Here is a 100415-nt window from a genome sequence, read left to right as displayed (position 1 = left end):
CAGCGACTTCGCCACCTCCTCGCCCAGCGACGGGATGCGCGGCGCCTTGATGGCGGCGCTGATCCGAGACGTAGATCCCAGCGACTTCGCCACCTCCTCGCCGAACGACGGCGTACGAGACGCCTTGAGCACGCTGGCCCGGAACGAAGTTCCCAGCGACTTCGCCACCTCCTCGCCCAGCGACGGGATGCGCGGCGCCTTGATGGCGGCGCTGATCCGAGACGTAGATCCCAGCGACTTCGCCACCTGCTCGCCGAACGACGGGAAGAGCGCTCGAGCTGCCGGCCGCCTGGGGGATTCCGCCCTTTGGACCTGTGGCTGCGCGCCCTCGGCTCCCTGGGCAAGCCTCAGTGCCATGGAGTATGGGATGCGTGCGGAGTTAGTAAGCGCACGAGCCTTCTTCTGCGCCGTCCGCTGGTTCTTGGGCACGGCAACATCCTTCCTGCGGTCCCCATGCGGCCGTTAGACATTTGCCGTATCTGAACAGGCTTCAACTCCACGGGCCCCAAGAGACCTTGGCCGTCGGCGCGTTCGCGGCATGGGCGCGTTAGCAGCGGCTCGGGCAGTGCGTGTCCAGCCCTGCTGATAGCAACGCACACGAGTGGATCATTGTCAAGCTCTGCCCCAAGGTTCAGCTGATACGGGAGCGATGGGATCGCATCCGGAAGCAATCTTGAAAACCGTCGTGGCAGCGATGTCACCGTGGGTTCAAATCCCACCTCCTCCGCGCTGAGAGCACAGGAGAATGGCCCCTGACCTGGTTGTCTGGTCGGGGGCCTTCTCACTATGAGCTTCTGAGGTTACCCGGTGTTCCCCATGGTTCCCCGCTTGATCGGGCACGGCGGGAGCACGGCCGTCCTGTTCGTCACTGAGGCTTGTCATCCTCATGCGGAGTCACTGCTGCGAGTGAGTTCAAGCCAATTACGAGTTCGTAAGTACGGCTCAGGGACATGGACAGCCCGTTCTTGGAGCTCGCAATCACGGCCCGCATCGCTTCGAGGACTGGCTGCGGCACCACGAGGCGCTCGGTCCGATTTGGCAGGGTGAATGCATCCTGCCCTGCCGTGCTGCGACTCTTCGTGACCGTGCGGGTCGTCCCGCGAACAGGCCTGCGGACTCCCGGGTACAGCGCCGCGTACAGGCCGGCGTACTGCACCACGTGTGCCGTGCCGGGACCCGTCAGGCGACAGACCTCCACGTCATGGAAACGGGCGCGCTCGACCAGGTAACGAGGCAATACGTCGGCGTCCTTGCATAGCAGTCTGGTCACAGCCCACGTTGAGGGGTCGAGGCGCACTGCAGCATCGACGTTGTTCAGGTCGACAAGAAGTTGCCACACGTCTGAGGGCTGGGCTGTGCGGTGGAACCTCTCCAGCCGACGTGGAATCCGGACCAGTTCCTTGTCGTAGAGCTCGTGCCAGCGGTTCATTGCATAGCGAGCGCTTGATTGCCGAGAGAGGTCGGTGTCGTAGTCCGCGATGACGCGCTCCCGTTGGGCGCGTACGTGGCTCTGCCGTAGCTCGCCCAGCTCATATGCGAGAACACGCTGTATGCGCTGTGCTGGGCGGCCGTACGCAGCCGCTAGTTCGAGCAGGTAGGGGTCATCCAGCGAAGGCCCCCGCCACGGACCAGGATGCGGAACGTACCGTTCGGCCATGGCTACAACCAGCTCAAAGGCCCGGGACTGTCGCTGTTGTACAGCAGGTGTTCGGTCTATGGCCCGCTCGACCGTCTGGTGACTGATCCCTAGGACGGAGGCGACCTGATCAACGAACTGGGGACGTCGACTTGGGACGATGCCTTCGTTCTCGAAGCGACGATAGTTCTTCGGCGAGACGCTTAGGCGTTCCACGACGTCCTGAGCCCGGAGGCCGGAGGCACGGCGGAAGTCCGCCAGGGTCCAGGTTTCACGATCGGAGTCCATGAGCTGCCAGGGATGCACTCCGAGAGCTCGAGCGAGGGCGCGCACACGCGGCGGGTCTGGCACGCGGTGCCCGTTCTCGTAGGCCAGTACCTGCGCCTTGGTCGCTCCAACTGCCTCCGCCAACTCTTCGGCAGTCATCGACGTCCGAAGCGGTTGGGCATACAGGTTCATCCGATGCGCCCGCAGCTCAGCGGGGCTGAAGTTCGTCATACCCCGTGCCATTGACGTGCTCCCCTCGTCGCAGGGACCACTTTAGGGGTACCATCGCAGTGTCCACGGTTGGTCTAGCCCTCATGATCGCTAGCGCTCCGACCTGGGCCGTCGTTTCTTTTAGCGGCAGAACGAGTGGATGCTGGCGCGGAAATAAGCGACGTTAGACGCCGTTGGCCGCATGGTTTTGGGGAAGCGGTCCACAGATATCGATTATGAAGAGGCCCTGTACCTCCACGGTTAGCTACTCCGTTAGCGGGGGCACAGGGCCAGCGTCTGGGAGCGTTTTCCCGGAAGGCCCTCTGTTCCCGCAGGGGGCCTTCGACGTTCAGAAGTGCTTCTCGATCAGGTGACGCAGACAGGCACCCAGTGCCTGCAGTACCAGCCAGCCGAACGCCTTCTTAACGATCTTCCGGTGGATTCGCTCCCCGCCTTCCGGCGGGTTCTCCATACGCAACACCTCCTCTCGGTCGCGGAGCCGATCGGCCCCGATCGGGTCAACCGATCGACGGGTTACGCCACGCGAGAGAAGATGTCGGGTCGAGCTTACCGGGTCCCACGTGCAACACCGGTCAGCGAGCGCGCATCCCCGCCCCAACTACCATTGATAATCGCCGTTTGACGATTAGTTGATTATCGTAGTTACCCGTGCGTACGGGACATGGGCTGCGAACTAGCGCCCGAATCGCGGCTGTTGAGGCCCGTATTTCCGCGCCGGCGCACAACGTGCGAGTTTGGAGCTGGGGGGCGCGTCTACGTCGTATGACGCAGGCATGATCAGGTACTAGTCCACTAAAATTACCCGATGTGTGATCCATCACGTTCGCTGCGCCCTACTGATCTGGGACATTGCCGAGGTGCGGTGGACCGTGCGAGCCGTGGTGGCGAGCTCTCTTCCCACCTCAACCACCCCCGCTTCCATCCCGTCCGCCGTCGACCCACACACCATGGAGCGGGCGTGGTTCAGGGCGTCCAGGTGGAGCGCGCCACTGTACGAACGACCTGGACGCCCCTGGGCCGCGTCTGCTCGGCTCCGCCTGGGTCGACGGTGGACGGGATGGAAGCCACCCCACACACGCCACTACGGACCCGCAGGCGGCGGCGCCCCCCTCCATCCCGGTGCTGGCCGATCCCCCGCCGGAGGCGCCATCTTTGACCGCAGGGCGCTCCATGCCGTGCTCGCCTCATGGCCTCCGGCCCTATCCACCAGTGGGCGCGCGTCGGCGCAGCGCGGGCGGAGCGGGCCGAAGGCAGGAGCGGCGCCCGGAGCGGAGCCGGGAAGCGCGCCCGGCGGAGCGGAGCGCAGCCGGGGCTTGATGGCAGCAGGGAAAGTCTTATCCAGCTGGGGTGGGCTGCCTTGCGTCACGTACGCGGATCTTAAGACGGGCATACGCCCCCCGCGTGGGAGCCGACACCAATGGTCAACCCCTACCTGGCGCGGGAACTTGACCCTGTGGAGGACGTCGCCGGCATACGCTCACGACTCTGATTCCGCTGGTCACCACTGGCAGAGGGCCACGGTCGCGTCGTCTCCCGACTTGTAACGGGGCCATCGGCGGCCTGTGGGGTCTGATGCCTCAACCTGGCGCACGGCCTCGATGAGTTGACGGGGGCCTCCCGCATGCAATGTGGCGAACACCTCATCCCAGGTGGCCATGCCGTACTCCGTGACGAGCCTCGATACTCCGTCCGACATGACGGCGGCGCTCCGTACGTCTTCAAGCTTCGTCGTACCCGTCAAGCCGTGCTGCGCTGACTCTGGATTGGTGCCTGCGACCCAGTATCCGTCCGGGGTGTTGCGCACCTCCCTTTGAGCGAGAACCAGGCGCTGGAGGGCTTCCCTGTGGCCTTGGGTGTGGGTCTCATGGCGTTCCACCTCGGCCCGCAGATCAGGAAGGACGTCGTCCACACGCAGGTCAGTGACCACGGTGTAGTCATCCCGGGCGTCGAATACGACTGGCGAGTCTGCTAGTACGAGGTGATCGAGAGCCTCGTACCTCTGCCGCAGGATCGCGACCGTGGCCGATGGGGTCCCGGGATTGCTGAGATCACATTGCGGGTGCAGCGCCGCCACACGGGCGAGGGCATCCGCCAAGCCGTCTGAGAGTGACATCTCCGGCTCAGCCAGGGCGGCCATGAGGAACCCGCCAAGGTGGGCGACGTACCAGGGAACGCCGTGCTGGCATCCCGTAGGCAATCCCGCCGTGCTTAGCCCGTCTAGCACTACTGCAACTGTTGGGGAGCCGGCCACCCAGTCCTCATTAGGGTTGGCTCCCCCCGGACGACTGTCAAAGCTCACTCGCATGGTCAGCCCTCGTGTCGGTAGAGAGGAGTGACCCTGCGGCTCTCCAGGATTTCCAGGTTCTCAGGGTTGTATCGGCAGGAGATCAGCGTGGAGAAGCGCTTCGTTCGCACCTCGCGGTACAACTCTGCCAAGTTGTGCTCCAGGAAGTGGACGACCCCGTTCGCGCCGATGGCGTGGATTCCCGCGATGTAGAGGAACGTCCCGCGGCCATCAAGGCGCGGGAGCCGTCCGAGGTAGCCAACGTCTCCCGCTGAACCATCCTCATCTTGCGGGGACCGGTACTCCTTCCCGGTCTGCTGGTCGAGCAGGTGCCACACGTGGTCCTTCTCAAACCGCAGGTTGTCGTCGCCCTCCAGTACCTGGGCAACGATGGGTGACAGGCGCGGGCCGCAGACGACCACGTGGTTGTCGCGGTTTAGGTTGACGATGCCGGTCGGCGGAATGACCTCGTACTGGGCATCCAGCTTCATGCCGCTCAGCAACTTGCGCAGGTGCTCGAAGTTGTCGAGGTCTTCCCTGGTGACGACCTCGCTGGGGTTCTGCTCAGGCGACTTGCCGCCTTCGTACTTGCCCCCCAGAGACACAGTCACCAAGTCGGTGCCGAAGAACGCACGTTCCGGGGGCGGGCCGGCCGACGCAAGCTGACCCACCCTGCCGCGGCTCACCCCAAGCCGCGCTGCGATGTCGGCTTGGGTCATGCCGGACGCCTGCGCCTCCTCGATGGCTTCGCGGCGGACGCGGGACAGCTCCAACACCCACCCCTGATAGGTCGCCATCAGGGCGATTGCTGCCTTGGCTCGGTCGACCGGATCCGCGATTCCTGAGATCCGCTTCATGTCCTCGTGCACGACTCTCCAATCATCGCCTAGGGGGGCTATCAGATCGTACCGCGAGTGGGGGTTGCATGGTGTCTCTACTTTGCCTACCGTACCTATCAAGCAAGACAGCAACCCCCCCTAGGCAACATGGGGGCGGGTTGTTGCGACTGCTTGACCTGCACGAATGCAGAGGGCGGGGACGCTGCAATCCCGCTAAAGGCCAGAGGACAGGGCTTCGGCCCGACTGGCGAGGTGGCCCGGTGACCGCGAGCAACGGCCGGAGTGTGGGGACTAGGTCCCCCTTGCAGTGCTTCACACCTGTTGACCTCGACAAAGGGGCATCCAATGCACCGACGAAGAATCCAGGCGCCACCGTGATGGACCGGTCGGTGGACGCCCTCTGCGGTAGTTCGGTCCGCTCTGGTTTCGCAGCACCACACGCTGCGGCCGGCTGCCTCTCCCGCCCGTACGGACCGCCTCGCGCGGCGCCGGACGGACGGGAGTGCGGGGAGCCGGATGTTCCGACTTCAACGGCGCGCGGCCCCGGTGCTGGAACACCGGGGCCGCTGTTCGGGCCGTTCCTCTCTGGAAGGAACCAGACCCAATGAGTCCCATCGTCACTGTTCAGGACGTTGTTACCGCGTTCGCCGACTTCATGGAGCCGACGGCCGCGGAGCTGGACGCGATCGAGTTGGAGATGCCCGTGATCCTGGCGGACGTCGACCTGCTGGACGCGCAGATCATCACGTTGGACCGCACGCCCACCGAGCTGGACGCCCGCCGCATCCGCCGCGCCCGCCGCCGGGCGCTCGCCGCCCGCGTGGCCCTGCTCAACCGCACGGCCGGCGCGAGCGTGCCCGGGGGTGCCGCGTGAGCGCCACCGGCCGGAACCTGACCGCCGCTCACGCCGAGGTGAAGGCGGAGATCGCGCGGACCGACAGCAAGACCGGGCTGCTGCTGGCGTTCGTCGGCGCGGTGCTGGCCGGCGCGTGGACGGTCGCCCGCGACCTCCCCCTGACCCTGTCGGCCGCCATCGTCGGCGGGGGCGGCCTGGCGGTGCTGGTCGCCGCGGCCGGGATGCTGCTGCGCTCGGTGCGCCCGAACCTGGGCAGCCGGCGCGAGCGCTTCGGCTTCCCGCTGTGGGCCACCCTCACCCCCGACGAGATCACCACCACCGTCAACGGCGGGGATCTCGCGGCGGACGTCGCCGGCCTGTCCCGGCTGGCCGTCGCCAAGTTCACCTGCCTGCGCCGCGCGGTCGACCTCACCTACACCGGCGGGGCCCTGCTCATCCTCGCCGCCCTGCTCACCGCCGGGGGTGCGCTGTGACGGCGCTGACGGCGCAGATGGCGAGCGACGGCGGACCCTGGCGCCTGTACGTCGTGCTGTTCGGTGAGAGCGAGTGGCCCACCTTCCGGTGGGAGCGGTCCGCACCGGTGCCGACCGTGGCGGAGCGGCGGGCGGTGCTGGCCGGTCTCGGCTACGAGGTGGCGCCGGGCGCTCAGTGGTCCTGGATCGAGGACAGCCGGATCTACAGCGACGACAGCACCCCGGTTGTTCTGATCGCGGCCGTGGACGTGCGCGAGCAGGAAGGGGCCGCGGCGTGAGCGCGAAGACCGTTCTGCCGGCCGTCGCGATGACGGCCGTGTCCATGGTGCTCACCCTGGCCGTGGTCGTGATGTGGCTGGGTACGGCGATGCCGTGGCCGGTCGCCCTGGTCGTCGGTCTCGGCATCGACGGCGGATGGCTGGCCACCCTCGCCTACGAACGCCGCCTCGCGGCACAGGGCGACCACAGCCCCGTGGTGACCGGCGTCGGCTGGTCGTTCGGCCTGATCGCGACCGGTGTCCTGGTCGCCCACGCGGTCACGGCCGAGGGTTCCACGGGCGCGTGGCTGGCCGTGGCGTGGCTGCCGGTCGCGGCCAAGGCCCTGTGGCTGGTGCATGGGCTGTGGGAGCGCACCGCGCTCACCCCGACCGCGCTCGGGGCGATCCGCGGTATCCAGCAGGAGGCGCGCGACGAGGCGGCCGTGGCGCGTGCCCGGTTGCGGGCCGAGGCCGCCAGCGAGGAGACCCGGCTGACGGCCGTGACGCACGCCGGGGCACGCGTCGCGCACGTCCAGGCCGAGACCGCCAAGACGCTGTCTCGGGCCTGGTCGACGCTGGAGACGGCCCGGAAGGGCGAGGAGACCGGAAGGGCGCTGACCAGCGTGACGACCCCCGTCACGCCCGGCGTCACGCCTCGCTGGGAGCTCCCCGTCTGGGGTCCGAGCGAGCCGACCGGGGCGCCCGCGCTGGAAGCCGCGCCCGCGCTCACCGACGACGCGCTTGACGCGCTGGTCGACCAGATCCGTCACAGCGAGACCCCGGCCCTGTCCTACCGTGAGATGGCGGCCCGCTTCCGGGCCGCCGGGCACTCCGCCTCCGAGGTCCGGTTGCGGGCCTCATGGAAGCGCGTCGCGTGATGGGGGCGCTGCCGGTGTTCCGGTGGCGCCTGGCCCCGGACGGCTACGCCACCCGCCGCCAACTCCGCGCCCGCGGACTGCGGCCCGGCGGTCAGGACGTGGCCGCTCAGCTCGAACGGCCACGCCGCCGCCGGGGCCCGCTGGTCGCCTACCTCTACCGGGTCGACCTGGCCAAGCCGGTCCGGCCCATGACGGACGCCAAGCGGGCGGCCTTGGCCAAGGCCAACACCGCCCGTCGCGTCTGCCCGCAGTGCCGCCGCGACGCCGGATACGTCATCCCCGGCTCGCTCGGCGCGTGCGTGCCCTGTGCCTTCCCCAACACCTCTACCCGTTCGCTCGATGACACCCCGAGGAGGGGCTGACGTGGGCAAGCCCGACACCCGCCGTCTGGACCGCGAGATCCAGAAGACGAACCGGAAGTTGGAGGCGGTCCGCGAGCGGGAGATGTGGCCGCTGGATGGCCGCGAGCGGCGCGCGATCGTCGCGGCCATGGCCGGCGGCTCCTACGGGGTCATGCGCGGCCGTGGCACCGACCGGGCCGAGCGCCGCCTGGAGTCCGCGTGGCTGTCGGCCGAGACGCGGCTGATCGCGGAGATCACCGCCTTGCAGACCGAGCGGCAGCGCATCGTCACCGAGGCCGCCGCGGCCAAGTCCGCCAAGAAGTCATCCGGTTGGTGGTGACCATGACTCGCCGCTGTCCCGCCGCCCACCCGGACGACCTGACCCTCTGTGTCGGCCCGGTCGCCGTGACCGTGCTGGACGCCTTCAACGCCGGGGCCGACGGCTGCGAGCACCACGCCGCCCGGCTCCTGGCGTCCCTGGACGGAGGGCGCGTCTACGCCCTGCCTGACGCCCCGCAGGGCGCCGCGCTCCGTGTGTTCCAGGCCGCCGCCGGCATCCGCCCGTTCTGCTGGCTCGACGGCCCCCTCAACTTCCCGCCCCTGCCGGGGCAGTCAGGAGTGTCTCCGTCATGAGCGGCAACGTCGTTCACCTGCACAAGCACACCGACCCGCCCGCCGTCGACACCCGCCCGGCCCTCACCGTCGTCCCCGAGCCGGCCGCCCCGGTCGTACCGCTGTGGGTCCGGTCCGGCCACGCTATCCGCACGGTGGTCACGCACGAGACGACCAGGACGGTCGCGCGCGGCGCCGCCCGCCATGGCCTCTACGTGTTCGGGGGCGCGCGGATCGTGGCCCGCCGCACCTGGGACGGCCGGACCGCCGCCCGCTACGAGCGCATGCTCCGCGCCGCGGAGGCGGCCGGGAACTACGAGGCCGCCGCGGAGTGGGAGGAGCGCGGGCAGCGCTTCCGCGAGGCCCGGCACCGCCGCCGCATGGACCTGCTCCACTCCCCGATGGACGCCGCGAAGGGGGTGCTGGTCGGCACCGGTATGGGCATCGGCTCCCTGGTCGCCCTCGGCGTCGTCCTGGCCATCGCCAACAAGGACGCCACCGACGTCGTCACCCCACTGATGGCCGTGGTGGAGTTCATCCGCCTGTTGATCACGATCGTTCAGGTGGTATGGGGGCCGCTCGTCTCGATCGGCCCGTTCCTCGCCCTGCTCGCCCTGTGGGCCGTGGGCAGCCACCAGCAAGCCGCACCCGCCTGGGCGCTCCCCGCGACCGTCCGCGACACGGCAGGGGAACCCATCACCCCCTCGATCGTGGTCAAGGCCCTGCGCGACCTCGGCGTGCCCGCGCTGCGCAACGCCATCAAGGAGATGGGCGACGCCGGCGCCTCCATGCTCGGACCTATCCGGATCGCCGGATGCGGCGTGGAAGTCGACGTCACCCTCCCCTCTGGAGTGTCGACGAACGAGGTGCAGAACCGGCGCCGGAAGCTCGCGGAGAACCTCACTAGGCACGAGCACGAGGTGTTCATCACCCTCCCCGAAGCCGCCCGCACCGTGCGGCTGTGGATCGCCGACTCCGGGGCTCTGGACGAGCCGATCGGCCCGTCCCCACTGGCCACCGACGACACCCTGACCGCCGACTATGGGAAGGGCCGCGCCCCCTGGGGCCAGGACCTGCGCGGCGACGCTGCCGCACTGAGCCTGTATCAGCGGCACCTGCTCATCACGGGCCTGTCCAACCAGGGCAAGACGGCCGCGCTGAGGGCGCTCGCCCTGTGGCTCACCCTCGACCGGTCGGTGGAGTTCCGCATCGCCGACCTCAAGGGGGCAGGCGACTGGGCCATGTTCATCGGGCTCGCCACCATCCTGATCCAGGGCCCGACCGATGACCACGTCATCGAGGCGACCGAGATGCTCGAAGGCGGCGTGGCGGAGATGGAGCGCCGCTTGCAGGCTGCGGACGGGGCCGCCTTCCCGCCGCTGATCCTGCTGGTCGACGAGGCGCAGGTGGCGTTCATGTGCCCGGCCAAGGACGAGGACAGGCGGCCCTACGGGGGCAGCAAGGCCACGTCCCGGTACTTCACCGCCGCGCGGAAGATCCACAACCAGGGCCGCGCGGTCAACGTGCTGCTGTGGCAGGGCACGCAGGACCCCACCGACCAGAACCTCCCCAAGCTCGTCCGCGAGGGGGCCCACACCCGCGCCTCCCTCGCCCTCGGCACCGAGTCGCAGGCCCGCATGGCGCTCGGGGACAAGGCCGTGGACGGCGGGGCCGCACCGAACCTGCTGCGGCCCGGTCTGGACAAGGGCACGGTCGTCGTCGCCTCCGACGGCATCACCATCCCCGCCGGCCAGGCATCCATCACCGTCCGCACCCACTACATCGACACCGACACCGCGACCGAGATCGCCGACCGCGCCAGGGCACTGCGCGACGGGGTGACCACCCTGCACGTCATCGAGCGGGGCGAGGAACGCGACCCGCTCGCCGACATCTTCGCGGTCCTCGGGGACGCGCCGCGCGTACTCACCGCGGACGTCCTCAAGCGGCTCTCCGCGCTCAACTCGGACGCCTACGGCCGGTGGACGCCCGGAGACCTCAAGCGCGTCCTGGAGGACGCCGGCGCCGAGCCGTACAAGTCCGACGGCCGCATGGTCGTCGGCCGCGACCGGGTCGCCCGCGCCCTCGCCAACCGGAGTGAGGACGGTTCCGCTTCTGCCTCCGAGTGACAGGGAGGCGACCCCCAACGGGTCAGGGAGGCAGGGAGAACTCCCTGAGCGCCTCCCTGACCCGCCTCCCTGGCCCTGACCAGCACAAATGATCCATCAGGGAGTCAGGGAGGCACGCAGGTCAGACCCCCGAAACCCCCCTCCACAGCCACCCCGCAAGGGGGTGGTTCCGCCTCCCTCACCGAGCAACGGAAGGGATTCCGCATGACCCCCGAGACCACCCCCAGCCCGGCCCGGGCGGACGCCCGGATGACCGACGACCAGGCCGCGGCCGAAGCACGGCGGATCATCGCCGACGCGTACCGGCCCGCACCCGAGGTGCCGACCTCGTACCGCGACACCAGCCCCCTGCCCGCCTACGGCAGCACCCCGCCGGTCGCCCAGCCGGACCACCGGATCGTTCCCGCCTGGGCCGCCGGCACCGCCGTCGCCGGCATCGGCGTCGGAGCGGCGTGCGTCGGCGTCGGGTGCGGTGTCTGGCTCGCCTGCCAGGGATTCGCCGCCATCTCCCTCGCCTCCGTCCTGTTCGTCACCCTGCCCATCGCCGCCGTGGCCGCCGTCGCCGCCGCCATCGGATCGGCCCTGCGGACCCTCAAGGCCGCCCACACCGAACACCACCACCACTACGCCGGCCCGGTCCGCCAGGAGAACACCACCACCCACACGCGCGGACTGATCGCCCGCACCACCAACCACTAGCAACGCCAAGGGCGGCCCCCGTCTCACCAAAGTCCGGGGCCGCCCTGACCATCCAGCACGCTTACACCGAACTGGAGACATCCAGCATGACCCAACCCGCCCCCATCCTGCGAGCCTTACAACCCGCCCCGCCCGCTCCCTCGCTGGGAGCTCCCGGCGCGATGCGGTTCTACCTGACCACCCACAAACGCCACTGGATCAAGCTCACCGACGTACCGCTGTTCCTGAAGTCCGAACACTTCGCGGCCGCCGCCAAGCTCTACCCTGCCCGCGGACCGTACGCGGTCGACTCCGGCGGCTTCTCGGAGCTCAAGGACAAAGGAACCTGGACCCGCACCCCGCGCCAGTACGTCAGCGACCTGCGACGCATTTGGGAATGCGTCGGCCCCTACGACTGGGCCGCCCCGCAGGACTGGATGTGCGAGGAAGCCATCATCCAAGGCGGCTGGTTCGGCGGACTGTACTTCGTCGGCACCCACCTGAGCGTGGAAGAACACCAGCGGCATACCGTCGCCAACTTCCTGGAACTGCGATCGCTCGCTCCCGATCTGCGGATCGCCCCCGTCATTCAGGGTGACAGCGTGCCGGCCTACGAACGCTGTGTGGAGTTGTACGAGCGGGCTGGTGTTGACCTGCGGGCCGAACCCGTGGTCGGGCTGGGGTCGGTGTGCCGGTTGCAGTCCACCCGCCAGGGCGCCGCGATCGTCACCGCCATGGCGGCGCACGGCTTCAACCTGCACGGCTTCGGCTTCAAAATCCTCGGCCTGGAGCGCGTCGGTCACTTGCTCGCTTCGGCTGACTCGGCTGCCTGGAGTGCTCACGCGCGCCGCCGGCCGCCGCTGCCGGGCCACACGCACAAGAACTGCGCGAACTGCATCGACTATGCCCTGAAGTGGCGCGAGCGCGTCATCCGAGCCATCCCCACCCAGCACCAGTTGATGCTCACCGACGGGAGCGCGGCATGAGCCAGACGCCCTACCCCCTGCACACCGCGCTGAGCCTCGCCGCGTCCGGCGTCCCGGTGTTGCCCCTGCGTCGGGGCAAGGTCCCGTTCGGCAACTGCACGAGGTGCGCGGACAACGCGTGCGGCGGCCGGCCGATCATGAAGACCCCGGGCCCGTGCCGGTGCCCCGGCGTCTGCCACGCCTGGGCCGCCGCCACCACCGAGCCGGCCGTCATCGTCTCGCCCGAGTGGGCCGCGGCGTGGCGGCGAGCGGTGTGCGTCGGCTACCACCCCGGCGGCGCCGGCCTGACCATCGTCGACCTGGACGACGCGGACGCCATCGCCTGGGCCCGCACCGCCCTACCCGCCACCCGGACCGTACCGACGACGCGCGGACTGCACTGGATCTACCGAGGCACCATGGCGTCCCGCAACGCGGTGCGCCCCGGCGTCGACATCAAGTCGACCATGTCCTACGCCCGCTACCTCGGCCCCGGCACCGGCGCCATGACCGACCTGCCGGACGCCGTCCGCGCGCTGGCCGTGAAGAAGCCGTCCCCGGCCCCCACAGCTCCGCACCCTGTCACCGTGTCCGTGACGGCCAGGGAGGGAACGTGCCCCCACCGCACGCCCCGCTTCCTGGACCGCGGCATTGCGATGGCCGAGCAGCGCATCACCGCGGCGTCCAGCGCGGTCCACAACACCGTGTACCGCACCTTCCTGGCCGTGCTGTCCACGCACGGCCGGTGCGGCTGCCTCACCGACACTCACGTCGCCCGGCTGTTCGCCGCCGCGCAGGCCAAAGGCGAGTCGCCGCGGCACTGCACCGAGGCGTGGGCCAACGCCCTGACAGCGCTGGGGATGTGACCATGTCCGACGACGAGAAGACCCCGGCCCGCGAGATCATCACCGACTACGCGCAGGCCCACTTTCGCTACTTCCGCACCGCCGACGGCACCGTGTACGCGCAGAGGAACGGCCACCCCGTGGCCCGCCCGATCCGCTCCCAGGGCACCACCGGCAGCCACCGCCAGGAACTCATGGTCGGACTCTTCAGGGACGGCATCGGCGTGTTCAACGGCACCGCCATGAAGGAAGCGCTCGACCTGATCGAAGCGTTGGCGCTGACCGAGGACGTGCAGCCCGTCCACATCCGCGTCGCCCCGGGGTTCGACGGGGCGACCTGGCTGGACCTAGGGCGCGACGACGGACAGTCGGTTCGTATCCACCCCACCGGCTGGGACGTCCGCACCCCCGACCCGCGGGAGGTGTGCTGGCGGCGCACGCAGCTCACCGGGGAACTCCCGATGCCGGCCAGGGACACCGACGGCAAGGGCATCGACCTGCTGCTGAGGTTGTGCAACTTCGCCACCGCGGAGACCGAATGCCTGGCCATCGCGTGGCTGGTCGGCTGCCTCGGGCCACACGCACCCGTCCCCGCCCCGTTCCTCACCGGCCCGCAGGGCGCCGGCAAGTCCACCGGCGGCCGGATGCTCGTACGGATCATCGAAGGCATGAGCGGCGACCTGCGCCGCGCCCCGAAGGACGAAGAGAACCTGATCGCAGCGGTGGCAGCCGGATGGGTCACCGCCCTGGACAACCTGTCCCACATGACCCCGGACCTGTCCGACGCCATGTGCTGCATCGTGACCGGCGCCGAGAACGTCAAGCGGGCCCTGTTCACCGACGGGGACGTCTTCCGCGTCGGCTACCGCCGGCCGCTGCTGCTGACCGGCATCGACGTCGGGGTGATCCGGCCCGACCTCGCCGAACGGCTCCTGCCCCTGCGCCTGGAACGGCCCCACGTCCGCCGCACCGAAGCGGAACTGTGGTCCGACTTCGCCGAAGTGCTGCCCATCATCCTGGGATCGCTCCTGGATCTCACCGTGCAGGTGCGGGCGGCCGAGGCGGACATCCCAACCGATCTACGCATGGCCGACTTCGCGCACCTGTGCGCGCAGCTCGACGCTGCCACCGGTCTGGGAGCTCTGGCCGCCTACCGGGCCAGCCTGGACGACCTCAACGACGACGTCATCGAGGGCGACCTGCTGGCGCAGACGGTGCTGAAGCACGCGGCCGACATCGACGCGGGAGCGGAACAGCGGATGACGTCCGCCGAGTGGCTGCACTGCCTCACCGGCCTCTACACGGGCGAGGAATGCCGCCCCCTTCCCAAAGGATGGCCGACCACCGGCAAGGTGCTCTCAGACCGCCTCAAGCGGCTTCAGCCCACCCTCGCCGCCCGGGGCGTGCTCATCGACTGGGGACGCACCAGCGCCGCCCGCTACATCGAAATGGCCCGGCCCCCGGCCCCCGCACCCCCGAACCAGCAGGAACCGGCATTCTGACCGGCCACACCGGGCCGCGCTCAAGCAAGAGGAGCACGGGCCGCGTGCTCCTCTTGCTGTTCGGCGGCGCCGCCGCCCTGCGATGGTCGCGCCGCGAAGCGGCTCCTTCTTCACTCTCTGAGCCGCGCACCACAACAGACACCACCCCCTCCTTGTCCGAAGTAGAGAGACGCTGCGTCACCTGCGTCACCCGCACCCCGAAAACGCCGGGTGACCTGCCGGAAGACGGGTGACGCAGACGGCTGATCCCTGCGTCATCCCGCGTCACCTGCGTCATGCCGTGACGGACGTCTGTGTCACACGGTGACGTGCCCCGAACGTCCCGCGTCACACAAACCCGCAGGTCAGCGCCGCGAATGACGTGGATGACGCAGTGACGCAGAAATCCCCACCTCGGACACACACGCACCCGCCCCTGAACGCCGCAAAGGAGTCCCGTCTTGCCTGCCCCCAAGATGCTCAAGCTCCCCGAAGTCCTCGAAGAGATCCAGATGAGCCGCGCCGCCTTCTACCGGATGCGCGCCCGGGGCAACGCCCCGCGTCTCGTCAAGCTCCCCAACGGACAGATCCGCGTCCGCCGCTCCGATCTGGACTCGTGGCTGAACCGCTACGAGGACCACGCCGCCTGACCGCAAACCGACAGCAGCAACCCGACAGCAGCAACCCGAGGGGCCCGCTCTAAGCGGGCCCCTCGCTCGTGAGGAGACGCGTGAAGAGCTACGACGTGCGGATTTGGGGCATCCGAGCCCGCAACAGCAAGAAGGCGCCGTATCAGCTTCGCTGGTCGGTCGCCGGTCAGGTCCATCAAACGCCGTTCGCCACCAAGACGCTCGCGGACGCCCGCCGGGCCCAGTTGCTCACCGCCACCCGGGACGGTGAGGCGTTCGACGTCGACAGTGGCTTGCCCATGAGCGAGCACCGCGCGGCGGCGTCCCCCACCTGGTACGACCACGCCTGTGCCTACGCCGCCATGAAGTGGCCCGGTGCCGCGGCAAAGCACCGGGTCGGCATCGCGGAAGCCCTGACGGCCGTCACGATGACCCTGGTGACGTCGAACCGTGGGGCTCCCGACAAGAAGGTGCTGCGCCGCGCGCTCCGGGAATGGGCGTTCCGCGCGGTGCGCGACGACAACGTGGAGAAGTACGTTCCCCGGAAGGACGCCGAGGACGTTCCCGCCGATGTGGCCGCCGCGCTGACCTGGGTGTCGGAGCACTCCGTCAAGGTGGCGGACATGACCGACTCGGCCCGTCTGCGAGACGTCCTCACCGTGCTCTCGCGTCGGCTGGACGGGAAGGTGGCGGCCGACAACACCGTTCGGCGGAAGCACTCTGTGCTCAGCAACGCTCTGCGGTACGCCGTGGAGCGGGAGATCCTGACCGCGAACCCGCTGAGCCGTATCGACTGGAAGACGCCGGATACGGATGATGAGGTGGATTTCCGCTACGTTCCAGGCCCGGTGCTGGCGCACGCCCTGCTGGAAGCCGTGCGCGGCGCCGGCGAGCGCGGCCCGTACCTGTCGGCGTTCTTCGCCTGCATGTACTACGCGGCCATGCGACCGTCTGAGGTCGCGTCTCTGACCCGGCGAGCGTGCCGGCTCCCAGAGGACGGTTGGGGCGAGTTGATCCTGTCGCGCTCCCGTCCGGAGGTGGGGTCCGGCTGGACGGATGACGGGAAGTCCTACGAGGAACGCGGGCTGAAGCGGCGCGCGAGGAAGGCCACGCGCCCGGTGCCGATTCCGCCCGTCCTGGTGGCGATCCTGCGTCGCCACCTCGCGGAGTACGGCACCGGGAAGGACGGCCGTCTCTTCACCGCGGCCATGGGCGGGCGCATCCGGTCGACGGAGTACGCGGACGCCTGGAAGAACGCCCGGAAGAAGGCGCTGCCGGCGGAGGACGTGGGAACACCCCTGGCAGAAGTGCCCTACTCGTTGCGGCACGCGTGCGTATCGCTCTGGATCAAGGCGGGAGTTGACCCCGTGGAAGTGGCGCGGCGGGCCGGCCACAGTCCGGCGGTGCTCTGGAAGTTCTACGCCAAGATCCTGCGTGGTCAGCAAGAGGTCTCGAACGGGCTCATCGACAAGGCCCTGAGTGCCGAGTAGCCCCTGAAAACCTGGCCACAGGTTGGCCGCACGCCCTGATCAAACCCGGGATGGGGGCGGTACGGGGTGAGACAGGGTGCATGCGGAAGGGGTGCCGCTCCGGAGAGTGGCCCCCCTTCTGACCTGCAAGCTTCTGACCTGCTACGCGGTGGGTGTGGGATTTGAACCCACGGTGACTCGCGCCACGACGGTTTTCAAGACCGTTCCCTTAGGCCGCTCGGGCAACCCACCCCGCGCCGCTCGTGTGTGGCGGCGCGGGGACAAGACTAACGGGTTGGCGGGCGCGCGTGGGATCAGCTGTCGCCGATGCGGGAGCCGAGGGTCAGTTGTGCCGTGTGCTCCTTGCCGCCGCGCTTGTAGGTGACGGTGACCTTGTCGCCGGGCTTGTGGGTCCAGATCTCGCCGATGAGGGTCGGGCCGGAGTCGATGACGCGGTTGTCGAGCTTGGTGATGACGTCGCCGGGCTTGAGGCCGGCCTCGGCGGCGGGGCCGCCCGACTCGACCGGGGCGGAGCCGCTGACGCCCTGGTCGGTGATCTTGGCGCCGTTGGTCGTGTCCTCCAGGGACACCGACGCGCCGATCTTGGCGTAGACGGGCTTGCCGGACTTGATCAGCTGCTGGGCGACGTACTTGGCCTGGTTGATCGGGATGGCGAAGCCCAGGCCGATCGAGCCGGACTGGCCGGAGCTGCCGAGGCCGCCGCTGCTCGCGGACTGGATGGCGGAGTTGATGCCGATGACCGCGCCGCGGGCGTCGAGGAGCGGGCCGCCGGAGTTGCCCGGGTTGATGGAGGCGTCCGTCTGCAGGGCGCTCATGTAGGAGGCCTTGCTGTCGGAGGCGCCGTCGCTGGAGGCGACGGGACGGTTCTTCGCACTGATGATGCCGGTCGTCACCGTGTTCGACAGGCCGAAGGGCGCGCCGATGGCGATCGTCTCGTCGCCGACGGCCACCTTGTCGGAGTCGCCGAGGGCGAGCGGCTTGAGGTCGGAGGGGGCGTTCTTGAGCCGGATGACCGCGACGTCGTAGCCCTGGGCGTGGCCGACGACCTCGGCGTCGTACTTCCTGCCGTCGGGGAAGGTGGCGCTGAGCTTGCCGCCGTCGACGGCGTCGGCCACCACGTGGTTGTTGGTGACGATGTGGCCCTGGGTGTCGAAGACGAAGCCGGTGCCGGTGCCGCCCCGGCCGCCGGTCCCCTCGGCCTCGATGGTGACCGTGCTCGGCAGAGCCCTGGCGGCCACGCCCGCGACCGAGTTCGGGTCGCGCTTGATCTGCGAGGCGCCGGTGTCGGAGGCGGAGACCGTGGTGGAGCTGCTGTCGTCGTTCCTGGCCAGGGTGTAGCCGAGGCCGCCGCCCAGGCCGCCGGCGACCAGCGCGGCCACCAGGACCGCGGCGACCAGGCCGCCGCGCCGGGCGCCGGGCTTGGGCGCGGGCTGGTGCTGCTGGTACGCGGCGCCCCAGCCGGAGCCTCCCGCGCCGCCGTCCATGTAGGCGGGCGCGGCGGGCGACGGGGGCGGCCAGGAGCCGTCGACGGGCGCGCCGGGGTCCTGCGGCGCGGGCGCGCCGTGGGCTCCCGGGACGTACGGGGGCACGTCCGGGGGCGGGGGCGCGGCAGGACCGCCCTGGGGGGCGGCCGGGTGCGGGGAAGCAGCGGGAGTCTCCACCGGCACGGGAGGTGCGGACGGCGCCGGCGGTACCGTGTTGCCCTCGTTCTCGGTGCTCACAGCTCTTCTCCTTGGTCCACGGCTGTTGTTGTCGGTCGCACTCGGTCACGCTCGTCATGCCCGCCGGCGACCCGGCGCGCTCCAGCTGTGCAGGTGCTGCGGATGTACGTAGTCAGCTTTTCCCACGGGCCGTCAGAGCACCATAAGCCGATGCTGTGGGTCCGGGCGCATTCTTTATATGGGTCATTTCACATGAAACAGACACATTATCGACGGCTCTCCGCCGTCCCGCCCATTCCGCCGCGGTGGCACCATGACGCGGTGACCCACGCACGGCAGCACCACATCCAGGTCGTCGCCCACCGCGGAGCCTCCGAGGCCGCCCCGGAGCACACGCTGGCCGCCTACCGGAAGGCCATCGAGGACGGCGCGGACGCCCTCGAGTGCGATGTGCGCCTGACCGCGGACGGTCATCTCGTCTGCGTGCACGACCGCCGCGTCAACCGTACGTCGAACGGCCGGGGAGCGGTGTCCGCCCTGGAACTCGCCGACCTCGCCGCACTGGACTTCGGATCGTGGCGCACGCGCGCGTCCTGGCGCGGCCGGATCGAGGAGCCGGACTGGGAGGTGCGGCCCGAGGACCCCGAGGACACCTCCGTGCTGACCCTGGAGCGGCTGCTCGAACTCGTCGCCGACGCCGGGCGGCCGGTGGAGCTGGCCATCGAGACCAAGCACCCCACGCGATGGGCGGGGCAGGTCGAGGAACGGCTGCTGACGCTCCTGAAGCGGTTCGGACTGGACGCCCCCGCCTCGCCCGCGAAGTCGCCGGTGCGCGTGATGAGCTTCTCGGCACGTTCGCTGCACCGGGTGCGGACGGCCTCGCCGACACTGCCGACGGTCTACCTGGTGCAGTTCGTCACACCGCGGCTGCGGGACGGCCGGCTGCCGGCGGGAGTCGGGATCGCCGGCCCCTCGATCCGCATCGTGCGCAACCAGCCGGCGTACGTGGAGCGGCTCAAGCAGGCGGGACACCGGGTGCACGTGTGGACCGTGAACGAGCCCGAGGACGTCGACCTCTGCGTGGACCTCGGGGTGGACGCCATCATCACCAACCGCCCGCGCGCGGTACTGCACCGGCTCGGCCGCTGACCGCCGCCGGTCCGGCCGCGTGACCTGCCGCCCGTCCAGCCACGATGACAGGGAGTGCTCCGGCGCGTTCGGTGAGTGATCGGACGTTCCAAATGCATCGCCGGACGCGATTCGGCCGGTTTCCGGTCCAGGCCGGTGGGGCATCCACACCGTGGCGTGGGGCGAAGGAGGTCTCGGGGGTGGCGTTGGTGGTGGCACAGGAGGTGCCCACGTCGTCGAGCATGGCCGTACCCCATGGCCCTGCGGGCGTGGGGGAAGCAAGGCGCCGGATGCGTGATCAACTGCGCGGCGGCGGCGTGGCGGAATCGGTCGTCGACGACGCCGTATTGATCCTTTCCGAACTCTTGAGCAATGCCTGCAAGCACGGCCGGCCGCTGCGCGGTGCCCTGGCCGGCGACGGCGACGTCCGGGCCGCGTGGCGGGTGGACGCGAGCGGCAGGCTGATCATCGAGGTGACCGACGGCGGCGGCCCGACCCGCCCGTCCCCGGCCACCCCCTCGGTCACCGCTCACGGCGGCCGCGGGCTGAACATCATCAGCGCGCTCTGCGACGACTGGGGCGTACGGGACAGCGTCGGCGGCGAGGTCACGGTGTGGGTGGTCGTCCACGAGGACGTGCACGACCCGGACGCCGGTCACCGCCGAGACGACTTCGCCTCCCGGATCACCGCACCGCCGGTGGCGGCGGTGCCCGACCTGGGCTTCACGGACGCCTTCGGCGACTTGGACTGACCCCGCGCCCGCGGGTCCGCGCCCGGGCACCGCCCGGGCCGGTCTCGTACGCGTGCGTCCGAGCCGGACTCGCACGCGTGCGTAGGAGCCGGACCCGCAGGCGCGTGCGCCCGACCCCGGACCCGCGGGCGCGGGCGCCGAACCGACGCTTCCCGTGCACCGCTCGCCGGACCTGTTCCGGGCACGGGCGCGTGCGCGCGGGACCGGCGAGCGGGAGGCCTCGGGTCCGTCGAGGTACTCCGTCCCGGATACGGAGGCGCGGGCCGCCCGGTTGTCCACATTTCCCGCCGCGTCCACAGGGTCCCGTCGTTGACGGCGTGAACGGCTAGGCTCGCGCCCGTACGAGACGAGCCGTAACCGGGAGACACCCAGATGGCCAAGAAGCGACCCCAGACGAAGGCCAAGCGCCCGCAGCTCACGGATGGAGAGGTCCCGGTCGTCGGTGCGCGCGAGCCCTGCCCGTGCGGCAGCGGTCGGCGGTACAAGGCCTGCCACGGCCGGGCCGCCGCGCACGCGGTGACCGAGCTGGTGCAGCGGCCCTTCGAGGGGCTGCCCGGTGAGTGCGACTGGGTGGCCCTGCGCGAGCTGGTGCCCGCCGCCACGGCCGGGCTGGCCCTGCGTGACGGCATGCCCGACGGCGTCCCGGCCGTCACACTCGCCACGGTCCTGCCGATGGCCTGGCCCGCGCTGCGCCGCGACGACGGCTCGGTGCTGCTCGGCCTGCAGAACGACACGGCGTCCGGCGACATCAGCCGCGACCTCGCCGACACCCTGCTGTGCGCCCTGGAGGCCGAGCCCGGCACCCCGGTGCAGGGCCGCCGCGCCCCGGCCGACGGCCCGCGCCTCCAGGACCTGCTCGACCTGAAGGCCTCCTTCGCACCTGTGGTGCACGAGGGCTTCGAGTTCTGGGTGCCGGACGCGGACAACGCGACGCCGGAGGTCACCGCCTCCCTGGAGCGGGCCAACGCGGCGGCCATCCCGACCGTGCGCCTGGAGAGCGTCGAGGCGGCGTACTGGTGCCGGACGCCGGAGAAGAACCACCTGCGCTGGGTCATGCCGCACCCGGAGGAGCAGCTTCTGGACGCTCTCGCGCGGCTGCACGCGGCGGGCCGTTCGAACCTCGGTGAGGGCACCCGTCTCGTGGGCTCCTTCCGGGCGCACGGCCTGATCGTGCCCGTGTGGGACCTGCCGAGCGAGATGGGCGCCCAGGACGTGGAGAAGCCGGCCGCCGAGTTCGCCGAGCAGCTCGCCGCGGCGCTGGCCAGCGAGGCGCCGCTGACCGGCGACGAGCGCCGGGCCCGCGGCGGTCTGACCAACCGGCAGGTCACGCTGAGCTGAGCGACGAGCGGGCGGCCGGACCTTCGACCGGCCGCCCGGTCAGCCGCTGGGCCGGCCGCCCACTCACTGAGCCGGCCGGTCGCCGCGTCGGCCGTCCGGCCAGTCGCCCGGTCACCCTCCGAGTGGCCATTCCACCCGGACGGGGCGAGTGACGCCCGTCACAACCGGCGGGCGGCGCAGTCGAGTCGGTGACCTAAAAGGCCATGCACCCGGTGACTGGAAAGCCGGGATCGAATTTGCGAACTGCCGATCTCTTGTTACCGTTCCAGTAGCCCGGTTGCTGGTGCATCCCCCGTCGCCAGCAACCGGGCGCTTGCGTGTCCGCAGCCGTTCACCCAGCGCAGCAGCCCGTCAACGGCCCGTTGTCATCGGTGAGTTGCTTCCCGATCGCAGCAGCAGCGCGGCCCGCGCGCCCCGCTCGGCGAACTCCGCGACGGCGCTGTACGCCGCCACCGTCCCCCGGCTGTGCTCCCGCGGCGTCTCACAGGTCTCCGGCTCCTGGCCCCCGGCAGGCGCGCACTGCGCCCGCACGGTGCGCTCGCCCGGCCCCATGAGGGTCAGGCCGGCGTCCAGGGGCCGTCCGGTCGTGTTGCGGTAGTAGGTGCGTGCCCAGGTGTCCGCGCCCTGGGTGAGCACACAGGTCTGCGCCCTCACGCCGCCGGGCGAGGTGACCTCGGGGCCGCAGCGCGTGGCGGTGGCGAGCCCCAGGCCGAGCACCCGCCTGGAAGGGGCGCGCACGGCGGAGGGCATCTTGTCGTCGCCGCCCGGCAGGACGCGCACCGCGGACCGGGCGTCCTGGCCGCTCCGGTCGCCCGCCTGGCCGGCGGACGCCCCGGCCGGCGACAGGACGACGACGCAGCCGACGACGCCCAGGAGGGCGAGCAGACGGAGGCGCCGGGGATCGTGGCCGCCGCCCGGCACTCGGTTTCCGGGTCCGGCGGGGTGACGCAGCATGAGGGGGACGATAACGGCCCGGGGCGGGCACTTCGCCCGCCGCGGCCGCGACACCCCTACAACTCGGGGGCGCTCACACCCGTACGAGTGAGGGCCTCCACCACCGCGTCGACCACGGCCTCCACATCGGGCACCCAGGGCGAGGCGGAGCCGGGCAGCGGAGCCCGCTCCCAGCGGATCGGGCCGTCGCCGGTCTCGGAGGGCGGCAGGGCAAGATAGCCGCCCTCGCTGTGGAAGCGGAGCGAGCCGGGGACGAAGTCCTTGGCGTAGAGCAGCTCGCCCAACTGCTCCATGGAGTACGGCTTGACGAGGATCGCCCACCGCTTGGACGAGGCGACGACCGGGCCGAGCCGCATGCCGACGCGGTCGAGCGCGGTGAGGGCGCGCGCGGCCGGGAGGGCCGGCAGGCTCACCGCGCAGGGGGCCGTGCCGCCGGTGGCCAGGACGATCGGCGCGGTGGGCCGGTTGGTCCACCACCAGCGCACCATGCGGGCGTCGGTGGTGGCCGCCAGGAGACCGGGTTCGAAGGGGTGCGCGCCGGGCACCGTGCACTCCGGGTCGGGGCAGCCGCAGCGGTCGTGCCGCCGCGGATCCAGAGCCACGCCCGGCAGCACGGGCCACTGCCACCGGGTCGCGAAGTTCAGGGCCGCGCTGATCGGCTCAGGCCTCTCGTCGCTGCGCTGGGACAGGAGCCCGCGTCGCCTTCCGGGGATCTCGCGCATGAGCGCTCGTTCCTTTCCGTTGCACCGCTGGCAACACCGTGGACCACTCACATCATGTGTCGATCACTGACTGTGCGTACCTGTTGGCGCATCACACCCCTGCCTTCAGGCACGGGGAACCCCTATGGGCCGAACATCGGCTGCTTCCACGGCAGCCCCGTCCATACTGCGTCTACCAGGAGCATGGGCGTGGCGCGGGGTGGCGGAGCATGGCGTTATGCCGACTTGTCTTCTGCTCTCCGCCGCCGTCGCGCAAGGATGGGGCACGGTCGTCGGTGGTTAAGACGCCCGGGTCCGTCGCCAGGTTCCGGGTAGCCCCCAACCACCCCTGGCCTTCTCCGAGTACGTACCCATCACGACCGCTGTGACGCTCTGTCGAGCGAGCCCAGTCGACCGCAACAGGCCGTCACCCGAGGCAGTTTCAAGCCAACTTCCTTTTTTAGCAAGAGGTTGGGAAGAAGACACCGAGAAGCCCTCTGACACCAGGAAACCCGGCAGGACAATGCTGGACATCCCCTCACGAGTGCGTGTACATGTGGAGACACTGCTGGCGGCGCAGAATGACATGGGGGTTTGCGATGCTTTTTAGCAATACGCACCGGTCGGAAGGCCGAGCGCCATGAACGCCCCCCACCCCCCGAAAGTGGCTGGAATCGATTCGACGGTCCCCGCACCCGCACACACTGTCGCGCCCTCACTCGCCGCCCCGGACGCCTCCCCGAGCGGCCCGTCCGGCCCGCACGCCCCCCGCCCGGCCGGCGCCCTCCTGCAGGACCGGCTCGCCGGCTGGGTCTCCGACCTCACCACCCTGAACGAGCTCACCGAACGGCTGGCCCGTACGAACGGACTCGACGCCGCCCTGAAGGAGCTGCTGCGCGCCGGAGCCGCCCTCGTCGGCGCCCGGCGCGGCCTCGCCGTCCTCGAACCGGACGACGGACTCGGCCCCGACACCACCATCGGCCTCGGCCTGGCACGGGCCGATCTCGGCCACATCGAGACCGTGCCGCGCAGCGCCATGCCGTACGGGACGCTCCTCGACACCGCGGCCGGCCTGCCGGGCGGCGACGGCGAGGACGTGCGCCCCGACCTGTTCGCCGAGGACGGCCTCGATCCGCGCCACCGCGAGGTGGCCGGACGCCTCGGCTACGCCGCCAGTTACGCGCTGCCGCTGTCCACCGAGGCCGCCGGCCGGCTCGGTGCCGCCGTCTGGTTCTACGACGAGCCCGCCGAACCGGCCGAGCGGCGACGCCACCTCGTCGGCCTCTATCTCCGCTTCGCCACCGAGCACCTGGCACGCCTGCTCGACACCGAGCGCACGCGCGCCTGCATGGCGACGGTCTACGAGGAGTTGCTGCCCTCCCGGCTGCCCCGCGTCCCCGGCGTCCAGCTCGCCTCCCGGCACCGCACCGGCCCGCGCGGCGGCGGCGACTGGTACGACGCGCTGCCGCTGCCCGACGCCGCGCTCGGCCTCGCGGTCGGCTCGGTCACCGGCGCCGGGCCGGGCGCGATCGCCGCGATGGGCCGGCTGCGGGCGTCCCTGCGGGCGTACGCGGTGATGGAGGGCGAGGATCCCGTCGCCGTCCTGTCCGACCTCGAACTGCTCCTGCGGCTGACCGAGCCCGCCCGCTCCGCCACGGCCCTGTTCGCCTACTGCGAGCCCGCGCTGCGCCGGATCACCCTGGCGGGCGCCGGGCACTGCCCCCCGCTGGTGCTCGGCGAACGGCGCACGGAGTTCGTGGAGACGTCCGTGTCCGCGCCGCTCGGCATGCTCGCCTGCTGGGAGGCGCCGAGCGTGGAGTTCCAGGTCGGTGCGGGCGAGACGGTGCTGCTGTACACCGACGGGCTGCTGCACCGCACCGGCGACTCCGTCGACCGCGCCTTCGCCCGGCTGCACACGGCCGCGGCGGGTGTCCCGCGCACGCTGCGCCACGACCCGGCGGCCGTCGCCGACCACGTCCTGCACACGGTCCTGCCGAACGGACTTGACGTGACCGACGGCGCGGAGGACGTGGCGCTGCTGGCGGCGCGCTTCGAGTAGGCCGCCCGGTAACAGGCACTTCCGCCTCTGGCCCCCTTCCCGCACGACCGTACGATGGGGGATGGCCCAGTGGCTGTATCGAGGAGGAAGACCGTGGCGCAGGAGCTGCCGGAGACCCCGGAGACCGCCGAAGAAGAACCGATCAAGCAGCGGAAGAACGGCCTGTACCCGGGCGTGTCCGACGAGCTCGCCGAGAACATGAAGTCCGGCTGGGCCGACACCGAGCTGCACGACCTCGAACCGGTCGCCCAGGCCGAGCACACCGCGCGCCGCCGCGCCGCGCTGTCCGCACGCTTCCCCGGCGAGCGCCTGGTCATTCCCGCGGGCAACCTGAAGACCCGCTCGAACGACACGGAGTACGCCTTCCGCTCCTCGGTCGAGTACGCCTACCTCACCGGCAACCAGACCGAGGACGGCGTCCTGGTCCTGGAGCCCACCGCGGACGGCCACCGCGGGACGCTCTACCTCCTGCCGCGCTCCGACCGTGAGAACGGCGAGTTCTGGCTCTCCGGCCAGGGCGAGCTGTGGGTCGGCCGCCGCCACTCCCTGACCGAGGCCGGGACGCTCTACGGCATCCCGACCTCCGACGTGCGCGAACTGGCGGACAAGCTGCGCGAGGCCACCGGCCCGGTCCGCGTCGTGCGCGGCTACGACGCCGGCATCGAAGAGGCGCTGACCGACAAGGTCACCGCCGAGCGCGACGAGCAGCTGCGCGCCTTCCTCTCCGAGGCCCGCCTGGTCAAGGACGACTTCGAGATCGGCGAGCTGCAGAAGGCCGTCGACTCGACCGTGCGCGGCTTCGAGGACGTGGTGAAGGTCCTCGACAAGGCCGAGGCGACCAGCGAGCGCTACATCGAGGGAACGTTCTTCCTCCGCGCGCGCGTCGAGGGCAACGACATCGGCTACGGCTCCATCTGCGCGGCCGGCCCGCACGCCTGCACGCTGCACTGGGTGCGCAACGACGGCCCGGTCCGCTCCGGCGACCTGCTCCTGCTGGACGCGGGCGTGGAGACGCACACCCTCTACACCGCCGACGTCACGCGCACGCTGCCGGTCAACGGCACGTACGACGAGATCCAGAGGAAGATCTACGACGCGGTGTACGAGTCCCAGGAGGCCGGCATCGCGGCCGTGAAGCCGGGCGCCAAGTACCGCGACTTCCACGACGCCGCCCAGCGCGTGCTCGCGGAGAAGCTCGTCGAGTGGGGCCTGGTCGAGGGCCCGGTCGAGCGGGTCCTGGAGCTGGGCCTGCAGCGCCGCTGGACGCTGCACGGCACCGGTCACATGCTCGGCATGGACGTCCACGACTGCGCCGCCGCCCGGACCGAGACGTACGTCGACGGCACGCTGGAGCCGGGCATGGTCCTCACCGTCGAGCCCGGCCTGTACTTCCAGGCCGACGACCTGACCGTCCCGGAGGAGTACCGCGGCATCGGCGTCCGCATCGAGGACGACATCCTCGTCACCGAGGACGGCAACCGCAATCTCTCCGCGGGCCTGCCGCGCCGCTCCGACGAGGTCGAGGCCTGGATGGCGTCGCTGAAGAGCTGACACGGAGGGACGGCCGGGCACCCGCGGGGTGCCCGGCCGTCCCGCGTGGGGCTACACCGCCACCAGCGGGGCGTCCTCGCGCCACTTGAGGATCTTGTCGAAGATCACCACCGCGCCGCCGCGGCCCGGCCTGTTGCGGATGTGGACGTGGTCGGCGAGTTCCTGGATGAGGTACAGGCCGCGGCCGTGCTCGGCCTCGGCGCGCACGGCACGGACCGGGCGCCGGCGGCCCGCCGGCGGAAAGCCGGGGCCCGTGTCGGCCACCTCGATGCGGCACTTCTGCCCGTCGAGGAAGGCGGTGACCCGGAACGCGTCGCAGGACCCGGTGTCCCCGCCGTGCTCCACCGCGTTCGCGCAGGCCTCGCTCAGGGCCACCGACAGGTCGTAGGAGATCTCCGGGTCGACGCCCGCGGTCTCCATCGTGCCGAGCAGCAGCCGACGGGCGAGCGGCACGCTCGCGGCGTCGCGCCGCAGATGGAGTGACCACCAGATGCTCATGCTCCAGCCTCCCGGCCGCGGCTCGACATACCGTTACGTATTGCCCCGAGTGCCCGCCCATAAGCACCGTGTCGACGCGACACCGCACAATCGGCGGACGCGGCGGGACGGGGAATCGGTGTATGTGCGGGCCGACGTCATCAGACCATGACCTTCCGGATGTACCGCATCTTGTGGACCTGCCGTACGGCGGTCCCGGGTCCAGTGGGATGATGAGGCCGCCATGTCTTCCCCCCACCCGCGCACGGCACCCGCCGGACGCGGTCTACGGACCCTCAGGGCCGCGGTGTTCGCCGCGGTCTGCGTCGTGCTGGCCGCGGCCGGGCACTCGCTGGCGTCCTGCGCCACGGTGCCACTGTGGACGCTCGGCGCCGGGTTCCTGGGGGCGCTGGTCATGGTGGCACCGCTCGCCGGACGCGCGCGTTCCCTGCCGGGGATCGCGGCGCTGCTGGTGGTCGGCCAGAGCGTGCTGCACGCCCTGTTCGGCATGGGACAGAGCGGCATGGGCGCCATGGCCATGGGCTCCGCGGGACCGACGGGCTCCGCGCCCGTGCTGTCCGACGCCGAGCTCGTCCAGCAGGCCGCCCGGTACGTCTGCGGGGCCACCGCCGCCGCGATCAGCCCGGCCCAGGCCTACCGCATACTCGTCGACGCACACGCCTACGCCGGCGCCGGCGCGGACCTGAACGCCCCGCACCACCCGGCGGCCTCCCCGTTCCCGACGGGCGTGGCCGCCCTGCTGCCGTCCCTGCCGATGCTGCTCGTCCACGTCCTGGCCGCCCTCGCCACGGGCTGGGTGCTGCGACGGGGCGACCTGGCCCTGCTGCGGCTGATCGAACTGTCGGCGCACGGAGTCGCCGAGACCGCGCTCGTACGGTCCCTGCGCGGGGCGCTCGCCCTGGTGCGCGCCCTGTGCGCCGGGCTGCCCACGGCGGCCGGTACCGGCCCGCGCCTGCCGCGCACCGCCGACTCCGCGCCCCTCACGCCCCACACCACCGCACTCCAGCACACGGTGATCCGACGCGGCCCGCCGGCCGCCGCACTCGCCCTCGCTGCCTGACGCGACGCGACCACCACCCCACCGAGCGGGCTTCCGCCGGGGGAGCGGCCGCCGTCGTGCGGCATGCGCGCGTGTGCCTGTCCGGCGGGAACACCACTGGTCCCGCTCCGCACGCGCACCCCCACACACCGGAACCCACTCGAAGCGGAGTGCACCCCTTATGAAGGCTTCCCGACTCGTCGCCACCGCCGCCCTCGCCGGCTCGGCCGTCCTCGCCCTGTCCGTCCCCGCGTTCGCACACGTCACCGTGCAGCCCGAGGGCGCCGCCGCCAAGGGCGGCTACGCCGTCGTCGACTTCAAGGTGCCCAACGAGCGCGACAACGCCTCCACCACCAAGCTCGAGGTCAACTTCCCGACCGACCACCCGCTGGCCTCCGTGATGCCGCAGCCGGTGCCGGGCTGGAAGGTCGACGTCACCAAGTCCCAGCTGGACAAGCCGCTGGAGATGCACGGCAAGAAGATCTCCGAGGCCGTCACCAAGGTCACCTGGACCGCCGACGGCAAGGGCATCGAGCCCGGCTTCTTCCAGAAGTTCCCCGTCTCCGTCGGCACGCTGCCGGAGGACGCCGACCAGCTCGTCTTCAAGGCGATCCAGACGTACTCCAACAAGGAGGTCGTGCGCTGGATCGAGGTGCCGCAGAAGGGCCAGGAGGAGCCGGACAACCCGGCGCCGGTGCTCCAGCTGACCGCGGCCTCGGAGGGTGACGGACACGACGCGTCGGCCAAGGACGCCACCGCCGACACCAAGCCCGCCGCCGAGACCACCGCCGCCGACTCCGCCAAGAGCGGCAGCGACACCACCGCCCGCGTCCTCGGCATCGTCGGCATCCTCGTCGGCGCGGCCGGCGTGGCCTACGGCGTGTTCGCCGGCCGCAGGCGCACCACTGCCTGATCCGCGGCACGTCCGTCACGCGCTCCGGGGGCCGTCCGGCTCCCACGTACGGTCCCCGGTGCGCGCCGGAGTTCTCACATCTGGGACATTTCTCTATGCACAGCAAGACCTTCGTCGCGGCCGCGCTGCTCGCCGCGGCCACCATGACCCTCTCCGCCTGCGACAGCGGGAACGACGGCAGGAAGCCCGTCGCCGTCGTCTCCGAGGACACCGCGCAGAAGGCCGCGACCGTCCTCGACAAGCCGTTCGAGAAGCCGGACCTGGTCCTCACGGACACCCAGGGAAAGAAGTACGACCTCCGCAAGGAGACCGCCGGCCACCCGACGCTGGTCTACTTCGGCTACACCCACTGCCCCGACGCCTGCCCGCTGACCATGAGCAACATCGCGGTCGCCAAGAAGGCGCTGCCCAAGGCCCAGCAGAACGACCTGCGCGTGGTCTTCGTCACGACCGACCCGGACCGCGACACCCCGGCCGAACTCGGCAAGTGGCTCAAGGGGATCGACCCGCAGTTCATAGGACTGACCGGCGACTTCTCCACCATCCAGGCCGGCGCGCGCACGCTCGGCATCTCCATCGAGCCGACCACGAAGGACAAGAACGGCAAGCTCGTCTCGATGCACGGCACCCAGGTGCTCGCCTTCTCCCCGAAGACCGACGCCGGGTACGTCCTCTACGGCGAGGACGCCACCGTCGACGACTACACCAAGGATCTCCCCAAGATCGTCAAGGGGGAGAACCCGTGAGGCGGCCCGCGGCGGCGGCCGCGCTCGTGGCCGCGGCCCTGACCGGCACCGCCCTGCTGACCGGCTGCGGCGCGTCCTCGGACACCGGCAATGCGAAGGCCGAACTCTCCGTCCACTCCGCCTACATGCCCCAGCCGGTCTCGGCCTCCATGGCGGCCGGCTTCCTGACCATAGAGAACAAGGGCGGCGCCAAGGACGAACTCACCTCGGTCACCAGCGCCGAGGCCGGGGACGTCACCGTGCACCAGACGGCCGGCGGGGTCATGACGGAAGCCGGCCCCCTGACCGTGCCCGCCCATGGCCGCCTCGTGTTCAAGAGCGGCGGCAACCACCTGATGTTCGACCAGTTGAAGCGCGCCCCCCGGCAGGGCCAGACGGTCCCCGTCGAACTGCACTTCGCCGAATCCGGCACCGTCAAGATCGAGATGCCGGTGAAGTCGGCCACGTACAACCCCGCGACCGGACACTGAGGGAGGGACCACCTTGTCGCAGACCATCGCCCCACGCTTCCGGGCCCTGACGCTGCTGCTCCTGGCCGTCGCCGGCGTGCTCCTCGCCGGAGCCGCCCCGGCCTCCGCGCACGCCGCGCTGACCGGCAGCGATCCGCAGCAGGGGGTGGTGGTCGACAAGGCGCCCTCCCAGGTGTCGCTGACGTTCTCCGAGCAGGTCGCGATGAACGACGACTCGCTGCGCGTCCTCGACCCCAAGGGCAACCGTGTCGACACCGGGAAGCCCGCCAACGTCAGCGGGACGACGTACGCCGTGCGCCTGCACAGCGGACTGCCGGACGGCACCTACACCGTCGCCTACCAGGTGGTCTCCGCCGACAGCCACCCCGTCGGCGGTGCCTACACCTTCTCCATCGGCGCCCCCTCCAAGACGTCCGCCGCGGTCGGCGCCCAGACGGTGGGCGGCGGGACCGTCGGCGCGCTCTACGGGGTCGGGCGGTACGTGTCGTACGCCGGCTTCATCGTCCTGGCCGGCGGCGCCGCCTTCGTACTGGCCTGCTGGCAGCGTGGCTCGGGCGTGCGGGCGGTGCAGCGGCTCGTCGTCTCCGGCTGGGTCGCGCTCACCGCGGCCACGCTCGCACTGCTGCTCCTGCGCGGCTCCTACACCACGTCCGGAAAGATCGGGGACGTCTTCGACCTGACGCTCCTCGGGCAGGTGCTCCAGACCAAGACCGGGGCGGCCCTCGTCTCCCGGCTGCTGCTGCTCGCCGCGGCGGCGCTGTTCGTCGCGGTGCTCTTCGGGGAGTACCAGAAGCGCGCGGCCGACGAGAAGCGCGATCTGACCTTCGGGCTCGCGATCGGCGGCACCGTGGTCGCCGTCGGCCTCGCCGCCAGCTGGGCCATGGCCGAGCACGCCTCGACCGGTCTCCAGCCGGGCATCGCGATGCCGGTCGACGTCGTCCACCTGCTCGCCGTGGCCGCCTGGCTCGGCGGGCTCGCCGCGCTCCTGGTCGCGCTGTACCGGGCGCCCGCCGACACCCCGATCGAGCCCGCGGCCGTACGCCGTTTCTCCCGCCTCGCCTTCGGCTCCGTGCTCGCGCTGGTCGCGACCGGCACCTATCAGTCCTGGCGCCAGGTCGGCTCCTGGTCGGCGCTCACCGACACGCGCTACGGGCAGTTGCTCCTCGCCAAGATCGCCCTGGTGCTGCTGATGGTCGGCATCGCCGCCACATCGCGCCGCTGGACGGGCCGGCTGGCGGAGACGGCCACCACGAAGGCGCAGGCCAAGGCCCGCGCGAAGGTCGCGGCGGCCGCGGGCGGGAAGTCCGGTTCAGGCGCGACGACCGGGGCCGACGCCGCCTCGAAGACCGGGGCCGGGAAGGACGGAGCCGGGAAAGACGGAGCCGGGAAAGCGGCTGGTAAGGCCGAGGCCGGGAAAGCGGGCGCCGGGAAGGCGGGCGCCGGTGGGAAGGACGCGGCCGAGGGGAAGGCCGGCGGCAAGGCTCAGCCCGGTGGGAAGGCGGCGAAGGGCGAGGCCACGCGGCGGGCCGCCCAGCTCGCCCGGCAGCAGGCCGCTGTGGACACCGCACGGCAGAAGCGGCTGCGGGACGCCGATCCCCACCGCTTCGGGCTGCGCCGTTCCGTCCTGATGGAAGCCGGGGTCGCCGTCGTGCTGCTCGTCGTCACCACCGTGCTGACCCAGACCGAGCCGGGACGCACGGAGACGGAGGCCAAGGCCGCCACGTCGTCCTCCTCGTCCTCGTCCTCCGCGACGGGCGCCGTCACGCTCGACATGCCGTTCGACACCGGCGGCAAGAACGGCAAGGGCGTCGTACGGATCGACATCGACCCCGCGCGCGTGGGCGGCAACGAGCTGCACATCTTCGCCCTCGGGCCCAACGGGCGCCTCCGCGACGTCGCCGAGCTCAAGATCACCTTCACCCTGGCCACGAAGAACATCGGACCGCTCCCGGTGAACCCGGAGCATGTCACCACCGGACACTGGGTGGCGAGCGGAGTGCAGATCCCCATGGCGGGCGACTGGAAGGTCGACGCGATCGTGCGGACCTCCGACATCGACCAGGTGTCCGTCACCAAGAACGCGCAGATCGGCTGAACCGCACCATGACCGACCAGTCCACCCCGGAGGCCACCTCCCCCGACTCCGCGCGCGCGGCGACCACGCCCGCGCGGGCCGGCACCGCGGCAGGAGCCGGAACCGGCGTGTCGCGACGGCGGCTGCTCGGCACCGCCGGAGCCACCGGACTCGTCCTCGGCGCGGCAGGCGCCGCTCTCGGCTACACCGCGGCGCCCGCCGGTGCCACCCCGCTCACCTCGCTCGGCGCCGACCGGGCGATGTTTCACGGGAAACATCAGCCCGGCATCACCGACGCCCTCCAGGCCCGCGGCCATCTCATCGCCTTCGATCTCGTGCCCGGAGCGGGCCGCAAGGAGGCCGCCGCGCTGCTGCGCCGCTGGTCGGCGACGGCCGAGCGGCTGATGGCGGGTGAACCGGCCCCGCACGACGACACCGACGTGGCACAGGACGCGGGGCCCTCGGCGCTGACGGTCACTTTCGGCTTCGGCCACTCCTTCTTCGACCGGACGGACCTGGCCCGGCAGCGGCCCGGCGCTCTCGACCCGCTGCCCGACTTCTCCTCCGACCGGCTCGACCGAGCACGCAGCAACGGCGATCTGTGGGTGCAGATCGGCGCCAACGACGCGCTGGTCGCCTTCCACGCCCTGCGCGCCCTTCAGAAGGACGCGGGCGGCGCCGCCCGCGTCCGCTGGCAGATGAACGGCTTCAACCGCTCCCCCGGAGCCACCGCGCGTCCCATGACGGCCCGCAACCTGATGGGGCAGATCGACGGTACCCGCAACCCGAAGCCCGCCGACCCGGACTTCGACCAGCGCCTCTTCGTGCCCGCGGACGGCGAGCCCGCCTGGATGGCGAACGGCTCCTACGTCGTCGTACGCCGTATCCGGATGCTCCTGGACGACTGGGAGAAGCTGTCGCTCACCCAGCAGGAGAACGTCATCGGGCGCCGCAAGTCCGACGGGGCGCCGCTCAGCGGCGGCTCCGAGACGACCGCCATGGACCTGGAGAAGACCGGCAAGGACGGCACCTACGTCGTCCCGGTCAACGCCCACGCCCGGATCACCCGGCCCGACCAGAACGGGGGCGCGGCCATGCTCCGGCGCCCCTTCTCCTACCACGACGGCTTCGGCGCCGACGGCGCCCCGGACGCGGGCCTGCTGTTCATCTGCTGGCAGGCGGACCCGCTGCGCGGCTTCGTGCCGGTGCAGCGCAAGCTGGACCGCGGCGACGCCCTGTCGGCGTACGTCCGGCACGAGGCGAGCGGTCTCTTCGCGGTCCCGGGCGGGGCGGCGAAGGGCGAGTACGTGGGGCAGCGGCTGCTGGAGGGGTGAGTACCGCGGGGGCGGCGGGAGGTGGCGGGAGCACACCCGTCACACCCGGTTCACCCGCGGGAGGGGCGTCCGTGAGACACGCGAGCCGGGTCCGGCCGCGGCCATTAGGGTGAGGTCATGCCAGCGAGCTACGCGTATCTCGGCCCCGAGGGCACCTTCACCGAAGTCGCCCTGCGCACTCTCCCCGAGACGGCCACCCGGGAACTCGTCCCGTACGTGTCCGTGCAGTCCGCACTGGACGCCGTCCGGGCCGGCGAGGCCGAGGCCGCTTTCGTGCCGATCGAGAACTCCGTCGAGGGCGGCATCACCACCACGCTGGACGAGCTGGTCGCGGGCCAGCCGCTGATGATCTACCGCGAGGTGCTGCTGTCGATCACCTTCGCGCTGCTGGTCAGGCCCGGTACGACACTGTCGGACATCAAGACGGTCACCGCTCACCCGGCCGCCCAGCCGCAGGTGCGCAACTGGCTCTCGGCGAACCTGCCGGACGCCGTCTGGGAGTCGGCCGCCTCGAACGCGGACGGCGCCCGCCTGGTCCAGGAGGGCCGCTACGACGCCGCGTTCGCCGGTGAGTTCGCCGCCGAGCGCTACGGGCTCGTGCCCCTGGAGACGAACATCCACGACGCGGAGAACGCGCAGACACGGTTCGTGCTGGTCGGCCGGCCCGCGCGACCCGCCGCGCCGAGCGGTACGGACAAGACGTCCGTGGTGCTGTGGCAGCGCGACGACCATCCCGGCGGGCTGCGCGACCTGCTCGGCGAATTCAGCACCCGCGGTATCAACCTGATGCTGCTCCAGTCCCGCCCGACCGGCGCCGGTATCGGCAACTACTGCTTCTGCGTCGACGCCGAGGGCCACATCACCGACCGTCGGATGGCGGAGGCCCTGATGGGGCTCAAGCGGATCTGCCTCCAGGTCCGCTTCCTGGGCTCGTATCCGCGGGCGGACGCCGACACGGCGGACCTGCGGCCTCTGCTGACCGGGACCTCGGACGCGGAGTTCGTGGCGGCGGCGGACTGGGTGGCACGCTGCCAGGACGGTCGTTTCTAGCCGGTCGCGCCGATTCCGGCCGGTGCTGCCTGCGGACGCTCGTTGTCCACAGAAGTTATCCACACCCTCTCGCCCTCGGCCCTCTCGACCTGGGGACAAGTCGACATCCAATGGGGACTCGGTCGACAAATCGCCCTTCAGCACCCAAGAGCGGTCGGGGGACCACAGGTCACCCTTCGTCCACCTGTCTCCTTTGGTTCATCTTTTGGGGCGACCCCTTTCCACCCGAAAGTGGGCGTCCTGACACATCGAGACGGGAATTCCTCCCTCCGTGCCACGCTTCCGGAGTGATCAATTCCGAAATCCACAGATCTTCCACACAGCCTGTGGAAAACTCTCCGCCGACTGTGGATCCCTGTGGACAACTCGACCCCAAGTCCCTTTCCGTACAAGGGAATCAGGTCAACCCGGCGCCCGCCACCTGCCTCGTTCCAGGGAGCCGGGCCTCCATTATTGACACGGGAAGCAATTCCCCCATAACGGTACGTAAGGCGTGGTTCGGAATACTGGGTCGTGGGGTGGAACGTCGCACCGGTAGCCTTGACCGCGTGATTGACCTTCGTCTGCTCCGTGAGGACCCCGACCGTGTGCGCGCCTCGCAGCGTGCCCGTGGAGAGGACGTCGCGCTCGTCGACTCCCTCCTGTCTGCCGACGAGCGGCGCAGGTCGTCCGGCGTCCGCTTCGACGAGCTGCGCGCCGAGCAGAAGGCGCTGGGCAAGCTCATCCCCAAGGCCTCGGGTGACGAGAAGGCCGAGCTGCTGAAGCGGGCGAGCGGGCTCGCCGCCGACGTCAAGACCGCCGACGCCGAGCGCGACGCGGCCGACGCCGAGACCCAGGAGCTCCTCCTCCAGCTCGGCAACCTCATCCACCCCGACGTGCCCGTCGGCGGCGAGGAGGACTTCGTCACGCTGGAGACGCACGGCACGATCCGCGACTTCGCCGCCGAGGGGTTCGAGCCCAGGGACCACCTGGAGCTCGGCCAGGTCCTCGGCGCGATCGACGTGGAGCGCGGCGCGAAGGTCTCCGGCTCGCGCTTCTACTTCCTCACCGGTGTCGGCGCCCTGCTGGAGCTGGCGCTGGTGAACGCGGCGATCGCCCAGGCCACCGCGGCCGGCTTCACGCCGATGCTGACCCCCGCGCTGGTCCGCCCCCAGTCGATGGCGGGCACGGGCTTCCTCGGGCAGGCGGCCCAGGACGTCTACCACCTCGACAAGGACGACCTGTACCTGGTCGGCACCTCCGAGGTGCCACTGGCGGCGTACCACATGGACGAGATCATCGACGCCGAGCGCCTGCCGCTGCGGTACGCCGGGTTCTCGCCGTGCTTCCGCCGCGAGGCCGGCTCGCACGGCAAGGACACCAAGGGCATCTTCCGTGTCCACCAGTTCGACAAGGTCGAGATGTTCACCTACGTCCACCCCGAGGACTCGCAGGAGGAGCACCGGCGGTTGCTGGAGTGGGAGAAGCAGTGGCTGACCTCGCTGGAGCTGCCGTTCCGTGTGATCGACGTCGCCTCGGGCGACCTGGGCGCCTCGGCCTCGCGCAAGTTCGACTGCGAGGCGTGGATTCCGACCCAGGGCAAGTACCGCGAGCTGACCTCGACCTCGGACTGCACCGAGTTCCAGTCCCGCCGGCTCCAGATCCGCTTCCGTGACGGCAAGGCGGTCCGCCCGCTGGCGACGCTCAACGGCACGCTGTGCGCCGTCCCGCGCACGATCGTCGCGATCCTGGAGAACCACCAGCAGGCCGACGGCTCCGTGCGGGTGCCGGAGGTGCTGCGTCCCTACCTCGGCGGCCGGGAGGTCCTGGAACCGGTGGCCAAGTGAGACCCGTCGCCGGGCCGTTCCCCTACAAGCTGATCGCGACCGACCTCGACGGGACGCTTCTGCGCTCCGACGGGTCGGTCTCGCGACGCACCCGTGAGACGCTCGCCGCGGCCACCGCGGCAGGTGCCGCGCACTTGGTCGTCACGGGCCGCGCGGTGCCCTGGACCCGGCACGTCCTGGACGACCTCGGCTACCGGGGCCTCGCCGTCTGCGGCCAGGGCGCCCAGGTGTACGACGCCGGGGAGCACCGTCTGCTGACCTCGGTGACCCTGGACCGGCAACTGGCGGCGGTGGCCCTGGCCAAGATCGAGGCGGAGGTCGGTCCGCTGTATCTGGCGGCGAGCCGCGACGGCCTGGACGGCGAGGTGCTGGTCGGTCCCGGCTACGCGGTCGCGGGCCCGCTGCCGGCGACGCCGTTCACGGACGTCGCGGATCTGTGGAGCGCGCCCCTCAACAAGGTCTACGTCCAGCACCCTGACCTCACGGACGACGAACTGGCCGACGTGGCCCGCCGGATCGCGGGCGGTTTCGTCTCGGTCACCATGGCCGGCGAGGGCATCGTCGAACTGCTGCCACTGGGCCTGTCCAAGGCGACGGGGCTTTCGCTGGCCGCGCGGCGGCTGGGTCTGAAGGCGGCGGACGCCATCGCCTTCGGCGACATGCCCAACGACGTCCCGATGTTCGCCTGGGCGTCGCGGGGCGTGGCGATGGCCAACGCGCACGAGGAACTGAAGGCGGTCGCGGACGAGGTGACGGCCTCGAACGACGAGGACGGTATCGCGGTGCTGCTGGAGAAGCTGGCGGGCTGAATCTTCGGTCTCGGCGGAGGATGCACGGATCGAACGTGCGCGGGGATGACCCCGACCGCGGCTTGAACCAAGCCGGTGCCTTGCCACTCGGCCAATCCTCCGGGTGGGCGGCCCACGCGAAGGGATTCGCGTGCTCGAAGCGGCCGCCCCGGGCAGCTCCCCGTGCGAGGCGGGCTCGACGGAGCCGGTAGTTACTCCGGAGCCCGCCGCGGGCTGCCCTGTCGGGAGCTCGGCGTACTGCCGTGCATCGGCATGACCCAGCTCCTCTCCCAGAACGTGGCGCCGGCACGATCCGGCGCGGTGAACACCACCACTGTGCCGTTACGACGGCCTGGGCGCCACCGAATTACCGGGCGCCCAGGGCCTCTTCACCTGCGCCGCCACCGACGCCGGCGGGCCTTGCTGAAGAACCATCCGGCGGGCGGCTCGTCGGAACGCCACGGCTGGGGCTCGGGCTCCTCGCGCCGCCAGCGTGCGGCGAGCATCCGCGCCCGGGCCGAGGGCTCGGTGGTCCCGGCGCCACGTATGAAGTCGGCGTCCAGGACGACGTCGTCCCACGTGTCCCCGCTCGCCCCCCGGCCCTCGCTCTCCGGCACGTCGCCCGCCATCACATCCTCCTGCCGCTTCATCCGCTTTGCCCAGTGTGCCCGGGTGAAGGTGAAGCCTCCGTCAAGGCCGGGCAGGAGCGCCCGGCCCCGAGCGGATGCCTCACTACTCCTCGCCCGCGAGGGTCAGCGACCGCAGTTTCTGTCCGGCGTACCAGGTGGCCAGGACGGTCACCGCCACCAGCAGCACGGTCGCCGTCGGCAGCCCGACGTCGGAGGTGACCATGTCCCCGCCGGAGACCTTGTGCGCCACGGCCAGCGCCCACTGCTGGACGCTCAGCGTGCGCGCCCCGGCCACCAGGGAGCCGAACAGCGCCTCCCAGACCAGCGCGTAGACGAGCCCGAAGACCACCGCGTGCCGGGAGACCGTGCCCAGCAGGAGGAAGAGGGCCGCGTAGGCGATGGAGGCGACCAGCGCGGCCACCGTGTAGGCGACGGCGATCTGCTGTCCGTTGCCGTTGAGGATCAGCCCGGCGACCAGGGTCGGCACCGCGGAGAAGACCATGGTCACCGCGATCGCCACGATCAGCTTGGTGAAGATGATCGTCGACCGCTTGAGCGGCTTGGACAGCAGGTACACCACCGAGCCGTCGTCGATCTCCGGTCCGATCGCCCCGGTGCCGGCGATGACGCCGATGATCGGCACCATGGTGGCGAGCGCGAACCCGCCCAGGACGTTCACCGTGGTCTGGTCGTCGGCTCCGGCGAGGGCGCGGACGGCCGTGGCGATCACGATCAGCAGCAGCGGCAGCGCGCCGAGGATGAGGGCCCGGCGACGGCCGAGCAGGGCCCGGTAGGTGAGCCGGGCGACTGTGGGGTCGTACATCTTCGGCCTCCTACGCCGCGACCAGATACGAGAAGACGGACTCGAGGGACTCGTCTGAGGGCGAGACCGTGTGCAACCGGATGCCGTGGTCCCGGGCGACCCTCGGCAGCAGGGTCGTGAACCGGCCGAAGTCGACGGCCTGGACGCGCAGCGCGCCCTCGGCGAGGTCGACCTCGATGCCGGACGTCGACGGGTCGGCGATCAGCGCGGCCGCCAGTGCCCGGTCGTCGCTGGAACGCACGAGGTAGCGGTGCGGCCGGTCGGTCATCAGGCGGCGGATCCTGCGGAAGTCGCCGCTGGCGGCGTGCCGTCCGGCGACCACGACCTCGATGTGCCAGGCGAGTTGTTCGACCTCCTCCAGGATGTGGGAGGAGAACAGCACGGTGCGGCCCTCGTCGCCCATGCGCCGCAGCAGGTCCATCAACTGCATGCGCTGGCGCGGGTCCATGCCGTTGAACGGCTCGTCGAGCAGGAGCAACGAGGGGTCGTGGACCAGCGCGGAGGCCATCTTCACGCGCTGGCGCATGCCCTTGGAGTAGGTGGAGATCTTCCGGTCCTGCGCGTACTCCATCTCCACGGTGGCGAGGGCCTTCTGGGCGGCCTTGGCGCCCAGGCCGTGCAGTTCGGCGTTGGCGACGACGAACTCGCGGCCGGTGAGGAAGTCGTACATCGCCTCCCGCTCGGGGACGATGCCGATGTGCCGGTAGATCTTCTCGTTGCGCCACACCGCCTGGCCGTCGAGGGTGACCGTGCCGGTGGAGGGGGCGAGGAAGCCGGCCATCATGTTGATCAGCGTGGACTTTCCGGCGCCGTTGGGGCCGAGCAGTCCGGTGACGCCGGGGCCGATCGTCATGGTGATGTCGTTGACGGCGACCACGTTGCCGAACCAGCGGGAGACGTGGTCGATGCTGAGGGTCGTCACAGTCCCACCTTCTTGTAGCGGCGCAGCAGGAGGCCGTACGCGGCGGCGATGACGCCCAGGGCGACGAGGACGTCGACGACGCCCTGTCCGCTGCCCGGGCCGACACCGCCGGGTGCCGAGGAGGTCGCGCCCAGGAAGGCGGTCTGCACGCCGTCGATCAGGGTGACCGGTGAGAACAGGCCGATCCAGGGGATGGCGCCGGAGTTGCTCCGGACCTCCGCGATGGCCTGGAGGGTGGAGACGGCGCCGTAGGATATGACCAGCACGGCGATCACGGCGGCGATGCCGAAGCCGCGCCGGGGTGTGACGGCGGCGATGACGAGGGCGATGCCGGCGAAGAGCAGTGAGAGCAGTGCCACGGAGACGACTCCCTGGGCGAATCCCTTGGTCTGGTCGGCGAAGTCCATCTTGGCCAGCAGCGCGCCCACGTAGAGCACGAGCAGCGGGGCGGCGGTCAGGATGAACAGCGCGGAGGCCAGCGCCGCGTACTTGGCGCGCACGTAGTCGGCGGTCTCGATGGGGCGTGAGAAGTACAGCGGCACGGTCTTGAAGCGCAGGTCGCGCGAGACGGACTGGGGTGCCTGCGAGGCGACGTACAGGCTGATGACGCCCTGCATGATGATGGCGTAGCGCGTGTACTCGATGGGCAGGTCCTTGGCCTTGGTGGCGACCGCGACGGCGACGATGATGGCCGCGGGCACGCACATCACCACGAACAGCAGCATCGGCAGCACCTTGGACTTCACCGAGCGGCCGAGGCCGTAGGCGCCGCGCAGGGACTGCGAGTACAGCGAGCGGCGGGCGTAGGCGCGGCCGAGGCGGGGGCCGTCGTAGCTGCGGTAGCCGATGTTGTGGATGCGGGTCTGGTCACCCGTGGGCGCTGCCGCGGTGTGCTCAACCGCCATGGCCGACCGCCTCCTTCCCCTGTGCGTCGTTCTTCCCCTGTGCGTCGTGCTGTTCGTCGCTGTCCCGGAAGACCTCCGAGATGTGGTGGCGTCGCTGCTCCATGCGCACGAGGCCGAGTCCGAGGTCCACGATCACGTCCCGCACCAGGTCGTAGGTGTCCTCGCCCTGGGCGGTGAGCAGCAGGACGTGTCCCGCGCCCGGCAGGCCGGTGCCGTCCTGGGTCTCCACGCCGCGCGCCTGGAGCGCTTCGCGTACCGCGCGGGTGCCGTCCGGGTGCTCGTCGCTGTCGGTGACCTCGATGGCGAGGGTCGTCGTGGTCTGGGTGAAGTCGGTGGTGGAGCTGGAGCGCAGGAGCTTGCCGCCGTCGACGACGACCACGTGGTCGCAGGTGCGCTCCAGTTCGCCCAGGAGGTGGGAGGTGACCAGGACCGAGATGCCGAAGTCGGTGTGGATGCGGCGGATCAGACCGAGCATGTCGTCGCGGCCGACCGGGTCGAGGCCGTTGGTCGGCTCGTCGAGGAAGACCAGCTGCGGGTCGTGCACCAGGGCCTGGGCGAGCTTCACGCGCTGCTTCATGCCCGTGGAGTAGCCGCCGATGGGGCGGTAGCGCTCCTCGTACAGGCCGACGTGGCGCAGGGTGTCCGCGGTGCGCTCGCGCGCGGCGGTCGGGGGCAGGCCGGACATGCGCGCCATGTGGACGACGAACTCGGTGGCCGAGACGTCGGGCGGCAGGCAGTCGTGCTCCGGCATGTAGCCGACGCGCTCACGGATGGCGGCGCCCTCGGTGGCGACGTCGAGGCCGAGGACCTCGGCGCGCCCCTCGGTGGCGGGGGACAGACCCAGCAGGATCTTGATGAGTGTGGACTTGCCGGCTCCGTTGGCGCCGACGAGTCCGGTCACACCCGGCCCGACGTCCACGGTAAGCCGGTCAAGCGCGGTCACCCGTGGGAACCGCTTGCTCAGGCTTTCGGTCGCGATCACAGTCACGTCTTCGACGGTAGTGATCCGGACCACGCCGGTCGTCAGACCCCAGAGCCGTCTTGGGGTCCCCCTCGAGTATTACGGGGACCCTAGGGGGTGGGCCCTGGGGGCCGGGCGGCCCACGGAGTTCCGGCACCAGGACCGCATTGTTGACGGCTGGTCTAACAAGTGCCAGAGTCGCCAGGACCACGGCACAGGCACAGCACAGGCACGTACGGCAGTCGGATCCGACCCGGGCGGAGGCGAAGTGACGACGCTGAAGGACGCGCGGGAGCGCCGGGTGCGCACGGGCGGGATCGAGCTGTGCGTGGCCGAACTGGGCGATGCCGGGCAGCCGACGGTCGTCCTGGTGCACGGCTATCCGGACAGCAAGGAGGTCTGGTCCGAGGTCGCCGAGCGCCTCGCCGGCCGCTTCCACGTCGTGCTCTACGACGTCCGCGGACACGGCCGCTCCACCGCGCCGCGACCCCTGCGCGGGGGCTTCACCCTGGAGAAGCTGACCGACGACTTCCTGGCGGTCACCGACGCGGTGAGTCCCGGCAGGCCGGTGCACCTGGTGGGACACGACTGGGGCTCGGTGCAGGCCTGGGAGTTCGTCAGCGTCCGGCGCACCGAGGGCCGGATCGCCTCCTTCACCTCGGTGTCCGGGCCGTCCCTCGACCACTTCGGCCACTGGATCGCCGGGCGTGTCAGGCGCCCGACCCCGCGCCGGGTGGTCCAGCTCCTCGGCCAGGGCGCCAAGTCCTGGTACGTGTACCTGCTCCACACGCCCAGGCTGCCCGAGCTGGCCTGGCGCGGCCCGCTCGGCAAGCGCTGGCCGGCCGTTCTGAGGCGCGTCGAGAAGATCCCCGGCGACGACTACCCGACCTCGTCGCTGCCCCGGGACGCGGCGCACGGCGCCTGGCTGTACCGGGACAACGTGCGGGCCCGGCTGCGTGAACCACGGGCCGACGCCCACGCGCACGCGCCGGTGCAGCTCGTCACCCCGCTCGACGACGCCTTCCTCTCGGAGTGCCTGTACGACGACCTGGAGCAGTGGGCTCCCGGGCTGGTGCGCCGCACGCTGCCCGCCGGGCACTGGGTCCCGCGCACCCGGCCCGACCAGCTGGCCACCTGGATCGCCCAGTTCGTCACGGCCACCGAGGGCGGGCAACCGCAGCCGGCCGCCACCGGGAAGTACACCGACCGCTTCGCCGGGCAGCTCGTGCTGGTCACCGGCGCGGGCAGCGGCATCGGACGGGCCACAACATACGCCTTCGCCCGGGCAGGTGCGCGCGTGGTGGCAGTCGACCGGGACGCAGAGGCCGCGGCCCGCACCGCCGAGCGGTCCCGGCAGCTCGGGGCTCCGGCCGCCTGGACCGAGACGGTGGACGTCTCCGACGGGCAGGCCATGGAGGAGCTGGCCGGGAAGGTCCATGCCGAGTACGGAGTGGTGGACGTCCTGGTGAACAACGCGGGCATCGGCCTGTCCGGCTCGTTCTTCGACCACACCCCAGAGGACTGGCGGAAGGTCCTCGACGTCAATCTGTGGGGAGTGATCCACGGCTGCCGCCTGTTCGGGAGGCCCATGGCCGAGCGGGGCCAGGGCGGCCACATCGTCAACACCGCGTCCGCGGCGGCGTACCAGCCGTCGAAGGCCCTGTCCGCCTACAGCACCTCCAAGGCGGCGGTGCTGATGCTGAGCGAGTGCCTGCGCGCGGAACTGGCTGGGCGGGGGATCGGCGTCACGGCGGTCTGTCCCGGCTTCGTCGATACCGCCATCACGTCCACGGCGCACTTCGTGGGCGTCGACATGGAGGAGCAGCGGCGCCGCAGGCAGCGCGCGGCCCGCCTCTACGGATTGCGTGGCTACCCGCCGGAGAAGGTGGCCGACGCGATCCTGCGCGCGGTGGTGCGCGACGAGGCGGTGGTGGCGGTGACCCCGGAGGCCCGCCTCCTGCGCGCGATGTCCCGCTTCAGCCCGGGGGCGCGACGCCGGCTGGCGCGGGCGAAACCACCGCTGGGTACCACGGATCCGGGCCAACGCGCCTGAATCGGCGGCCAGTTGTCCACAGATACGGGTCCCCAGCCTGTGGACAACATCACTTTGCTGTGGATCAAACCTCGCGGGCGAAATTGACCTGCGTGATCCGCGTCTCCCCCAGCATGCTGGGGGCATGGACGAAAGACGCACCGTGAAGGTGTCGAAGTACCTCGCCAAACACCTTCGCCACCAGCCCGAGAGGATCGGGCTCACACTCGACGAGGGCGGCTGGGTCGAAATCGACGCACTGATCACGGCGGCGGCCGCGCACGGCTTCCGGTTCACCCGCGAGGAACTGGACCATGTGGTCGCCACCAACGACAAGCGGCGCTTCGCGATCGAGGGCAGCCGCATCCGCGCCAGTCAGGGCCACACCATCGACGTCGACCTCGGGCTGCCGGCCGCGACGCCGCCGCCGTACCTCTACCACGGGACCGTGGCCGCCAGGCTGGAGGCGATCCGCAGCGAGGGGCTTCGGTCGATGGACCGGCATGACGTACACCTCTCGCCCGACCGCGAGACCGCGACACGTGTCGGCGCCCGCCGTGGTCGCCCGGTCGTCCTCGCGGTGGACGCCAGCGCCATGCACCGCGACGGCCATGTCTTCCATGTCAGCGCCAACGGGGTGTGGCTGACTCAGACCGTGCCGCCCCGGTACCTGCGGTTTTCCGAGACCCGCTGACGATCTCAGCCCTCGGCCGACGGCCCCCCGCGGTGACCGTTTCACGTGAAACACCCGCGAGTGTCTAGGCTCGGGTCCATGAGTCTGCGCCTGAGCACCGTGATCCTTCCGTATCGCCGCTGGCACGAGGGCGGCCGTTCGACATGGACACGTGCCGAACAGCTCGGCTTCCACGCCGCCTACACCTACGACCACCTGTCCTGGCGCAGCTTCCGCGACGGCCCGTGGTTCGGGGCCGTGCCGACACTGACCGCCGCCGCGGCCGTGACGGAGCGGATGCGGCTGGGCACCCTGGTGACCTCAGTCAAGCCTCTTTCGCCTATCACATCCTGAGCTGCGAAGATTCCATTCGGTCGGCGAGCGCAGTGGCCCGGTCAGATGCCGATGAGCCGGACGCGGTCGCCGCACAGGCGGGCCATGTCGTCGACATCGGAGGTCAGCATGGCCACCGGGGCCGGCTGGCGCAGTGCGACCTCGGCCACGGTGGCGTCGATGGCGTACTTGTGGCCGTGCAGACCGGCAGCCTTGAGCAGTCCCGCAGACGCCTTCGCCGCGCTCTCGGTCACCGGCTCGACCTTGACGCGGGAGAGTACCCACTGCAGTCGGGGCATGTTCACCCTCGCATGACTGACCTCCACGATGGTGTTGGCCCCGATGACGAAATCGGCACCCATGGTGTGGAACACCTGGAACATTGCGAGGATCTTGCGGTCCTGAGCGATCCAGGCGGAGAGCCCCTGGGAGTCCAGGACGACGGTCTCGACGTGTTCGATCACGCCGCGCTCGCCGACCCGTCGCTGCCCGCAGCGCCGAAGATCTTGGAGCGGGCCTCGGCCAGCTCCTCCTCGGTGAACGCCCCGTGTTCCTCCTGGTGATGCAGCAGGTCGGCGCCGAGCAACTGATGCCGTAGCTGACGGGCCACCGCCTCGGCGACATATCCGGAGACGTTGTCAGTGAGCTTTCTCAGTTCGGTGACCTGGTCGGTCGGCAGTGTCACTGTAATCCGCGTCGTTTCCGCCATGCCTTGAGCATACTGCGGTATGCGCACGCTCGGGTCCTTCTGGTCTGCGGCTCCTCCGCCCCATGGACCGCAGCCGCGGCGGTCGGGTGGCCTCGGCGTGCACGGTAATCGGCGTCGTCGATGCGCATGTCCCGGACAGTGTGGGGGCATTGCCGAGACGGGGTGGGGTTCGGATGAAGCAGGGCGATGCCGCGTACCTGTCCGCGCTGGACGAGACGATGGAGATCCTTCGGCGCTGGGCGCGAGAAGGCCGCACCGACGGCTGGTACAAGTCCCTCAGTAAAGAACTGAAGGCGAAGGGGCACAACGTCCACTACCGCGGCCCGATCATCAGCCTCCTACTGGGTGACGCCTGCCGCCGGGACAGCCAAGGGCTTGAGCCCATGCTCTCGTCCCTCGTGATCCTCAAGGCAACCGGCAGGTCGGCAGGCGGTACCGCAGGATGAAGTGGTCGATGTTCCGGATCGCCTCGCCCTCGTCCAACTGCCGCTCAGGCCCTGCGGCCTCCAGCAGAAGGGGCGTCAACCACTGGTCGAAGCGGGCGCTCTGCCCGAAGGTGACCAACTGCCCCTTCAACTCGGCGCTGCGCTCGATGAGGTCGGTCAGCGACGGTTCGCCGGCACCTTGATTCGCGCCCTGTACGGCGTCAGCCACGTTCAGCCCTTCCATACGAGCCAGTTCCGTGTGGGGTGTGAGGTGCCCGCACTCAACCGGCCCAGTGACGGTACGCCTCGATCCACTCCGCACCATCGGGCGCCGGGCTGGGCAACGGCAGCTCCAGGATTCCGATCGACTGCCGCGCGCCGCCGCGAGAGCACAAGGCGACGATCCTGCCTTCCGGCGTGAGGTCAACGCCGCGCACGGTTACCTCGACGCCGAGAACCGCGGTGGTGAAGGGCAGGTCGAGGTGCTCCTCAAGCATGGTGAACAGACCGGTCAGCTGCTCGTCCTCGTTGTAGGCGTCGACCGTCACTTCTTCGATCATGGCCTCAAGCTCTGCCGTGTCCAACACGCTCATGGGACAACACTAGCGACCCTCGGGGTGACACCGGGTGGCCATGGCACCGCTGGTATCCCACCTCCGGGGTCGGTGTTGGCCGGTGCCGCGGGCCACCAGATGGCAACTCGGACGACGTAGGGTCACGGTCATGCGTCTGAGCACGGTGATCCTTCCCATCCACCGATGGGACGAAGGACAGAAGATCTGGCGGCGGGCCGAGGACCTCGGGTTCCACGCCGCGTACACCTACGACCACCTGTCGTGGCGGACCTTCCGGGAGGAACCCTGGTTCGGGGCGGCTCCCACGTTGACTGCTGCGGCGACAGCTACACAGAGTGTGCGTTTGGGTACCCTGGTGACCTCGCCGAACTTCCGGCACCCGGTCACTCTCGCCAAGGAGCTGATCTCCCTCGACGACATCTCCGGGGGCCGCATCACGCTCGGCATCGGCGCCGGCGGCACCGGCTTCGATGCCACAGCTCTCGGGCAGGAGCCCTGGACGCCGCGGGAGCGGGCCAACCGCTTCGCCGAGTTCGTGGCGCTGCTCGACCGGCTGCTGACCGAGGACGCGGTGTCGTACGAGGGCAACTTCTACGCGGCGCACGAGGCGCGCAACATCCCCGGCTGTGCGCAGCGGCCCCGGCTGCCCTTCGCCGTGGCCGCGACCGGGCCCCGCGGGCTGCGGCTCGCCGCACGGTACGGGCAGGCCTGGGTGACCACGGGTGACCCGAAGCTCTACGAGAACGGCACGCCGGAGCAGTCCGTCCAGGCCCTTCGCGCCCAGACCGAGAAGCTCGCGGACGCCTGTGCCGCCGCGGGCCGTGACGCCTCCGCGCTCGACAAGGTCCTGCTCACCGGATTCACCCCCGACCGCGGTCGTCCCCTCGAGTCCCTCGACGCGTTCGTCGACTTCGCGGGCCGCCACCGGGAGCTGGGCTTCACCGAGATCGTGATCCACTGGCCGATCCCCGACTCGGACTTCGCCGCGGACCAGAAGGTCTTCGAGCGAATCGCCATGGAAGCACCCTCCCAGCTGACGTGACCGAGGCAACCCCTCAAATGTGCGAACTCTCGCACGATCGTGCGGACATATAGGCGACAATGACGCGGTGACCTCAGCGACTCGACAGCCAGAGACCCCGGCCTCATCCCAGCTCTCGACCTCGTTCGAGCCGGGGGGCACCCCCGGCGTTCCGCCTCGGCTGATCGCCACCGATCTCGACGGCACCCTGCTGCGCGACGACAAGTCGGTCTCCCCGCGCACGATCGCCGCCCTGGCGGCGGCCGAGGAGGCGGGCATCGAGGTCTTCTTCGTCACCGGCCGCCCGGCCCGCTGGATGGACGTGGTCAGCGACCACGTCCACGGCCACGGTCTGGCGATCTGCGGCAACGGCGCCGCCGTGGTCGACCTGCACGGCGGTCCCGGCACCCACCGTTTCGTGAAGGTGCGCGAGCTGGCCCGGGAGAACGCGCTGGAAGCCGTGCGGCTGGTGCGCGAGGCGGCTCCGGGCACGATGTTCGCGGTCGAGCAGACCTACGGCTTCCATCAGGAGCCGGCCTATCCGAAGCTGCACATGGAGGTACCCGACGTCCTCGCGCCGGCCGAGGAGCTGCTGGCGCCGGGCGGAGTCGGTTCAGAGCAGCCGATCCTGAAGATCCTCGCCCACCACCCCACGCTGGCTCCCGACGCCTTCCTCGCCCTCGCCCGCCTCGCCGCCGGGGCGCACGTCTCCATCACCCGGTCCAGCCCCAGCGCCCTGCTGGAGATCAGCGGTCCGGACGTCTCCAAGGCGAGCACGCTGGCCCTGTGCTGTGCCGAGCGCGGCATCTCCCAGGAGGAGGTCGTCGCCTTCGGCGACATGCCGAACGACGTCGAGATGCTCACCTGGGCCGGCCGGTCCTACGCCATGGGCAACGCGCACCCCGCCGCGATCGCCGCGGCGTCCGGACGGACGGTCGCCAACGACGAGGACGGCGTCGCGGTCGTCATCGAGCGGTTGCTGGGCGAGCGGCCGTAGCGGGCGGGCCGCCCGCCGGGGGCGGCCCGCGAGCGGGCCGCTACCCCACGCCCACCAGCAGCTCCGTCTGGGTCTCGCGTTCGACCATCCGCCGCAGCAGCCCCGGCAGCGCGGCCAGTTCCGCGTACGGTCCCCGCTGGACGACGCGCCCCTCGTCGAGGACGATCACCTCGTCCACGGCCTCCAGCCCGGCCAGGCGGTGGGTGATGAGCAGCGTCGTACGGCCCTCGGTGGCGGCCAGCAGATCGGCGGTGAGCGCGTCGGCGGTCGCCAGGTCGAGGTGTTCGGCGGGTTCGTCGAGCACCAGCACCGGGAAGTCGGCGAGCAGCGCGCGGGCCAGGGCCAGCCGCTGACGCTGTCCGCCCGACAGCCGGGCACCGTGCTCGCCGACGAGCGTGTCCAGCCCGTCGGGAAGCGCGTCGACCCAGCCGAGCAGCCGGGCCCGGGCGAGGGCGTCCCGCAGGTCGGCCTCGGTCGCGTCCTTCCTCGCGAGCAGCAGGTTCTCGCGGACCGAGCTGTCGAAGAGGTGCGCGTCCTGGGCGCACAGCCCGACCAGCCGCCGTACGTCGTCGCCGGCCAGGGCGCGGGCGTCGACGCCGCCGACGGTGTACGTGCCCGCCTCCGCGTCGAGGAAGCGCAGCAGCACCTGGGCGAGCGTCGTCTTGCCGGAGCCGGACGGCCCGACCACGGCGACCCTGCGGCCCTCCTGGAGCGTCAGGTCGACTCCGGTGAGCGCTGCCCGGTCCTGCCCCGCGTACCGCGCCGTCAGGTCGCTGACGGTGAGCGGGAACGGCGAGGCGGGCGCCGGCAGGGGCAGCTCCGGTTCGCGGACGGGCTCGGGGGCGTCCAGGACTTCGTGGACCCGCTCCGCGCTGCGGCGTACCTGGTGCCGGTGGCGTACGGCGAGCGGCATGCCGAGGACCGCTTCGAAGGCGGCGAGCGGGGTGAGGACGACGACGGCCATGGCCACGCCGCCGAGCCGCCCGTCGGCGACCGCCTGGACGCCGACCAGGGCGGCCGCCGCGACGGTCAGTCCGGAGATCAGCGCGGTGAGCCCGTCGCCGAGCGCCGTGGCGGTGGCGGCGCGCGAGGCGATCCGGGTGAGCAGCCGGTCGGCCCGCCGGGTTTCGGCGGTGCGGGCGGGCAGGGCGCCGGCGACGGTCAGTTCGGCGGTTCCGGTGAGCAGTTCGGTCACGCGGGTGGCCAGGGCGCCGCGCGCCGGGGCGAGCCGGTGCTCGGCGCGCCGGGCCACGGCCGCGGTGATCACCGGGACGCCCGCCCCTGCGGCGAGCAGACCGGCCGCGAGCACCGCCCCGGCCTCCGGCAGCAGCCAGGCCGTGAAGGCGACGGTGGCGGCGGACACGGTCAGCGCGGCACCGGCGGGCAGCAGCCAGCGCAGCCAGTAGTCCTGGAGCGCGTCCACGTCGGCGACGAGTCGCGTCAGCAGGTCGCCGCGGCGCATCCGGCGCAGCCCCGCGGGCGCCAGCCGCTCCAGCCTCCGGTGGACGGCCACCCGTGTGTCGGCGAGCATCCGCAGCACCGCGTCGTGCGAAACCAGCCGCTCCGCGTACCGGAAGACCGCACGCCCGATGCCGAAGGCCCTGGTCGCCGTGACGGCCACCATCAGGTAGAGCACGGGCGGTTGCTGGGACGCCCGGGAGATGAGCCACCCGGAGGTGGCCATCAGCCCGACCGCGCTGCCGAGCGCCAGGCTGCCCAGCAGCAGCGCGAGGGCGAGCCGGCCGCGCCGGGGGCCGGACATGGCCCGCACCCGGGCGAGGGCGCCTCGCGCGGCGGTGGTGGCCTCGGCCGTGTATTCGGCCGGGGCGGAGGCCGGGTCGGTCTCCGCCGTTCGCACGGAGCGTGTCTCGGCGGCGTGCGTCCGGGCGGTGCGGGCCGGCGTCGGCCCGGCCGACTCGGTCCCGTCGAGACGTACGACCCGGTCCGCCACGTCCAGCAGTGCGGGCCGGTGCACCACGAGCAGCACCGTCCGGCCCGAGGACAGCCGCCGTACCGCGTCCACGACCTCCGCCTCGGTCGCTCCGTCCAGGGCGGCCGTCGGCTCGTCGAGCAGCAGGACGGGCCGGTCGGCGAGGAACGCCCGGGCGAGTGCGAGCCGCTGCCGCTGCCCGGCGGAGAGTCCGGACCCGTCCTCTCCGAGCCGGGTGTCCGTTCCCTCCGGCAGCGCGTCCACGAACTCCAGGGCACCGGCGTCGGCGAGCGCTCCGCGCACGGCGGTGTCGTCGGCGTCGGGCCGGGCCAGCCGTACGTTCTCGGCGATCGTTCCCGCGTACAGGTGCGGCCGCTGTGGGACCCAGGCGATGCGCGAGCGCCACTGCTCCAGGTCGATGTCGGCGAGATCGGCCTCCGCGACGCGCACCTGGCCCGCGCTGGGCCTCGCGAACCCCAGCAGGACGTTCAGCAGGGTCGACTTGCCCGCGCCGCTCGGTCCGACGAGCGCGACCGTCTCCCCCGGCCGTACGAAGAAGGACACATCCGTCACCGCGTCCGCGGACCGCCCGGGATAGCGGACGCTGACGTCCTCGAAGGTCAGGGCGCCGGTGGGCACGGCCCCGGTGCCGGACTCGGGCACCGGGGTCTCCAGCACGGCGAAGATCTCCTCGGCGGCCGCCATTCCCTCCGCCGCCGCGTGGTACTGCGCGCCCACCTGTCGCAGCGGCAGGTACGCCTCGGGTGCGAGCACCAGGATGACCAGCCCGGTGTAGAGGTCCACGTCGCCGCTCACGAGCCGCATGCCGATCGTCACGGCGACCAGCGCCACCGACAGCGTGGCGAGCAGTTCCAGGGCGAAGGAGGACAGAAAGGCGATCCGCAGCGTGCGCATGGTCGCCCGCCGGTACTCCCCGGTGATCCGCCGGATCGACTCCGCCTGTGCCTTGGCCCGGCCGAACACCTTCAGGGTCGGCAGTCCGGCGACGACGTCCAGGAAGTGGCCCGACAGCTGGGACAGCAGCCGCCACTGGCGGTCCATGCGGGACTGCGTGGCCCAGCCGATCAGCATCATGAAGACGGGGATGAGGGGCAGGGTGGCGACGATGATGGCCGCCGAGACCCAGTCCTCGGTGACGATCCGGGCGAGCACCGCCACCGGGACGGCCACGGCCAGCCCCAACTGCGGCAGATAGCGCGAGAAGTAGTCGTCCAGGGCGTCGACACCCCGCGTCGCCAGGGCCACGAGCGAACCCGTGCGCTGCCCGCTCAGCCAGCCGGGGCCGAGCGCCGCCGCACGCTCCAGCAGCCGCCCGCGCAGCTCGGACTTCACCGCCGCACTCGCCCGGTGCGCGGCGAGCTCGGTCAGCCAGGCGACCAGCGCACGGCCGCAGGCGACAAGGACCAACAGCAGAAGGGGGGTGCGGAGTTCGGCGACCGGCATCCGGTGCTGGAAGGCGCCCACCACCACCTCGGCGATGAGCATCGCCTGAGCGATGACCAGGCATGCCCCGATGGCGCCCAGTCCCACGACGGCCACCAGGAAGAGCCGGGTGGCACGGGCGTGACGCAGAAGTCGCGGATCAATCGGTTTCATCGAGAACATGCCCTTCGGCCCCGAGGGTGTGTTTCACGTGAAACACACCCTCATCGGACTCAGTGCGCGGGTTCGGCGAGGTGCTGCGTGCCGATCCGCTTGCGGAACATCCAGTAGGTCCACCCCTGGTAGAGCAGGACGATCGGCGTGGCGATCCCCGCGCACCAGGTCATGATCTTCAGGGTGTACGGGCTGGACGATGCGTTGGTGACCGTCAGGCTCCAGTCCGCGTTGAGCGTGGACGGCATGACGTTCGGGAAGAGCGACAGGAACAGCATCGCCACGGCGGCCACGATGGTGACGCCCGACAGCGCGAACGCCCAGCCCTCGCGCCTCGCCTGGTTCGCCACCATCGCGGACACCAGGGTGACCACCGCCACGACGAGCGCCACCAGGCTCCTGCCGTTGCCCGTATGAGCCTGCGTCCACAGCAGGAAGGCCAGTGCCGCCACGGCCGTCAGCAGCCCCACGCGCAGGGCCAGCTTCCGCGCTCGCTCGCGGATGTCACCGACGGTCTTCAGAGCCGTGAACACCGTGCCGTGGAAGGTGAACAGCGTCAGGGTGACCAGGCCGCCGAGGAGCGCGTAGGGGTTGAGCAGGTCGCCGACCCCGCCGACGTACTCGAGGTTCCGGTCGATCTTCACCCCGTGCACGATGTTGCCGAAGGCCACGCCCCACAGGAAGGCGGGGATCAGAGAACACCAGAAGATCGCGTTCTCCCAGTTGCGCTGCCAGCTCTCCTCGGGCCGCTTGGCCCGGTACTCGAAGGCGACTCCGCGCACGATCAGGCAGACCAGGATCACCAGCAGCGGCAGGTAGAAGCCGGAGAAGAGGGTGGCGTACCACTCCGGGAAGGCGGCGAAGGTGGCGCCGCCCGCCGTGAGCAGCCAGACCTCGTTGCCGTCCCAGACCGGGCCGATGGTGTTGATCAGCACCCGCTTCTCGGGCCGGTTCCGGGCCAGCAGCTTGGTGAGAACACCGACCCCGAAGTCGAAGCCCTCCAGGAAGAAGTAGCCGGTCCACAGGACGGCGATGAGAACGAACCAGACGTCGTGCAGTTCCATGGCTGTGCAGCTCCCTCGGCCTAGTACGAGAAGGCCATCGGCTTGTCGGCGTCACGCTCGTCGCCGCCGATCTTCGTGGGCGGGTTGAGGTCGGCCTCCGTCAGCTCGGGCGGGCCGGCCTTCACGTACTTCGCCAGCAGCTTGACCTCGATCACGGCGAGGACGGCGTAGAGCAGCGTGAAGACGGTCATCGAGGTGAGGACCTCGCCCTGGGAGACGCCGGGGGAGACCGCGTGCCGGGTCTGCAGCACGCCGTAGACGACCCACGGCTGGCGGCCCATCTCGGTGAAGATCCAGCCCCAGGAGTTGGCGATCAGCGGGAAGGCCAGCGTCCAGATCGCGATGCGCCAGTACCAGGTGGTCAGCTTCGGGCTGAGCTTCTTGTTCGGCAGCAGCACCAGATGGGGCACCTCGTCGTCGCCGACCCGCAGATGCCGTGGCAGCAGGAACTTCTTGCGGGTCAGCCACAGTCCGGCGAGGCCGATGGCGAAGGACGCCATGCCGAACCCGATCATCCAGCGGAATCCCCAGTAGGCGACGGGGATGTTGGGCCGGTAGTCGCCGGGCCCGAACTGCTTCTGCTCGGCCTTGTTGACGTCGTTGATGCCGGGGACGTGGGAGGTGAAGTCGTCGTTGGCCAGGAAGGAGAGCAGGCCGGGTATCTCGATGGCCACCGTGTTGTGACCCTTGTCCACGTCGCCGTAGGCGAAGACCGAGAACGGCGCCGGTGCCTGTCCGTCCCACAGCGCCTCGGCCGCGGCCATCTTCATCGGCTGCTGCTTGAACATGACCTTGCCGAGGACGTCACCGCTGACCGCGGTGAGCAGGCCGGCGATGACGACCGTGACCAGGCCGAGCCGCAGCGAGGTCTTCATCTCGCGCACGTGCTTCTTGCGGGCGAGGTGGTAGGCGGCTATGCCGACCATGAAGGCGCCACCGGTCAGGAAGGCGGCCGCGAGCGTGTGGAAGGCCTGGCTGAGTGCCGTGTTCTGGGTCAGCACCGCCCAGAAGTCGGTGAGTTCGGCGCGCCCCTTGGCCTTGTTGATCCGGTAGCCGACGGGGTGCTGCATCCAGGAGTTGGCCGCGAGGATGAAGTACGCCGACAGGATCGTGCCGAGCGACACCATCCACATGCAGGCCAGGTGGATCTTCTTGGGCAGCTTGTCCCAGCCGAAGATCCACAGTCCGATGAACGTGGACTCGAAGAAGAACGCGATCAGTGCCTCGAAGGCGAGCGGGGCACCGAAGATGTCACCGACGAAGCGTGAGTAGTCCGACCAGTTCATGCCGAACTGGAACTCCTGCACGATGCCGGTGACCACACCCATGGCGATGTTGATCAGGAAGAGCTTGCCCCAGAACTTGGTGGCCCTGAGGTACTTCTCCTTCTCCGTGCGCACCCAGGCGGTCTGCAGTCCGGCCGTCAGGGCGGCCAGCGAGATCGTCAGGGGAACGAACAGGAAGTGGTAGACGGTCGTGATGCCGAACTGCCAGCGCGCCAGTGTCTCCGGCGCCAAAGCCAGGTTCACGTCGTCACTCTCCTTACGTCACCGCGATCACGGCGGTTGATCCCGATGTGACCTGCACAACAGGCAACAATCGGACTCACTTGTGAACGCGTTCACATTCACAAGCAATTATGACCCACCGACTTTCAGACGAGGAAGGGGGTCCCCCGGAACCCGGGGGACCCCCTTCTCGCCGCGCTCCTCGCGCGCTCCCGCGTCGCCTTCGGCCGACCGAGGACCGGCTCGTGTCCGGCCGGATCAGGCCCGACCCGGATCAGACGCAACCTGATCAGTCGTGGCCGAATCGGACATGGCTCGATCGGGCATGGCCGGATCAGATCTCCTTGCGGAACGCCTCCGCCGTCTTCAGGAAGATGTCGTTCGCCTCGGTCTCCCCGACGGTCACCCGCACGCCCTCACCCGCGAACGGCCGGACCACCACGCCGGCCCGCTCGCAGGCCTCGGCGAAGGGGACCGTCCGCTCCCCCAGCCGCAGCCACACGAAGTTGGCGTGCGTCTCGGGCACCGTCCAGCCCTGTGCGCGCAGCGTGTCGACCACCCGGGTGCGCTCGCAGACCAGCGAGCCGACCCGGCCCAGCAGCTCGTCCTCGGCGCGCAGCGACGCGATCGCCGCCTCCTGCGCGAGCTGGCTCACGCCGAACGGCACGGCCGTCTTGCGCAGCGCCGCCGCCACCGGCTCGTGGGCGATGGCGAAGCCGACACGCAGCCCGGCGAGGCCGTACGCCTTCGAGAACGTGCGCAGCACGCAGACGTTCGGCCGGTCGCGGTAGAGCGTCACGCCGTCCGGCACCTCGGCGTCGCGGATGAACTCACGGTAGGCCTCGTCCAGGACCACCAGCACGTCGGAGGGCACGCGGTCGAGGAACCGTTCCAGCTCGGCCCGCCGCACCACCGTGCCGGTCGGGTTGTTCGGGTTGCAGACGAAGATCAGACGCGTGCGTTCGGTGATCGCGTCCGCCATCGCGTCCAGGTCGTGCACGTCACCGGGCGTCAGCGGGACCTGCACCGAGGTCGCCCCGCTGATCTGCGTGATGATCGGGTACGCCTCGAAGGACCGCCAGGCGTACATGACCTCGTCGCCGGGTCCGCTGGTGGCCTGGATCAGCTGCTGGGCGACACCGACGGAACCGGTGCCCGTGGCCACGTGCGAGGCCGGCACGCCGAAGCGCTCGGCCAGTTCGTTGGTCAGGCCCGTGCACGCCATGTCCGGGTAGCGGTTGAAGGCGGCGGCGGCCGTCGTCACCGTCTCCATCACCCCCGGCAGCGGCGGGTAGGGGTTCTCGTTCGAGGACAGCTTGTACGCCACCGGGCCGCCGGCCGCGGCGGGCTTCCCCGGCTTGTAGGTGGGGATACCCTCCAGCTCGGCACGCAGCTTCGGGCTTGTCTCGCTCACCGCAGTCCTCCTCGTGACCACCACCGGCATCCAATACTGCACACCTTAAGAGGATTGGGCGCCGCTGCGTATGGGGCGGAGACCATCACCTCGCGCGAAGGCGGGCCACGTCCGTCACACCGACATCGACGGCATCGACGGCACGCCCGTACGAACACGTACGAATTGGGGGGCGCGTCACACATATATCTACGCGCCGGTGGCTTGCGCCGTGGCGCGCATCCCCCGTGAAGGTGAGTTGAGACCTCTTCGAGACATCGAGGGCTCGACAGGCCCATGCGTGCCACCAGGTCACGTCCTAACATGACACCGGGTAACTGACATGGTTTCAAAGGCACTTGCCCCCCATTGACCATGCAGAAACGTGCCTGTCAACGCGTGCATATGCGTCCGCACTACCCCACCGCAAGAGCCCTACTATCGGCTCGCCATGACAGCAGCAGGGAAGCACCAGGTGAGCCGCGCGGAAACCTCACGCCGAGGAAGCCGGCCGGGCCGGGCGGGCATCAGAGACGTGGCCGCCGCCGCCGGAGTCTCCATCACGACCGTCTCCGACGCCCTCAACGGCAAGGGACGGCTCCCCGACGCCACCCGGCGCCATGTCCGCGAGGTCGCCGACCGGCTGGGGTACCGCCCGTCGGCCGCGGCCCGCACGCTCCGTACCGGCAAGTCGGGCCTCATCGGTCTGACCGTGACCACGTACGGGGATGAACCTTTCACCTTCACCGAGTTCGCGTACTTCGCCGAGATGGCCCGGGCGGCCACCTCCGCCGCGCTCGCCCGCGGCTACGCCCTCGTCATCCTGCCCGCGACCTCGCGCCACGACGTGTGGTCGAACGTCGCCCTGGACGGCACGGTCGTCATCGACCCCTCCGACCAGGACCCCGTCGTCAGCGAACTGGTGCGGCAGGGCTTACCGGTGGTCAGCGACGGCCGCCCGGCCGGGGCGCTCCCGGTCACCGCCTGGGTCGACAACGACCACGAAGCCGCCGTCCTCGGCATCCTCGACCACCTCGCCGAGGCCGGCGCCCGCCGCATCGGCCTGCTCACCGGCACCACGACGGACACCTACACCCACCTGTCGACGACCGCCTACCTCCAGTGGTGCAAGCGGGTCGGCCAGGACCCGGTGTACGAGGCCTACCCCGCCCACGACCCGTGCGCGGGCGCCGTCGCCGCCGACCGGCTGCTGGCCCGCCCCGACCGTCCCGACGCCGTCTACGGACTGTTCGACCCGAACGGCACCGACCTGCTCGCCGCCGCCCGCCGCTACGGCCTGCGCGTCCCCGACGACCTGCTGCTGGTGTGCTGCAGCGAGTCCACGGTGTACGCCAGCACCGAGCCGCCCATCACCACGCTCTCCCTGAAGCCACGCCGGATCGGCACGGCCGTCGTCCAGCTCCTCATCGACGCCATCGAAGGGGTCGAGTCGGACCAACCGGTCGAGCAGGTCATACCGACCGAGCTGATCGTGCGCACCTCGTCCCAGCGGCGCACCCAGCGCAGGACGGTCAGCCCGCCCCGCGCGTCGGAGGACCGCTAGGACACGACTGACCCCTCGGCCGCCCGGGACTCGGGTGGCCGCGGGGTAGCCGAAGACTGCCCAATCGGGGCGAAAGCCACGGTGAACCGGAGTCCAGTCCCGATTCACCACCCCTGGGTCATCACATGGCGCGATCCGCGTTCCTATGATGGGCCCACGACACCGCGGGCCGCTGCGACCAGGCAGTCCGAAGCGGTGCAGAGGCGGCGCGATGGTGGAGGGGTCGATGACTCAGGGGGCCGGTCAGGGACCCGAGGTGGAGCGGACGGCTACGCTGCGCGACTTCCGGGTGCCCGCGTACGTGAACGAGACCGGCCAGTACGCCCATGGCGCGCATCCCGCCGAAACGGCGCGGCCGGCCGACAAGGCCCCCGCGGCGCCCAAGGAGGGCTACTCGGCCGCGTACACGCCCACCGAGCGCGACCTGCCGGTCATCAAGCGCGCTGACACGCTTCAGGCGGCGGTCGACCCGGCCTCCGCGCCGACCCGGCAGTCCGCCGCCGGCCCGGGCCCGCTCTACGTCGTCGGTGACGTGCACGGATACCTCGACCAGCTGGTCGCCGCGCTCCAGGCCAAGGGACTCGTCGACTCCGCCGGCCAGTGGTGCGCGGGCACCGCGCGGCTGTGGTTCCTGGGCGACTTCACCGACCGCGGCCCGGACGGCATCGGCGTCATCGACCTCGTGATGCGGCTGTCCGCCGAGGCGGCCGCGGCCGGCGGCTACTGCAAGGCCCTCATGGGCAACCACGAGCTGCTGCTGCTCGGCGCCAAGCGGTTCGGCGACACCCCCGTCAACTCCGGCGCGGGCACCGCGACCTTCCAGGCGGCCTGGCTGCTCAACGGCGGCCAGAAGTCCGACATGGACCGCCTCCAGGACCACCACCTGCAGTGGATGGCGCGTCTCGACGCCGTCGAGGCGGTCGACGGCTACCTGCTCGTGCACTCGGACACCACCTCCTACCTCGAGTACGGCGCCTCGATCGAAGAGGTCAACGACACCGTCCGCGAGACGCTCACCCGCAACGACGTGAACGAAGTCTGGGAACTGTTCCGCAAGTTCACCAAGCGCTTCTCCTTCCGCGACGAGGGCGGCGCCGACGCCGTACGCTCCCTGCTCGATACGTACGGCGGCACCCGAATCGTTCACGGCCACAGCCCCATTCCCTATCTGCTGGGCGAAGTCGGCTCCGAGGAGGGCGAGGAATCCGCCGGTCCGGTCGTGGAGGGACCGCACGTCTACGCCGACGGACTCGCCATCGCGATGGACGGCGGCGTGACCATGGCCGGAAAACTGCTGGTCGAACAACTGCCCCTCGGCATCTGACCGTTCACCGGGCAGCCCGCCCAGCGGAGACGACCGCGCAGGTCGCCACCCAATTTGTGGAAACCCCCTGTCACCGCGCGCCGTCACGGCTCTACCATCGGCTTATCCGTAGCAGGCTCCCCTCCGTTTCTGCCCGACGGCTCGCCGCCATGCGAGCCCCAAGCCCTACGGAGCATCGGGGGATGCACATGAACAGCGTTCCGCAGCACCTGCTGAGCGAGGACCGCCAGGAATACGAGCGGATCCTCGATGAGGCGCTGCGCGCCGCCCCGCACCACCTGGAACCGACCGCTGCCGGGCAGCGGCTCAACTCGGAACAACTGCGCACCATGGCGCTGAGCGCCACCGCGGTCATAACGGCGACCGCGGCGACCGAGTACCACCACTACGTCAAGCTCCGCGAGGAACTGCGGCGGCCGGCGCCGGCCGTCCCGTCCTCCCTCACCGAGGCCGGCTCCGCGGATCCTGGCGGACCGGTCCGACTGGCCGCCACCATGGACGAGGCCGCCGAGACCCACGGCGCGGGCGCGGGCGCCGTCGTCGCGGTGCTCGCCCCCGTCCTCGCGGGCACCGCCGCGGCCCTCTTCCTGCTCCTCGGCTACATCCTGAGGATGCTGGACCCGGCCCAGGCGTTCGCCCAGTCCATGATCACGGCGGGCTGGGTGTTCGGCGCCCTGACGGCGGCCGCGATCCTCGCCGCCGCGGCCGGGCTGCTGCTCACCGCGCTGCGCAACCGGCCCTCGCTCCACAGCGACACCTACGCCGAACTGGGCGAGGAGGTCGCCCAGGCCAGGGATGCCTGGCAGGAGGCCCTGCTCGAACGGGGCATCCTGCCGTTCCTGCACGAGGCGCTCGCCGATCCCCGCTCCCCCTCCGCGGGGTATACGGGCCCGGCGGCACCGACCGGCCGTATGCCGCAACTGGGCTACGACCGGCCGGGTTTCAGCAGCCCGGACGACGGAGCCCCGACCCGCCGCCCGCGCTTCTCCAGCCCCGACTTCAGCAGCCCGGACTTCGGAGGCCCGGAACACCAGCCGGAGTAACCAGCACCAGCGCCTCTCCCTGAGCCCACCCTCTCGTCCTCGCCCCCACCGGCGCCGGGCGCACGTCCCGGGAGCAACCGGAGCGGTGCCCTTGCCCACTCGCCGAGAGCACCGCCCCGCCTTGCGCCTCAGTCGGCGATCGGCAGGTACACCCGGTTCCCCGCCTCCGCGAACTCCTTCGACTTCTGCAGCATGCCCTCGGCGATCTCCTCCGCCGTGGCACCCTCGGCCGCCGCACCGCCGAACTGCTCTGTGATGCTGTGGCTGATCTTCATCGAGCAGAACTTCGGGCCGCACATCGAGCAGAAGTGCGCGGTCTTGGCGGGCTCCGCCGGGAGGGTCTCGTCGTGGAACTCCCGTGCCGTGTCCGGGTCCAGGGAGAGGTTGAACTGGTCCTCCCACCGGAACTCGAAGCGGGCGTCGGACAGCGCGTCGTCCCACTCCTGGGCGCCCGGGTGCCCCTTGGCGAGGTCGGCCGCATGGGCGGCGATCTTGTAGGTGATGACGCCGGTCTTGACGTCGTCACGGTTGGGCAGGCCCAGGTGTTCCTTGGGCGTGACGTAGCAGAGCATCGCCGTGCCCCACCAGGCGATCATCGCCGCGCCGATGCCGGAGGTGATGTGGTCGTAGGCCGGTGCGACGTCCGTCGTCAGCGGGCCGAGCGTATAGAACGGAGCCTCATCGCAGATCTCCTGCTGAAGGTCGATGTTCTCCTTGATCTTGTGCATCGGGACGTGTCCCGGGCCCTCGATCATGGTCTGTACGTTCAAACGCCTGGCGATCCGGCCGAGTTCCCCGAGCGTGCGCAGTTCCGCGAACTGGGCCTCGTCGTTGGCGTCCGCGATCGAGCCGGGCCGGAGGCCGTCGCCCAGCGAGTAGGTGACGTCGTACGCGGCGAGGATCTCGCAGAGCTCCTCGAAGTTCTCGTAGAGGAACGACTCCTTGTGGTGCGCCAGGCACCAGGCGGCCATGATCGAGCCGCCGCGCGAGACGATGCCGGTCTTGCGGTTCGCGGTGAGCGGCACATGGGCGAGGCGCACCCCGGCGTGCACGGTCATGTAGTCCACGCCCTGCTCGGCCTGCTCGACGACGGTGTCCTTGTAGATCTCCCAGGTCAGTTCCTCGGCCCTGCCGTCCACCTTCTCCAGGGCCTGGTAGAGCGGGACCGTGCCGATGGGGACGGGAGAGTTGCGCAGCACCCACTCCCGGGTGGTGTGGATGTTGCGGCCGGTGGAGAGGTCCATGACCGTGTCGGCGCCCCAGCGGGTCGCCCAGGTCATCTTGTCCACCTCCTCCTCGATGGAGGAGGTCACCGCGGAGTTGCCGATGTTGGCGTTGACCTTCACCAGGAACCGCTTGCCGATGATCATCGGTTCGATCTCGGGGTGGTTGACGTTGGCCGGCAGCACCGCACGGCCTGCCGCGATCTCCTCGCGGACGGTCTCGGGGGCGACGTTCTCCCGGATGGCCACGAACTCCATCTCCGGGGTGATCTCCCCGCGCCGCGCGTACCCGAGCTGTGTCACGGCTCGGCCGCCACGGCCGCGGCGGGGCTGGCGCGGCCGTCCGGGAAACACCGCGTCGAGGTTGCGCAGACCGCCGCGCGGCGAGGTGTGCTTGATCCCGTCGTCCTCGGGGCGGACCGGACGGCCCGCGTACTCTTCGGTGTCGCCGCGGGCCACGATCCAGTTCTCCCGCAGCGGCGGCAGGCCCCGGCGGACATCGGTGCCGACGAGCGGATCGGTGTACGGGCCGGAGGTGTCGTACAGCGTGACCGACTGCCCGTTGGTGAGGTGCACCTGACGGACCGGCACCCGCAGATCGGGCCGTGAGCCCTCCACGTAGCCCTTGTGCCAGCCGATGGACTTCCCGGCCTCCTCGCCGGAGGCGGCGGAAGCGATCTGCTCCTCGTCGCCGGAGAGCTGCTTGGAGGCAGGCGTGCGTACGTCCTTGTTGGTCATGAGACCTACTCCCTACGCCGGCATTACCCGGTAACAGGTTCGGCGGTCGGCGCAGCGGTGTCCGTCTGTCGGCGTCCCGTGTGAAACATCGCACGTTCCACGTGAAACATCGCGAAGACGGAGGTCAGCGCCCTCTCAGCCCGGTGCTCCGAGCTCCCGCGTGTGCAAAGGTGCCACCACGCTAGCGTCCATTGTGGCGCGGTGAACAGTGGGCCCGGCCCGTTCTTGCGATGATCGGGCGGTGACCACGACAGAGCGGTTCCCCCATCCACCGCCCGAACCACGGCGCGAACAGGACTTCCGGCACGGCCAGGAAGCCACCGGTACGAGTCATGGGCACGGCGCCGGTATCGGCCATGGGCACGGTCCCGCGACCGGTGGCGGGCACGGCCCGGGGAACGACCACGGACACGGTCCGGGGAGCGGTGGCGGACACGGGCACAGTCACAGCCACGGGCCCGCCGCACCCGTCTCGAAGCACCTCCGCAAGGTGATCGCCGCGATCCTGATTCCGTTCGCCGTCCTGGTGGTGGCCGGGCTCGCCATTCTGTGGCCGGGCGGTGCCCCGTCGCACGAGCGCACCGGCGTCGGCTTCGACCGGCAGACGCAGCAGGCGACCGTCGTCGAGGTGCTCGGGGTCAGTTGCCGGTCGGTGAACGCCTCCGGGGACGCACCGACCGGCGACACCTCCACCGCCGAGGGCTCCTCCGCACAGCAGCAGCAGTCCGGGGCCTGCAAGAAGGCCACGATCCGGGTGGACACCGGCAACGACAAGGGCCGGACCTTCACCGAGATCGTGCAGCCCGACCAGTCCCGGCAGCTGCATCAGGGCGAGAAGGTCGTGGTCGCCTACGAGCCCTCGGCACCCAAGGACCTGCAGTACTCGGTCACCGACGTCGACCGGCGCTTCCCGATGGCGCTGCTGGCCGGTATCTTCGCGCTCGCCGTCGTGGTCGTCGGGCGGATGCGGGGCGTCATGGCGCTGGTCGCGCTGGCCATCAGTTTCCTGGTGCTGAACCTGTTCATCCTGCCCGCGGTCCTTCAGGGATCGAACCCGCTGGTCGTGGCGGTGGTGGGGGCCAGCGCCATCATGCTGATCGCGCTGTACATGTGCCACGGCCTGTCCGCCCGTACCTCGGTCGCGGTACTCGGCACGCTGGTCTCGCTGATGCTGATCGGTGTTCTGGGCTCCCTGTTCATCGGCTGGGCCGCGCTGACCGGCAACACCGACGACAGCACCGGGCTGATCCACGGCCTGTATCCGTCGATAGACATGAGCGGCCTGCTGCTCGCCGGTGTCATCATCGGCTCGCTCGGCGTCCTGGACGATGTGACGGTGACCCAGACCTCGGCGGTCTGGGAACTGCACGAGGCCAATCCCGCGATGGGCCGGCGCGAGCTGTACCGGGCGGGCATCCGCATCGGACGTGACCATATCGCCTCCGTCGTCAACACCCTCGTCCTCGCGTACGCGGGTGCGGCGCTCCCTCTGCTGCTGCTGTTCTCCATCGCGCAGAGCGGTGTGACGACCGTCGCCACCAGTGAGCTCGTCGCGGAGGAGATCGTGCGCACGCTGGTGGGCTCGATCGGCCTGGTCGCCTCGGTGCCGGTCACCACGGCGCTGGCCGCGCTCGTGGTCTCGGCCGACCGTCCGGGACCCACGGAGGCCGCGGAACCGGCCACCCTGCCCGCTCCGGCGCGCGGCGGAAGGGGAAGGCGCCGCAGGCGCTGATGCCGGGCCCGTGGCCGTCTCTGCCTCCTGGGCACCCGGCGAAGCGTTCCTGCACCCCCTGAGGCCGTGGCGAAGCGTTACGGCAGCGCCCGTGTCCCCTGCCGCGAGGCCTCAGCCCGCGCTCTGTTCCTCCGCCAGGATGCGGTCGAGGGCTTCGTCGAGATGGGCGTCGAAGTCCGCCAGCGCCCCCTCCTGCCCCAGAGGCACCAGCTTGTCCGTGCGGTCCAGGAACGCCACCAGGGGTGCCGTCGAGGAGCGGAACAGCGCCCGGTCGCCACCGACCTGAAGCCGGATCAGGACCTCGCTCAGCGAGTCGCGGCCGGCCGGTGAGATGCGCACATCACCGTCCCCGCACGGGGTCCCCACCCCGTCGATGAGCAGCTCCCGCCCGAACGCCCAGGTCACCGGGGCGTCTCCGGGCAGATGAAAGGTCAGCCGTACGGCATAGGGATCACAGGTCTCGTACCGCAACTCCACCGGGATGCGGAAGGAGAGCTCCTCGGACACGAGAAAGCTCATCATGACCTCTGCCTGTACGGACTCGCGCATCGCTACCCCGGTGTTTGCCGTCGACTGGCCGGGAATCCATCCCGTGACTGGTGCATCTTGCTGAACGTACACATCAGATCACAAGGAGTGAGTTTTCAGATACTGATAGAGAGCGCCAGCGAGCCCAGACGCCGTCCCACCTCGCGTTGCAACTGGCGCGCGGCGGGCAGCAGCCGGTCCGCCTGATGCGCCGGCAGGGAGAGGGCCATCGCGGCCGCCGTGGTGCCCACCGTGATGGGGATCGCCGCGCAGACCGTCCCCAGCGCGTACTCCTGCCGCTCGGTCACCGGCTCCATCGGCCGGATGCGTTCCAGACGCCGCAGCACCGAGTGACCGTCACGGACCGTGTACGGGGTGAGGGACTGCACGGGGTAGCGGTCGAGATGGTCGCGGCGGGCCCTGTCGTCCAGCTGGGACAGCAGGCACTGGCCGATCGCGTGCGCGTGCCCGGTCTCGCGGAAGCCGGCCCATTCCTCGACCGCCGGGGCGGCCGCGGTGGCGGAGACGCACATGAGCTCGATCTCGCCCTCGCGGTACATCGCGTAGTACACCGGGGCACCGATGGAGTCCCGCCACTGGGCGAGGGCCTCGACGATCGTGCTGCGACGTTTCTGCGCCGCTCCGTTGCTGCTCAGCCGTTCAGCGGCCTCGCCGAGGAAGAACAGGCCCCGGTCGCGGCGCAGATAGCCCTCGTGGACGAGGGTGCGCAGCAGATGGTAGGCGGTGGGCAGGGCCAGGCCCGTCTCTCGGGCGAGCTGTTTGGCGGGCGCTCCGTGCTCGTGCCGCGCGACGGTCTCCAGCAGGCGCATCGCGCGCTGCACGGACCCGATGAGGGTCGGGGGCTGCTGGGGCCGCGGCTGCTCCGGGACCGTGGTCCCGGGCCGTTCCACGGGGGCCGACGAACGCGGCTGCGCCGGGAGGGTTGTCGAGCGGGACGGCCCCCGGGGTGCGGGCGGCGCGTGCCGTTCTGCGGGTGTGGTGTCAGCCGTGGCCAAGGGGTCACTCCCGTAGCGCGAGGGGGCAGCCGTGCGGGAACACGATGGGGGGTGTGCGCCGCCCGCGGGGGCCGGCCCCCGCGTCGATCTCCGGACCTTATCCGCCTGTCACCGCGCGCGGACTGCTTGTCCGGGAAACTTCCCTCCCGCGAGGGAACCGGCGATTCCCGTTACCGGCCGCCGGTTGCCCCTGACATTCACCAGTCGCTGCGCGAGGACGAACCCGTCAGGAACTTCCGCACGATGTAGATCAGCCCGCCGACCAGGGCTACGAAGATCAGCACCTTGAAGAGCAGCCAGACCACGAAGCCGATCACGCTCGCTATCACGCCGCCGAAGACGACCAGAGCGATGACGGGCACCGCGATCCACTTCACCCACCACGGCAGACCCGCGAAGATCTCTCGCATTGCCCTCGTCCTCATCTCTCCGCCGGCTCGGGGCCGGGTCCTGTCGGCGGCCCGCACTTCCCGGTGCGAACCCTGCCGGTGTCCTGCGTTCGATGCTAGAGCCGGGAGGGCGCCCGCGGGGCCCTCGCATCCCTTGTCCTGCCCTGACCGGTCCCCTAGGGAACCCCGAGACGCAGTCTCAGGCTTCCGGGGGAGAGAACACGACCAGGACCCGCAGATCCTCGCTGATGTGGTGGAACTTGTGGGCCACTCCGGCCGGTACGTACACCACGCTGCCGCGGGCCACCTCGGTCGTCTCCAGACCGACCGTGATGGAGGCGCGTCCGCTGACGACGAAGTACACCTCGTCCTGGTTGTGCGGCTTCTGCGGGTCCTGTGCGCCCGCGTCGAGCGCGTACAGGCCGACCGACATGTTCCGCTCGCGCAGGAACTGAAGGTAGGCGCCCTCGTTGGCGGCTCGTTCCGTCTCCAGTTCGTCCAGCCGGAATGCCTTCATCGTCCTCGCCCGTACTCGTAGTCGATCTGGTCTGCCACGATCAGACACATGAAGAATTTCGTAGTCAAGACGATCGCCAACGCGGGCGCCCTGGCGGTCGCCGTGTGGGTGCTCGACAAGATCACCCTGACCGGGGACAGCACCGCCAAGAAGGCCGGCACGCTGATCGTCGTCGCCCTGATCTTCGGGCTGGTGAACTTCCTGGTCAAGCCGGTGGTGAAGGTACTGACCTTCCCGTTGTTCATCCTCACACTGGGCTTGATCACCCTCGTGGTCAACGCGCTGATGCTGCTGTTGACGTCGTGGGTGTGCGGCAAGCTCCATCTGAGCTTCCACGTCGACGGCTTCTGGACGGCCGTCCTGGGCGGTCTGATCGTCTCGATCGTCTCCTGGGCGCTGAACCTGGTCCTGCCGGACGAGGACTGACCCGACAAGGACTGACCCGGGGGGCCGAGGAAGCGCCCCGAGCAGGAAGTGGGCGGCGGGCCGCGCTCGGCCCACCGCAGGACGAACAGCAGGCGAAGGAAGGCAGGGCGGCATGAACGATTCCGCTGCGGACGACCCGAACGGCACGCGGGCGCAGCCCCGTTTCCCTACCGGCGCGGGTGACGGCACACGTGCGGTGCGGGCCGGGCTGCCCGAACCGGTCAAGCACGAACCGACGCTTCCGGGGCCGGTGTTCGCCGCCCACTTCCATCTGCCGGGCGATCCCGCGGGCCCCTACACCTACGGCCGCGACGAGAACCCGACCTGGACACTGCTGGAGCGCGCGATCGGCGAGCTGGAGGCACCCGGGGAGGACAGTGCCGAGACGCTGGTGTTCGCCTCCGGCATGGCCGCCATCTCGTCGGTGCTCTTCTCCCAGCTGCGCACCGGGGACACGGTGGTGCTGCCCAGCGACGGCTACCAGGCGCTGCCCCTGGTCCGCGAACAGCTTCAGGAGTACGGGATCGAGGTACGCACGGCGCCGACCGGCGGGGACGCCCAGCTCGACGTGCTGGACGGGGCACGGCTGCTGTGGATCGAGTCCCCGTCGAACCCGGGGCTGGACGTGTGCGACATCCGGCGGCTGGTCGAGGCGGCACACGCGCGTGGCGCCCTGGTCGCCGTCGACAACACGCTGGCGACCCCCCTCGGGCAACGGCCGCTGGCGCTGGGCGCGGACTTCTCCGTGGCCAGCGGCACCAAGCAGCTCACCGGGCACGGCGACCTCCTGCTCGGATACGTCGTCGGCCGCGGCGGCGAGGCCATGGCGGCCGTGCGCCGCTGGCGCAAGATCGTCGGGGCGATCCCGGGGCCGATGGAGGCCTGGCTCGCCCACCGTTCGATCGCCACCCTGCAACTCCGCGTCGACCGGCAGAACGCCTCCGCCCTCGCTCTCGCCGAGGCACTGCGCGGACGGCCCGAGGTGACCGGGCTGCGCTACCCCGGGCTGCCCGACGACCCCTCGCACGAGACCGCCGCACGGCAGATGCGGCGCTATGGGTGCGTGGTGTCCTTCACGCTGCCCACGCGTGCGCGTGCCGAGCGTTTCCTCGACGCGCTGCGGCTGGTGGACCCCGCGACGAGCTTCGGCGGGGTGCGCTCCACCGCCGAGCGGCGCGGACGCTGGGGCGGCGACGCGGTGCCGGAGGGCTTCATCCGGATGTCCGCCGGCGCCGAGGACCCCGAGGACCTGGTGGCGGATGTACTGCGGGCGCTGGAGGAGTCGGCGGAGTCGGCCGGCTGAGGCTCTCCGGGCACCGCCCGTTCCGGTCCGTCTCCCTCCGTGCACGGCGGACGGTCCGAGCCTCCCCCCTCGTGGCTCGGACCGTCCTCGGTTCCGCGCGCAAGAACCGCGCGAACAAGGCTAGTTGACTCTCCGTCAGTGTCCAATCACGGTAGCGACAGAGACCTATCGACATATTTATAGTTGGGCGGGGCCGGGGGGGCCGTACGGAAAGGGCACCAAGAGGGGTGGGCGTGCCATGGATCTGGCATTGCTGCGCACGTTCGTGACCGTGCACCGCGCGGGCTCCTTCACCCGCGCCGCGGCGCTCCTCGGCCTCTCCCAGCCGGCCGTCACCTCACAGATCCGCACGCTGGAAAGGCAGTTGGGACGCCCCCTGTTCCTGCGACGGGCCCGTGGCGTGACGCCCACGACCATCGGCGACGAGCTCGCGCACAAGGCCGCGCCGCACTTGGACGCGCTTGTGGAGATCACCGAGTCCGATCTCGACGAAGAGTCCTCCCTGCGCACGCTGCACCTGGCCGGGCCACCGGAGTTCGTCGCGGAACGGGCCCTGCCCGCGCTGACCGGACTGACCGGCGACGACGGACAGGGCTTCGCACTGCGCGCCTCCTTCGGAACCGCCGAGGAGACCCTGGACGGCCTGTCCGCCGGACATCACGATCTGGCCATCAGCACCGCCCGGCCCCGCGGCGGGCTGCTCACCGCGGCTCCGCTGTGCGACGAGGAACACGTCCTGGTCGCCGCTCCGCTCTGGGCCGAGCGGATCGCCCCGGCGACACCACGCCGCACGGTCGTGCCCACCCTGGAGACCGTCCCCGTGATCGAGGTCCACGAGTCGCTCCCCTTCGCCTCCCGCTACTGGGGCTCGGTGTTCGACGCCCGGCCCGCGACGTCCGGCACGGTGATCGTCCCCGATCTGCGCGCGGTTCTCACCTGCGTGGTCGCCGGCGCGGGGCTCGCGGTACTGCCCCGGTATCTGTGCGCGGCCGCGCTGGGGCGGGGCGAGATCGTACCCCTGCACGAGCCCGCGGTACCGCCGCTGCGCACCTACTTCCTCGCGGTCCGCACCGGAACGCTGGCGATGCCGCACATCGCGCGGGCCCACGAGTGGCTGCTGCGGGCGGCCACCACCTGGTACTGAGTGAACCGGTACCGAGTGAAGAAGAGCGCGGCCACTGAGCGGGGGGAAGGGCGCGTCGTGAGACCGAAGCGGCGTGCGATGTTTCACGTGGAACCAGCCGGGCCACATTTCTCCCATGACCGTCCGACCCGTGGTCAAGCGCACCGCCCGCGCCGTTCTCCTCGACGGTGACGACCTGATCCTGATCAAGCGCACCAAGCCAGGTGTCGATCCCTACTGGGTCACTCCCGGGGGCGGGGTCGAGCCCGAGGACGCGACCGTGGTCGACGCCCTGCACCGCGAGGTGCACGAGGAACTCGGCGCCAAGATCGTCGACGTGGTGCCCTGCTTCGTGGACACCGTGGAGCACATCGGCGAGGACGGCGGTGCGACCGGAGTGAAGGTGCAGCACTTCTTCGTCTGCCGGCTGGAGTCCATGAACCTCTCCGAGCGGCATGGGCCCGAGGTGGACCAGCCCGCCGGGGAGTACGAGATCGTGCGGGTGCCGTTCACACGGGTCGGCATCGCCTCCGTCCACCTCGTCCCGCTGTCCCTGCGCCACTACCTGGACGGGAACATCGAGGGCGTGCGGGCCATGCACGCTCCCGACCTGGGCTGAGGGCGCCGGGCTCTCCGGCGTGGCCAAAAGCACGTATGTGTGGTCCCAAGCAGGTGGACGCCGAGGGGGTCCTTCGGACAGCCTGACCTGCGTGTCGACTCCTTCACCCGCGCGTTTCGCCATCCGCCGCCTGACGCTTCGCGATCTCTCCGCCTGCGCCGACTTGTCCGAGAACCGGGGATGGCCGCGGGAGGAGCACAAGTGGGGCTTCCTCCTGACGGCCGGGACGGGTTACGGCATCGACGACCCCGACGGAGGACTCGTCGCCACGTGTGTCGTGAGCGAGTACGGACCGCAGGGCCGTCCGGATCTCGGCGCCATCGGCATGGTCCTGGTCGCCGAACGACATGCCCGCCAGGGCATCGGACGGCGGCTGATGCGCCATGTCGTCTCGACGATGGGCAGCACCCCCCTGACTCTCCATGCGACACCGTTCGGCCGCCCGCTCTACGAGGAGCTGGGCTTCAAGGTCACCGGCAGGGCGGAGATGGTGGTCGGCCACTTCAGGCCGGGCCCGGATGAACCGCGCTCCCGCATCGCCACGCGCGCGGCCACCGCGGCGGATCTCCCGGGCATCCTCCGGCTCGACGAGGAGGTGTTCGGTGTCGACCGGACTCCGGCCATCACGCGACTGCCCGCGTTCGCCGACCAGTTGCGCGTCGCCGAGGAGCGCGGCCGGATCATCGGCTACGCGGCGGCCTGGCCCAATATGGACACCCATGTGGTGGGCCCCCTGATCGCCCGGGACACGGAGACGGCCAAGGCTCTGATCGCCTCCCTCGCCGCCGGAACCCACCGCAGGCTGCGCACCGACATCGACGTACGTCACGAGGAGCTGCTGGCCTGGGTGACGGAGCGCGGGCTGACCCCGGTGTCCGGCAACGACGTCATGCTGTACGGCATCACGGAGCCGCCCGGGGACTGGACCCGCCGCTTCGCTCCGCTCACCGTCGCGGCAGGCTGAGGGACAAAGACTCTCGATTACGCGCTATACCCGTAAAGGCCGTCCATTGCTGCGCTGCTCCATCCTGCGCTCAGCCGCTCCGGGACGGAGGAGACGCCCATGACAGCGACGGACCCCACGCTCACCGCCCTGGCCCAGGGCTGGTCCGCACTCGCCCTGCTGCACGGCGGGATCGAGACGCGCGTGGTGGCATCTGCGCCAACGTCACCGAAGCCGGGCTCAAGCTCCTGGCGGAGGCCCGGCCGACCAACGACCGGGCCCTGCGCGAGGCACTCGACGAAGCCGCGAAGAACCCGGAGCTGGCACCACTGGTCCGGGCCGTCGAGTCCTTGCACGCCGGCGCCCCGGCATAGCCCCGGCGCGAACCGGACCACCGCATAGGCTGCGGGACATGGAAGATCTCGCCATACGAGCCGCAGTCGCCGCCGACGTGCCTGCCATCGTGGCCATGCTCGCGGACGACCCGCTGGGGGCGCGACGCGAGTCCCCGGACGACCTCGCACCCTACCTGGCCGCGCTGGAGCGGCTCAGCGCCGATCCGCATCAGCACCTGGTGGTCGCCGAACGCGAGGACCGCATCGTCGGCACACTCCAGCTCACCATCATTCCGGGCCTGTCCCGGCGCGGCTCCACCCGATCGATCATCGAAGCCGTCCGTATCCACGCGGACGAGCGCGGCAGCGGGCTGGGCACGCGGCTCATCGAGTGGGCCGTCGACGCCTCACGGCGTGAGGGATGCCAGTTGGTCCAGCTCACCTCGGACCGGACGCGCACCGACGCCCACCGCTTCTACGAGCGTCTGGGCTTCGAAGCCTCGCACGTGGGTTTCAAGCTCCACCTGTGAGCACCGTGAGGACAAACCCGCCGAGGGGCGGACGTTTCACGTGAAACGTCCGCCCCTCGGATCGTGGGGGACTTCCGGGCCTATCCGATGCCTCGCCACCCCTCCGGGTCGACGCCGCCGGGCACGGAAGCCTCTGCGTCGTAGGGCTGACGCGTGAACACGAATGACCCGAGGTCCAGATGGTCCACGGAGCCGTCCGGCCGCCGCACCACCCGCAGCACCTCGCCGGCGTAGTAGCCCTCCAGCCCCGTCCACGTGCCGTCACCGTTCGCCCGGAACCGCGAACGCCGGCCGTTGCCGGACAGCGGCTCCAGCGAGGCGAGCCCGTCGGCAGTCAGCCGCAGGCCGAACCCGTACGTCCCCCAGTACCACGGGCCCGCCAGTTCCAGCAGCGACGGCTCGATCTTCCGCAGCGGCCGCCAGGGCTCCGGAATCCGCGGCTCGGCGTCGGCGACGATCCGCACGAGGTCGGCCGCCACCGCGGCGAGCAGCGGCCCGGACGTACAGTTCGCCAGCACCACCGCGGCCACGTCGTCCTCCACGCCGATGGCAAGCGAGGCCAGAAAGCCCGGGAGCGACCCGCCGTGCCCGACGAGAAGCCGCTCGCCCCACCGCCGCACCTCGAGCCCCAGGCCGTACGCGTACCCGGACGCCACATCCGCCGCCTCGGGCGGGGCCGCCGGAGTCCTCATCTCCCGAAGCGACTCGGCGCTCAGTACCCGGTCGTCCCCCTGGACCAGGAAGGCGGCGAAGCGCGCCAGGTCCCCCGTCGTGGACCACAGTTGCCCGGCCGATGCCATCCGTCCGAGGTCCTCGGCGGGCTCGGGCAGCAGCACATCGGCCCAGGGGTGCACCGCCCAGCCCCCCGCGTGCGGTGCCTCGGGACGGGCACCCGTGCGGTGCAGGCCCAGGGGTTCGAGCACTTCCCGCCGAAGGACCTCCTCCCAGGGAGCGCCCCGCAACTCCTCGACGAGCGCGCCCAGCAGGGTGTAGCCGGGATTCGAGTAGTGGAACCGTCGGCCGGCCGGGTGCCGCAGCGGCTCCTCGCCCAGCACATCGGCCAGTTCGGGCCGCAGGGCCCCCGGCGACCTCTCCCACCACGGCGCCGGCGACTCGGCGGCCAACCCGGCCGTGTGCGCCAGCAGTTCGGCTACGGTCGCCTTCCCCACGCCGGTGCCCGGCAGATGCTTCTCCAGCGGATCCCCGAGGTCGAGCAGTCCCTCGTCGCGCAGCCGCAGAACAAGCACGGCGGTGAAGGTCTTGGTGATCGAGCCGATGCGGTACTGCGTGTCCTGATCCGGTGCGTGTCCGTCCACCGACGTCCGCGCACCGTGCCAGACCGTCCGCCCCTCCCGCAGGACCGCGGCCACGAGCGACGGCGCCCGCCCCTCGGCCTGGGCCACAGCGATCCGGTGCAGCAACGCCCGGCGAGTACCGGGAAGCAGGTCATCCTGAAATGTCGTCATGTGCACAGTCCACCCGGAGAGTCGGCCACACGTCGAGCTCATTTCCGCGCAGGGCCCAGGGCGAGGTCGGGATCAGGCGGCTTGCCCGTGTCGGCCGAGTACACCACGCTTAGCCCCGAGCACGAGGACCACCGGCGAGCCCGGATCGCGCACCGATGAGTTTCCCGAGCCGCGCCAGTCCATACACCGGACGCCCACGGACGGAAGGCTGGGCCATGCGGAAACTGATCTACGGCATGAACCTGACTCTGGACGGCTACGTCGCCGCGGCCGGCGACGACATCGGCTGGAGCGGACCGCCGAGCCACGAACTGTTCCAGTGGTGGCTCGACCACGAGCAGGCGAGTGGCCTGTCGCTGTACGGGCGCAAGCTGTGGGAGACGATGAGTTCCTACTGGCCGACCGGCGACCAGCAGCCCGACGCCACCCCGGCGGAGATCGAGTTCGCGCGGAACTGGCGGGACATGCCGAAGGTGGTGTTCTCCTCGACGCTCGACAAGGTCGACTGGAACACCCGCCTGATCACCAGCGACGCGATCGCCGAGATCACCCGGCTCAAGGCCGAGGACGGCGGCCCGATGAACATCGGCGGCGCGACGCTTGCCGGGGCGGCCATGCGCGCCGGGCTGATCGACGAATACGTGATCGCCGCCCATCCGGTCCTGGTGGGAGGCGGCACGCCGTTCTTCACCGCGCTGGACAGCTGGGTGAACCTGAGCCTGGTGGAGACGCGGACGTTTCCCGGCGGCGTGGTCCTGACCAGGTACGAGACGAGGCGCTGAGCGGCTTCCCGCTGTCTCGCCGTGTAGGATCTCACGGCTCGTGTCACAGGCCACCGCTGTGACCTGGGGCTCTCGAACCTGTCTCACCACGTGGCGGGGTTGATCAATCTCACGACAGTGGCGGATCTCCAGAGCTGAGCTCGTCACTCGTCTTCGCTCTCGAAGTCGTAAGGCGGGATGGTCCATCGCATCACCATCTCTCCCGCCTCGTCGGCTTCGAGTTTGACCGGATAGACCTGGCCGGCGTCCCGCTCACCGTGGTGCCTGATCGAGTGGTCGCCCTGGTCCCATTCGATGCCGAGCACTTGGCAGCCGCCGACCTCGACCTCACCGACGTGGAGGGGATGGTGCCGCCCGGCCCGCCGGAAGCGGTGGAAGTCGGTGTGCTTGTCGATCGAGACCATGAGGCCCTTGCCGTGGAGGCGGTCTCGCCAGGCGGTGAGTTCGGCCGTGCGTGCGGCTGCCTCGGCCAGCGGGAGGTCGAGCCACCCGTGCGGTCCGTCGACACCGTACTGCGCGATCCGCTCACCGCCGAACTGCGCGTATGCGTCGTCCTCGTGCCGGCCCCAGTAGGTGACGTCGGCGAGCCCGTCGGCAGGCTCGTCGTCCATTCCCGTCCACGCGTCCAGCCCCGTAGCGTCGCCGATGACCATGCCGCACCGGTCGACGGGCAGGTCCCCGAGCCGGACCGGCACCGATCGGTCCGCGGTTTCGGGCCATGAGAGTCCGAGGCTGATCTCCAGGGTCGCGATCGTCGGTTCCTCGTCGAACGGGGACGGCGAGGTGCTCGCCCTCACCCTCAGCGGCCGGTCGTCGGCGGCCGGAACCGCGACCGCTTCGCACAACCACTCATGAAGATGGCCTCCTCCCGACGCCGCCGCCGCCCTGGCGCGCTCGGACAGGGGCTGACCCAGTTCCCGCCAGTGGTCGATCCACCCGGCCATGCCGAGCACCAGCACACCGGACGGCGCATTGACGGATCCCAGGTCGACGAAGGTCTCAGGCATGCGCCGATTGTGCCTTCCCAGTACGCCAAGATTCGGTGCGAGGTGTCGGCACCCGTCGCCGGAGCCTCCGCGCTGCGGCGACGGGTGCAGTGCGCGAGGTCCGGGCCGACGATCGCGCTCCTCCGGGACGAGGCTGTTTCCCTCGACGGGCCGAACCAGAAGCCCTGTCACCCGGTCTCGCCGCTCGTGACATGTCGATCTTGCGTGACCTGGGCGTTCTTGGCTGTCTCACGGCCTTGTCACCCATGATCAGTCTCAAATCCGTGGCATTTCCTCGCGAGGGCGAGGTCGAGATCAGGCGGCTTGCCCGAGTCGGCCGAGTACACCACGCTGAGCCCCGAGCACGAGGACTACCGGCGAGCCCAGATCGCGCACCGATGAGTTTCCCGCACCGCGCTGGTCTATACGCCGGACACCCACGGACGGAAGGCTGCGCCATGCGGAAACTGATCTACGGCATGAACCTGACCCTGGACGGCTACATCGCCGCGCCCGGCGACGACATCGGCTGGAGCGTGCCGAGCGACGAGCTGTTCCAGTTTTGGTCCGACCAGTTGCAGGCGACCGACCTGTCGCTGTACGGGCGCAAGCTGTGGCAGACGATGAGCTCCTACTGGCCGACCGGCGACCAGCAGCCCAACGCCACCCCGGCGGAGATCGAGTTCGCGCGCCGCTGGCGGAACATGTCGAAGGTGGTGTTCTCCTCGACGATCGACAAGGTCGACTGGAACACCCGTCTGGTCACCGGCGACGCGGTCGCCGAGATCACCCGGCTCAAGGCCGAGGACGGCGGCCCGATGGACATCGGCGGCGCGACGCTCGCCGGGGCGGCCATGCGGGCCGGGCTGATTGACGAGTACGTGCTGGCCACCGCGCCGGTCCTGGGGGGCGGCGGCACGCCGTTCTTCACCGCGCTGGACAACTGGGTGAACCTCAACCTGGTGGAGACGCGGACGTTTCCCGGCGGCGTGGTCCTGACCAGGTACGAGACGAGGCGCTGAGCGCCCGTCACGCGACTCGACCGCCTGCCGGGTCCACGCGAACGTGAACGCCGGTCGGGCTCGGGCGGTTGGGTTCGCGGTAGGCGAGCGACTCTCGGCGTCATCAGCCCGAGATCTTCGAGGATCAAGACCAGGGCTGACGAAAGTCACTGGCTTCTCGTTCCATCCAGAGGTGAGACTTTCGACGTGACGCTTCACGAGGATGAGATCCCAGTCGACGAGACGCTAGTCCGGTCACTGTTGAAGGCACAGCGCCCAGAGTGGGCTGACCTATCGCTGTCGGCCGCGGGTGCCGGCACGGACAACACCATGTATCGGCTGGGCGATGACCTGCTCGTGCGACTTCCACGAACCGCCGGCAACGGACAGTCCGTGCGGAAGGAACAGGAATGGCTTCCTCGCCTGGCGCCCCTCCTTTCCTGTCCGATTCCCGAGCCCGTCCACGCCGGGACTCCCACCGATGCCTTCCCACTGGTCTGGTCGGTCTACCGCTGGATTGACGGTGACGAAGCCGGCCCGGACACCGTCCGGGACTGGACCGCCTTCGGAGCCGATCTGGCGGCGGTCGTGAGGGAGCTCCACGGCATCGACCTCATGGGAGCGACTCGCACGGACGGCCTCAGCTGGTACCGCGGAGGCAGCCTGAAGCCGTGCGATCAGTGGATCACGGGGTGTCTCGACGACTGTCGAACCACGGTGGGTTCTGAGCTCGACGTTGACACTCTGGAACAGTTGTGGCGAGCCGCGCTCGCACTGCCCGAGCCCTCGGGGTCTCAGGTGTGGCTCCACGGCGACCTCAAGCCGACCAACCTCTTGGTCCGGGAAGGCAACCTCCACGCAGTTATCGACTTCGGAGGACTCTCGGTCGGCTTTCCCGACGCCGAGCACTCCACAGTCTGGGACCTGCCGCCACAAGCCCGGCAGGCCTACTGGGACACCCTGAGCCTCGACGATTTGACCTGGACCCGCGCCCGCGCCTGGGCGGTCGCGGTGGGCGTCAGTGGGATCTCCTACTACTGGGACACCTTCCCCGCCTTCGTCGCCGAATGCCGAGCACGACTTCAGGCAATCCTCGCCGACGCCGCTACGCGTTGAGTGGTACACCCGTCACAGGAGCTACTGCCACAGGCGCGAACCAGCCGAGGTCACGAGCATCAGGGCTCACGCTGTTCGCGCTTCAGCAGGACCGCCTCGAGCGGACCGAGAGCCTTGCTTGCCTTCCCCTCAAAACGCTGCGGATGGCTCAGGGGTGTCGTAATTGTGTCCGCCAGGAAGCTACGCATCGCCGTGCGCTCCAAGCTGCTGGCCTGTTTGCGCTGGACTACCTCCAACAGGCTGACGCCCTGTTGCTCTTGCAGTGCTTCAATCCACTCGAGCTCCTCGACGTCGATGACCTCGAGTGGCATGACGTCCTGGCCCTGGAGGAGGCCGCGTTTGTGGGCGCGCTCCCTGATCACGGTCATGCTGACGGGGTTGACGGGGAAGCCTTCGGTGAGCAGGAGGAGTGGTAGATACCTGCGACGGATCTGGCTGCTCACGCCCGTGAGGCGGGATTCGTCCCTCCGGAGGGCCTGGATCGTGGCGTCGATCTGTTGGACCTCTTCGAGCAGCTTGTCGATGTCCTTCACCTGCGCATTGCCAGGGACGGCGGTCGCGGCGTCTCTCTGCAGTTGGCTGGTGGTGACCTCGACGACTATCCAGGTGTCTCCGTAGTCGACCGCGGCGTCTGCAATCTTCTGCCCCTCGCCCTGAAAAGCTGCCTTCAGCTCGGCGTCGTCATAGACGCGACGGGTTGTCCCCTTCCCCGTAATGCTGTGCAGCACCTCAGATACGTAAAGCTCGCTGAACCGTCGCAGGGTCCGGATCGCCTGCCCGGCGAGCTTTTTGTGGTTGGTGGGCCGCGGGTGGGTGTCCGGAGGGAAGCGGACGTCCAAGATCGGGAGCCATCCGAAGGCGCGGTCGATCAGGTGTCGCTGATCCATGACCAGGAGGAATGCGCCGAGGCGGATGACAGGTCGTTGCTGGAAGGCGTCGAAGGTCCATTCGGTGTGACGCTGAGCGCGCTCGTCCTGGACTGCCTGGCGCAGGGTTTCGAGGTCTGCGCTGATCAGGGCCAGTACTTTTGTCACCTGTCCCGCCGGAAGGAGCGTTTCCAGCTCGGCGGTAGGCGTGAGTACGTTCCCGTTGCAGGCAGCGGTCCAGAGCGCCCCCGCTACAACGGTGAGGTCGTCAAGGGTGACGCCAGTGCATTGCTCGTACACGGCGGGAAGATCCACCAGGCCGTCCTTGCCCGCGAACTGCTGCGGCAGTTCGCGCCACCTTCGCACGTAGCGGGCAAAGGTGTGCGGGACGGAGGCGTTGTTGTTGAAGTACTGGTTTGCGATCACCTCACGGCCCAAGTCGCCCGGCTGGTCGGCGATCACCGTCGGGCCTCCCGCGCCGGAAAGCCCGATCATGTCGGAGAACGCGAGGAGGGCGCCGATCAATTTGCCCGGCTTGGCTCCGTCTGGGAGTGAGTCGGGGCTATGCTCGACGGCCGCGCGGGCAAGGAGCATCAGCGCCTGCGGCACTACCAGGGCACGTCGCGGATCACGCAGTTCGTTGAGGACCCGCGTACGAATCGGCTCCTTTAGCCACTGCGTCGCGAAGGCTCGGTCGACATCAGAGTGTGAAGCTCCGGGCCGGCTGAGTGCGTTGAGCAGTTCGGCACAGAACTTCAGTACGAAACTGAGAGGAAGAGCCTGCAGCTGCTTCACGGGGTAGGCGGGGTCAGCTGCGAAGCCGAAGATCTCCTCAAACGTCAGATAGACGGCCATGAGATCGATCGGCTGCGTCTCCGCGGTCGCCGGGGTGATCAGCCCGCTCGGCCGCTGCTGCCAGATCTGGGTGAGTGCCGGAGTGGTCGTCCCCTGGAGGACCGGCCGTTCACGGGTGGGCACAGCCAGATAGGCGTCACGAAGCGGTCCTGGCTCACGGTCGACCAGTTGTCTTCTGAGGAACTCGATCCGCGCCGCGATCTGTCGGCTTGCATCCACGATGTCTCGCCACTCCCTCCCGTTTCCGCACCCATCCTGTGGGGACGTTGAGAGCCGAATCCGCGCTCCGGAAAGGTGGCAGAGGTGGGCCCGCCACGCGCTGAACTGGCTCCGAGTGAGAGTGTCGCACTGGCCACTGACAGCCGGGCCCTGAAACCCTGCTGGCCTGGGCAACTTGGCGGTGGTGGCTTCGTTCACGTTTGGCGGCAGCACTCGTGCATGAATTCCGGAGCCAGTTGTTGATCACCCATCGGAAGATGTTCGCGAGTTTTGACGGCACTGCCGTGCTGTCGCCGCGTCGAGTAATCAATTCGCTGTGCCTGGGCAAGCAGGCGCCGTAGGGTTCCTGCATGACGGATGAGAGTACGCGGGCCGTGCAAGCGGCCATCGATGGGGAGATGCGGCTTCTCGATCCCGAGGTGCGTGCTTCGCAGGCCCGTGTCCTGGAGCTTCTAGATCCGGAGTTCACAGAGTTCGGGGCTTCTGGGCGCCGGTGGGATGCCGAGTCGATCCTCACGGTGACGAGCAGTGGCTCGGTGTCCCCGGAGTCTCCGGTCAAGGTCAGCGAAATGTCCGGAGTCGTCCTCGCACCTGGCGTCGTTCACCTGACGTACTTCGCCGACAACCAGGGCCGTCGGGCATGGCGGAGCTCTCTGTGGCGTCTGACGGAGACGGGCTGGCGAATGTACTTCCACCAGGGCACTTTGACCGGTTGAGCGGGTGAAACCGCCGCCCGCAAGGGCGGCGGTCGCCCAGCGGCCCTCCTATACAAAGCAGTGAGCGACGCTTCCGCGCGAGCGCGATGAGGCAGCAGCTACGCGGTCGTGTAGAGAAGCTGACCCGGGCGTACTTTTTGTCCCAATATGCCGAACCTGAGTCCCTTTCAGTCCCTGTTGCTAGCAGACCACTGCCCTGACGTGCGGTTTTATCAGGGACCGAAGGTGACTCAGGCCCGAAGGCACCGGCGACCGGTTGGTCCCTGGCCGACTGCTGACGGTGGTCAACACTTGTGCAGGGGCGTCGCGCGCGCTCGCTTCATAAGCCAGAGCCGAGCGACACGTCGGGGCAGATCAGGGACTGAGAGGGACTGGGTTTCGGGATTGCGAAATGGATGGCTGAAACGTTCCCGCATCTCAGATGACGCTGCCCGATGGCCCTGCCACAGGGGACATGCCATCAGGGGTGATCACTGGCGTAGTCGTAAGCGGTGTCATTAACCAGTTGCTGCGGCCCTGGGTCCGTGTCGCCGGCTGCTGCGACACCTGAGGTTTGAAGAAGCATCCGACCAGGGGCGGAGGAAGAGCACGCCCTCTGGACAACGCGCTTGCGAACCTTCAAGGTGATTGGGCGCTTGTCCGGGGGGAGCTGGGCTGGCCTGTTGGGGGGACGATGAGCCGTAAGGACGAGTTACGCGAAACGGTGTGGCCGAGCGACGCGCACACCCAGGTCAAGCACCTGGTGTACCGGCACTACCTGCAGTGCTGGATGCCCAAGATCCTTCAGAAATTCCGGGAAGCCACGATCGTCGACGCTTTCGCGGGCCCCGGGGTGTACAAGGACGGCGCTCCGGGCTCCTCAGTGGTGATCGCCCGGACATTTCTCGAGCACACGTACCGTTCGCGTTTCGGAGTTCTCAATCTGGTCTGCCTGGAGGAGCGCGCCGACCGGGTGGAGGAACTGCGGCGTCAGCTCGATAAGTTGCCCCGGGACCCGAGGTTGAGGATTCGCATCCAGTCGCCCGGTGCCTTCGCCGACGAGCAGCCCCGCCTGACCGCGATCGCCCACGGCCCCGACCAGCAACGGCCGGTCCTGTGGATTGTGGACCCTTTCGACCTCAAGTCCATCCCCTACGAGCTGGTGCGGGCCTGCGCGATGCGCCCGCGGGACGAAGTGCTGGTCACCCTGTTCACCGAGGAACTCCACAGGTTCTGTGAGAAGGCCGGCTACGACCAGACGATGAACCGGTACTTCGGTGGCCGTGAGTGGGCCGACGCCGTCCCCGTCCGCGGAGCGTCCAGCCGGACTCGCGCTTTCGCCGACGCCTACGGCCGCGCTCTGAGTCGATCGCGATTGCTGAGCGGTCACTTCGCCGTACGTGTGCACAACCGCGCCGCCCGCTACCACCTCGTGCTGGGAACCCACCACGAAGCGGGCCTGAAGTGCTGGAACCCGGTTAAGTGGAAGCTGGACGCGTACACCGGAGAAGGCGCCTCCGCAGCGAGTGTTGTCCAGCCTGACCTGTTCGGGGAGGCGTACGTCGGCCCGCTGGAGAAGTACCTGCGCGGGCTGGCCGGTCGCGAGCTGAGCTGGACGGAGCTCGCCGCGACGGCAATGAAGATGGGAAATCTTGAGAAGCACCTTCGGCACGCGCTCACGCAGTTGGCCGAGGAAGGCGTGGCTATCCGAACCCATCCGGTTGCGGCCGGCACCATGTGGCCGACGGGCAGCCGGGTCCGGTTCTATGATCCGCTGGATGACGGGACGGAGCCGTAGGGGCTCACAGGGCTCCGGCGGCCGCAGCCCGCATGGGCATGGCATCCCAGGTGCGGCCCAGCAGTTCGCGCCCTCCGGCCTTCGGGGTGTGGCCGCCCCACTGCTTGAAGAAGAAGGGCACGCCGGCCTCGTCGCACGCTGCCTTGACCCCCAAGACCCAGTCGATGTCCATCCTGCGGTGTCCGGGGCCGGACTCCCCTCCCACGATCACCCAGTCGATGCCCTCGAGGTTGAGTCCGTCCAGTGGCCCGAGGAGGGGCTCGCAGCTGAGGAACCTGACAGCAGCTGGGACGGCCCGCAGGTCAGACACTCGGCCCAGGGCCTCCTCGTTCTCTACTGAGACACCCATCCAGACATTGGCAGGCCAGTCCAGGCTTCCCGCTAGGCGTCGTAGACGCCTAGCCCGCTTGGTGAGCACCTGGTACGTGTGCTGGGGAGTGTCCGCCATCACCTCGAAAACCTGGCGCACGAAGTCCTGCGGCACACGGGCGTGAAACAGGTCGGACATCGAGTTGACGAACACCGTGCGGGGACCGCGCCACCCGTAGGGGATCTTCAAGGCGTCCGGGTGGATGGTGAGGGCAAAGCCGGGGCCAGAGGTGCGAGGATCGCCGTCGGCCTGGTATTTGGACGCGCCCATCGCTTTGAGCCGCTTGGCGAGGGTGAGGGCGTAACAGTGGTCGCAGCCCGGAGAGACGCGGTCGCAGCCCGTGGTTGGATTCCAAGTCGCCTCGGTCCACTCGATGCTCGTCCGATCAGCCATGCCACCCCTACCTCTCCAATGCGGCCAACCTACCGACCGCTCCCTGTCGCCGTGGGTGTATTCCGCCGAGCCCCTCGGAAGAGGACGGTACGACAAATAGATCACATGTTCTATATAGCAGCGCGGAAGGCGGCGCGCGGTCCGGCCGCATGTACCAAAGGGGTGGCTGCCAGCCGCTGCAGCGGCTGGCAGCCGAGCAGCCGCGCCCCCGTGAGTGGCGCGCGAGGCGAAACCTTTGTGGCCCGCCTCCTGCCGGTGTGAGAGGCCACGGCTCGTAGCGACTCCCCTCTGCGATAGCGCGCGATCCTCTCGTCGATCGTGCTGGTAGTGAGGAGTGAGCGACGCCCCACAGGGGGGTAACTCCGTGTTTATCCACGCCGGAATACGACAAGGACCTCAGCTAGCGTCCGTTCCATGTAGACGGCCCGGGGGAGGCACAGGTGCGGTTCGAGAGCGAGGATGCCGACATGGCAGCAGCAATCGATCAGTTCGACCGTGTGGCTGCCAACATCGAGAAGCTGGAGTCTGTGTGGCGCCGGATCGAGGAGCTGACGCCTGAGGATCGGGAGTTTGGGCTGGACACCCCGGAGCGGGAGAACCTGGTACGCACGTTCACCCGCCTGACTGAGCACCTGCCAGCGATCGATGGGGTCCGCGTACAGGAGGTGCCCCTTTCGGCGGATGTAGTCGCCCAAACCCGACTTGATTATTGGGAGATCGGCGAGTCTCCCCGGGACTTCGAACGTGCCGTGGAGGAGCCTGGGCGGCAATTGGCTGAGTACAGGTACCGCTTCGACCAGGCCCGTAGCGCGCTGGTCCGAGGACACGTCACTGAAGTCACAGCGGTGATCGATGAGGTCGTGCGGGACATCGACGCGGAAGACGGTCTCGGCGAGTGGCGGGGGGAAGATCGCTGGGAGGAGTTGGCGGCGCTGGTGTCTCGGCTGGACCGGCTGGTGGGCGGCCAGGTGCCGGGCGACGCCCGCTGGGCCGCGCTGCGCCGGCATTTGTCCTTCCGGGATTCCACAGATTTGAGCGACATCGCGACGATGGACTGGCCGTCGGTACGCGCCGAGGTGCAGTCCGCACTGTATGGCGAGCACGATCCACTGCCGGTCGCAGTAGAGGATCTCGCCGACCTGGTCAGCGCGCGTCCCTCCGGATCCGTCAGCACGCGGCTGGAGTGGTCGCGACTGGACGCTGAGGGGTTCGAGCATCTGGTGTTCGAACTCGTCCGGCGCACACCCGGCTACGAGAACGTCAACTGGCTGATGCGGACGAACGCTGCCGACCGAGGCCGGGACATCCAGGCATACCGGGTCGTGCGCGACCCGCTGGCCGGAGTGCGCCGCTACCGGGTCATCATCCAATGCAAGCACTGGCAGCAACGCTCCATCGGCGCAGGAGACCTGTCGGCGTGCATGCAGGCCATCCGCCTCTGGGAGCCCCCGAAGATTGACGAACTGATCGTGGCTACCAGCGGACGTTTCTCCCAGGATGCGGTGGCCATCGCCGAGAAGCAGGCCAGCGAACGTCTCCTGCCTGCCGTGGAACTGTGGCCTGACAGCCATCTGGAGACGCTGCTGTCGCGCCGGCCTTCTCTCGCCGCTCAATTCCGCCTGCGCTGACATGGACTTAACTGCTTAATCTGCACCTCTGTGCACCCGTGCGCGATGGCTCGCTCCCCCGCGGGCCCGCAACGGGATCCCATGTGCGTGGGCCCAGCGGTTCATGTTCATGACACTCATCCCCTTCTCCCGCGCTAGCTCGGGTAGGGTCCTTCGGTTCTCGACGTACTCCCGAAAGAGCCAGTCTCGGTCGACAACCCCTCGCGGTTTGTAGTCAGCCCGCTTACGCATGGGGATGCCGTACTCGGCTGCCAGGCGGGTGAGCGTGGTCTTCGTGAATCCGGTCGCTGTCGCCACCTGGTCCAGAGGCTGGCCTTGCGTCACGTAGAGCTCCTCGAACCGGACCGGGGAAACAGATCGTCGTGCTGCTTCCATCACGGATCCGGTGCCGGGAGCGCTCCTGTTCTGGCGAGGCAGGGCGGGTGCGGGATGTTCTCGAAGCAGGTTGCAGGCAGTGTCCAGATCTAAGCGGAGCCTGCGTGCGGCCGCCGGGACAGCGCGGTCCTCCTCCCGGATGAGGCGGTGCAGCTCAGCAAGGTCGTTTTGTCCTGAATCCACTCCTGGCAGGGCCAGGCCACGAGTAAGTTCTGCGGGCGGATGCCAACTTGTCGGCTCGTTGCGGATCCCTTGCCGGGCGAGGAAGGACTGTGCTGCACAGTCGAGAGCGTGGGCCAGCTCCGGAGTTTGGAGCTTCCAGAAGCCAACGACGGCGTTGGTGAAGTTGGAGCTGTTCTCGCACGCTGCTGGCGGCGCCAAGTGCCAGGACAGGCCGCTCACCTGCCGGAACAGCACGTTTCTGACAATCTTGACTCGCCAGCCCTGTCCTGGGTGCACGTCGACCGATCGGGCGATTTCCACCCACTCGTCCTCGGGCAGGAGGTCTCGGTAGTCAAGGCGCCGACGGCGGGTGTAGTCGATGGGGACATCAGCTGCGTCGAGGAACGCGGCGAGGTGGTCCAGTGCGCAGTGGATCGCCGGCCACTCCGGTGTGTCCCGCAGGATCTGGAGCACTCGTGAAAGAGTCGGCCCGTCCGTGGCTGATCCCACGAGCCGTGCCGTCTGCGTCCAGTTCTTACTGCTGCCTGGAAGGAGCAGGATTCCTGCGAGGGCGGGCTGCAACGTCTGCAGCGTGATCCCGTCGGATGGGCGGACTCGTAGCGCCCAGGAAGGCCACACCATGACCGGGATCTTCCGGTTTCGGGCTCGGCTGGGATCTCGGTGCGGGGCCGGAAGCCGTGGGAAAGCGCTGACAGTACGGAAGCGGACTTGCTGCGCGGCTGCCAGCGTGGGGCCGAGGGCAGCAAGTCCCACTGCCTCCAGGACAGGGCTGCTGTTCCGGCTCATCCGTCCGATCGTGGTGGCGCTGATCTGGGCGCGCTTGCCACGTAGCTCCTCCAGAAATGGGCGCAGGAGCCTCCCCGCGGCACCGGCGTCGGGCTGACACAAGATCTTTAGGGCTGTCGTAGCCGCGAACGCCGCGCTGGCTGCTTCCGCAGGAGCGGTAAATCCGGCACGAGTACGCCCTGCCGACAAGACCTTCATGCTGCGGTTGGTCTCCTCGTGGGCTGAGACCAGATCCAGGGGAAGCATGCCAGCGAACCGCTGCGCGGGAAGATCGAGGATGACGCCTGCCAGCGCTCGCGTGTCGGAAAGCATCCGTGCTGCGCGTTGCGGGGACAGGGCGTAAAGGCCGAAGGCGGCGGTGTCACTCTCGATGGCTGTGTTGAGGAGCTCTTGAACCTGCAGGGCTGGATGCGAGCCGGTCAGACTGAGCGTGCTGGCTCGCGTCAGGTCGTGGCCGCACCGCTGGCGTCTCTGGGGCTCTTCGACGGTGACGGTGTTACCGCACCTGCCCAACTCGGGGATGCCGCGTTGCGAGATGGCGTTGTGGCGCTGTCTCTGCGGTGTAGTGCACCCAGGGCAGATGTCAGCCAGGAGCCGCTCATGTTCGACGCAGGCAAAGGACCAACCGAGCCGCCAGCTCAGCCGCCACCGGCCGCCGGTATCCGCCAGGCAGTCCGGGCAATACCGTGACCGGCTTCCCCGGCCCCACAGCGCCCGCCGGTTGACCCGCCCGCTCTCAGGCTCCATCAGGAGGGCCCGTCCGTGGTAGTGGCTCAGGAGCATCCTGGCGATGGTGGCTGGTGGCGTACCGGTGATGTAGGCGACCCGCTTCACTTCGGCGTCCGTCATCGACATGATCCACCGGGTGTAAGCGGGTAGGCCCCGGCTGTCAGCATCCGACTCGACAGCAGGGCCGCTGAGGGCCTTCATGACATCCCCGAGCGGCGTGCTCAAGCGGACGGCCAAAGCTTCGCACCACGAGTCGAGAGCCTCTCCCTCGATAGGTGCCAACCGGAGCGGGAAGGTACGAAGCTCTCGTTCAGCGCTGGTCACGCGCGCCCTCGTCGCTGCCGCGGCTTGCTGGTGAGCTTGCCCCGCTCCATCGCCATTTGCAGCTCCTGGCGAGCGCGCTCTGATGCCTCGTCGATCCTCACCTTGTCGAGGAGTTCCTGGGTGAGCCGGAACTCTTCCGTACGCATAGCGCGCTGACAACCACGGCGGATGAGCGTCATCAGCGAACCGATGTGCCCGGTGGAACGTGCGAAGACGTAGTCGGACAGGTCGTCCGCCAGCATCCCCGGGTACTTGTCTGGCAGGACCAGGCGCTGTTCCAGGGCTAGGAGCATCTGGCGCCACTCGCGCCGGCCGCGGTCGGTGTCGATGGCGAAGGGCCGCATGTCCAGGAGAGTGGTGCGGCGTCCGGTCTGGGCCAGTGCTTCTTCGCCGGGCGAGCGGCCCTCGCTGAACAGTCCCTTCTCAGCGAGCCGGACGCCGATCATGATGAGCGTCACCGGGAATTCGTTGGAGATCCACTTCAGGTGGTTGCTGACCTCAATGCCGCTGGAGCTGCCCCACTTGAGAAAGTGCAGATCATCGATGATGAGGATGCGGACGTCGCACTCCAAGACGCAGTCCAGGGCGCGTTGTCCCAGTTCTGTTGTGGTGCCCCGGACGCGGCCGGGGTGACCAAAGAACCCCAGCATGCTGCGGTTGAGGTCCTTGATGCCGGTGTTGCCGGTGAGGCCTACTCGGCATACGGGCAGCCGCTCGTGGCCCTCGGCCGTCAACGCCCCAAGCTCGGCAATCTCCCGGCGGTGCAGGGCTCGGGCGAAGGCGATGACGGATGTGCTCTTACCGAGACCGGGGAAAGCGTCGACAGCGACCGCGCTTCGGGCCTGGTCACCGTCCTGCTCATTGCTGTCGACGATGTCCCACAGCGTCTCGTGCAGTTCTGCGAGCTGCGGAGTCTTGACTGGGCCGATGTTGGCGTGCCACTGACGGAGGTGCTTCAGGTAGTCGACGGCCGCGTCATCGCTGAGGCTCTTGAACTGGGTCCGCGTGAGCGGCTCAGGCTGTACCCGGTCGGGGGCCTGCACGTAAGCGCTCCAGCCCTCCTTGCGCGACAGTGCGTGGACGCTTTCACTGCTCACACATCCTCCAGGGCGTCCGAGTAGAAGTCGTCGTCCGGGCCCCCGGCGCCGAGTCCCACTGTGTCGATCTCGTCGGCCTCATCGTCATCGCCGACTTCCATCGGCTCCGGTCGCTCGCGCTCTGCCACGGCTGGCTCTTGCCCCAGGGCCTTACGAACGGACGGCAACGAGACGACCGCCGTCGCCTCGGTCTCCGGCAATTCAATAGCCGCCTGATCACGGGCAAGCCTCAGCGCCATGCGCCGCTCGGCCCGTGTCGTACCCAGCCCAAGCTTCCAGCGTTCTAACAGGTCAGCAACAGCGAGGCGGTCGTCCGGATAGCGGTACTTCGACGCAGCCAGTTTCCGCGCGAACGCCAGCGCATCCTCGCTCAGCGGCATGTCCATCGATGGGGCATGCTCCCAAAGCAGTGCGTGCCAGCGCCGGCTGTTGGGATCCCGGAAGTAGATTCGGGTGACGTCATCGGGATCAAACTGGAACGGCCAGCCGTTCTTGACCGGTCCGCCGTAGGGGCTCTTGACGTTGCGGTAGGCGTTGAGCGCGGGTCCGTTGTAGCGGCGGCGGTCGATCTCGACGCCGTAGTGCTGAATCGTCCGCCACTTGGTCTGCAGGAACTCGAAAGCGAGGTCCGGATCCCGAGGCACCTCGATGTAGCCGGCCCTCGCCATGCCGTGCTCGAACATCTTCGCCGGGGACATCCTCATCCCGGGCAGGCCCGGGTCGAGGAGACCGGAGTGGGGTCGGGAGTGATAGACCACCGCGATCCACTCACGGATGATCGCCTCCAGCTCGTCCAGGAAGAAGAACGCGTCGTCCTCCGGCCTCTCGCCCCGGGAGTGGATATCGGGCCCCTTGTAACCAGGCAGGGCCTGTAGGAGGTCCTCGCGAACAGTCCGGAAGAACCGCTCGACCGGGCCCTTGTCTCGGCCCGTCCGCAGCCGAGCGGGCTGGATCGAAATCCCCATCCGACGGCAGACGCTGGTCAGATGGTCCGAGATGTAGACCTTGCCGTGATCGACCACCAGCGTCTCTGGAACCAGAGCCGGCGAGGCGAGCCCAGGGCCGTCGGCCGCGTCGATGTCCACCAGCACCGTCCTGGGGATGCCGTGCTCGGGCCAGACCGCGTGCCTGGGCCAGTCCCGCCCGGCCGGGCGGGGGCGGAAGGACTGATAGAGCACTGCGCTGACGTCTACCGCCTTCGTCGAGACCGGCGTGAGGCAGATCCCGGTGATGCAGCGGGTGTACCAGTCCATCCCGACTGAGAGCTCGGCCTGGACCCACCGCAACGTCAGCGGGTCGAACGCGAACACGTCCAACCGAGTGGAGTCCATCAGCAGGTACTCACCTGGCCGAGTCGGCCTCAACTTGCCGTAAGCGCCTTCCGGCCTGTCGGCGATGTCCCGGTTCCGCTTCGTGCTGAGCCGGAACAGCGGATGCCTGCGTTCCAGCTCCGACATCAGCCGAAACGCAACCGCCCGGCTCGGCTGCGGCACCACGTCTGGACCAAACCGAGCGATCACCCGTGCTCGCGTCCGCTCAATGATCATCGTCCGCGACGGTTTCGACTCGCCGGTGTGCTCGACCATCACCTCCAGGGCGGTCTCCACCCATCGATCATCCGCTTTGGTCCGGCTGGCCGAACCGTGTGCACGGCTAGGAGCAAGCCCCGCTTCGCCCTGCCGTTGGAAGTCTGCGACCCAGCGCTCGACTGTCCGGTAGCCCACACCGAGCTCCTGAGCCTTCGCCTGGTAGCGCTGTGCGAGAGCCCTGTCTGGCAAGTACTCGGGGCGAGGTTCCCCTTCAGCGGCAAGCTCGCTACATCCCGACTGATAGCCGGTCAACACCTCCCTGACATGGCGCGCACGATCGCGAACCTGCTGCTGCTCAGCTGTGCTCAGCTGACCGAGCACCACCCCGAGAAGCTCCGTGTCCTCATCGGCTGCCGTCCCCGACTCCAGCTCGTCGGAGACGATCTGCGCGCGTTCCGAGGCGAGCAGCTCTTTCAACGACAGCCGCCGAAGCCTCTCTCGGGTGTCCTTCAAGACGACTTCATTGCCCGCGGGCGTGCTCACGAACTCGATGACTTCCACGGTCTCGCCGTCGTAGCGGAACCGTGCACCGACTCCGACCCGAACTCCAGCTCCGCTCATACAGACCTCCACAGAACCCCGTTAGCTGTCAGTGGCCTTGTCAGATCCGTGCGCAACTGCCCTGTCCACAGGAAGTGAAGGACGCTGGCGCGGACCAGAGGCTGCGGGTGATTCGGAAGGCACCGAACCGCCTCACCGACCGTCGCGCCGTCCAGGTCCTGAGCCCGGAGTTCGTCCAGCACATCGGTGTTGATCAACCAAGACCTGCGGTAGCCAGCCAGAAACCGCAGGTTCTCTAGCTCGGTGGCTGGTGGCTCGCCCCATGCTTCGTACCGCCACCCACGGGATTCAAGGACCTCACGCGTCCAGGCGAAGGTGGATGCAACCGTGGGATCAGACATCCGCCGTAGCGGCTTGACGTCCACGACAACCAACCCGCCGGCACTCAACAGCAGATAGTCCGGGATGTGCTTGCGGACCTTCCCGCCAATGTTCGCCTTGATGAGGAAGGGCTGGGCGACGATGCGGTGCACCGCCCCGTCGAAATCGGCGTACAACAGCCGTGCCAACTCCAAGCGCGACTCGTAGATCACATGATCGCGATTGGTTGACGCCCAGTAGGTCCCCGAATAGTGCTGCTGGCCCTTGTACCAGCGGAACGTACGCCACGGGCGAGCCGCCCCGAGCGAGTTTCCCGAGACGGCGGCCCAACGTACGTCTTCCTGGACCCCGCCGTCGCTCCTAAAGCTGACCGTCACGGCCGAGAGATCGAGTTGCAGCTGATCCACCATGTGCCCACCCCAACGTCAGAGATCTGACGACCTGATGGCAACACGGTCGGTGCAGGGCACCCTCACATCACGGAAGATCGACGATCTCGCCCTCGAACGAGTGAACTTCGTCGCGATCCCCTTCTGAATCTCAGCTCGATGGCGTACCCGCCACCACCCCGCCAAGATCCACGAGATTCCGCCACGAAACGCGAGACCCTACAGCCGCCGGATCAGGTCTGTGCCATGTCCACGAAGCGGGAGTAGTGGCCCTGGAAGGCGACCGTGATGGTCGCGGTCGGGCCGTTACGGTGCTTGGCGACGATCAGGTCGGCCTCGCCGGCACGCGGTGACTCCTTCTCGTAGGCGTCCTCGCGGTGCAGCAGGATGACCATGTCGGCGTCCTGCTCGATGGATCCGGACTCACGCAGGTCGGAGACCATCGGCTTCTTGTCGGTGCGCTGCTCGGGGCCACGGTTGAGCTGGGAGAGCGCGATGACCGGGATCTCCAGCTCCTTGGCCAGCAGCTTGAGGTTACGGGACATGTCCGAGACCTCCTGCTGCCGGCTCTCGGCACGCTTGGAGCCGCCGGACTGCATCAGCTGGAGGTAGTCGATCACGACCAGCTTGAGGTCGTTGCGCTGCTTCAGGCGCCGGCACTTGGCGCGGATCTCCATCATCGACAGGTTCGGGGAGTCGTCGATGTAGAGCGGAGCGGCCGAGACGTCGGGCATCCGGCGGGCCAGCCGCGTCCAGTCCTCGTCGGTCATCGTGCCCGAACGCATGTGGTGCAGGGCGACCCGCGCCTCGGCGGACAGCAGACGCATCGCGATCTCGTTGCGCCCCATCTCCAGCGAGAAGATGACGCTGGGCAGGTTGTTCTTGATCGACGCCGCCCGCGCGAAGTCCAGCGCGAGCGTCGACTTGCCCATCGCGGGACGGGCGGCGATGACGATCATCTGCCCCGGGTGCAGACCGTTCGTCAGCGAGTCGAAGTCGGTGAACCCGGTGGGCACACCGGTCATCTCCCCGCTGCGCGAGCCGATCGCCTCGATCTCGTCGAGCGCGCCCTCCATGATGTCGCCCAACGGCAGGTAGTCCTCGCTGGTGCGCTGCTCGGTGACCGCGTAGACCTCGGCCTGGGCCCGGTTGACGATCTCGTCGACGTCGTCGTCGGCCGCGTATCCCATCTGGGTGATACGCGTGCCCGCCTCGACCAGGCGGCGCAGGATCGCACGCTCGTGGACGATCTCGGCGTAGTACGCGGCGTTGGCCGCCGTCGGCACGGTCTGCACGAGCGTGTGCAGATACGAGGCACCGCCGACCTTGTTGATCTCGCCGCGTCTGGTGAGCTCGGCGGCGATGGTGATCGGGTCGGCCGGCTCGCCCTTGGCATAGACGTCGAGGATCGCCTGGTAGATCGTCTCGTGGGCCGGCTTGTAGAAGTCGTGGCCCTTGAGGATCTCCACCACGTCGGCGATGGCGTCCTTGGACAGGAGCATGCCACCGAGCACCGACTGTTCGGCGTCGAGGTCCTGTGGGGGAACGCGTTCGAAGGCGGAACCCCCGTCGTCCCACCCGCCGTTCTCCCGGCCGCGGTCGTGCTGGTCGTCCCGGCCGCGGTCCGTGTCGGGGCGGCGGCGGGAGGCGGGCAGACGATCACTTGGGCCGCTGTCGGCCCACGGGTCGTCCAGGGGCTCGGAAATGCTCACCGAGCAGCCTCCTCCCGTCCGCCGAGCGGACCTCGCCGTGCCCCTCTTTCATACGGGACGGCACTGACAAAATGAGAGGCCCAACTCCGCTTCAGGCGCGTCAGGTTTATGACGCTTTGGAAGCCGGCGGACGGAGCGGGCGCCGGACCACGGTAGGGCCCAGAACAGCGTCAGCCAATCTGGTTATCCACAGGCCATGTGGACGACGGCCCGGATGCTGTGGAGAACTCGGCGAAACCTGTGCACGAGCCGGTGGACAGCCCTGTGAAAAAGCCCTCGGCGCCACCCACAGACCCCTCTTGACCTGCCGCTTTCCCGTCCACCGGCTGTGCAGAAGAAAAACTTTCCCAGTCGGACCAAGATCGCCTCGAACGGTACGCACAAGCGAACGCCACCAAAGCCCTAGTAAGGACTGCAAGAGCTTTGCATCTCTTACCTGTGGACGATTACATTGGTGCTCATGACACAGGCCCCCGCACGCCGCCCGGCCACCCGGCGTCGGCACGACCGAGAGATCGTCGCGCTCGCCGTCCCGGCCTTCGGCGCGCTCGTCGCCGAACCCCTCTTCGTGATGGCCGACAGCGCGATCGTCGGCCATCTCGGCACGGCGCAACTCGCCGGGCTCGGCATCGCCTCGGCCCTTCTGACCACCGCCGTCAGCGTCTTCGTCTTCCTCGCCTACGCCACCACGGCAGCGGTCGCCCGCCGTGTCGGCGCGGGCGACCTCCCGGCAGCCATCCGCCAGGGCATGGACGGCATCTGGCTGGCACTGCTGCTCGGGGCCGCCGTCATCGCGGTCGTGCTGCCCACCGCGCCCGCCCTGGTGGACCTCTTCGGCGCCTCGTCCACGGCGGCACCGTACGCGACGACCTATCTGCGCATCTCCTCGCTCGGCATTCCGTCCATGCTCGTCGTGCTGGCCGCGACCGGAGTCCTTCGTGGACTTCAGGACACCCGGACACCGCTGTATGTGGCCGTCGCCGGGTTCGTCGCCAACGGTGTCCTCAATGTTGGGCTCGTCTACGGCGCCGGGCTCGGCATCGCGGGCTCCGCCTGGGGCACCGTCATCGCCCAGTGCGGCATGGCGGCGGTCTATCTCTGTGTCGTCGTCCGTGGAGCGCGTCGGCACCACGCCTCCCTGCGGCCCGACCGGGCCGGAATCAGGGCATCGGCCCAGGCCGGTGCCCCACTGCTCGTCCGTACGCTCTCCCTGCGGGCGATCCTGATGATCGCCACGGCCGTGGCGGCCCGCCTCGGTGACGCGGACATCGCCGCCCACCAGATCATCCTGTCCCTGTGGAGCCTGCTCGCGTTCGCCCTCGACGCCATCGCGATCGCCGGGCAGGCCATCATCGGCCGTTACCTGGGCGCCGACGATCCCCAGGGTGCTCGCGAGGCCTGCCGACGCATGGTGCAGTGGGGGACAGCCGTCGGATTCGCCCTCGGACTTCTGGTCTTCCTGAGCCGGCCGCTCTTCCTGCCGCTGTTCACCAGTGACGCCCTCGTCAAGGACACGGCACTGGGAGCACTGCTTCTGGTGGCGCTCTCCCAGCCGATCTGCGGCGTGGTCTTCGTCCTGGACGGGGTGCTGATGGGTGCGGGAGACGGACCGTATCTCGCCAGGGCCATGCTGGTGACCTTGGCGGTCTTCACACCCGTGGCGCTGCTCGTACCCGTTCTCGGCGGCGGACTCACCGCGCTCTGGGCGGCCATGACCTTGATGATGGCGGTGCGGCTGCTGACGCTGTGGCTGCGTTCCCGCTCGGGCCGCTGGATCGTCACGGGAGTGGCACGCTGACTGTTTCACGTGAAACACCACGGGCTGCCAGGTTTCACATGAAACACCGCTGCCCGGGCCGTTGACTCAGCCACGCGGAAGGGGCCGCATCCTCGACGGATGCGGCCCCTTCCTCACTGCTCAAGCAGAGCGGAGCGCCTTACGCGGCGACAACCTCGATGTTGACCTTGGCGGCAACCTCGGGGTGCAGACGCACGGACGTCTCGTGACCGCCCAGGGACTTGATCGGCGCGCCCAGCTCGATGCGACGCTTGTCGACCTCGGGACCGCCGGCAGCCTTGATCGCCGAGGCGACGTCGGCCGGGGTGACGGAACCGAACAGGCGGCCGGAGTCGCCGGAGCGAACGGCCAGACGGACCTTCACGCCCTCGAGCTGGGCCTTGATCTGGTTGGCCTGCTCGATGGTCTGGATCTCGTGGATCTTGCGAGCACGACGGATCTGCTCGACGTCCTTCTCGCCGCCCTTGGTCCAGCGGATGGCGAACTTCCGCGGGATCAGGTAGTTGCGAGCGTAGCCGTCCTTGACGTCCACGACGTCGCCCGCGGCACCGAGGCCGGAGACCTCGTGGGTAAGGATGATCTTCATGTGTGGCTCACCCTTCCCTTAGCGCGCAGTGGAGGTGTAGGGCAGCAGCGCCATCTCACGGCTGTTCTTGACGGCCGTGGCGACGTCACGCTGGTGCTGCGTGCAGTTGCCGGTCACGCGACGGGCACGGATCTTGCCGCGGTCGGAAATGAACTTCCGCAGCATGTTCGTGTCCTTGTAGTCCACGTACGTGACCTTGTCCTTGCAGAAAGCGCAGACCTTCTTCTTAGGCTTGCGCACAGGCGGCTTCGCCATGGTGTTTCTCCTGTGTGATCAAGAAGTTGGGGTACGGCCCGCCTAGAAGGGGGGCTCGTCCGAGTAGCCGCCACCGCCGCCGGAGCCACCGCCCCAGCCACCGCCACCGCCGCCCTGGTTGCCACCGGCGGGAGCACCGGTCGCCCACGGGTCGTCGGAGGGAGCGCCGCCGCCCTGCTGGCCGCCACCGGGGCCACCGCCCCAGCCGCCGCCACCCTGGCCGCCGCCCTGGCCGCCACCGCCGCCGTAACCACCCTGGCCACCGCGGCCCGAGGTCTTGGTGACCTTGGCCGTGGCGTTGCGCAGGCTGGCACCGACCTCTTCGACGTCCAGTTCGTAGACCGTGCGCTTGACGCCCTCACGGTCCTCGTAGGACCGCTGCTTCAGCCGGCCCTGCACGATGACGCGCATGCCTCGCTGGAGCGACTCGGCGACGTTCTCCGCCGCCTGACGCCAGACCGAGCAGGTCAGGAAGAGGCTCTCGCCGTCCTTCCACTCGTTCGTCTGACGGTCGAAGGTGCGGGGAGTGGACGCGACGCGGAACTTCGCGACCGCCGCACCGGACGGGGTGAAGCGCAGCTCGGGGTCGTCGACAAGATTGCCGACGACCGTGATGACGGTCTCGCCTGCCATGGGGGAACCTCTCGGCGGGTTTGCTCTGGCTGCTTGCTACTCGAATCCCGAGATCAGCTGAGCGAAGGGCTCAGTGGGTCTCGGGGCGGAGGACCTTGGTCCGGAGGACCGACTCGTTCAGGTTCATCTGGCGGTCGAGCTCCTTGACGACCGCAGGCTCGGCCTGCAGGTCGATGACCGAGTAGATGCCCTCGGGCTTCTTCTTGATCTCGTACGAGAGACGACGACGGCCCCAGGTGTCGACCTTCTCGACCTTTCCGCCACCGTCACGGACGACGGAAAGGAAGTTCTCGATCAGCGGGGAGACAGAACGCTCCTCGAGATCGGGGTCGAGGATGACCATCACCTCGTAGTGACGCATGTGGAACCCACCTCCTCTGGACTCAACGGCCACGGTCGTTCCGTGGCAGGAGGGTTGTTATGCGTACGCAACAGTGCTTGCAGTACATCAGCCGCCACTGACAACGAGGGCCGGCTGACGGACTCTCCAGATTGGCCGTGGCTCAGCCTGGGCAGACACCGTGCAGAACGTACAGACTACCCGCACACCTGCTTCCGGTTGAAATCGGGGCGCCGGACCCGTCAACCTGGACACCTCGGGTGTGCACGGCGCTATGATGCGCCGCTTTTCGCTGGAGGTGCCCCATGGCACAGACGATGCGACCGAACACCGCCGCGGGCGGCGGCCTCTTCGCCACCGACGGCAAGTCCCACCCGGTCCAGGACACCCTGCTCGTGGTGACCCTGGTACTGGGCGTGCTGGCGTTCATCACCGGGCTCCTCTTCCACAGCCTGCACCTGCTGAGCTCCTGGGCCGGTCTGGTGGGGATCCTCACCGGCGCGTACGGCCAGTGGATCTCCGTGACGACGCGCGAGCGCTTCGGGCTTGTGCTCGGTCTCGGCGCCTCCGCGGTGGGCTTCTATCTCGGCCTGGCGCACGGCGGCCTGTTCGGCGGCCTGTTCAGCTGAGACCGGGCACGCCCGGCCGCTCCTCGGGGACGGCGTCCGCCCAAGACCGCGGACGCCGCCCGTACGACCGCACGACCGGCACCGCGGCGATGAACGGGCCGGACCGAAGGTTGTGTGCGGCCAGTCTGGGCGCTCCCGGGGCGCAGTAGGCTTCGGCGCGAGAGCCGGAGCCCCTGTACCCATGGGGACACGCCAGCCCGAGGAGCGCCCCGAATGAGCCTGACCCTGAGGACCATCAGTCGAGAGCAGCATCTGGCATACATCCAGAACCTGCCCGCGGCGAGTCACATGCAGGTCCCGGCATGGGCAGAGGTCAAGGCGGAGTGGCGCTCGGAGAACCTGGGCTGGTTCGACGAGCGCACCGGCGAGCTGGTCGGCGCGGGTCTCGTCCTGTACCGCCAGCTGCCCAAGATCAAGCGGTATCTCGCGTACCTGCCCGAGGGTCCGGTCATCAACTGGTTCGCGCCGAATCTCGACGACTGGATCCAGCCGATGCTGGCGCACCTGAAGCAGCAGGGTGCCTTCTCGGTGAAGATGGGCCCGCCGGTGATCATCCGCCGCTGGAACGCCGAGACCATCAAGAAGGGCATCCAGGACTCGGACGTCAAGCGCCTGCGCGACCTGGAGGCCGACTTCATCGAGCCCCGCGCCTTCGAGGTCGCCGACAAGCTGCGCCGTATGGGCTGGCAGCAGGGCGAGGACGGCGGCGCCGGCTTCGGCGACGTGCAGCCCCGCTACATCTTCCAGGTGCCGCTGGCCAACCGGTCCCTGGAAGAGGTGCACAAGAACTTCAACCAGCTGTGGCGCCGCAACATCAAGAAGGCCGAGAAGGCCGGCGTCGAGGTCGTCCAGGGCAGCTACCAGGACCTCGAGGAATGGCAGCGGCTGTACGAGATCACGGCCGTGCGCGACCACTTCCGGCCCCGCCCGCTGTCGTACTTCCAGCGCATGTGGACGGCCCTCAACACCGAGGACCCCAACCGCATGCGGCTGTACTTCGCCCGGCACAACGGCGTGAACCTGGCGGCGGCGACGATGCTGATCGTCGGCGGGCACGTCTGGTACTCCTACGGCGCCTCCGACAACATCGGCCGCGAGGTCCGGCCCTCGAACGCGATGCAGTGGCGGATGCTGCGCGACGCCTACGCGCTCGGCGCCACGGTCTACGACCTGCGCGGCATCTCCGACTCGCTGGACGAGACCGACCACCTCTTCGGTCTGATCCAGTTCAAGGTCGGCACCGGCGGCCAGGCCGCCGAGTACCTCGGGGAGTGGGACTTCCCGCTGAACAAGCTGCTCCACAAGGCGCTCGACATCTACATGTCGCGCCGCTGACCTGACACTCCGCGTTTCGACCCCCGTCGACACCTTCCATACTTCTGCTACACCGCATCCACGAGAGAGGTTCCAGGTCCGGCCATGGCGCTCACGCTCTACGTCGACACCGCGCGCTGGCGGGCGCACCACAAGCACGTGCAGGAGCAGTTCCCGGGGCTGGTCCCGGTCTGCAAGGGCAACGGCTACGGATTCGGGCACGAGCGGCTGGCGGAGGAGGCCACGCGGCTGGGCTCCGACATCCTCGCCGTCGGCACGACGTACGAAGCCGCCCGCATCAAGGACTTCTTCAGCGGTGACCTGCTGGTGCTGACGCCGTACCGCCGCGGTGAGGAGCCGGTGCCGCTGCCCGACCGCGTGGTCCGCTCGGTGTCGTCGATCGACGGGGTGTACGGCCTCGTCGGGGCCCGCGTGGTCATCGAGGTGATGTCCTCGATGAAGCGGCACGGCATCAGCGAGCAGGATCTGCCGCAGCTGCACGCCGCCATCGAGAACGTCCGGCTGGAGGGCTTCGCCATCCACCTGCCGCTGGACCGCACGGACGGCTCGGACGCGGTGGAGGAGGTCATCGGCTGGATGGACCGGCTGCGCGCGGCCCGCCTGCCGCTGCACACGATGTTCGTCAGCCACCTCAAGGCGGATGAACTCGCCCGGCTGCAGCAGCAGTTCCCGCAGACGCGTTTCCGTGCCCGCATCGGCACCCGGCTCTGGCTGGGGGACCACGACGCCACCGAGTACCGCGGGGCGGTCCTGGACGTCACCAAGGTCAGCAAGGGCGACCGTTTCGGCTACCGCCAGCAGAAGGCGGCCTCGGACGGCTTCCTGGTGGTCGTGGCGGGCGGTACGTCGCACGGGGTGGGCCTTGAGGCCCCCAAGGCGCTGCACGGCGTCATGCCGCGCGCCAAGGGCGTCGCCCGCGCCGGTCTCGCCACGGTGAACCGCAACCTCTCCCCGTTCGTCTGGAGCGGCAAGCAGCGCTGGTTCGCGGAGCCGCCGCACATGCAGGTGTCGATCCTGTTCGTCCCCTCGGACGCGCAGGAGCCCAAGGTCGGTGACGAGCTGGTGGCCCATCTGCGCCACACCACCACGCAGTTCGACCGGCTCATGGACCACTGAGCGGCGGTCCCAAGACCCGTTCTCATGCGAAAGGCCGTGTCCGGTGATGCCGGACACGGCCTTTCGCATGGCCCCCGAGGGCGCTGTTCGCTCAGAGCGAACCGCTCCGGGGTGCGGCCGGACCCTGGCCGCCCCACTCCACGTGCGGGCCGCCCGAGTCCGTCTCCGGGTACGGTGGCCGGGCCCGGGTGCCCAGGACGAAGACGTCCTCGGCGCCGTCGAGGACACCGCCCGAGGGGTCGTCGTCGCCGGCCCGGCGCACCACGTCCCGCTCCGGCATGAGGATGTCGCGCACGACGACCACGCAGAGGTACAGCGTGCCCAGCAGGTGCACGGCGATCGCCCAGTGGTAGCCGTCGGTCGGCAGTCCCTTGTGGGCGTCTCCGCTGGTCGTGTAGGCGAGGTACATCCAGATGCCGAGGAAGTACGCCACCTCGCAGGCCTGCCAGATCAGGAAGTCGCGCCACTTGGGGCGGGCCAGTGCGGCCAGCGGGACCAGCCACAGGACGTACTGCGGCGAGTAGACCTTGTTGGTGAGGATGAAGGCCGCCACGATCAGGAAGGCGAGCTGGGCGAAGCGCGGACGGCGCGGGGCGTACAGCGTCAGCGCCGCGATGCCGAGGGCGCACAGCACCACCAGCAGGGTGGCCGTCGTGTTGACGAAGTCGGTGCTCGGCGGACTGGTCGAGTTCTGGGCCCAGATGAGCCAGAAGGAGCCGAAGTCGACGCCCCGGTCGTGGCTGAACCTGTAGAACTGCCACCAGCCCTCCGAGGCGAAGGCCATCACCGGCAGGTTCACCACCAGCCAGGCGACGACGGCGCCCGCCACGGCCCTGCCGAAGTCCCGCCACTTCCCCGCCCGCCAGCACAGCACGAACAGCGGGCCGAGCAGGAAGACGGGATAGAGCTTGGCGGCCGTGGCGAGGCCCAGCAGGACGCCGAAGGCGACCGAGCGCCCTCGGGACCACATCAGCATCGCGGCGGCCGTCAGGGCGACCGCCAGCAGGTCCCAGTTGATGGTGGCGGTCAGCACGAAGGCAGGCGCGAGGGCAACCAGGAGACCGTCCCACGGCCGCCGGGCGTGGGTACGGGTCACGCAGACGGCGATGACGGCCGCGCACACCATCAGCATCCCGGCGTTGACCATCCAGTACCACTGTTCCTGGTGCTGGATGCTGCCGCTGTGCGGGGTCAGCCAGGAGGCCACCTCCATGAAGACCCCGGTCAGTACGGGGTACTCCAGGTACGGCATGTCGCCGGAGAGCCTGTCGAAGTAGGGCACGAGGCCCTCGGCGAAACCGCGGCCCTGATAGAGGTGCGGAATGTCCGAGTAGCAGGCCTTCGTGTACTGGGAGCTCGCACCGAAGAACCAGGCGCCGTGGTAGCAGGGCACCTTCTGGACCAGGCCGAGGGCGAACATGCCGATCGCGACGAGCGCGACGACCCGTACGGGGGTCCACCAGGACCTTCCGAGCAGGGCACGCCGCCCGACGGGGCCGCCGATCAGCTCGCTGCCGGCCGCCGCGACCTCGTCCTCCCTGGTCGGCCGCACCGGGTCCGGCTCGTGCACGCTCGCTTGCGTCGATTCAGCACTGGGCATGCAGCACATCCTGCCGTACGGCCCGAGGGCGCGTGCCCGGTCGGCACCGCGGAGGGGGCGACGGCCCGTTCTCCTCGCCGAGGCCGAACCCGAAACGCCCCCTCGCACGAACGAGCGCGGGGCCCCCCCCGGGGGGGGGGGGGGGCGCGCGCGGCCGGGGTCGGGGCCAACCGCCGCCGGGGCCGCGGGCGGGGCGGTTGCGCCCGTGGCGGGGGCGCCGGGGGGGGCCCCCCTGGCGG

General features: G+C 69.6%; 94 protein-coding genes, 2 tRNA genes, 2 pseudogenes and 1 riboswitch. Of the genes and pseudogenes, 55 read left to right on the top strand and 43 right to left on the bottom strand.

Annotated elements, in window-relative coordinates:
* The 5 genes from ACIP4X_RS26835 to ACIP4X_RS26815 form a co-directional block, all read right to left on the bottom strand.
* Positions 1-429, bottom strand: a 429-nt coding sequence (locus ACIP4X_RS26835) for a hypothetical protein (protein WP_401351002.1), incomplete at its 3' end; no start/stop codon positions are given.
* A 436-nt stretch (positions 430-865) separates the two neighbouring features.
* A complete protein-coding gene (locus tag ACIP4X_RS26830; protein WP_401351000.1) occupies positions 866-2134 on the bottom strand; it encodes a helix-turn-helix transcriptional regulator in 1269 nt (422 codons plus the stop codon).
* Positions 2135-2462: 328 nt separating this feature from the next.
* Positions 2463-2585: a hypothetical protein gene (locus ACIP4X_RS26825; protein ID WP_401350999.1), complete on the bottom strand. Its 123-nt coding sequence runs from the start codon at positions 2583-2585 to the stop codon at positions 2463-2465.
* 1047 nt (positions 2586-3632) lie between these two features.
* Positions 3633-4385 carry a hypothetical protein gene (locus ACIP4X_RS26820; RefSeq protein ID WP_401350997.1) on the bottom strand — a complete coding sequence of 251 codons (753 nt, stop codon included), beginning with the start codon at positions 4383-4385 and terminating at the stop codon, positions 3633-3635.
* A gap of 56 nt (positions 4386-4441) precedes the next feature.
* A complete protein-coding gene (locus ACIP4X_RS26815) occupies positions 4442-5287 on the bottom strand; it encodes a sigma factor-like helix-turn-helix DNA-binding protein (RefSeq protein ID WP_401350995.1) in 846 nt (281 codons plus the stop codon).
* Between the two features lie 574 nt (positions 5288-5861).
* Between ACIP4X_RS26815 and ACIP4X_RS26810 the strand changes: the two genes are divergently transcribed.
* From ACIP4X_RS26810 to ACIP4X_RS26745, 14 genes are all read left to right on the top strand, one after another.
* The gene (locus ACIP4X_RS26810) at positions 5862-6131 is read left to right on the top strand and encodes a DUF6284 family protein (RefSeq protein WP_401350994.1); all 270 of its coding nucleotides are present in this window, start codon (positions 5862-5864) and stop codon (positions 6129-6131) included.
* Positions 6128-6586: a Pycsar system effector family protein gene (locus tag ACIP4X_RS26805; RefSeq protein WP_401350993.1), complete on the top strand. Its 459-nt coding sequence runs from the start codon at positions 6128-6130 to the stop codon at positions 6584-6586. The genes ACIP4X_RS26810 and ACIP4X_RS26805 overlap by 4 nt, the downstream gene beginning before the upstream one ends.
* Positions 6583-6864, top strand: coding sequence for a DUF6303 family protein (locus ACIP4X_RS26800; RefSeq protein WP_401350992.1), 282 nt, complete (start codon positions 6583-6585; stop codon positions 6862-6864). Before ACIP4X_RS26805 ends, ACIP4X_RS26800 begins: the two co-directional genes overlap by 4 nt.
* Positions 6861-7721, top strand: a complete 861-nt coding sequence (locus ACIP4X_RS26795; RefSeq protein ID WP_401350990.1) for a protein spdB — start codon at positions 6861-6863, stop codon at positions 7719-7721. Before ACIP4X_RS26800 ends, ACIP4X_RS26795 begins: the two co-directional genes overlap by 4 nt.
* Entirely contained in the window at positions 7721-8083 is a 363-nt protein-coding gene (locus ACIP4X_RS26790) for an RRQRL motif-containing zinc-binding protein (protein WP_401351066.1), read from the top strand. The genes ACIP4X_RS26795 and ACIP4X_RS26790 overlap by 1 nt, the downstream gene beginning before the upstream one ends.
* A gap of 1 nt (position 8084) precedes the next feature.
* A complete protein-coding gene (locus ACIP4X_RS26785) occupies positions 8085-8402 on the top strand; it encodes a hypothetical protein (protein WP_401350989.1) in 318 nt (105 codons plus the stop codon).
* Positions 8396-8695 (top strand): hypothetical protein, encoded by a 300-nt coding sequence (locus ACIP4X_RS26780; RefSeq protein WP_401350987.1) that lies wholly within the window; start codon positions 8396-8398, stop codon positions 8693-8695. Before ACIP4X_RS26785 ends, ACIP4X_RS26780 begins: the two co-directional genes overlap by 7 nt.
* Entirely contained in the window at positions 8692-10803 is a 2112-nt protein-coding gene (locus ACIP4X_RS26775; protein ID WP_401350985.1) for an ATP-binding protein, read from the top strand. Before ACIP4X_RS26780 ends, ACIP4X_RS26775 begins: the two co-directional genes overlap by 4 nt.
* A gap of 204 nt (positions 10804-11007) precedes the next feature.
* Positions 11008-11502, top strand: a complete 495-nt coding sequence (locus tag ACIP4X_RS26770) for a hypothetical protein (protein WP_401350983.1) — start codon at positions 11008-11010, stop codon at positions 11500-11502.
* A gap of 161 nt (positions 11503-11663) precedes the next feature.
* A complete protein-coding gene (locus ACIP4X_RS26765) occupies positions 11664-12467 on the top strand; it encodes a hypothetical protein (RefSeq protein WP_401350981.1) in 804 nt (267 codons plus the stop codon).
* Positions 12464-13312: a bifunctional DNA primase/polymerase gene (locus ACIP4X_RS26760; protein ID WP_401350979.1), complete on the top strand. Its 849-nt coding sequence runs from the start codon at positions 12464-12466 to the stop codon at positions 13310-13312. The genes ACIP4X_RS26765 and ACIP4X_RS26760 overlap by 4 nt, the downstream gene beginning before the upstream one ends.
* Positions 13313-13314: 2 nt before the next feature.
* A complete protein-coding gene (locus ACIP4X_RS26755) occupies positions 13315-14793 on the top strand; it encodes an ATP-binding protein (protein ID WP_401350977.1) in 1479 nt (492 codons plus the stop codon).
* Positions 14794-15233: 440 nt separating this feature from the next.
* Positions 15234-15422 (top strand): helix-turn-helix transcriptional regulator, encoded by a 189-nt coding sequence (locus ACIP4X_RS26750; RefSeq protein ID WP_401350976.1) that lies wholly within the window; start codon positions 15234-15236, stop codon positions 15420-15422.
* Positions 15423-15502: 80 nt separating this feature from the next.
* Positions 15503-16891 carry a tyrosine-type recombinase/integrase gene (locus ACIP4X_RS26745; RefSeq protein WP_401350974.1) on the top strand — a complete coding sequence of 463 codons (1389 nt, stop codon included), beginning with the start codon at positions 15503-15505 and terminating at the stop codon, positions 16889-16891.
* 146 nt (positions 16892-17037) lie between these two features.
* Here ACIP4X_RS26745 and ACIP4X_RS26740 read toward each other — a convergent pair.
* A tRNA-Ser gene (locus tag ACIP4X_RS26740) sits at positions 17038-17122 on the bottom strand.
* Between the two features lie 62 nt (positions 17123-17184).
* Positions 17185-18612 (bottom strand): trypsin-like peptidase domain-containing protein, encoded by a 1428-nt coding sequence (locus ACIP4X_RS26735; RefSeq protein WP_358732048.1) that lies wholly within the window; start codon positions 18610-18612, stop codon positions 17185-17187.
* Between the two features lie 261 nt (positions 18613-18873).
* On the opposite strand from ACIP4X_RS26735, the gene ACIP4X_RS26730 reads away from it, so the two are divergent.
* The 3 genes from ACIP4X_RS26730 (at position 18874) to ACIP4X_RS26720 (ending at position 21770) form a co-directional block, all read left to right on the top strand.
* Positions 18874-19701, top strand: coding sequence for a glycerophosphodiester phosphodiesterase (locus ACIP4X_RS26730; RefSeq protein ID WP_358732049.1), 828 nt, complete (start codon positions 18874-18876; stop codon positions 19699-19701).
* A 92-nt stretch (positions 19702-19793) separates the two neighbouring features.
* Positions 19794-20432, top strand: a complete 639-nt coding sequence (locus ACIP4X_RS26725; protein ID WP_358732051.1) for an ATP-binding protein — start codon at positions 19794-19796, stop codon at positions 20430-20432.
* 372 nt (positions 20433-20804) lie between these two features.
* A complete protein-coding gene (locus ACIP4X_RS26720) occupies positions 20805-21770 on the top strand; it encodes a DUF5926 family protein (RefSeq protein WP_358732053.1) in 966 nt (321 codons plus the stop codon).
* Positions 21771-22121: 351 nt separating this feature from the next.
* Here ACIP4X_RS26720 and ACIP4X_RS26715 read toward each other — a convergent pair whose 3' ends face one another.
* Positions 22122-22724 (bottom strand): hypothetical protein, encoded by a 603-nt coding sequence (locus ACIP4X_RS26715; protein ID WP_391458984.1) that lies wholly within the window; start codon positions 22722-22724, stop codon positions 22122-22124.
* A 56-nt stretch (positions 22725-22780) separates the two neighbouring features.
* Positions 22781-23446, bottom strand: a complete 666-nt coding sequence (locus ACIP4X_RS26710) for a bifunctional DNA primase/polymerase (RefSeq protein ID WP_358732056.1) — start codon at positions 23444-23446, stop codon at positions 22781-22783.
* A gap of 619 nt (positions 23447-24065) precedes the next feature.
* Here ACIP4X_RS26710 and ACIP4X_RS26705 point away from each other — a divergent pair.
* Both ACIP4X_RS26705 and ACIP4X_RS26700 read left to right on the top strand, forming a co-directional pair.
* Positions 24066-25484, top strand: coding sequence for a SpoIIE family protein phosphatase (locus ACIP4X_RS26705; RefSeq protein WP_391458986.1), 1419 nt, complete (start codon positions 24066-24068; stop codon positions 25482-25484).
* A 54-nt stretch (positions 25485-25538) separates the two neighbouring features.
* Positions 25539-27035: an aminopeptidase P N-terminal domain-containing protein gene (locus ACIP4X_RS26700; RefSeq protein WP_391458989.1), complete on the top strand. Its 1497-nt coding sequence runs from the start codon at positions 25539-25541 to the stop codon at positions 27033-27035.
* 51 nt (positions 27036-27086) lie between these two features.
* On the opposite strand, the gene ACIP4X_RS26695 is transcribed toward ACIP4X_RS26700, so the two are convergent.
* The gene (locus tag ACIP4X_RS26695) at positions 27087-27533 is read right to left on the bottom strand and encodes an ATP-binding protein (RefSeq protein WP_358732061.1); all 447 of its coding nucleotides are present in this window, start codon (positions 27531-27533) and stop codon (positions 27087-27089) included.
* Between the two features lie 223 nt (positions 27534-27756).
* On the opposite strand from ACIP4X_RS26695, the gene ACIP4X_RS26690 reads away from it, so the two are divergent.
* The 9 genes from ACIP4X_RS26690 to ACIP4X_RS26650 all read left to right on the top strand — a co-directional run bounded on the left by ACIP4X_RS26690 (position 27757) and on the right by ACIP4X_RS26650 (position 37794).
* Positions 27757-28593, top strand: a complete 837-nt coding sequence (locus ACIP4X_RS26690) for a hypothetical protein (RefSeq protein ID WP_401350969.1) — start codon at positions 27757-27759, stop codon at positions 28591-28593.
* 160 nt (positions 28594-28753) lie between these two features.
* Entirely contained in the window at positions 28754-29485 is a 732-nt protein-coding gene (locus ACIP4X_RS26685; RefSeq protein WP_391458993.1) for a DUF1775 domain-containing protein, read from the top strand.
* 95 nt (positions 29486-29580) lie between these two features.
* Complete coding sequence (locus tag ACIP4X_RS26680; protein ID WP_391458994.1) at positions 29581-30231, top strand: SCO family protein; 651 nt, start codon at positions 29581-29583, stop codon at positions 30229-30231.
* Positions 30228-30701: a copper chaperone PCu(A)C gene (locus ACIP4X_RS26675; RefSeq protein WP_358732068.1), complete on the top strand. Its 474-nt coding sequence runs from the start codon at positions 30228-30230 to the stop codon at positions 30699-30701. Before ACIP4X_RS26680 ends, ACIP4X_RS26675 begins: the two co-directional genes overlap by 4 nt.
* Positions 30702-30714: 13 nt before the next feature.
* Positions 30715-32796: a copper resistance CopC/CopD family protein gene (locus tag ACIP4X_RS26670; protein ID WP_401350966.1), complete on the top strand. Its 2082-nt coding sequence runs from the start codon at positions 30715-30717 to the stop codon at positions 32794-32796.
* Positions 32797-32804: 8 nt separating this feature from the next.
* The gene (gene efeB / locus ACIP4X_RS26665) at positions 32805-34109 is read left to right on the top strand and encodes an iron uptake transporter deferrochelatase/peroxidase subunit (RefSeq protein ID WP_358732072.1); all 1305 of its coding nucleotides are present in this window, start codon (positions 32805-32807) and stop codon (positions 34107-34109) included.
* A 117-nt stretch (positions 34110-34226) separates the two neighbouring features.
* Positions 34227-35159, top strand: a complete 933-nt coding sequence (gene pheA / locus ACIP4X_RS26660) for a prephenate dehydratase (protein ID WP_358732074.1) — start codon at positions 34227-34229, stop codon at positions 35157-35159.
* A 548-nt stretch (positions 35160-35707) separates the two neighbouring features.
* Positions 35708-36985, top strand: a complete 1278-nt coding sequence (gene serS / locus ACIP4X_RS26655; protein WP_358732076.1) for a serine--tRNA ligase — start codon at positions 35708-35710, stop codon at positions 36983-36985.
* Entirely contained in the window at positions 36982-37794 is an 813-nt protein-coding gene (locus ACIP4X_RS26650; RefSeq protein WP_401350963.1) for an HAD family hydrolase, read from the top strand. Before serS ends, ACIP4X_RS26650 begins: the two co-directional genes overlap by 4 nt.
* A 14-nt stretch (positions 37795-37808) precedes the next feature.
* Here the strand turns inward: ACIP4X_RS26650 and ACIP4X_RS26645 are convergent.
* From ACIP4X_RS26645 to ACIP4X_RS26620, 6 genes are all read right to left on the bottom strand, one after another.
* Positions 37809-37895: transfer RNA gene (locus ACIP4X_RS26645), tRNA-OTHER, on the bottom strand.
* A 267-nt stretch (positions 37896-38162) separates the two neighbouring features.
* On the bottom strand, positions 38163-38402 hold the full coding sequence (locus ACIP4X_RS26640) for a hypothetical protein (protein WP_401350961.1): 240 nt from the start codon (positions 38400-38402) through the stop codon (positions 38163-38165).
* Between the two features lie 103 nt (positions 38403-38505).
* The gene (locus ACIP4X_RS26635; RefSeq protein WP_358732082.1) at positions 38506-39225 is read right to left on the bottom strand and encodes an ABC transporter permease; all 720 of its coding nucleotides are present in this window, start codon (positions 39223-39225) and stop codon (positions 38506-38508) included.
* Between the two features lie 10 nt (positions 39226-39235).
* Positions 39236-40147, bottom strand: a complete 912-nt coding sequence (locus ACIP4X_RS26630; RefSeq protein ID WP_358732084.1) for an ABC transporter ATP-binding protein — start codon at positions 40145-40147, stop codon at positions 39236-39238.
* Positions 40144-41052, bottom strand: a complete 909-nt coding sequence (locus ACIP4X_RS26625) for an ABC transporter permease (RefSeq protein WP_391459002.1) — start codon at positions 41050-41052, stop codon at positions 40144-40146. The genes ACIP4X_RS26630 and ACIP4X_RS26625 overlap by 4 nt, the downstream gene beginning before the upstream one ends.
* Complete coding sequence (locus ACIP4X_RS26620) at positions 41042-42079, bottom strand: ATP-binding cassette domain-containing protein (RefSeq protein ID WP_391459043.1); 1038 nt, start codon at positions 42077-42079, stop codon at positions 41042-41044. The genes ACIP4X_RS26625 and ACIP4X_RS26620 overlap by 11 nt, the downstream gene beginning before the upstream one ends.
* Here ACIP4X_RS26620 and ACIP4X_RS26615 point away from each other — a divergent pair.
* The 3 genes and pseudogenes from ACIP4X_RS26615 to ACIP4X_RS26605 form a co-directional block, all read left to right on the top strand.
* The gene (locus ACIP4X_RS26615; protein WP_401350959.1) at positions 42054-44066 is read left to right on the top strand and encodes an SDR family oxidoreductase; all 2013 of its coding nucleotides are present in this window, start codon (positions 42054-42056) and stop codon (positions 44064-44066) included. The two genes, ACIP4X_RS26620 and ACIP4X_RS26615, sit on opposite strands and share 26 nt — an antisense overlap.
* Positions 44067-44190: 124 nt before the next feature.
* On the top strand, positions 44191-44739 hold the full coding sequence (locus ACIP4X_RS26610) for an RNA 2'-phosphotransferase (RefSeq protein ID WP_401350957.1): 549 nt from the start codon (positions 44191-44193) through the stop codon (positions 44737-44739).
* Positions 44740-44817: 78 nt separating this feature from the next.
* Positions 44818-45066, top strand: a pseudogene (locus ACIP4X_RS26605) (LLM class flavin-dependent oxidoreductase); the annotation flags it as partial.
* A 47-nt stretch (positions 45067-45113) separates the two neighbouring features.
* On the opposite strand, the gene ACIP4X_RS26600 reads toward ACIP4X_RS26605, so the two are convergent.
* Positions 45114-45515 (bottom strand): DNA-binding protein, encoded by a 402-nt coding sequence (locus ACIP4X_RS26600; protein WP_401350955.1) that lies wholly within the window; start codon positions 45513-45515, stop codon positions 45114-45116.
* Positions 45512-45760, bottom strand: a complete 249-nt coding sequence (locus ACIP4X_RS26595; RefSeq protein ID WP_391459006.1) for a hypothetical protein — start codon at positions 45758-45760, stop codon at positions 45512-45514. The genes ACIP4X_RS26600 and ACIP4X_RS26595 overlap by 4 nt, the downstream gene beginning before the upstream one ends.
* A 62-nt stretch (positions 45761-45822) precedes the next feature.
* Here ACIP4X_RS26595 and ACIP4X_RS26590 point away from each other — a divergent pair, with 62 nt between their 5' ends.
* On the top strand, positions 45823-46206 hold the full coding sequence (locus tag ACIP4X_RS26590) for a hypothetical protein (RefSeq protein WP_401350953.1): 384 nt from the start codon (positions 45823-45825) through the stop codon (positions 46204-46206).
* On the opposite strand, the gene ACIP4X_RS26585 is transcribed toward ACIP4X_RS26590, so the two are convergent.
* On the bottom strand, positions 46166-46414 hold the full coding sequence (locus ACIP4X_RS26585) for a hypothetical protein (RefSeq protein WP_358732096.1): 249 nt from the start codon (positions 46412-46414) through the stop codon (positions 46166-46168). The two genes, ACIP4X_RS26590 and ACIP4X_RS26585, sit on opposite strands and share 41 nt — an antisense overlap.
* Before the next feature lie 52 nt (positions 46415-46466).
* On the bottom strand, positions 46467-46778 hold the full coding sequence (locus ACIP4X_RS26580) for a calcium-binding protein (RefSeq protein WP_358732097.1): 312 nt from the start codon (positions 46776-46778) through the stop codon (positions 46467-46469).
* A gap of 130 nt (positions 46779-46908) precedes the next feature.
* Here ACIP4X_RS26580 and ACIP4X_RS26575 point away from each other — a divergent pair, with 130 nt between their 5' ends.
* On the top strand, positions 46909-47802 hold the full coding sequence (locus tag ACIP4X_RS26575; protein WP_401350951.1) for an LLM class flavin-dependent oxidoreductase: 894 nt from the start codon (positions 46909-46911) through the stop codon (positions 47800-47802).
* Positions 47803-47869: 67 nt separating this feature from the next.
* Positions 47870-48778 (top strand): Cof-type HAD-IIB family hydrolase, encoded by a 909-nt coding sequence (locus ACIP4X_RS26570; protein WP_401350949.1) that lies wholly within the window; start codon positions 47870-47872, stop codon positions 48776-48778.
* Between the two features lie 40 nt (positions 48779-48818).
* On the opposite strand, the gene cydD is transcribed toward ACIP4X_RS26570, so the two are convergent.
* The 4 genes from cydD to hisC all read right to left on the bottom strand — a co-directional run bounded on the left by cydD (position 48819) and on the right by hisC (position 56311).
* A complete protein-coding gene (cydD, locus tag ACIP4X_RS26565; RefSeq protein WP_401350947.1) occupies positions 48819-52325 on the bottom strand; it encodes a thiol reductant ABC exporter subunit CydD in 3507 nt (1168 codons plus the stop codon).
* A 59-nt stretch (positions 52326-52384) separates the two neighbouring features.
* A complete protein-coding gene (gene cydB, locus ACIP4X_RS26560; RefSeq protein WP_401350945.1) occupies positions 52385-53389 on the bottom strand; it encodes a cytochrome d ubiquinol oxidase subunit II in 1005 nt (334 codons plus the stop codon).
* Positions 53390-53409: 20 nt separating this feature from the next.
* Positions 53410-54918: a cytochrome ubiquinol oxidase subunit I gene (locus ACIP4X_RS26555; protein WP_401350943.1), complete on the bottom strand. Its 1509-nt coding sequence runs from the start codon at positions 54916-54918 to the stop codon at positions 53410-53412.
* Between the two features lie 313 nt (positions 54919-55231).
* The gene (gene hisC / locus ACIP4X_RS26550) at positions 55232-56311 is read right to left on the bottom strand and encodes a histidinol-phosphate transaminase (RefSeq protein WP_358732104.1); all 1080 of its coding nucleotides are present in this window, start codon (positions 56309-56311) and stop codon (positions 55232-55234) included.
* A gap of 430 nt (positions 56312-56741) precedes the next feature.
* On the opposite strand from hisC, the gene ACIP4X_RS26545 reads away from it, so the two are divergent.
* The 3 genes from ACIP4X_RS26545 to ACIP4X_RS26535 all read left to right on the top strand — a co-directional run bounded on the left by ACIP4X_RS26545 (position 56742) and on the right by ACIP4X_RS26535 (position 60221).
* A complete protein-coding gene (locus ACIP4X_RS26545; protein ID WP_100570486.1) occupies positions 56742-57854 on the top strand; it encodes a LacI family DNA-binding transcriptional regulator in 1113 nt (370 codons plus the stop codon).
* 226 nt (positions 57855-58080) lie between these two features.
* Positions 58081-59178: a metallophosphoesterase gene (locus ACIP4X_RS26540; RefSeq protein WP_401350940.1), complete on the top strand. Its 1098-nt coding sequence runs from the start codon at positions 58081-58083 to the stop codon at positions 59176-59178.
* Positions 59179-59360: 182 nt separating this feature from the next.
* A complete protein-coding gene (locus ACIP4X_RS26535) occupies positions 59361-60221 on the top strand; it encodes a hypothetical protein (RefSeq protein WP_358732107.1) in 861 nt (286 codons plus the stop codon).
* Positions 60222-60349: 128 nt separating this feature from the next.
* Here the strand turns inward: ACIP4X_RS26535 and thiC are convergent, their stop codons facing one another.
* Entirely contained in the window at positions 60350-62182 is a 1833-nt protein-coding gene (gene thiC / locus ACIP4X_RS26530; RefSeq protein WP_391459024.1) for a phosphomethylpyrimidine synthase ThiC, read from the bottom strand.
* Positions 62175-62352, bottom strand: a riboswitch (TPP riboswitch). It overlaps the preceding gene by 8 nt.
* Before the next feature lie 71 nt (positions 62353-62423).
* Between thiC and ACIP4X_RS26525 the strand changes: the two genes are divergently transcribed.
* Entirely contained in the window at positions 62424-63914 is a 1491-nt protein-coding gene (locus ACIP4X_RS26525) for a YibE/F family protein (RefSeq protein WP_401350938.1), read from the top strand.
* Between the two features lie 111 nt (positions 63915-64025).
* Here the strand turns inward: ACIP4X_RS26525 and ACIP4X_RS26520 are convergent, their stop codons facing one another.
* The 4 genes from ACIP4X_RS26520 to ACIP4X_RS26505 all read right to left on the bottom strand — a co-directional run bounded on the left by ACIP4X_RS26520 (position 64026) and on the right by ACIP4X_RS26505 (position 66364).
* Entirely contained in the window at positions 64026-64463 is a 438-nt protein-coding gene (locus ACIP4X_RS26520) for an SsgA family sporulation/cell division regulator (protein WP_141359892.1), read from the bottom strand.
* Positions 64464-64558: 95 nt separating this feature from the next.
* The gene (locus ACIP4X_RS26515; RefSeq protein ID WP_401350936.1) at positions 64559-65353 is read right to left on the bottom strand and encodes an IclR family transcriptional regulator; all 795 of its coding nucleotides are present in this window, start codon (positions 65351-65353) and stop codon (positions 64559-64561) included.
* 302 nt (positions 65354-65655) lie between these two features.
* Positions 65656-65868 (bottom strand): DUF5326 family protein, encoded by a 213-nt coding sequence (locus tag ACIP4X_RS26510; protein WP_326803230.1) that lies wholly within the window; start codon positions 65866-65868, stop codon positions 65656-65658.
* A gap of 178 nt (positions 65869-66046) precedes the next feature.
* Positions 66047-66364: a cupin domain-containing protein gene (locus tag ACIP4X_RS26505; protein ID WP_358732114.1), complete on the bottom strand. Its 318-nt coding sequence runs from the start codon at positions 66362-66364 to the stop codon at positions 66047-66049.
* Positions 66365-66412: 48 nt separating this feature from the next.
* Between ACIP4X_RS26505 and ACIP4X_RS26500 the strand changes: the two genes are divergently transcribed.
* From ACIP4X_RS26500 to ACIP4X_RS26470, 7 genes and pseudogenes are all read left to right on the top strand, one after another.
* A complete protein-coding gene (locus ACIP4X_RS26500; protein ID WP_358732115.1) occupies positions 66413-66790 on the top strand; it encodes a phage holin family protein in 378 nt (125 codons plus the stop codon).
* A gap of 112 nt (positions 66791-66902) precedes the next feature.
* Complete coding sequence (locus ACIP4X_RS26495; protein WP_401350934.1) at positions 66903-68093, top strand: cystathionine gamma-lyase; 1191 nt, start codon at positions 66903-66905, stop codon at positions 68091-68093.
* A gap of 238 nt (positions 68094-68331) precedes the next feature.
* The gene (locus tag ACIP4X_RS26490; RefSeq protein WP_358732119.1) at positions 68332-69237 is read left to right on the top strand and encodes a LysR family transcriptional regulator; all 906 of its coding nucleotides are present in this window, start codon (positions 68332-68334) and stop codon (positions 69235-69237) included.
* A gap of 115 nt (positions 69238-69352) precedes the next feature.
* Entirely contained in the window at positions 69353-69835 is a 483-nt protein-coding gene (locus tag ACIP4X_RS26485) for an NUDIX hydrolase (RefSeq protein ID WP_358732121.1), read from the top strand.
* A gap of 91 nt (positions 69836-69926) precedes the next feature.
* Positions 69927-70799 carry a GNAT family N-acetyltransferase gene (locus ACIP4X_RS26480; RefSeq protein ID WP_358732122.1) on the top strand — a complete coding sequence of 291 codons (873 nt, stop codon included), beginning with the start codon at positions 69927-69929 and terminating at the stop codon, positions 70797-70799.
* Positions 70800-70898: 99 nt separating this feature from the next.
* A pseudogene (locus ACIP4X_RS26475) lies at positions 70899-71152 on the top strand (hypothetical protein).
* A gap of 38 nt (positions 71153-71190) precedes the next feature.
* Positions 71191-71643, top strand: coding sequence for a GNAT family N-acetyltransferase (locus ACIP4X_RS26470; RefSeq protein WP_358732124.1), 453 nt, complete (start codon positions 71191-71193; stop codon positions 71641-71643).
* Positions 71644-71723: 80 nt separating this feature from the next.
* On the opposite strand, the gene ACIP4X_RS26465 is transcribed toward ACIP4X_RS26470, so the two are convergent.
* Positions 71724-73109, bottom strand: coding sequence for a serine hydrolase domain-containing protein (locus tag ACIP4X_RS26465; protein WP_401350931.1), 1386 nt, complete (start codon positions 73107-73109; stop codon positions 71724-71726).
* 215 nt (positions 73110-73324) lie between these two features.
* Between ACIP4X_RS26465 and ACIP4X_RS26460 the strand changes: the two genes are divergently transcribed.
* On the top strand, positions 73325-73891 hold the full coding sequence (locus ACIP4X_RS26460) for a dihydrofolate reductase family protein (RefSeq protein ID WP_358732128.1): 567 nt from the start codon (positions 73325-73327) through the stop codon (positions 73889-73891).
* 143 nt (positions 73892-74034) lie between these two features.
* Here the strand turns inward: ACIP4X_RS26460 and ACIP4X_RS26455 are convergent, their stop codons facing one another.
* A complete protein-coding gene (locus ACIP4X_RS26455) occupies positions 74035-74898 on the bottom strand; it encodes a hypothetical protein (RefSeq protein ID WP_401350929.1) in 864 nt (287 codons plus the stop codon).
* A 437-nt stretch (positions 74899-75335) separates the two neighbouring features.
* Here ACIP4X_RS26455 and ACIP4X_RS26450 point away from each other — a divergent pair, with 437 nt between their 5' ends.
* Both ACIP4X_RS26450 and ACIP4X_RS26445 read left to right on the top strand, forming a co-directional pair.
* Positions 75336-75899 carry a dihydrofolate reductase family protein gene (locus ACIP4X_RS26450; RefSeq protein ID WP_401350927.1) on the top strand — a complete coding sequence of 188 codons (564 nt, stop codon included), beginning with the start codon at positions 75336-75338 and terminating at the stop codon, positions 75897-75899.
* 186 nt (positions 75900-76085) lie between these two features.
* Positions 76086-76994 (top strand): aminoglycoside phosphotransferase family protein, encoded by a 909-nt coding sequence (locus ACIP4X_RS26445; RefSeq protein ID WP_401350925.1) that lies wholly within the window; start codon positions 76086-76088, stop codon positions 76992-76994.
* A 59-nt stretch (positions 76995-77053) separates the two neighbouring features.
* On the opposite strand, the gene ACIP4X_RS26440 is transcribed toward ACIP4X_RS26445, so the two are convergent.
* On the bottom strand, positions 77054-78934 hold the full coding sequence (locus ACIP4X_RS26440; protein ID WP_401350924.1) for a hypothetical protein: 1881 nt from the start codon (positions 78932-78934) through the stop codon (positions 77054-77056).
* A 350-nt stretch (positions 78935-79284) separates the two neighbouring features.
* On the opposite strand from ACIP4X_RS26440, the gene ACIP4X_RS26435 reads away from it, so the two are divergent.
* Both ACIP4X_RS26435 and tcmP read left to right on the top strand, forming a co-directional pair.
* The gene (locus tag ACIP4X_RS26435; RefSeq protein WP_401350922.1) at positions 79285-79650 is read left to right on the top strand and encodes a DUF4440 domain-containing protein; all 366 of its coding nucleotides are present in this window, start codon (positions 79285-79287) and stop codon (positions 79648-79650) included.
* Positions 79651-80323: 673 nt separating this feature from the next.
* The gene (gene tcmP / locus ACIP4X_RS26430; protein WP_401350921.1) at positions 80324-81427 is read left to right on the top strand and encodes a three-Cys-motif partner protein TcmP; all 1104 of its coding nucleotides are present in this window, start codon (positions 80324-80326) and stop codon (positions 81425-81427) included.
* Positions 81428-81431: 4 nt separating this feature from the next.
* Here the strand turns inward: tcmP and ACIP4X_RS26425 are convergent, their stop codons facing one another.
* On the bottom strand, positions 81432-82190 hold the full coding sequence (locus tag ACIP4X_RS26425; protein ID WP_401350919.1) for a DUF5131 family protein: 759 nt from the start codon (positions 82188-82190) through the stop codon (positions 81432-81434).
* A gap of 467 nt (positions 82191-82657) precedes the next feature.
* Here ACIP4X_RS26425 and ACIP4X_RS26420 point away from each other — a divergent pair, with 467 nt between their 5' ends.
* Positions 82658-83818 (top strand): restriction endonuclease, encoded by a 1161-nt coding sequence (locus tag ACIP4X_RS26420; RefSeq protein ID WP_401350918.1) that lies wholly within the window; start codon positions 82658-82660, stop codon positions 83816-83818.
* A 15-nt stretch (positions 83819-83833) separates the two neighbouring features.
* On the opposite strand, the gene ACIP4X_RS26415 is transcribed toward ACIP4X_RS26420, so the two are convergent.
* The 5 genes from ACIP4X_RS26415 to dnaB form a co-directional block, all read right to left on the bottom strand.
* On the bottom strand, positions 83834-86215 hold the full coding sequence (locus ACIP4X_RS26415) for a TniQ family protein (protein ID WP_401350917.1): 2382 nt from the start codon (positions 86213-86215) through the stop codon (positions 83834-83836).
* Positions 86212-87312: a TniB family NTP-binding protein gene (locus ACIP4X_RS26410; protein ID WP_401350915.1), complete on the bottom strand. Its 1101-nt coding sequence runs from the start codon at positions 87310-87312 to the stop codon at positions 86212-86214. The genes ACIP4X_RS26415 and ACIP4X_RS26410 overlap by 4 nt, the downstream gene beginning before the upstream one ends.
* Complete coding sequence (locus tag ACIP4X_RS26405; RefSeq protein WP_401350913.1) at positions 87309-89462, bottom strand: helix-turn-helix domain-containing protein; 2154 nt, start codon at positions 89460-89462, stop codon at positions 87309-87311. The genes ACIP4X_RS26410 and ACIP4X_RS26405 overlap by 4 nt, the downstream gene beginning before the upstream one ends.
* The gene (locus ACIP4X_RS26400) at positions 89459-90193 is read right to left on the bottom strand and encodes a TnsA-like heteromeric transposase endonuclease subunit (protein ID WP_401350911.1); all 735 of its coding nucleotides are present in this window, start codon (positions 90191-90193) and stop codon (positions 89459-89461) included. Before ACIP4X_RS26400 ends, ACIP4X_RS26405 begins: the two co-directional genes overlap by 4 nt.
* Before the next feature lie 212 nt (positions 90194-90405).
* Positions 90406-91884, bottom strand: coding sequence for a replicative DNA helicase (dnaB, locus tag ACIP4X_RS26395; protein ID WP_358738308.1), 1479 nt, complete (start codon positions 91882-91884; stop codon positions 90406-90408).
* Positions 91885-92344: 460 nt separating this feature from the next.
* Between dnaB and ACIP4X_RS26390 the strand changes: the two genes are divergently transcribed.
* Positions 92345-93682 carry an MATE family efflux transporter gene (locus ACIP4X_RS26390; protein WP_401350908.1) on the top strand — a complete coding sequence of 446 codons (1338 nt, stop codon included), beginning with the start codon at positions 92345-92347 and terminating at the stop codon, positions 93680-93682.
* Between the two features lie 139 nt (positions 93683-93821).
* Here the strand turns inward: ACIP4X_RS26390 and rplI are convergent, their stop codons facing one another.
* The 4 genes from rplI to rpsF form a co-directional block, all read right to left on the bottom strand.
* Entirely contained in the window at positions 93822-94268 is a 447-nt protein-coding gene (rplI, locus tag ACIP4X_RS26385) for a 50S ribosomal protein L9 (RefSeq protein ID WP_326803237.1), read from the bottom strand.
* 18 nt (positions 94269-94286) lie between these two features.
* Positions 94287-94523, bottom strand: a complete 237-nt coding sequence (gene rpsR / locus ACIP4X_RS26380; protein WP_003949403.1) for a 30S ribosomal protein S18 — start codon at positions 94521-94523, stop codon at positions 94287-94289.
* Between the two features lie 42 nt (positions 94524-94565).
* A complete protein-coding gene (locus ACIP4X_RS26375; RefSeq protein ID WP_358738311.1) occupies positions 94566-95156 on the bottom strand; it encodes a single-stranded DNA-binding protein in 591 nt (196 codons plus the stop codon).
* Between the two features lie 70 nt (positions 95157-95226).
* Positions 95227-95517 (bottom strand): 30S ribosomal protein S6, encoded by a 291-nt coding sequence (gene rpsF / locus ACIP4X_RS26370; protein ID WP_019324683.1) that lies wholly within the window; start codon positions 95515-95517, stop codon positions 95227-95229.
* 284 nt (positions 95518-95801) lie between these two features.
* On the opposite strand from rpsF, the gene ACIP4X_RS26365 reads away from it, so the two are divergent.
* The 3 genes from ACIP4X_RS26365 to ACIP4X_RS26355 all read left to right on the top strand — a co-directional run bounded on the left by ACIP4X_RS26365 (position 95802) and on the right by ACIP4X_RS26355 (position 98576).
* On the top strand, positions 95802-96125 hold the full coding sequence (locus tag ACIP4X_RS26365; protein WP_358738313.1) for a hypothetical protein: 324 nt from the start codon (positions 95802-95804) through the stop codon (positions 96123-96125).
* Positions 96126-96338: 213 nt separating this feature from the next.
* Entirely contained in the window at positions 96339-97460 is a 1122-nt protein-coding gene (femX, locus tag ACIP4X_RS26360; protein WP_358738314.1) for a peptidoglycan bridge formation glycyltransferase FemX, read from the top strand.
* An 84-nt stretch (positions 97461-97544) separates the two neighbouring features.
* Positions 97545-98576 (top strand): alanine racemase, encoded by a 1032-nt coding sequence (locus ACIP4X_RS26355; protein WP_358738316.1) that lies wholly within the window; start codon positions 97545-97547, stop codon positions 98574-98576.
* Positions 98577-98667: 91 nt separating this feature from the next.
* Here the strand turns inward: ACIP4X_RS26355 and ACIP4X_RS26350 are convergent, their stop codons facing one another.
* The gene (locus ACIP4X_RS26350; RefSeq protein ID WP_401350904.1) at positions 98668-100176 is read right to left on the bottom strand and encodes a glycosyltransferase family 87 protein; all 1509 of its coding nucleotides are present in this window, start codon (positions 100174-100176) and stop codon (positions 98668-98670) included.
* Between the last annotated feature and the right edge of the window lie 239 nt (positions 100177-100415).

The organism is Streptomyces sp. NPDC088817, from assembly GCF_044750345.1.
Lineage (GTDB): Bacteria > Actinomycetota > Actinomycetes > Streptomycetales > Streptomycetaceae > Streptomyces.
The sequence above is the reverse complement of the archived record's forward strand: the minus strand, read 5'-3'. Positions and strand labels throughout refer to the sequence as shown.

What these genes read in the sequence shown, in the direction of transcription:
- ACIP4X_RS26505 (WP_358732114.1), bottom strand. Translation starts at nt 66,364, where the DNA reads ATGAAGGCATTCCGGCTGGACGAACTGGAGACGGAACGAGCCGCCAAC.
- ACIP4X_RS26710 (WP_358732056.1), bottom strand. Translation starts at nt 23,446, where the DNA reads ATGCGCGAGATCCCCGGAAGGCGACGCGGGCTCCTGTCCCAGCGCAGC.
- ACIP4X_RS26365 (WP_358738313.1), top strand. Translation starts at nt 95,802, where the DNA reads ATGGCACAGACGATGCGACCGAACACCGCCGCGGGCGGCGGCCTCTTC.
- ACIP4X_RS26510 (WP_326803230.1), bottom strand. Translation starts at nt 65,868, where the DNA reads ATGCGAGAGATCTTCGCGGGTCTGCCGTGGTGGGTGAAGTGGATCGCG.
- rpsF (WP_019324683.1), bottom strand. Translation starts at nt 95,517, where the DNA reads ATGCGTCACTACGAGGTGATGGTCATCCTCGACCCCGATCTCGAGGAG.
- ACIP4X_RS26765 (WP_401350981.1), top strand. Translation starts at nt 11,664, where the DNA reads ATGCGGTTCTACCTGACCACCCACAAACGCCACTGGATCAAGCTCACC.
- ACIP4X_RS26685 (WP_391458993.1), top strand. Translation starts at nt 28,754, where the DNA reads ATGAAGGCTTCCCGACTCGTCGCCACCGCCGCCCTCGCCGGCTCGGCC.
- ACIP4X_RS26465 (WP_401350931.1), bottom strand. Translation starts at nt 73,109, where the DNA reads ATGACGACATTTCAGGATGACCTGCTTCCCGGTACTCGCCGGGCGTTG.
- ACIP4X_RS26720 (WP_358732053.1), top strand. Translation starts at nt 20,805, where the DNA reads ATGGCCAAGAAGCGACCCCAGACGAAGGCCAAGCGCCCGCAGCTCACG.
- ACIP4X_RS26450 (WP_401350927.1), top strand. Translation starts at nt 75,336, where the DNA reads ATGCGGAAACTGATCTACGGCATGAACCTGACCCTGGACGGCTACATC.
- pheA (WP_358732074.1), top strand. Translation starts at nt 34,227, where the DNA reads ATGCCAGCGAGCTACGCGTATCTCGGCCCCGAGGGCACCTTCACCGAA.
- ACIP4X_RS26575 (WP_401350951.1), top strand. Translation starts at nt 46,909, where the DNA reads ATGCGTCTGAGCACGGTGATCCTTCCCATCCACCGATGGGACGAAGGA.
- ACIP4X_RS26790 (WP_401351066.1), top strand. Translation starts at nt 7,721, where the DNA reads ATGGGGGCGCTGCCGGTGTTCCGGTGGCGCCTGGCCCCGGACGGCTAC.
- efeB (WP_358732072.1), top strand. Translation starts at nt 32,805, where the DNA reads ATGACCGACCAGTCCACCCCGGAGGCCACCTCCCCCGACTCCGCGCGC.
- ACIP4X_RS26725 (WP_358732051.1), top strand. Translation starts at nt 19,794, where the DNA reads ATGCATCGCCGGACGCGATTCGGCCGGTTTCCGGTCCAGGCCGGTGGG.
- ACIP4X_RS26350 (WP_401350904.1), bottom strand. Translation starts at nt 100,176, where the DNA reads ATGCCCAGTGCTGAATCGACGCAAGCGAGCGTGCACGAGCCGGACCCG.
- cydD (WP_401350947.1), bottom strand. Translation starts at nt 52,325, where the DNA reads ATGAAACCGATTGATCCGCGACTTCTGCGTCACGCCCGTGCCACCCGG.
- ACIP4X_RS26490 (WP_358732119.1), top strand. Translation starts at nt 68,332, where the DNA reads ATGGATCTGGCATTGCTGCGCACGTTCGTGACCGTGCACCGCGCGGGC.
- ACIP4X_RS26690 (WP_401350969.1), top strand. Translation starts at nt 27,757, where the DNA reads ATGTCTTCCCCCCACCCGCGCACGGCACCCGCCGGACGCGGTCTACGG.
- ACIP4X_RS26775 (WP_401350985.1), top strand. Translation starts at nt 8,692, where the DNA reads ATGAGCGGCAACGTCGTTCACCTGCACAAGCACACCGACCCGCCCGCC.
- ACIP4X_RS26810 (WP_401350994.1), top strand. Translation starts at nt 5,862, where the DNA reads ATGAGTCCCATCGTCACTGTTCAGGACGTTGTTACCGCGTTCGCCGAC.
- ACIP4X_RS26355 (WP_358738316.1), top strand. Translation starts at nt 97,545, where the DNA reads ATGGCGCTCACGCTCTACGTCGACACCGCGCGCTGGCGGGCGCACCAC.
- ACIP4X_RS26420 (WP_401350918.1), top strand. Translation starts at nt 82,658, where the DNA reads ATGGCAGCAGCAATCGATCAGTTCGACCGTGTGGCTGCCAACATCGAG.
- ACIP4X_RS26545 (WP_100570486.1), top strand. Translation starts at nt 56,742, where the DNA reads ATGACAGCAGCAGGGAAGCACCAGGTGAGCCGCGCGGAAACCTCACGC.
- ACIP4X_RS26590 (WP_401350953.1), top strand. Translation starts at nt 45,823, where the DNA reads ATGGACCGCAGCCGCGGCGGTCGGGTGGCCTCGGCGTGCACGGTAATC.
- ACIP4X_RS26700 (WP_391458989.1), top strand. Translation starts at nt 25,539, where the DNA reads ATGGGGGATGGCCCAGTGGCTGTATCGAGGAGGAAGACCGTGGCGCAG.
- rpsR (WP_003949403.1), bottom strand. Translation starts at nt 94,523, where the DNA reads ATGGCGAAGCCGCCTGTGCGCAAGCCTAAGAAGAAGGTCTGCGCTTTC.
- ACIP4X_RS26705 (WP_391458986.1), top strand. Translation starts at nt 24,066, where the DNA reads ATGAACGCCCCCCACCCCCCGAAAGTGGCTGGAATCGATTCGACGGTC.
- ACIP4X_RS26770 (WP_401350983.1), top strand. Translation starts at nt 11,008, where the DNA reads ATGACCCCCGAGACCACCCCCAGCCCGGCCCGGGCGGACGCCCGGATG.
- tcmP (WP_401350921.1), top strand. Translation starts at nt 80,324, where the DNA reads ATGAGCCGTAAGGACGAGTTACGCGAAACGGTGTGGCCGAGCGACGCG.
- ACIP4X_RS26435 (WP_401350922.1), top strand. Translation starts at nt 79,285, where the DNA reads ATGACGGATGAGAGTACGCGGGCCGTGCAAGCGGCCATCGATGGGGAG.
- ACIP4X_RS26485 (WP_358732121.1), top strand. Translation starts at nt 69,353, where the DNA reads ATGACCGTCCGACCCGTGGTCAAGCGCACCGCCCGCGCCGTTCTCCTC.
- ACIP4X_RS26825 (WP_401350999.1), bottom strand. Translation starts at nt 2,585, where the DNA reads ATGGAGAACCCGCCGGAAGGCGGGGAGCGAATCCACCGGAAGATCGTT.
- ACIP4X_RS26375 (WP_358738311.1), bottom strand. Translation starts at nt 95,156, where the DNA reads ATGGCAGGCGAGACCGTCATCACGGTCGTCGGCAATCTTGTCGACGAC.
- ACIP4X_RS26715 (WP_391458984.1), bottom strand. Translation starts at nt 22,724, where the DNA reads ATGCTGCGTCACCCCGCCGGACCCGGAAACCGAGTGCCGGGCGGCGGC.
- ACIP4X_RS26535 (WP_358732107.1), top strand. Translation starts at nt 59,361, where the DNA reads ATGCACATGAACAGCGTTCCGCAGCACCTGCTGAGCGAGGACCGCCAG.
- ACIP4X_RS26460 (WP_358732128.1), top strand. Translation starts at nt 73,325, where the DNA reads ATGCGGAAACTGATCTACGGCATGAACCTGACTCTGGACGGCTACGTC.
- ACIP4X_RS26580 (WP_358732097.1), bottom strand. Translation starts at nt 46,778, where the DNA reads ATGAGCGTGTTGGACACGGCAGAGCTTGAGGCCATGATCGAAGAAGTG.
- ACIP4X_RS26610 (WP_401350957.1), top strand. Translation starts at nt 44,191, where the DNA reads ATGGACGAAAGACGCACCGTGAAGGTGTCGAAGTACCTCGCCAAACAC.
- ACIP4X_RS26625 (WP_391459002.1), bottom strand. Translation starts at nt 41,052, where the DNA reads ATGGCGGTTGAGCACACCGCGGCAGCGCCCACGGGTGACCAGACCCGC.
- ACIP4X_RS26470 (WP_358732124.1), top strand. Translation starts at nt 71,191, where the DNA reads ATGGAAGATCTCGCCATACGAGCCGCAGTCGCCGCCGACGTGCCTGCC.
- ACIP4X_RS26425 (WP_401350919.1), bottom strand. Translation starts at nt 82,190, where the DNA reads ATGGCTGATCGGACGAGCATCGAGTGGACCGAGGCGACTTGGAATCCA.
- ACIP4X_RS26695 (WP_358732061.1), bottom strand. Translation starts at nt 27,533, where the DNA reads ATGAGCATCTGGTGGTCACTCCATCTGCGGCGCGACGCCGCGAGCGTG.
- ACIP4X_RS26760 (WP_401350979.1), top strand. Translation starts at nt 12,464, where the DNA reads ATGAGCCAGACGCCCTACCCCCTGCACACCGCGCTGAGCCTCGCCGCG.
- ACIP4X_RS26495 (WP_401350934.1), top strand. Translation starts at nt 66,903, where the DNA reads ATGAACGATTCCGCTGCGGACGACCCGAACGGCACGCGGGCGCAGCCC.
- ACIP4X_RS26830 (WP_401351000.1), bottom strand. Translation starts at nt 2,134, where the DNA reads ATGACGAACTTCAGCCCCGCTGAGCTGCGGGCGCATCGGATGAACCTG.
- ACIP4X_RS26405 (WP_401350913.1), bottom strand. Translation starts at nt 89,462, where the DNA reads ATGAGCGGAGCTGGAGTTCGGGTCGGAGTCGGTGCACGGTTCCGCTAC.
- ACIP4X_RS26520 (WP_141359892.1), bottom strand. Translation starts at nt 64,463, where the DNA reads ATGCGCGAGTCCGTACAGGCAGAGGTCATGATGAGCTTTCTCGTGTCC.
- ACIP4X_RS26540 (WP_401350940.1), top strand. Translation starts at nt 58,081, where the DNA reads ATGACTCAGGGGGCCGGTCAGGGACCCGAGGTGGAGCGGACGGCTACG.
- ACIP4X_RS26400 (WP_401350911.1), bottom strand. Translation starts at nt 90,193, where the DNA reads ATGGTGGATCAGCTGCAACTCGATCTCTCGGCCGTGACGGTCAGCTTT.
- ACIP4X_RS26455 (WP_401350929.1), bottom strand. Translation starts at nt 74,898, where the DNA reads ATGCCTGAGACCTTCGTCGACCTGGGATCCGTCAATGCGCCGTCCGGT.
- ACIP4X_RS26755 (WP_401350977.1), top strand. Translation starts at nt 13,315, where the DNA reads ATGTCCGACGACGAGAAGACCCCGGCCCGCGAGATCATCACCGACTAC.
- ACIP4X_RS26680 (WP_391458994.1), top strand. Translation starts at nt 29,581, where the DNA reads ATGCACAGCAAGACCTTCGTCGCGGCCGCGCTGCTCGCCGCGGCCACC.
- rplI (WP_326803237.1), bottom strand. Translation starts at nt 94,268, where the DNA reads ATGAAGATCATCCTTACCCACGAGGTCTCCGGCCTCGGTGCCGCGGGC.
- ACIP4X_RS26640 (WP_401350961.1), bottom strand. Translation starts at nt 38,402, where the DNA reads ATGGCGGGCGACGTGCCGGAGAGCGAGGGCCGGGGGGCGAGCGGGGAC.
- cydB (WP_401350945.1), bottom strand. Translation starts at nt 53,389, where the DNA reads ATGGAACTGCACGACGTCTGGTTCGTTCTCATCGCCGTCCTGTGGACC.
- ACIP4X_RS26595 (WP_391459006.1), bottom strand. Translation starts at nt 45,760, where the DNA reads ATGGCGGAAACGACGCGGATTACAGTGACACTGCCGACCGACCAGGTC.
- thiC (WP_391459024.1), bottom strand. Translation starts at nt 62,182, where the DNA reads ATGACCAACAAGGACGTACGCACGCCTGCCTCCAAGCAGCTCTCCGGC.
- ACIP4X_RS26635 (WP_358732082.1), bottom strand. Translation starts at nt 39,225, where the DNA reads ATGTACGACCCCACAGTCGCCCGGCTCACCTACCGGGCCCTGCTCGGC.
- femX (WP_358738314.1), top strand. Translation starts at nt 96,339, where the DNA reads ATGAGCCTGACCCTGAGGACCATCAGTCGAGAGCAGCATCTGGCATAC.
- ACIP4X_RS26500 (WP_358732115.1), top strand. Translation starts at nt 66,413, where the DNA reads ATGAAGAATTTCGTAGTCAAGACGATCGCCAACGCGGGCGCCCTGGCG.
- ACIP4X_RS26390 (WP_401350908.1), top strand. Translation starts at nt 92,345, where the DNA reads ATGACACAGGCCCCCGCACGCCGCCCGGCCACCCGGCGTCGGCACGAC.